The sequence below is a fragment of the Nocardioides sp. genome, assembly GCF_035576065.1.
GTDB lineage: Bacteria > Actinomycetota > Actinomycetes > Propionibacteriales > Nocardioidaceae > Nocardioides.
Genome location: NZ_DATLWX010000008.1, coordinates 57,672 through 149,216 on the forward strand (window position 1 = coordinate 57,672; position 91,545 = coordinate 149,216).

The 91,545-nt window shown below is 69.5% G+C and carries 99 protein-coding genes, 3 pseudogenes and 1 riboswitch (1 of these 103 cut by a window edge); of the genes and pseudogenes, 55 read left to right on the forward strand and 47 right to left on the reverse strand.

What is annotated here, in order from left to right:
* The 3 genes from VNJ48_RS03835 to VNJ48_RS03845 all read left to right on the forward strand — a co-directional run.
* On the forward strand, positions 1 to 785 hold the 3' portion of the coding sequence (locus tag VNJ48_RS03835) for a GAF domain-containing sensor histidine kinase (RefSeq protein ID WP_325599279.1). It extends 730 nt beyond the left edge of the window; only the last 785 of its 1,515 coding nucleotides appear in the window; its start codon lies beyond the left edge, outside the window; it ends in the stop codon at positions 783 to 785.
* 71 nt (positions 786 to 856) lie between these two features.
* The gene (locus tag VNJ48_RS03840) at positions 857 to 2,068 is read left to right on the forward strand and encodes a DNA recombination protein RmuC (RefSeq protein ID WP_325599281.1); all 1,212 of its coding nucleotides are present in this window, start codon (positions 857 to 859) and stop codon (positions 2,066 to 2,068) included.
* A gap of 76 nt (positions 2,069 to 2,144) precedes the next feature.
* Entirely contained in the window at positions 2,145 to 2,558 is a 414-nt protein-coding gene (locus VNJ48_RS03845) for a DUF6542 domain-containing protein (RefSeq protein WP_325599283.1), read from the forward strand.
* A 40-nt stretch (positions 2,559 to 2,598) separates the two neighbouring features.
* Here the strand turns inward: VNJ48_RS03845 and VNJ48_RS03850 are convergent, their stop codons facing one another.
* On the reverse strand, positions 2,599 to 3,222 hold the full coding sequence (locus VNJ48_RS03850) for an L-threonylcarbamoyladenylate synthase (RefSeq protein ID WP_325599285.1): 624 nt from the start codon (positions 3,220 to 3,222) through the stop codon (positions 2,599 to 2,601).
* A gap of 8 nt (positions 3,223 to 3,230) precedes the next feature.
* On the reverse strand, positions 3,231 to 4,229 hold the full coding sequence (locus tag VNJ48_RS03855; RefSeq protein ID WP_325599287.1) for a 4-hydroxy-3-methylbut-2-enyl diphosphate reductase: 999 nt from the start codon (positions 4,227 to 4,229) through the stop codon (positions 3,231 to 3,233).
* A gap of 65 nt (positions 4,230 to 4,294) precedes the next feature.
* Between VNJ48_RS03855 and xseA the strand changes: the two genes are divergently transcribed.
* From xseA to VNJ48_RS03875, 4 genes are all read left to right on the forward strand, one after another.
* Positions 4,295 to 5,593, forward strand: coding sequence for an exodeoxyribonuclease VII large subunit (xseA, locus tag VNJ48_RS03860; protein ID WP_325599289.1), 1,299 nt, complete (start codon positions 4,295 to 4,297; stop codon positions 5,591 to 5,593).
* Positions 5,586 to 5,789 (forward strand): exodeoxyribonuclease VII small subunit, encoded by a 204-nt coding sequence (locus tag VNJ48_RS03865; protein WP_325599291.1) that lies wholly within the window; start codon positions 5,586 to 5,588, stop codon positions 5,787 to 5,789. Before xseA ends, VNJ48_RS03865 begins: the two co-directional genes overlap by 8 nt.
* Before the next feature lie 185 nt (positions 5,790 to 5,974).
* Positions 5,975 to 7,798, forward strand: a complete 1,824-nt coding sequence (locus VNJ48_RS03870) for a DUF222 domain-containing protein (RefSeq protein WP_325599293.1) — start codon at positions 5,975 to 5,977, stop codon at positions 7,796 to 7,798.
* A 143-nt stretch (positions 7,799 to 7,941) separates the two neighbouring features.
* The gene (locus VNJ48_RS03875; RefSeq protein ID WP_325599295.1) at positions 7,942 to 8,142 is read left to right on the forward strand and encodes a DUF4177 domain-containing protein; all 201 of its coding nucleotides are present in this window, start codon (positions 7,942 to 7,944) and stop codon (positions 8,140 to 8,142) included.
* A 31-nt stretch (positions 8,143 to 8,173) separates the two neighbouring features.
* Here VNJ48_RS03875 and VNJ48_RS03880 read toward each other — a convergent pair whose 3' ends face one another.
* Positions 8,174 to 8,743 (reverse strand): AAA family ATPase, encoded by a 570-nt coding sequence (locus VNJ48_RS03880; RefSeq protein ID WP_325599297.1) that lies wholly within the window; start codon positions 8,741 to 8,743, stop codon positions 8,174 to 8,176.
* Positions 8,744 to 8,773: 30 nt separating this feature from the next.
* Entirely contained in the window at positions 8,774 to 9,310 is a 537-nt protein-coding gene (locus VNJ48_RS03885) for a DUF4245 family protein (RefSeq protein ID WP_325599299.1), read from the reverse strand.
* Positions 9,311 to 9,368: 58 nt separating this feature from the next.
* On the opposite strand from VNJ48_RS03885, the gene VNJ48_RS03890 reads away from it, so the two are divergent.
* From VNJ48_RS03890 to glpX, 5 genes are all read left to right on the forward strand, one after another.
* The gene (locus VNJ48_RS03890; RefSeq protein ID WP_325599301.1) at positions 9,369 to 9,758 is read left to right on the forward strand and encodes a TOBE domain-containing protein; all 390 of its coding nucleotides are present in this window, start codon (positions 9,369 to 9,371) and stop codon (positions 9,756 to 9,758) included.
* 68 nt (positions 9,759 to 9,826) lie between these two features.
* The gene (gene modA, locus VNJ48_RS03895) at positions 9,827 to 10,606 is read left to right on the forward strand and encodes a molybdate ABC transporter substrate-binding protein (protein ID WP_325599303.1); all 780 of its coding nucleotides are present in this window, start codon (positions 9,827 to 9,829) and stop codon (positions 10,604 to 10,606) included.
* 19 nt (positions 10,607 to 10,625) lie between these two features.
* The gene (locus VNJ48_RS03900; protein ID WP_325599305.1) at positions 10,626 to 11,435 is read left to right on the forward strand and encodes an ABC transporter permease; all 810 of its coding nucleotides are present in this window, start codon (positions 10,626 to 10,628) and stop codon (positions 11,433 to 11,435) included.
* Positions 11,432 to 12,448 (forward strand): ABC transporter ATP-binding protein, encoded by a 1,017-nt coding sequence (locus tag VNJ48_RS03905; protein WP_325599307.1) that lies wholly within the window; start codon positions 11,432 to 11,434, stop codon positions 12,446 to 12,448. Before VNJ48_RS03900 ends, VNJ48_RS03905 begins: the two co-directional genes overlap by 4 nt.
* Positions 12,449 to 12,458: 10 nt before the next feature.
* Entirely contained in the window at positions 12,459 to 13,463 is a 1,005-nt protein-coding gene (gene glpX, locus VNJ48_RS03910) for a class II fructose-bisphosphatase (protein WP_325599309.1), read from the forward strand.
* On the opposite strand, the gene VNJ48_RS03915 is transcribed toward glpX, so the two are convergent.
* The gene (locus tag VNJ48_RS03915) at positions 13,428 to 14,258 is read right to left on the reverse strand and encodes an alpha/beta fold hydrolase (protein WP_325599311.1); all 831 of its coding nucleotides are present in this window, start codon (positions 14,256 to 14,258) and stop codon (positions 13,428 to 13,430) included. The genes glpX and VNJ48_RS03915 overlap by 36 nt on opposite strands.
* 109 nt (positions 14,259 to 14,367) lie before the next feature.
* On the opposite strand from VNJ48_RS03915, the gene VNJ48_RS03920 reads away from it, so the two are divergent.
* The gene (locus VNJ48_RS03920; protein ID WP_325599313.1) at positions 14,368 to 15,303 is read left to right on the forward strand and encodes an alpha/beta hydrolase; all 936 of its coding nucleotides are present in this window, start codon (positions 14,368 to 14,370) and stop codon (positions 15,301 to 15,303) included.
* Between the two features lie 4 nt (positions 15,304 to 15,307).
* Here the strand turns inward: VNJ48_RS03920 and galK are convergent, their stop codons facing one another.
* Positions 15,308 to 16,432, reverse strand: a complete 1,125-nt coding sequence (galK, locus tag VNJ48_RS03925) for a galactokinase (RefSeq protein WP_325599315.1) — start codon at positions 16,430 to 16,432, stop codon at positions 15,308 to 15,310.
* Between the two features lie 127 nt (positions 16,433 to 16,559).
* Here galK and VNJ48_RS03930 point away from each other — a divergent pair, with 127 nt between their 5' ends.
* The 4 genes and pseudogenes from VNJ48_RS03930 to VNJ48_RS03945 all read left to right on the forward strand — a co-directional run.
* Positions 16,560 to 17,852, forward strand: a complete 1,293-nt coding sequence (locus VNJ48_RS03930) for an extracellular solute-binding protein (protein ID WP_325599317.1) — start codon at positions 16,560 to 16,562, stop codon at positions 17,850 to 17,852.
* Positions 17,849 to 18,796, forward strand: coding sequence for a sugar ABC transporter permease (locus tag VNJ48_RS03935; protein WP_325599319.1), 948 nt, complete (start codon positions 17,849 to 17,851; stop codon positions 18,794 to 18,796). Before VNJ48_RS03930 ends, VNJ48_RS03935 begins: the two co-directional genes overlap by 4 nt.
* Complete coding sequence (locus VNJ48_RS03940; protein ID WP_325599321.1) at positions 18,796 to 19,626, forward strand: carbohydrate ABC transporter permease; 831 nt, start codon at positions 18,796 to 18,798, stop codon at positions 19,624 to 19,626. Before VNJ48_RS03935 ends, VNJ48_RS03940 begins: the two co-directional genes overlap by 1 nt.
* A 4-nt stretch (positions 19,627 to 19,630) precedes the next feature.
* A pseudogene (locus tag VNJ48_RS03945) lies at positions 19,631 to 20,785 on the forward strand (ABC transporter ATP-binding protein); the annotation flags it as partial.
* A gap of 270 nt (positions 20,786 to 21,055) precedes the next feature.
* Here VNJ48_RS03945 and VNJ48_RS03950 read toward each other — a convergent pair.
* The 9 genes from VNJ48_RS03950 to thiE all read right to left on the reverse strand — a co-directional run bounded on the left by VNJ48_RS03950 (position 21,056) and on the right by thiE (position 29,148).
* Positions 21,056 to 21,706 (reverse strand): DUF1707 SHOCT-like domain-containing protein, encoded by a 651-nt coding sequence (locus VNJ48_RS03950; RefSeq protein ID WP_325599325.1) that lies wholly within the window; start codon positions 21,704 to 21,706, stop codon positions 21,056 to 21,058.
* Between the two features lie 9 nt (positions 21,707 to 21,715).
* Positions 21,716 to 23,434, reverse strand: a complete 1,719-nt coding sequence (locus tag VNJ48_RS03955) for a CapA family protein (protein ID WP_325599327.1) — start codon at positions 23,432 to 23,434, stop codon at positions 21,716 to 21,718.
* A 74-nt stretch (positions 23,435 to 23,508) separates the two neighbouring features.
* Entirely contained in the window at positions 23,509 to 25,167 is a 1,659-nt protein-coding gene (gene thiC, locus VNJ48_RS03960; protein WP_325599329.1) for a phosphomethylpyrimidine synthase ThiC, read from the reverse strand.
* On the reverse strand, positions 25,164 to 26,030 hold the full coding sequence (gene thiD, locus VNJ48_RS03965) for a bifunctional hydroxymethylpyrimidine kinase/phosphomethylpyrimidine kinase (RefSeq protein WP_325599331.1): 867 nt from the start codon (positions 26,028 to 26,030) through the stop codon (positions 25,164 to 25,166). Before thiD ends, thiC begins: the two co-directional genes overlap by 4 nt.
* Positions 26,027 to 26,566: a thiamine phosphate synthase gene (locus tag VNJ48_RS03970; RefSeq protein ID WP_325599333.1), complete on the reverse strand. Its 540-nt coding sequence runs from the start codon at positions 26,564 to 26,566 to the stop codon at positions 26,027 to 26,029. The genes thiD and VNJ48_RS03970 overlap by 4 nt, the downstream gene beginning before the upstream one ends.
* Positions 26,567 to 26,583: 17 nt before the next feature.
* Positions 26,584 to 27,348 carry a thiazole synthase gene (locus tag VNJ48_RS03975; protein ID WP_325599335.1) on the reverse strand — a complete coding sequence of 255 codons (765 nt, stop codon included), beginning with the start codon at positions 27,346 to 27,348 and terminating at the stop codon, positions 26,584 to 26,586.
* Entirely contained in the window at positions 27,345 to 27,533 is a 189-nt protein-coding gene (thiS, locus tag VNJ48_RS03980; protein WP_325599336.1) for a sulfur carrier protein ThiS, read from the reverse strand. The genes VNJ48_RS03975 and thiS overlap by 4 nt, the downstream gene beginning before the upstream one ends.
* Positions 27,530 to 28,549 (reverse strand): FAD-dependent oxidoreductase, encoded by a 1,020-nt coding sequence (locus tag VNJ48_RS03985; RefSeq protein WP_325599338.1) that lies wholly within the window; start codon positions 28,547 to 28,549, stop codon positions 27,530 to 27,532. Before VNJ48_RS03985 ends, thiS begins: the two co-directional genes overlap by 4 nt.
* Complete coding sequence (thiE, locus tag VNJ48_RS03990) at positions 28,549 to 29,148, reverse strand: thiamine phosphate synthase (RefSeq protein ID WP_325599340.1); 600 nt, start codon at positions 29,146 to 29,148, stop codon at positions 28,549 to 28,551. Before thiE ends, VNJ48_RS03985 begins: the two co-directional genes overlap by 1 nt.
* Positions 29,140 to 29,250: riboswitch (TPP riboswitch) on the reverse strand. It overlaps the preceding gene by 9 nt.
* A 49-nt stretch (positions 29,251 to 29,299) precedes the next feature.
* Here thiE and VNJ48_RS03995 point away from each other — a divergent pair.
* Complete coding sequence (locus VNJ48_RS03995; RefSeq protein WP_414689907.1) at positions 29,300 to 31,012, forward strand: fumarate hydratase; 1,713 nt, start codon at positions 29,300 to 29,302, stop codon at positions 31,010 to 31,012.
* A gap of 261 nt (positions 31,013 to 31,273) precedes the next feature.
* Here the strand turns inward: VNJ48_RS03995 and VNJ48_RS04000 are convergent, their stop codons facing one another.
* Positions 31,274 to 32,257, reverse strand: a complete 984-nt coding sequence (locus VNJ48_RS04000; protein ID WP_325599342.1) for a DUF559 domain-containing protein — start codon at positions 32,255 to 32,257, stop codon at positions 31,274 to 31,276.
* A gap of 284 nt (positions 32,258 to 32,541) precedes the next feature.
* Here VNJ48_RS04000 and VNJ48_RS04005 point away from each other — a divergent pair, with 284 nt between their 5' ends.
* From VNJ48_RS04005 to VNJ48_RS04020, 4 genes and pseudogenes are all read left to right on the forward strand, one after another.
* Entirely contained in the window at positions 32,542 to 32,862 is a 321-nt protein-coding gene (locus tag VNJ48_RS04005) for a zf-TFIIB domain-containing protein (RefSeq protein ID WP_325599344.1), read from the forward strand.
* A gap of 198 nt (positions 32,863 to 33,060) precedes the next feature.
* Positions 33,061 to 33,468 (forward strand): annotated as a pseudogene (locus VNJ48_RS04010) (spermidine synthase); the annotation flags it as partial.
* Positions 33,469 to 33,657: 189 nt separating this feature from the next.
* Positions 33,658 to 35,049, forward strand: coding sequence for a class II fumarate hydratase (locus tag VNJ48_RS04015; RefSeq protein WP_325599470.1), 1,392 nt, complete (start codon positions 33,658 to 33,660; stop codon positions 35,047 to 35,049).
* The gene (locus VNJ48_RS04020) at positions 35,046 to 35,750 is read left to right on the forward strand and encodes a class I SAM-dependent methyltransferase (protein ID WP_325599346.1); all 705 of its coding nucleotides are present in this window, start codon (positions 35,046 to 35,048) and stop codon (positions 35,748 to 35,750) included. Before VNJ48_RS04015 ends, VNJ48_RS04020 begins: the two co-directional genes overlap by 4 nt.
* Positions 35,751 to 35,780: 30 nt before the next feature.
* Here the strand turns inward: VNJ48_RS04020 and VNJ48_RS04025 are convergent, their stop codons facing one another.
* The 3 genes from VNJ48_RS04025 to VNJ48_RS04035 form a co-directional block, all read right to left on the reverse strand.
* Positions 35,781 to 36,437: a lytic transglycosylase domain-containing protein gene (locus tag VNJ48_RS04025; RefSeq protein ID WP_325599348.1), complete on the reverse strand. Its 657-nt coding sequence runs from the start codon at positions 36,435 to 36,437 to the stop codon at positions 35,781 to 35,783.
* Positions 36,438 to 36,765: 328 nt separating this feature from the next.
* Positions 36,766 to 38,079 (reverse strand): PhoH family protein, encoded by a 1,314-nt coding sequence (locus VNJ48_RS04030; RefSeq protein WP_325599350.1) that lies wholly within the window; start codon positions 38,077 to 38,079, stop codon positions 36,766 to 36,768.
* A 298-nt stretch (positions 38,080 to 38,377) separates the two neighbouring features.
* Positions 38,378 to 39,157 carry an isoprenyl transferase gene (locus VNJ48_RS04035; RefSeq protein ID WP_325599352.1) on the reverse strand — a complete coding sequence of 260 codons (780 nt, stop codon included), beginning with the start codon at positions 39,155 to 39,157 and terminating at the stop codon, positions 38,378 to 38,380.
* A 51-nt stretch (positions 39,158 to 39,208) separates the two neighbouring features.
* Between VNJ48_RS04035 and VNJ48_RS04040 the strand changes: the two genes are divergently transcribed.
* The 3 genes from VNJ48_RS04040 (at position 39,209) to trhA (ending at position 41,077) form a co-directional block, all read left to right on the forward strand.
* A complete protein-coding gene (locus tag VNJ48_RS04040) occupies positions 39,209 to 39,748 on the forward strand; it encodes a hypothetical protein (RefSeq protein WP_325599354.1) in 540 nt (179 codons plus the stop codon).
* Positions 39,748 to 40,224, forward strand: a complete 477-nt coding sequence (locus VNJ48_RS04045) for a DUF421 domain-containing protein (protein WP_325599356.1) — start codon at positions 39,748 to 39,750, stop codon at positions 40,222 to 40,224. Before VNJ48_RS04040 ends, VNJ48_RS04045 begins: the two co-directional genes overlap by 1 nt.
* 130 nt (positions 40,225 to 40,354) lie before the next feature.
* Positions 40,355 to 41,077, forward strand: a complete 723-nt coding sequence (gene trhA, locus VNJ48_RS04050) for a PAQR family membrane homeostasis protein TrhA (RefSeq protein WP_325599358.1) — start codon at positions 40,355 to 40,357, stop codon at positions 41,075 to 41,077.
* A 39-nt stretch (positions 41,078 to 41,116) separates the two neighbouring features.
* Here trhA and VNJ48_RS04055 read toward each other — a convergent pair whose 3' ends face one another.
* Complete coding sequence (locus VNJ48_RS04055) at positions 41,117 to 42,046, reverse strand: DUF1353 domain-containing protein (RefSeq protein ID WP_325599360.1); 930 nt, start codon at positions 42,044 to 42,046, stop codon at positions 41,117 to 41,119.
* Between the two features lie 84 nt (positions 42,047 to 42,130).
* Here VNJ48_RS04055 and VNJ48_RS04060 point away from each other — a divergent pair, with 84 nt between their 5' ends.
* Genes VNJ48_RS04060 through pcaD form a run of 3 tightly spaced genes read left to right on the forward strand, consistent with a single transcriptional unit; the run spans position 42,131 to position 45,179 of the window.
* Positions 42,131 to 43,135, forward strand: a complete 1,005-nt coding sequence (locus VNJ48_RS04060) for a YihY/virulence factor BrkB family protein (RefSeq protein WP_325599362.1) — start codon at positions 42,131 to 42,133, stop codon at positions 43,133 to 43,135.
* Between the two features lie 26 nt (positions 43,136 to 43,161).
* Complete coding sequence (locus VNJ48_RS04065; RefSeq protein ID WP_325599364.1) at positions 43,162 to 44,376, forward strand: acetyl-CoA C-acetyltransferase; 1,215 nt, start codon at positions 43,162 to 43,164, stop codon at positions 44,374 to 44,376.
* Positions 44,376 to 45,179 (forward strand): 3-oxoadipate enol-lactonase, encoded by an 804-nt coding sequence (pcaD, locus tag VNJ48_RS04070; RefSeq protein ID WP_325599366.1) that lies wholly within the window; start codon positions 44,376 to 44,378, stop codon positions 45,177 to 45,179. The genes VNJ48_RS04065 and pcaD overlap by 1 nt, the downstream gene beginning before the upstream one ends.
* Positions 45,180 to 45,181: 2 nt before the next feature.
* On the opposite strand, the gene VNJ48_RS04075 is transcribed toward pcaD, so the two are convergent.
* Together VNJ48_RS04075 and mca are read right to left on the reverse strand one after the other, a co-directional pair.
* Positions 45,182 to 45,445, reverse strand: coding sequence for a hypothetical protein (locus tag VNJ48_RS04075; protein ID WP_325599368.1), 264 nt, complete (start codon positions 45,443 to 45,445; stop codon positions 45,182 to 45,184).
* 12 nt (positions 45,446 to 45,457) lie between these two features.
* Positions 45,458 to 46,375: a mycothiol conjugate amidase Mca gene (mca, locus tag VNJ48_RS04080; RefSeq protein WP_325599370.1), complete on the reverse strand. Its 918-nt coding sequence runs from the start codon at positions 46,373 to 46,375 to the stop codon at positions 45,458 to 45,460.
* Between the two features lie 33 nt (positions 46,376 to 46,408).
* Between mca and VNJ48_RS04085 the strand changes: the two genes are divergently transcribed.
* Together VNJ48_RS04085 and greA are read left to right on the forward strand one after the other, a co-directional pair.
* A complete protein-coding gene (locus VNJ48_RS04085; protein ID WP_325599372.1) occupies positions 46,409 to 46,834 on the forward strand; it encodes a DUF4307 domain-containing protein in 426 nt (141 codons plus the stop codon).
* A 204-nt stretch (positions 46,835 to 47,038) separates the two neighbouring features.
* Positions 47,039 to 47,536: a transcription elongation factor GreA gene (greA, locus tag VNJ48_RS04090; RefSeq protein ID WP_325599374.1), complete on the forward strand. Its 498-nt coding sequence runs from the start codon at positions 47,039 to 47,041 to the stop codon at positions 47,534 to 47,536.
* A gap of 1 nt (position 47,537) precedes the next feature.
* On the opposite strand, the gene ilvA is transcribed toward greA, so the two are convergent.
* Genes ilvA through VNJ48_RS04105 form a run of 3 tightly spaced genes read right to left on the reverse strand, consistent with a single transcriptional unit; the run spans position 47,538 to position 51,315 of the window.
* Positions 47,538 to 48,758 (reverse strand): threonine ammonia-lyase, encoded by a 1,221-nt coding sequence (gene ilvA, locus VNJ48_RS04095; protein WP_325599376.1) that lies wholly within the window; start codon positions 48,756 to 48,758, stop codon positions 47,538 to 47,540.
* Positions 48,759 to 48,767: 9 nt separating this feature from the next.
* Positions 48,768 to 50,126 (reverse strand): glutamate mutase L, encoded by a 1,359-nt coding sequence (locus VNJ48_RS04100; RefSeq protein WP_325599378.1) that lies wholly within the window; start codon positions 50,124 to 50,126, stop codon positions 48,768 to 48,770.
* A 28-nt stretch (positions 50,127 to 50,154) separates the two neighbouring features.
* The gene (locus tag VNJ48_RS04105) at positions 50,155 to 51,315 is read right to left on the reverse strand and encodes a cystathionine gamma-synthase (protein ID WP_325599380.1); all 1,161 of its coding nucleotides are present in this window, start codon (positions 51,313 to 51,315) and stop codon (positions 50,155 to 50,157) included.
* Positions 51,316 to 51,408: 93 nt separating this feature from the next.
* On the opposite strand from VNJ48_RS04105, the gene msrA reads away from it, so the two are divergent.
* The 8 genes from msrA (at position 51,409) to VNJ48_RS04145 (ending at position 57,465) form a co-directional block, all read left to right on the forward strand.
* The gene (gene msrA, locus VNJ48_RS04110) at positions 51,409 to 52,056 is read left to right on the forward strand and encodes a peptide-methionine (S)-S-oxide reductase MsrA (RefSeq protein WP_325599382.1); all 648 of its coding nucleotides are present in this window, start codon (positions 51,409 to 51,411) and stop codon (positions 52,054 to 52,056) included.
* Between the two features lie 154 nt (positions 52,057 to 52,210).
* Positions 52,211 to 53,113: a hypothetical protein gene (locus VNJ48_RS04115; RefSeq protein ID WP_325599384.1), complete on the forward strand. Its 903-nt coding sequence runs from the start codon at positions 52,211 to 52,213 to the stop codon at positions 53,111 to 53,113.
* 39 nt (positions 53,114 to 53,152) lie between these two features.
* The gene (locus VNJ48_RS04120; protein ID WP_325599386.1) at positions 53,153 to 53,602 is read left to right on the forward strand and encodes a DUF6174 domain-containing protein; all 450 of its coding nucleotides are present in this window, start codon (positions 53,153 to 53,155) and stop codon (positions 53,600 to 53,602) included.
* Positions 53,603 to 53,801: 199 nt separating this feature from the next.
* The gene (locus VNJ48_RS04125) at positions 53,802 to 54,446 is read left to right on the forward strand and encodes a hypothetical protein (RefSeq protein ID WP_325599388.1); all 645 of its coding nucleotides are present in this window, start codon (positions 53,802 to 53,804) and stop codon (positions 54,444 to 54,446) included.
* Positions 54,447 to 54,549: 103 nt separating this feature from the next.
* A complete protein-coding gene (locus tag VNJ48_RS04130; protein ID WP_325599390.1) occupies positions 54,550 to 55,815 on the forward strand; it encodes a hemolysin family protein in 1,266 nt (421 codons plus the stop codon).
* Positions 55,816 to 55,845: 30 nt separating this feature from the next.
* Positions 55,846 to 56,184 carry a hypothetical protein gene (locus tag VNJ48_RS04135; protein ID WP_325599392.1) on the forward strand — a complete coding sequence of 113 codons (339 nt, stop codon included), beginning with the start codon at positions 55,846 to 55,848 and terminating at the stop codon, positions 56,182 to 56,184.
* A 38-nt stretch (positions 56,185 to 56,222) separates the two neighbouring features.
* On the forward strand, positions 56,223 to 56,984 hold the full coding sequence (locus VNJ48_RS04140; RefSeq protein ID WP_325599394.1) for a methyltransferase domain-containing protein: 762 nt from the start codon (positions 56,223 to 56,225) through the stop codon (positions 56,982 to 56,984).
* A 121-nt stretch (positions 56,985 to 57,105) separates the two neighbouring features.
* On the forward strand, positions 57,106 to 57,465 hold the full coding sequence (locus tag VNJ48_RS04145; RefSeq protein ID WP_325599396.1) for a YciI family protein: 360 nt from the start codon (positions 57,106 to 57,108) through the stop codon (positions 57,463 to 57,465).
* Between the two features lie 34 nt (positions 57,466 to 57,499).
* On the opposite strand, the gene VNJ48_RS04150 is transcribed toward VNJ48_RS04145, so the two are convergent.
* Complete coding sequence (locus tag VNJ48_RS04150) at positions 57,500 to 58,171, reverse strand: hypothetical protein (RefSeq protein ID WP_325599398.1); 672 nt, start codon at positions 58,169 to 58,171, stop codon at positions 57,500 to 57,502.
* A gap of 49 nt (positions 58,172 to 58,220) precedes the next feature.
* Entirely contained in the window at positions 58,221 to 59,300 is a 1,080-nt protein-coding gene (locus VNJ48_RS04155; protein ID WP_325599400.1) for a saccharopine dehydrogenase, read from the reverse strand.
* A 70-nt stretch (positions 59,301 to 59,370) separates the two neighbouring features.
* Here VNJ48_RS04155 and VNJ48_RS04160 point away from each other — a divergent pair, with 70 nt between their 5' ends.
* Together VNJ48_RS04160 and VNJ48_RS04165 are read left to right on the forward strand one after the other, a co-directional pair.
* Positions 59,371 to 59,985: a hypothetical protein gene (locus tag VNJ48_RS04160; protein WP_325599402.1), complete on the forward strand. Its 615-nt coding sequence runs from the start codon at positions 59,371 to 59,373 to the stop codon at positions 59,983 to 59,985.
* Positions 59,982 to 60,512 (forward strand): metallophosphoesterase, encoded by a 531-nt coding sequence (locus VNJ48_RS04165; RefSeq protein ID WP_325599405.1) that lies wholly within the window; start codon positions 59,982 to 59,984, stop codon positions 60,510 to 60,512. The genes VNJ48_RS04160 and VNJ48_RS04165 overlap by 4 nt, the downstream gene beginning before the upstream one ends.
* Here the strand turns inward: VNJ48_RS04165 and VNJ48_RS04170 are convergent.
* The gene (locus VNJ48_RS04170) at positions 60,507 to 60,980 is read right to left on the reverse strand and encodes a hypothetical protein (protein WP_325599407.1); all 474 of its coding nucleotides are present in this window, start codon (positions 60,978 to 60,980) and stop codon (positions 60,507 to 60,509) included. The genes VNJ48_RS04165 and VNJ48_RS04170 overlap by 6 nt on opposite strands.
* Positions 60,935 to 61,705 carry a DUF4386 domain-containing protein gene (locus VNJ48_RS04175; protein WP_325599408.1) on the reverse strand — a complete coding sequence of 257 codons (771 nt, stop codon included), beginning with the start codon at positions 61,703 to 61,705 and terminating at the stop codon, positions 60,935 to 60,937. The genes VNJ48_RS04170 and VNJ48_RS04175 overlap by 46 nt, the downstream gene beginning before the upstream one ends.
* 120 nt (positions 61,706 to 61,825) lie before the next feature.
* Between VNJ48_RS04175 and VNJ48_RS04180 the strand changes: the two genes are divergently transcribed.
* The 3 genes from VNJ48_RS04180 (at position 61,826) to VNJ48_RS04190 (ending at position 64,302) form a co-directional block, all read left to right on the forward strand.
* On the forward strand, positions 61,826 to 62,488 hold the full coding sequence (locus VNJ48_RS04180) for a TetR/AcrR family transcriptional regulator (protein ID WP_325599409.1): 663 nt from the start codon (positions 61,826 to 61,828) through the stop codon (positions 62,486 to 62,488).
* 99 nt (positions 62,489 to 62,587) lie between these two features.
* Positions 62,588 to 63,505, forward strand: coding sequence for an ABC transporter ATP-binding protein (locus VNJ48_RS04185; RefSeq protein ID WP_325599410.1), 918 nt, complete (start codon positions 62,588 to 62,590; stop codon positions 63,503 to 63,505).
* Positions 63,505 to 64,302, forward strand: coding sequence for a hypothetical protein (locus VNJ48_RS04190; RefSeq protein WP_325599412.1), 798 nt, complete (start codon positions 63,505 to 63,507; stop codon positions 64,300 to 64,302). The genes VNJ48_RS04185 and VNJ48_RS04190 overlap by 1 nt, the downstream gene beginning before the upstream one ends.
* A gap of 9 nt (positions 64,303 to 64,311) precedes the next feature.
* Here VNJ48_RS04190 and VNJ48_RS04195 read toward each other — a convergent pair whose 3' ends face one another.
* Positions 64,312 to 64,653 carry a DUF2200 domain-containing protein gene (locus VNJ48_RS04195; RefSeq protein WP_325599414.1) on the reverse strand — a complete coding sequence of 114 codons (342 nt, stop codon included), beginning with the start codon at positions 64,651 to 64,653 and terminating at the stop codon, positions 64,312 to 64,314.
* Between the two features lie 73 nt (positions 64,654 to 64,726).
* Here VNJ48_RS04195 and VNJ48_RS04200 point away from each other — a divergent pair, with 73 nt between their 5' ends.
* Positions 64,727 to 65,728 (forward strand): hypothetical protein, encoded by a 1,002-nt coding sequence (locus VNJ48_RS04200; RefSeq protein ID WP_325599416.1) that lies wholly within the window; start codon positions 64,727 to 64,729, stop codon positions 65,726 to 65,728.
* A gap of 127 nt (positions 65,729 to 65,855) precedes the next feature.
* The gene (locus tag VNJ48_RS04205; RefSeq protein ID WP_325599418.1) at positions 65,856 to 66,617 is read left to right on the forward strand and encodes a CDP-diacylglycerol O-phosphatidyltransferase; all 762 of its coding nucleotides are present in this window, start codon (positions 65,856 to 65,858) and stop codon (positions 66,615 to 66,617) included.
* 9 nt (positions 66,618 to 66,626) lie between these two features.
* Here the strand turns inward: VNJ48_RS04205 and VNJ48_RS04210 are convergent, their stop codons facing one another.
* Both VNJ48_RS04210 and VNJ48_RS04215 read right to left on the reverse strand, forming a co-directional pair.
* Positions 66,627 to 68,174 (reverse strand): flotillin family protein, encoded by a 1,548-nt coding sequence (locus tag VNJ48_RS04210; protein ID WP_325599420.1) that lies wholly within the window; start codon positions 68,172 to 68,174, stop codon positions 66,627 to 66,629.
* 42 nt (positions 68,175 to 68,216) lie between these two features.
* A complete protein-coding gene (locus tag VNJ48_RS04215; protein ID WP_325599422.1) occupies positions 68,217 to 68,720 on the reverse strand; it encodes a hypothetical protein in 504 nt (167 codons plus the stop codon).
* A 124-nt stretch (positions 68,721 to 68,844) separates the two neighbouring features.
* Between VNJ48_RS04215 and VNJ48_RS04220 the strand changes: the two genes are divergently transcribed.
* A complete protein-coding gene (locus VNJ48_RS04220; RefSeq protein WP_325599424.1) occupies positions 68,845 to 69,177 on the forward strand; it encodes a MazG nucleotide pyrophosphohydrolase domain-containing protein in 333 nt (110 codons plus the stop codon).
* A gap of 1 nt (position 69,178) precedes the next feature.
* Here VNJ48_RS04220 and VNJ48_RS04225 read toward each other — a convergent pair whose 3' ends face one another.
* A complete protein-coding gene (locus tag VNJ48_RS04225) occupies positions 69,179 to 69,472 on the reverse strand; it encodes a DUF1905 domain-containing protein (RefSeq protein WP_325599426.1) in 294 nt (97 codons plus the stop codon).
* Between the two features lies 1 nt (position 69,473).
* Entirely contained in the window at positions 69,474 to 70,223 is a 750-nt protein-coding gene (locus VNJ48_RS04230; RefSeq protein WP_325599428.1) for a DinB family protein, read from the reverse strand.
* Between the two features lie 81 nt (positions 70,224 to 70,304).
* Between VNJ48_RS04230 and VNJ48_RS04235 the strand changes: the two genes are divergently transcribed.
* On the forward strand, positions 70,305 to 71,639 hold the full coding sequence (locus VNJ48_RS04235; RefSeq protein ID WP_325599430.1) for an AarF/ABC1/UbiB kinase family protein: 1,335 nt from the start codon (positions 70,305 to 70,307) through the stop codon (positions 71,637 to 71,639).
* A 5-nt stretch (positions 71,640 to 71,644) separates the two neighbouring features.
* Here the strand turns inward: VNJ48_RS04235 and VNJ48_RS04240 are convergent, their stop codons facing one another.
* Positions 71,645 to 73,642 carry a VWA domain-containing protein gene (locus VNJ48_RS04240; RefSeq protein ID WP_325599432.1) on the reverse strand — a complete coding sequence of 666 codons (1,998 nt, stop codon included), beginning with the start codon at positions 73,640 to 73,642 and terminating at the stop codon, positions 71,645 to 71,647.
* A 12-nt stretch (positions 73,643 to 73,654) separates the two neighbouring features.
* Positions 73,655 to 75,040 (reverse strand): magnesium chelatase, encoded by a 1,386-nt coding sequence (locus VNJ48_RS04245; RefSeq protein ID WP_325599434.1) that lies wholly within the window; start codon positions 75,038 to 75,040, stop codon positions 73,655 to 73,657.
* Positions 75,041 to 75,121: 81 nt separating this feature from the next.
* On the opposite strand from VNJ48_RS04245, the gene VNJ48_RS04250 reads away from it, so the two are divergent.
* The 3 genes from VNJ48_RS04250 (at position 75,122) to VNJ48_RS04260 (ending at position 78,993) form a co-directional block, all read left to right on the forward strand.
* Positions 75,122 to 75,385 (forward strand): hypothetical protein, encoded by a 264-nt coding sequence (locus tag VNJ48_RS04250; RefSeq protein ID WP_325599436.1) that lies wholly within the window; start codon positions 75,122 to 75,124, stop codon positions 75,383 to 75,385.
* Positions 75,386 to 75,434: 49 nt separating this feature from the next.
* A complete protein-coding gene (locus VNJ48_RS04255) occupies positions 75,435 to 76,361 on the forward strand; it encodes an SPFH domain-containing protein (RefSeq protein WP_325599438.1) in 927 nt (308 codons plus the stop codon).
* Between the two features lie 130 nt (positions 76,362 to 76,491).
* A complete protein-coding gene (locus tag VNJ48_RS04260; protein WP_325599440.1) occupies positions 76,492 to 78,993 on the forward strand; it encodes a fibronectin type III domain-containing protein in 2,502 nt (833 codons plus the stop codon).
* A gap of 11 nt (positions 78,994 to 79,004) precedes the next feature.
* Here VNJ48_RS04260 and VNJ48_RS04265 read toward each other — a convergent pair whose 3' ends face one another.
* From VNJ48_RS04265 to VNJ48_RS04275, 3 genes are all read right to left on the reverse strand, one after another.
* Positions 79,005 to 79,508, reverse strand: coding sequence for a GNAT family N-acetyltransferase (locus VNJ48_RS04265; RefSeq protein ID WP_325599442.1), 504 nt, complete (start codon positions 79,506 to 79,508; stop codon positions 79,005 to 79,007).
* Complete coding sequence (locus tag VNJ48_RS04270) at positions 79,505 to 80,032, reverse strand: DinB family protein (RefSeq protein WP_325599444.1); 528 nt, start codon at positions 80,030 to 80,032, stop codon at positions 79,505 to 79,507. The genes VNJ48_RS04265 and VNJ48_RS04270 overlap by 4 nt, the downstream gene beginning before the upstream one ends.
* Positions 80,033 to 80,110: 78 nt before the next feature.
* The gene (locus VNJ48_RS04275; RefSeq protein WP_325599445.1) at positions 80,111 to 80,821 is read right to left on the reverse strand and encodes an Ig-like domain-containing protein; all 711 of its coding nucleotides are present in this window, start codon (positions 80,819 to 80,821) and stop codon (positions 80,111 to 80,113) included.
* A 130-nt stretch (positions 80,822 to 80,951) separates the two neighbouring features.
* Here VNJ48_RS04275 and VNJ48_RS04280 point away from each other — a divergent pair, with 130 nt between their 5' ends.
* Positions 80,952 to 81,311, forward strand: coding sequence for a YchJ family protein (locus VNJ48_RS04280; RefSeq protein ID WP_325599447.1), 360 nt, complete (start codon positions 80,952 to 80,954; stop codon positions 81,309 to 81,311).
* Here the strand turns inward: VNJ48_RS04280 and VNJ48_RS04285 are convergent, their stop codons facing one another.
* From VNJ48_RS04285 to VNJ48_RS04305, 5 genes are all read right to left on the reverse strand, one after another.
* Positions 81,312 to 82,271, reverse strand: a complete 960-nt coding sequence (locus VNJ48_RS04285) for a hypothetical protein (RefSeq protein WP_325599449.1) — start codon at positions 82,269 to 82,271, stop codon at positions 81,312 to 81,314.
* Positions 82,272 to 82,281: 10 nt separating this feature from the next.
* Positions 82,282 to 82,998 carry a VOC family protein gene (locus VNJ48_RS04290; protein ID WP_325599451.1) on the reverse strand — a complete coding sequence of 239 codons (717 nt, stop codon included), beginning with the start codon at positions 82,996 to 82,998 and terminating at the stop codon, positions 82,282 to 82,284.
* Between the two features lie 32 nt (positions 82,999 to 83,030).
* Complete coding sequence (locus VNJ48_RS04295; protein ID WP_325599453.1) at positions 83,031 to 83,603, reverse strand: hypothetical protein; 573 nt, start codon at positions 83,601 to 83,603, stop codon at positions 83,031 to 83,033.
* A gap of 83 nt (positions 83,604 to 83,686) precedes the next feature.
* Positions 83,687 to 84,652, reverse strand: coding sequence for a YihY/virulence factor BrkB family protein (locus VNJ48_RS04300; protein WP_325599455.1), 966 nt, complete (start codon positions 84,650 to 84,652; stop codon positions 83,687 to 83,689).
* A gap of 49 nt (positions 84,653 to 84,701) precedes the next feature.
* Positions 84,702 to 85,478 (reverse strand): sulfite exporter TauE/SafE family protein, encoded by a 777-nt coding sequence (locus VNJ48_RS04305; protein ID WP_325599456.1) that lies wholly within the window; start codon positions 85,476 to 85,478, stop codon positions 84,702 to 84,704.
* Between the two features lie 33 nt (positions 85,479 to 85,511).
* Between VNJ48_RS04305 and VNJ48_RS04310 the strand changes: the two genes are divergently transcribed.
* Positions 85,512 to 86,360 carry a cobalamin-binding protein gene (locus VNJ48_RS04310; RefSeq protein ID WP_325599458.1) on the forward strand — a complete coding sequence of 283 codons (849 nt, stop codon included), beginning with the start codon at positions 85,512 to 85,514 and terminating at the stop codon, positions 86,358 to 86,360.
* Here the strand turns inward: VNJ48_RS04310 and VNJ48_RS04315 are convergent.
* Together VNJ48_RS04315 and VNJ48_RS04320 are read right to left on the reverse strand one after the other, a co-directional pair.
* On the reverse strand, positions 86,350 to 86,781 hold the full coding sequence (locus VNJ48_RS04315; protein WP_325599460.1) for a hypothetical protein: 432 nt from the start codon (positions 86,779 to 86,781) through the stop codon (positions 86,350 to 86,352). The genes VNJ48_RS04310 and VNJ48_RS04315 overlap by 11 nt on opposite strands.
* An 11-nt stretch (positions 86,782 to 86,792) precedes the next feature.
* Positions 86,793 to 88,181, reverse strand: a complete 1,389-nt coding sequence (locus VNJ48_RS04320; protein ID WP_325599462.1) for a cystathionine beta-synthase — start codon at positions 88,179 to 88,181, stop codon at positions 86,793 to 86,795.
* Between the two features lie 40 nt (positions 88,182 to 88,221).
* On the opposite strand from VNJ48_RS04320, the gene VNJ48_RS04325 reads away from it, so the two are divergent.
* A complete protein-coding gene (locus VNJ48_RS04325) occupies positions 88,222 to 89,253 on the forward strand; it encodes an SGNH/GDSL hydrolase family protein (RefSeq protein WP_325599464.1) in 1,032 nt (343 codons plus the stop codon).
* Between the two features lie 85 nt (positions 89,254 to 89,338).
* On the opposite strand, the gene VNJ48_RS04330 is transcribed toward VNJ48_RS04325, so the two are convergent.
* Positions 89,339 to 90,202: a Bax inhibitor-1/YccA family protein gene (locus tag VNJ48_RS04330; RefSeq protein WP_325599466.1), complete on the reverse strand. Its 864-nt coding sequence runs from the start codon at positions 90,200 to 90,202 to the stop codon at positions 89,339 to 89,341.
* Between the two features lie 312 nt (positions 90,203 to 90,514).
* On the opposite strand from VNJ48_RS04330, the gene VNJ48_RS22635 reads away from it, so the two are divergent.
* Positions 90,515 to 90,808, forward strand: coding sequence for a transposase (locus tag VNJ48_RS22635; RefSeq protein ID WP_414689908.1), 294 nt, complete (start codon positions 90,515 to 90,517; stop codon positions 90,806 to 90,808).
* A gap of 179 nt (positions 90,809 to 90,987) precedes the next feature.
* A pseudogene (locus VNJ48_RS22640) lies at positions 90,988 to 91,479 on the forward strand (transposase); the annotation flags it as partial.
* Between the last annotated feature and the right edge of the window lie 66 nt (positions 91,480 to 91,545).

Sequence of the window (91,545 nt, forward strand, 5' to 3'; positions counted from 1 at the left end):
CGGGCAACCAGCGAGCCATGGTGGCATCCGCCCAGCAGGTCCACCGTTCGGACGGCTCGAGGTGGGGCACGGTGATCGCAGCCCACGACGTGACCGACCTCGCTCGATCACTGCAGGTGAAGGACGACTTCATCGCGACTCTCTCGCACGAGCTGCGAACACCCCTGACCACACTGCTGGGAAACATCGAGCTGCTCTCCGACGAGCTCGAGGAGGCCGACCAACAGGTTCCGCGCCTGCTGGCGAGGATCGAGCAGTCGGCGCTCGACCTGCGAGACAGGGTCATCGAACTGCTGGACACCGCAGATCGACGACGCCACCTCAGGCTGCAATCGACCGATCTGTCGGCCCTCGTCACTGAGGTCGCGTCGACGTTTGGCCGACGGGTGGAGCAAGGGCGCATCGTGCTCTCGGTGGACAGCGGACAGTCTGCCTGGGCCTTGGTCGACCTTGACAAGGCCAGTCGGGCCATCGAGCACGTCATGTCCAACGCAGTGAAGTACACCGCCGCCGGTGGCGCGGTTGACGTCACTGTCCGAGGTCTCGAGGACTACGTGCAGGTCGTCGTGTCCGACAACGGTGTCGGGATGGCCAACGACGAGGTTGATCAGGCCTTCGACAGTTTCTGGCGGTCCGACGAGTCCCGTCGCCAGGCGGTCCAAGGGATCGGCATCGGACTGACAGTGGTCCGCGAGATTGTGGAAGCACATCACGGCTCGGTGCATCTCGAGAGCCAACCCGGCGCGGGAACGGTCGTCACCCTCACCTTTCCCCGCAACTCGTAACCCGGACCGCGGCGCCTCGAGCCCAGCGCGTCCCCGGCGTCGTTGTCGGTGGCTCCTGTCACAGTGCGGACATGGAGATCCTGACGACCCTGGTCCTGCTGGCGGTGGGGGTGGCGCTCGGCTTCGGGCTGGGCTGGTTCGGCGCTCGCGCGCGGCCCCGCGCCGACGGCGTCCTGGCAGCTCTGGAGGAGCGGGGGCAGGAGCAGGCCGTGGTGCGGGAGGGCCTCGACCGGCTTCAGGACCAGCTCCGCGACCTCGACCACCAGCGCGCGACGTGGCAGGGACAGTTCAGCCAACAGGTGGCCGACATGCGCCTCACCACGGAGTCGCTGCGTCGCGAGACGTCCTCCCTCGCCTCCGCCCTGCGCAAGCCCCAGGTCCGCGGGCGGTGGGGAGAGCTGCACCTGCGGCGCTCGGTGGAGCTGGCTGGGCTGGTCGCACGATGTGACTTCACCGAGCAGGCGCAGCTCGCCGACGGGGTGCTCCGCCCCGACCTGGTCGTCCATCTCGCCGGCGGGAAGTCCGTGGTCGTTGACGCCAAGGTCTCCCTCGACGCCTTCCTCGACGCCGCCAGCAGCGAGGACGACGACGAGCGCGAGGCTCATCTGCAACGGCACGTCCGCCAGCTCCGCACCCACGTCGACCAGCTCGGCAGCAAGGCCTACTGGCGGGCTCTCGACGAGACCCCCGAGTTCGTGGTGATGTTCATCCCGGCCGAGGCGTTCCTCTCCGCGGCGCTGGACACCCAGTCCGACCTCCTCGACTACGCCGCCACCAAGCACGTCATCCTCGCCACGCCGACGACCCTGATCGCGCTGCTGCGGACGGTCGCCCACGGGTGGTCCCACGAGACGCTTGCTGCCCAGGCAGGCGAAGTACGCCGACTCGGCGCCGAGCTCCACCAGCGGCTCGGCTCCCTGGGCGGCCACCTGGACAGGGTCGGCCGGGCGCTGGGGGCGGCCGTTGCGGCATACAACGCAGGCGTCGGCTCGCTGGAGGGTCGGGTCCTCGTGACCGCGCGACGATTCTCCGACCTCGGGGTCACCGCCGACGACCTGCCGGCTCCGCGACAGGTCGAGGAGGCTCCACGTCGGTTGAGTGCCCCGGAGTTCGAGGCAGACGACGCGCGGGCAGGCATCCTTGACGCTGATGACCTCGCGCCTGATGACTTCGAGGTGGACGACTTCGAGGCGCTGGGTGAGGTGGCGAGACCGGGTGCCGCCGACGCCATGCTGTTCAACAGCGCACCGGAGCCCGACGGACCGAGGATCCGCCATGCATGAAGCGGGGGCACGACCCCCTGCCTCCCAGCGGCGCGGCGCCGATGAGCCACCAGTCACCGGTCCTACGTTGGTGCCCGTGAGTCAGACCGGATCCGTGTGGACCGAGGGTCTCGAGCCAGGCCGGCAGGCCGTCGCGCTGGGGATCGCCGTCGCCCTGACGATCGTGGCCGTCAACGTGACGCTCGTCGGTGAGCTGAGCTTCTTCTTCGACCTGTGCTTCATCGTGCTCTGCCTCGGACTCGCGCTGGTCGTCAAGCCGCACGACTTCTTCACCGTCGGGGTGCTGCCTCCGTTGATGATGCTGGCCGTCTTGACCCTGCTGGGGGCGGTCGCGCCGGAGACGATCGCCGACAAGGGCGACGGGATCGTGCAGGCCGTCGTCTCCGGACTGGCGCACCACAGCGGTGCCCTGGTGGCCGGCTATGCGCTGTGCCTGGGCACGCTGGCCCTGCGGCAACGCAGCCGCCGCCAAGACGCTGCCCGCGTCTGACACGGGTCCGCCTGAGTCCGATCCCATCGCGGACGCGGGATCAGACTTCGAAGCGCTCGACGTCGCCCGCGCCGCGGCGTACGACCTCGGGATCGGCGCCGGACCAGTCGATGACCGACGTCGGAAGCGAGGGCGTCTCCCCCGCCTCGATCACGATCTCGACGACATGGTCGAGCTCCTCCTTGATCTCCCAGCCCATCGTGCGCGCCTCCTCCTCACCGGGGAGGATCAACGTGCTGGTGAGGATCGGCTCGCCGAGCTCTTCGAGGATCGCTGAGACGAGCGTGTGGTCGGGGATCCGGACGCCCACCGTGCGCTTCTTCGGGTGCATGAGCCGCTTCGGCACCTCCCCTGTCGCCGGCAGGATGAACGTGTAGGGACCCGGGGTGACCGCCTTGATCGCCCGGAACGCGGCATTGTCGACGTGGACGAACTGTCCGAGCTGGGCAAAGTCCTTGCACATCAACGTGAAGTGATGACGCTCGTCGAGCCCGCGGATCGCCAGGATCCGGTCGCGCCCGTCGCGGTTGCCGAGCTGGGCCCCCAGGGCGTACCCCGAGTCGGTCGGGTAGGCGATCAGGGCATCGCTCCGCAGCGCGTCCACGACTTGGGCGATCAGTCGGGGCTGCGGGTTCTCAGGGTGGATGTCGAGATAGCGCGCCATCGGGACGTTCAGCCGTTCTGGGCAGCGCGCATGTCGCGGCGCAGCTCAGGGGGCAGCGCAAAGATGAGGGACTCTTCCGCGGAGTGCACGGCGCGCGCCGCTGGGTAGCCGCGCTCGGTGAGGAAGGCCAGGACGCCGTCGACGAGGTTCTCGGGCACGGAGGCGCCGGACGTCACTGACACGTTGGAGACGCCGTCGAGCCAGGCCTCGTCGATCTCGGTGTGATCGTCGACGAGATAGGAGGCCTTGGCGCCGGCCTCGAGGGCAACCTCGACGAGCCGGACCGAGTTGGAGGAGTTGCGCGAGCCGACGACGATGACGAGGTCGGCGCTGGGCGAGATCTCCTTCACCGCGAGCTGGCGGTTCTGGGTGGCGTAGCAGATGTCGTCGCTCGGCGGGTCCAGCAGCAGGGGGAACTTCTCCCGGATCGCCGCCACCGTCTCCAGGGTCTCGTCGACCGACAGGGTGGTCTGCGAGAGCCAGGCGACCTTGGCGGGGTCACGCACCACGATGCCGGGCACGTCGGCCGGGCTCTGGACGAGCTGGATGTGTTCCGGCGCCTCCCCGGCGGTGCCCTCGACCTCTTCGTGGCCCTCATGACCGATGAGGAGGATGTCGTAGTCGTCGCTGGCGAAGCGCCTGGCCTCGTGGTGCACCTTGGTGACCAACGGGCAGGTGGCGTCGATGGTCTTCAGACCTCGCTCGGCCGCTTCGGTATGGACCGCGGGCGAGACGCCGTGGGCGGAGAACACGACGGTCTGTCCGACCGGGACCTCGTCGAGCTCCTCCACGAAGATGGCGCCGCGAGCCTCGAGGTCGGCCACCACGTGCTTGTTGTGGACGATCTGCTTGCGGACGTAGACCGGCGAGCCGTAGAGGTCGAGCGCCTTCTCCACCGTGATGACGGCTCGGTCGACGCCGGCGCAGTAGCCGCGGGGCGCTGCGAGCAGCACTTCACGCGCGGCGGCCGGGTCGAGGACGGGCGGCAGGCCCAGGTCGGTCGTCATGGGCACGAGTCTAGAAGGCAGGCGGCTGATCGGCGATGTCGGCGCCGTCCCCTACTCTCGCCTGCGTGCCCTCCCTCCGCGACGCGACCCCGGAGTCCCCTGCGCCCGTCCGCGCCGTGGCCAACGCAGTCAGCCAGTGGATCGACCGGCTGGGCGGCGTCTGGGTGGAGGGTCAGCTCGCCCAGATCAGCCGGCGCCCGGGGATCAACACCGTCTTCATGACCATGCGCGACACGCATGCCGACATCTCCGTGCCGCTGACGTGCCCGCGCACGTTGTTCGACTCGCTCAACCCGCCGTTGGTCGAGGGCGCGAGCGTGATCGTTCACGCGCGACCTTCCTACTACGCCAATCGCGGCACCTTCTCCCTGCACGCCCGGGAGATCCGCATGGTCGGCCTCGGCGAGCTCCTCGCCCGGATCGAGCGTCGGCGCCAGCTCTTGGCCGCCGAGGGACTCTTCGCACCCGAGCTCAAGCGCGACCTGCCCTTCCTTCCCGGTCGCGTGGGCCTGGTCACCGCTCCCAACAGCGCCGCGGAGCGCGACGTGCTCGACAACGCGCGGCGGCGCTGGGCCGCTGTGGAGTTCGAGGTGGCATACGCAGCCATGCAGGGCACCCGCTGCGCCGCGGAGGTGATGGAGGCGCTGGACAGGCTGGATCGACACCCGGACGTCGACGTGATCGTGATCGCGCGTGGGGGCGGTTCGGTCGAAGACCTGTTGCCATTCTCCGACGAGGCGTTGATCAGGGCGGTCCACCGGGCGCGCACCCCGGTGGTGTCGGCCATCGGGCACGAGCCGGACTCGCCGCTGCTCGACCTGGTCGCCGACGTCCGCGCCTCGACGCCGACCGATGCGGCCAAGCTGGTCGTGCCCGACATGGCCGAGGAGCTGCGCGGGGTCATCTGGGCGCGCGACCGGTTGCGCCAGGTTGTCGGCCAGCTCGTCGAGCGGGAGCAGCGTGGGCTCGACGACCTCCGCGGCCGACCCGTGATGCGCGACCCCCGCACCATCCTGGACGTCCGCTCCGACGAGGTGACCGAGCTGCGTGAGCGGGCCCGCCGCCACCTCACCCACCGTCTCGACCGCGCGGCCGACGACATCGGGCACCAACGCGCGCGGGCACAGTCCCTCTCGCCGCTCGCGACACTGCAGCGCGGATATGCCGTGGTGCAGGACGCAGACGGCCACGTCGTGACCAGCGTCGACGAGGTTTTGGCCAAGCAGCGGCTCAGCATCCGCGTCGCTGACGGCCGCATCGCCGCCACGACGACCGGCACCGAAAAGGTCAGCACCGAGAAGGTCAGCACCGAAAAGGTCAGCACCGACACGAGCAGCGCTCAAGAAGGAGACAGCGATGAGTGACGACAACCCGTCCTACGAGGCGGCCCGCGAGGAGCTCATCGAGGTCGTGCGCACCCTCGAGGCAGGCGGCACAGGGCTCGAGGAGTCGTTGGCGCTGTGGGAGCGCGGGGAGAAGCTCGCCACGACGTGCCAGCAGTGGCTCGACGGCGCCCGCGCGCGACTCGACGCGGCGAGGTCCGACGACGCGTCCGAGTGAGGCGCCGGCTCACTCGACGATGCCCGCTGCGAGATGGCCGTGGCCCTCAGCCGCTGGAACAGCTTTCCTTCTGACGGCGTCGAGTTCCGGGCCACTTTCGGTCCACAGCCCTGCGGTGGAGTCGTCTCAGCTGGCCCCTGTGGATTGCTCGAACGCGTGTTCTGAAATGTCCGTAGCATTTCGGCATGACAATCACCCGCGACCAGCACCAGCACCCGCTGCTGGACGCCGTCGTGGCCGTCTCCGCTGACCTCGACAAGGCGATCGGGTTCAACCCCACCTTCGTCCCCGTAGGGGACAAGGCCACCGCCCTGCGTGAACTGTCCACGATCGTCACCCGCACCCAAGGTCTGCTGCTCTCGTTGCTGGCCGCCTCCGGTGACGTCGCCGACGAGACCGGCGCACGCAGCGCGGGTGCGTGGTACGCCGCAACGACCCGTCACGACCACCGCCCCGCCACTGCGCTGGAACACCTCGCGTCGTCACTGGACCGGGACTACCCCCACCTCGGTGCCGCAGTGTCGGCCGGCCGGGTCAACCTCGACCAGGCCCACGTCATCACTCACGCCCTCGACGACCTCACCGACGACACGATCACCGCTGAGGTCCGCGAACGCGCTGAGCTGCACCTCATCGACCTCGCCGACGACTGGGCCCCCACCCCACTACGTCGCCTGGCCCGCAAGGTCCTCGACGTCATAGCCCCCGAGATCGCCGAAGAGGCCGAACGCAAAACCCTCGAACGCGAAGAACACCTCGCTGCCGACCACACCCGCCTGACCCTCACCCCCCTCGGCGACGGCACCACCCGGATCACCGGCCGCCTCCCCGACGCCACCGCCACCCGGCTCCGGACCTACCTCGAAGCCTTCGCCTCACCCCGCCGGACAGCCACCGAGGCCGACGGCCACCGCATCCCGACCCCGCGTCTCCTCGGCCTGGCCCTGACCGACCTCCTCGAAGTACTGCCCGCTCACGTGCTCCCCGCCCACGGCGGCACCGCGACCACCATCACCGTCCACCTCGACCTCGACCAGCTCACCACCGACCTCGAGGCCGCCGGCGTCGCGACGCTGGAGACCGGCGACACCATCACCACAGGACAAGCACGCCGCCTCGCGTGCCAGGCGAAGATCCTGCCCGCCGTCCTCGGCGGGAAGTCTGAAGTCCTCGACCTCGGCCGCACCCGACGCCTCCACTCCGGCGCCCAACGCAAAGCGATCCGCCTCATCCACACCCACTGCCAAGCCGATGGGTGCACCGTCCCCGCCGCCTGGTGCGAAACCCACCACCCCACCCCTGGTCCCACGGCGGCACCACCGACCTCATCAACGCCGCACTCCTCTGCACCCACCACCACCACCGAGCCCACGACACCCGCTACCTCACCAACCGACTCCTCAACGGCGACTACCGCTTCCACCGCCGGACCTAGGCCGAGGGTCGCCCAGCGCCTGCCGGCAACTGCTCCGAGACTGGCGCAGACAACAGATGCGCGGCACGCTGCGTCGCATGGACCTGGCATCGAGCACGCGGCGCGTGCTGGCACCTGGCCTCGTCGCTCTCGCTCTGACGATGCTCTCGTGCAGTACCACCGACTCCCGCAACTCCGCCGACGCCGCGCAGGGCACACAGAGCACGACCATGCCGTCCCCGACGTCAACCGCCACGACGGTGCCGGCCGACGACGACTCGGCCTTGCCTCCCGCCAACGCAGAGGTGAGCGAGCGTGCCCGAGCGGCCCTGACGAAGGCGGATGCTCAGCGGTTGGTCCTGGTGCCGGGCTACGAGCACGAGATCAATACGGGCTTCGACGCAGTATGGCGCGGGGAGTCGCTGACGGCGTACGTCGTTCCGACTTCAGCACCGCCCCCCCGCCGGCGAACCCGGTGAGCTCCGCGTTCTGGGCCGACGACACGTCGGTGGGCAGGTGGTCCAAGTGGTCTTGGCCCAAGACAGCACCGTGCGGATGCTCCGCTTCCGACGGGGACCGGACACGTGGTTGGTGACCTCGTTGAAGAGCCGGAAGATGAGTGACGCGCTCGTGGGAGCCCTCCTCTCGTGACGCGTCCGGCCCAGGAGTGCGGCTTCGGCAATGCCGCACCGATGATGGGGGGTGGTCCTGCGAGTCGTGCAGGACTACCGTCGAGGCATGCCATACGAATACAAGGTCGTCGAGGTCCGCGAGAAGATGATCGGCGGCAAGATGTCGGGCGAGAAGCTGGAGGAGCTCCTCAACGAGCACGGACGCGAAGGGTGGAAGCTGAAGTCCATCACAGCTGCCGAGGTCAAGGGCCGAGTCGGCCCGGGTGGCGTCGAGGGACTGCTCGTCACCTTCGAGCGGTCCAGCTGAACCTTCCCGGCTGATACGACCGGGGGTTTCATCACGCCGGAGCTGAACCCTTGACGTGGTCGAGGCACGCGGCAAGGGCGACGTCCGTGTCCGCGGTGTCCACCACCAGTCGCAGCCCGTCGGCGGTCTCGCTCCACGCGTCGTACTCCATCGCGATGATCTGTTCCCAGCTCGGGCCGATGTACCCGTCGGTCTGACGCCTCTCGACCCGGAGCCGATGCTCGACCGCGTCCGAGAGGATCATCTCGAGCTGGACGAGGCGGGCACCGGTGCTCTCGGAGACATCGCGCCAGATCGCTCGCCGCTCACGGGTCGCATGCACACCGTCCACCAGCACGGGCACCCCCAGACGCAGGTTCTCGATCGCGACGTCGCGCGCGATGTCGTACGCCACGCGTCCTGCCCTGGCGTTGTCATCGGTGACGCCACTGCTCAGCATCGGACCAGCAATCACGTCCGTGCGCAGGTAGGCGGCCCGGAGCCGACCGGCCAGCAACCTGCCGACGGTGGTCTTGCCGGTGCCCGGGCGGCCCGCCAGGACGACCAGCACGCCGTGGACCGGGGACTCCCAAGGAGGTCTTGCGTCGATGTTCGATGGCACCGCGACAGTGTGACCGACGACCGTCGAGCCTCAGCGCTCGAGCAGCGTGATGAACTGCTGAAGGTCCTCGGGCGGGGCGGAGCCGTAGACGAGCACCGTCTGGTCGGCGTACTCGATCGAATATCCGGTGTCGCCACCCTCGTCGATCCAGGTCTGCCAGGTGTCCCCCACGGCGCTGTCGAGGGAGAGCGGCTCGCCCTCGACGGCGTCCTCGTCGACATTGGCCTCGACGAGGTCGTCGACGGGCCGGTCCTCCTGGCGGAGGCCGACGAACTTCCCCTCCGCCGTCAGCACGCCCATGCCCCACTCCGGTGGGTCGGTCTGGGTGAGGTCGATCGCCGTGGCCATCCACCCCTCCGGCAGCGTCGCGGGCGCCACGACGTCGAAGCCTGCACCGCGCGCGGCCTCGGCTGAGGCGGCGAAGTCGACCGGTTCGCGTTCGACCTCGACCTCGGTACGGCTCAGGGAACGCACGGTCCAGAAGAGGCCGACCGCCAGCAGCGTCACCACCATCGCTCCGATCAGACCACTGGTCGAGCGCTGGTAGCGGCCGGGCTTCTCACTCACCCGACCATTCTCACAGGCCCTCACAGGTCCCTCCGCCGATGGGGGCCACAATGGCGGTGTGACGACCTACCGCGTGGCCGAGGCGGCCGAGATCCTCGGCGTGAGCGACGACACCGTACGCCGATGGGTGGACGCCGGCCGGTTGCCGGCAGCCGGCAACCCGGCCGTCATCGTCGGCGCAGACCTGGCGGTGCTGGCCGAGTCGCTGGTCGACGAACCCGACCGCCAGCGCAGCAGGGCCAGCTCGGTCAGCGCCCGCAACCGACTGCCCGGGATCGTCACCCGGGTCCGGAAGGACACCGTGATGGCCCAGGTCGAGATGGTCTGCGGCCGGAGTCGGATGGTGTCGCTGATGAGCGCCGACGCGGCCGACGAGCTCGGCCTGGCGCCGGGCGTGCGGGCCGTCGCGTCGGTGAAGTCGACCAACGTCGTGATCGAGACGACCTGAAGGACGCGATATACCGCATCTGCGTGTGGTTTCACGCAAATCAACCGCACATGCGGCACACTTCTCACATGACGACTCATCGACCGTCGGTCCGTCGCGCCCCCCTGGCCCTCACTGCCCTCCTCCTCGCCTGCCCGCTCGCCGCGTGTGGCAACGACAGTGCCGGCGGCGCGGGCAGCGAGACGAGCGAGCTCACCGTGCTGGCAGCCTCATCGCTGACCGACGCCTTCGAGGAGCTGGCGACGGAGTTCGAGGCCTCGCACGACGGCACCACCGTGACCTTCTCGTTCGGATCGAGCACGGATCTGGCCGAGCAGGTGGCCGACGGCGCGCCAGGTGACGTGCTGACCACCGCTGACGAGACCTCGATGCAGCTCGCCGAGGACGCAGGCGTCACAGGCGACATCTCTTCTTTCGCCACCAACGTCCTGACGATCGTCACCCCTGCCGACAACCCTGCGGGCATCGAGTCGCTCGACGACCTCGAGGGCAGCACCTGGGTGCGGTGCACCAACGAAGCGCCGTGCGGCAAGGTCGCTGCGGCGGTGCTCGCCGACAATGACATCACCGCCGAGCCGGCCAGTCTCGAGGAGGACGTCCGCGCGACCCTCGACAAGGTCGTCTCGGGCGAGGCCGACGCCGGTCTCGTCTATGCCACCGACGCCGTAGCAGCCGAGGACGCCGTGGTCGCCGTGGAGATTCCGGGGGCCGAGTCCGCGCTGACCTCCTACTACACGACCGTGCTCGAGCAGTCTGCCGACGCCGAGCTCGCCGGGGAATGGGTCGAGTTCGTCGCCTCGGACGAGGGCCTGGCGATCCTCGAACGGGCCGGTTTCGGGAAGCCGTGAGTCGCTCGATGAGCCGCGCGTGAGGGGGCAGGGCAGACGAGCCGATCCGCTGGGTCGGCCACCGCTCCTGCTCCTCGCGCCGGCCGCCCTGGCCGTCTTCGTGCTGGTCGTGCCGCTCGTCGCGCTGCTCGCGGCCATCGACTGGCGCGCGCTGCCCGGTCAGCTCAACTCTGCGCCGCTGCGCAGTGCCCTGTGGTTGAGCCTGACCACCTCGACCGCCGCCATGCTGGTCTGCCTGGTGCTGGGGCTGCCGACCGCCTGGCTGCTGGCGCGGGTGGAGTTCCGCGGCCGCACCTTCGTGCGAGTGCTCGTGACCGTGCCGATGGTGCTTCCACCCGTCGTGGCCGGGGTCGCCCTGCGGACGGCCTTCGGTCGCACCGGCCTGCTGGGTGAGCCGTTGTTGGCCGCCACCGGTTTCGCCTTCCCGTTCACAGCCTGGGGCGTGGTGCTTGCCCATGTCTTCGTCTCGATGCCGTTCGTGGTGCTGGCGATCGAGGGCTCGCTCCGCTCGGCCGATCCGGAGTACGACGCCGCCGCGGCCACGCTCGGCGCCACTCGATGGACCACGTTCCGACGGATCACGATCCCGCTCGCGCTGCCCGGGATCATGGCCGGCATGGTGCTCGGCTGGGCCAGGTCACTCGGAGAGTTCGGCGCCACCATCACCTTCAACGGCAACTATCCCGGGACCACGCAGACCATGCCCACACTGATCTACGTCACGCGCCAGAGCGACCAGGACGCGGCGCTCGCGCTGAGCTTCGTGATGCTCGTCGTCTCCGTCGCGGTGCTGCTGCTCCTGCGCGACCGCTGGCTGGGCACGCCGTGAGACGCACGTCGCCCTCGGGGCCGCAGGCAGACGGCCTGCAGGTGGCCCTCACGGTGCCAGGGCGGGTCACGGTCGAGCTCGACGCCACCGCCGGATCCGTCGTCGCAGTCATCGGCCCCAACGGGGCCGGGAAGTCCTCGCTCGTGCGCGCCCTGGCAGGGCTCGTGCAAGCCGAGGGGACTGCGGTCCTCGACGGCACGGACCTCCTCCAGCTCTCGGCGAGGGACCGCGACGTCGGCATGGTTTTCCAGGGTCAGCTTCTCTTCCCACACCTGAGTGCCCTCGACAACGTCGCCTTCGGTCCTCGTTCCCGAGGCTGCCCGCGGCGGGAGGCCGACGCCCGGGCGCAGGGGCTGCTGGACACCTTCGGCGTGGGGGACCTCGGACATCGCCGCCCACGCGAGCTGTCGGGCGGACAGGCGCAGCGCGTGGCCATCGCCCGGGCGCTGGCCACGCAGCCGCGACTGCTGCTGCTCGACGAGCCGTTCGCAGGTCTGGACATCACCGTGGCCATGGCCTTGAGGATCGAGCTGGCCAACCATCTGGCGACGTACGACGGGATCGCCATCCTGATCACCCACGAAGCGATCGACGCGCTCACCCTGGCCGACCAGGTGCTGGTGCTCGACCAGGGCCGCGTCGCCCAGCGCGGCTCGCCTCACGAGGTGGCCGCCCGGCCGGCCACCGACCACGTTGCGCGCCTGGTGGGAGTGAACCTGCTCCGTGACCGGACGGAGGACGGGGAGGAGTTCACGACGTTCTCGCCCCGCGATGTCACCGTCAGCCTGGCCAGACCGGCGGGTTCGGCTCGACTCCAGTGGCACGGTCCGGTCGCAAGCGCCCAGCAGCACGGCGACGCCGTACGCCTCTTGATCGACACCGATCCGCCGCTGCTGGCCGATGTGACGCCGCAGGCCACCGCCGAGCTCGGCCTCGCGCCGGGCCGCGAGGTCTGGCTCTCGGTCAAGGCCACCGCCGTGAGCCGCTACAGCACGGCAACCCCCGACCGCTAGCATGCGCCCCATGAGCCCGTCCCAGCTGCCGCCCGACCGCAACCTCGCCCTCGAGCTCGTGCGAGTGACGGAGGCCGCCGCCATGGCCGCCGGACGCTGGGTCGGACGAGGCGACAAGAACGACGCCGACGGCGTGGCCGTCAACGCCATGCGCGTGATGATCTCCAGCATCGGCATGAGGGGGACGGTCGTGATCGGCGAGGGCGAGAAGGACAACGCCCCGATGCTCTACAACGGCGAGCAGGTCGGCGACGGCACCGGACCGGAATGCGACGTGGCCGTCGATCCGATCGACGGCACGACGCTGACGGCCAAGGGCATGAACAACGCAGTCTCGGTGCTGGCCGTCTCGCCTCGAGGCTCCATGTATGACCCCTCGGCCGTCTTCTACATGGAGAAGCTTGTCACCGGACCCGAGGCCGCCGATGTCGTCGACATCCGCTACCCGGTCGCCGAGAACATCCACCAGGTCGCCAAGGCCAAGGGCAGCTCGCCCTCCGACGTGACGGTCGTCCTGCTCGACCGCCCGCGTCACGCGCAGCTGGTCGAGGACATCCGGGCCACCGGTGCGAGGATCAAGTTCATCGAGGACGGCGACGTGGCCGGCGCGATCATGGCCGCCCGCCCCGACACCGGCATCGACCTGCTGCTCGGCATCGGCGGCACGCCCGAGGGCATCATCACCGCCTGCGCCATGAAGTGCACCGGTGGCGTCATCCAGGGCCGGCTCTGGCCGCAGGACGACGACGAACGCCAGCGCGCCCTCGACGCCGGTCACAACCTCGACGACGACTTCGTGCTCGGCACCGACGACCTCGTCACCGGTGACGACTGTTTCTTCGTGGCGACCGGCATCACCGACGGCGAGCTCATGCGTGGGGTGCGCTACCGCCGCAACGGCGCGACGACGGACTCGCTGGTCATGCGTTCGCGCAGCGGCACGATCCGCCGGATCACCAGCGAGCACCAGCTCTCGAAGCTACGCGATTTCTCCGCGATCGACTTCGACAAGTGACCGGGTGGGTCGCAGCGCCTCGGTGACGACGGCGATGACCCGCGGGTCGACGGCCATCCCCAGGTGCGATGCCCGCACCTCGACCGCCGTAGCGTCGGGGTCGATGCAGGCGCGCCAGTCGACGATGCCGTCGCGCTTGGAGTAGAGCGCGGTGAAGTCGACGGACGGGGCCAGCGACAGTCGTCCCTCGTCGAAGCTCCGCCGCGCACACGCACCGGCGACGCAGTCCTCGGACATGAGCCCGCCGAAGCCTGCTCGGCTCAGCCGCACCAGCATGGCCACGCTCGCACCGAGGCTGACGTGGTGCGCGCCCGGGGCGAGCATCGGGCTGCCCAGGGTCACCAGGCCAGAGACGAGATCGGGCCGCCGGGCAGCCACCCCGCGGGCGAGCATCCCACCCAGGCTGTGCCCCACGATCCGGACCTTGCTCCCGCGTCGCTGCGCGATGGACTCCAGACGCCGCTCCATCTGGGCGGCGACGTCGATCGTGCACCCGACGTTGGACCGGATGTGGGACCGATAGGTACGCACGCCCTGCTGCTGCAGCGCCCGCCGCATCAGGGCGAGCGTGGCGTCGCCTGCCATGAACCCGGGCACCAGCAGCACCGGCTCGTCCCACCGCATCGGGGCACGACGGGCGTACGGCGTGTGCCTGCGCTCGCCCCGCTGGCTCAACGCGTCCCAGGCGTAGCGGCCTGCCTCGGCGATGACGCGACCCTCACCGATGACCGCATGCACGCGCGGGCGACCGAAGCCGTCCGGCAGCAGGAAGTCCGCGAGTGTGGTCGGGGTCACAACATGCGAATGTAGCCGTCACGATGAGATTCCCGTCTCATTTGCCCCCGTGGGGGCAGCGTGGTGTCGCCCGATCGATTGTTTCGTGTTGACTGTCGAGATGTCCCGTATGCCTCCCCCCGCGTCGAAGAAGTCGCCCGCCGTGGCGGTCTCGGAGGAGATGTTCGCCCCGGTCAGCCCTTCGGTGGAGATCTGCTACCAGACCTTCGGCTCTCCCGACGAAGACCCGCTGCTGCTCGTGATGGGCCTGGGCGGACCGATGATCTGGTGGGACGACGACTTCTGCACCAGTCTCGCTCGGGCCGGGTTCTTCGTCATCCGCTACGACAATCGCGACACCGGACGCTCGTCGCGCATCCGCCAGCGGGTGACGCGGGCACAGCTGGTGAAGGCCTTCTCGACCGGACGCGCCAACACCCCCTACTCGCTGAGCGACATGGCCGGGGACGGCCTCGCCCTGCTTGACCATCTCGGACTCGAGGCAGCCCACGTCGTGGGCATCTCCATGGGCGGGATGATCGCGCAGACGATGGCGATCGAGGCGCCGACCCGCGTGCTGTCCCTCGTGAGCATCATGTCGACCACCGGCCGGCGCACGGTCGGGTGGCAGAGCCCGGAGCTCCTGCCCACCCTGCTCACGGCGCGTCGAGGAGGCATGGAGGCGTACGTCGCGGCCAACGCGGTGGTCTGGAACCTCATCGGGTCCCCCGACTTCCCCGTCGACCCCGACGCCCTGCGCAAGCGGGGCGAGGACACCTTTGCGCGCGGTGTGTCACAGAGCGGGGTGCTGCGACAGATGCTCGCCATCGTCACGCAGCCCAACCGCACCCTGTCGCTGCGCAACCTCCGCGTCCCGACGCTGATCATCCACGGGCTGGCGGACAAGATGGTGCACGTGAGCGGCGGTCGCGCCACTGCCTCCGCGGTGCCGGGCGCCGAGCTGCTGCTGGTCGAAGGCATGGGACACGACCTCCCGGTCGACCTCTACGACACCTTCGTGGAGAGCATCCGGCGCACGGCCGACCGCGCGTCGACAGGCGACTGACGCCTCAATCAGGAACGACGTGGGCTCCTGGGCCCGGGGTCACCAGGAAGCCCGTCGGCTCCTGCCAGCCACCGTCGCCGAAGCGCTGGGTCACGACCTCGATGGCGTGCTCCACCCCCGCGCGCGGGAGCAACCCGATGACGCAACCGCCGAATCCCCCTCCGGTCATTCGGGCGCCCAGAGCGCCGGCTTCGAGCAGGGCGTCGACCGCTGCATCGACCTCCGGCACCGAGATCGCGAAGTCGTCTCGCATCGAGGCGTGCGACGCGGTGAGCAGCGGACCGATCGCGGCGACGTCTCCGCCGCGCAGCAGATCTACCGTCGCCAGGACCCGGTCGTTCTCGGTCACGACGTGGCGGACGTATCGCTGCAGCCGGTCCTCCCCCAGCCGCTCCATCGCGGTGTCCAGGTCGTCGGCGCCCACGTCGCGCAGGGCAGGCACTCCGAGGACGCGCGCCGCCTCCTCGCAGCCGGCCCGGCGTTCGGCGTACTCCCCGTCGACGTGCCGGTGCGGCGCTCGGGTGTCGATCACGACCATGGCCAGGCCCGCCGCCTCGAGGTCGAACGGCACCGGACTCGTCTCCAGCGAGCGCATGTCGCAGAACAGTGCGTGTCCCTCGACGGCCCGCAGCGACACGAGCTGGTCCATGCCGCCCGTGGGGGCGCCGACCACGTCGTTCTCCACCGCGCGGGACAGCGCCAGGGACTCCTCGGCGCCCAACCCCAGCGACAGTGCCTCGTCGAGGGCGGTGACCACGCTGCAGACCAGCGCAGCCGACGACGACAGCCCAGCACCGAGCGGCACGTTGCTGTCCACGTGGATCCGCATCGGCGGGACGTCGACCCCTCGATCGGCGAGCAACCAGATCGGCCCGAGCACGTAGGTGGCCCAGCCGGGGACGGCGGACGGCGCGCACGTGGTCGTTGCCACCTCGCCGTCCTGCTGGGCGGAGGTCGCCACCCAGCCCTCGCCGCCGAGCACCACGGTCGCCGTACACCCGAGACCGAGGGCGAAGGGAAGGACGAATCCGTCGTTGTAGTCGGTGTGTTCGCCGATCAGGTTGACCCGACCGGGGGCGAGAGCACGCGTCGATGCGGGGGCCGGCTGAGGGGAACTCTGAGCAGTCACCCGAGAAGACTAGGGACACCGACCACGTGTGCGCCTGCAGGTCACCCCTTGGGGACAAGACCTGTTGCCAAGGCCCCCCCAAGGGGACTAGACCTGTGACCTGAACCACAACTGGATGGAGGCGCGGATGACGGCACGATCTTCGCAACGGCCACGCAGGAGACGGGTGCGGCGGTGGGCAGCTCCGGCCGGAGCCTTGTGCCTCGCCAGCGGAATCCTTGCGGGCTGTTCGGGCAGTGACTCCGGGAAGCCGGAGCTCGTCTGGTACACCAACCCCGACGCGGGCGGGCAGGAAGCCGTGGCAGAGGCGTGCTCGACCGATGACTACAGCATCTCCGTCCAGGTCCTGCCCCAGGACGCCAGCCAGCAACGGATCCAGCTGGCACGCAGGCTCGCCGCAGGCGACCCGGCGATCGACCTGATGAGCCTCGACCCGCCGTTCACGGCCGAGTTCGCCAACGCCGGCTACCTCGCTGAGATCCCGCAGGAGATGCAGGACAAGTTCCGCGAGCAGGCCTTCGAGAGCGCGGCGGAGGCTGCGACCTGGGAGGACGAGCTGGTCGTCGCACCGTTCTGGTCCAACGTCCAGGTCCTGTGGTACCGCAAGTCCTTCGTCGAGAAGGCCGGCCTGGACATGGAGCAGGACGTCACCTGGGAGCAGATCATCACCGCTGCCAGCGAGAACGACGGGAAGATCGGCGTCCAGGCCAACAAGTACGAGGGCTACTCCGTGTGGATCAATGCGCTGATCTCCGGCGCCGGCGGTGACATCGCCTCCGAGACCGACGCGGGCGCCGAGGCAAAGATCGACATCGCCTCGGACGCCGGCAAGGAAGCGGCCCGGGTGATCAAGATGCTGGCGGACTCGGAGGCCGCGCCCTCCGACCTGTCGGTCTCCAACGAAGGCACCGCAGGCACCACGTTCGGCGGCGACCAGGGCTCGTTCCTCGTCAACTGGACCTACATCTGGGGCAACTACGGCGAGGAGCGGCTCGAGGACGACATCGGCTTCGCCCGCTATCCCCAGACCGTGGAGGGTGAGGAGTCGCGACCGCCGTACGGCGGCATCGGCATCGGCGTCAGCTCCGCCTCGGACAACGAGGAGGAGGCCATCGCGGCGCTGGAGTGCCTGACGAGTCCGGAGAGCCAAGGTCTCAACGCCGAGCTGACGGGCAACATGCCCTCCAGCGAGGCCGGCTACGAGGAGCAGGCCGTCAAGGACCTCTTCCCGCCGGAGCTGATCGCGTTGTTCAAGGAGTCCCTCGACGCGGCGGCGCCCCGCACGGTGTCGCCGTACTGGAGTGACATCTCCAGCGCCATCCAGAGCACCTGGCACCCACCGTCGGGAGTCGACGAAGAAACTCCCGAGAAGTCCAGGGACTTCATCGAGGACGTCTTGAAGGGAGGGTCCCTGCTGTGACTTCCACGATCGCACCGCAGGCTGCGGAGGAGACCAGGAAGAGCGCCAAGACCAACGGGAGCGACCGCTCGGTCGCCGAGAACAGGCTGGGCCAGCGGCTCGTGGCCCCTGCCGTCGTCATGATGGTCCTGGTCACGGCATATCCGATGCTCCAGGCGCTCTACCTCTCGCTGTTCAGATATCGCCTCACGACTCCAGACGACCGCGAGTTCGTCGGCGTGAGCAACTACGTGACGATCCTCAGCGACTCGTTGTTCTGGCGCGACACCTGGAACACCGTGCTGATCATGGTGATCACCGTCGCCGTCGAGCTCGTCATCGGCTTCGCCTTCGCGATGGTGATGCACAAGATCATGGTGGCTCGAGGTCTGATGCGGACCTCGATCCTGATCCCCTACGGCATCATCACGGTGGTCTCGGCCTTCGCCTGGCAGTTCGCCTTCTCGCTCAACAACGGCTTCGTCAACGCCTGGCTGCCGTTCTTCGACGAGAACTTCAACTGGTTCGGCGACCACTGGCCGGCGATGTTCGCGATCATGGTCTCCGAGATCTGGAAGACCACGCCGTTCATGGCCCTCCTGCTGCTCGCGGGCCTGTCGCAGGTCTCCGAGGACATGCTCGAAGCCGCCCAGGTCGACGGAGCCACGTGGTGGCAGCGGTTGTGGAAGGTGATCCTGCCCAACATGAGAGCGGCGATCATGGTCGCTGTGCTCTTCCGGGCGCTCGACGCCTACCGCATCTTCGACAACATCTTCGTGATGACGCGAGGTGCGCAGGACACGGAGTCGATCTCGTTCCTGACCTACCGGCAGGTGATCGAGCAGATGCAGCTCGGGATGGGCTCGGCGCTGTCCGTGCTGCTCTTCCTCTCGGTGCTGCTGTTGGCCTTCGGGATCGTGAAGCTGTTCCGCGTCGACCTGGCGCAGGCAAGGGGTGAGGGCTGATGAAGAAGAAGACCGGAATCGGCACCTGGATCGGCTTCCTGCTGATCATGATCTGGTGTCTGCTGCCTGTGGCGTGGATCATCTCGCTGTCGTTCAAGTCCGTCGAAGAGACGTCCGCGGGCAGCGCGCAGTTCCTGCCCAAGGACCCCACGCTCGAGAACTACTCGGCGATCCTGGAGAACGGTGACTTCACGAGGGCGCTGATCAACAGCTTCGGCATCGCGCTGATCGCCACCGTGCTGTCCGTCATCTTCGCCACGCTCGCGGCGTACGCCATCGCGCGGCTGGAGTTCAAGGGCAAGAAGATCGTGCTCTCCATGGCCCTGGCCATCGCGATGTTCCCGGTGGTCTCGCTGGTGGGTCCGTTGTTCGACATGTGGCGCACATTCGGGCTCTTCGACACGTGGCCCGGGCTGATCATCCCCTACATGACGTTCACGCTGCCGCTGGCGATCTGGACCCTCACCGCGTTCTTCCGCGAGATCCCGTGGGAGATGGAGCAGGCCGCCCAGGTGGACGGTGCCACGTCGTGGCAGGCGTTCCGCAAGGTGATCGTCCCGCTTGCGGCGCCGGGTGTCTTCACGGCCGCGATCTTGACGTTCTTCTTCGCCTGGAACGAGTTCGTGCTCGCGATCTCACTGACGTCGACGACGTCGTCACGAACGGTGCCGGCGCAGATGTCGTTCTTCGTCGGGCCAGACCCGTTCAACCCGCCGTACTCCCAGCTCGCCACGGCATCCGTGATCGTCACGGTCCCGGTGATCATCATCGTCCTGCTTTTCCAGCGCAAGATCGTCGCCGGCCTGACCTCCGGCGCAGTGAAGGGTTGAGTCCATGGCTGCCATCGACATGAGAAACATCGTCAAGAAGTACGGCGACGGCTTCCCGGCCGTCAACGACGTCAGCATCGACGTCGCGGACGGGGAGTTCATGATCCTCGTCGGCCCGTCGGGCTGCGGGAAGTCCACCTTGCTGCGGATGATCGTGGGCCTGGAGGACATCACCTCGGGCGACATGGTCATCGGGGACAAGTTGGTCAACGACCTCGCCCCGCGCGACCGCAACCTCGCCATGGTGTTCCAGAACTACGCGCTCTACCCCCACCTGACGGTCTACGAGAACATCGCGTTCCCGCTCCGGCTGGCCGGAGCACCGCACAACGAGATCGACGAGAAGGTGCGCACAGCCTCGAAGACCCTCGACCTGGACGAGCACCTCGACCGCAAGCCGGGCAACCTGTCAGGTGGTCAGCGACAGCGCGTTGCCATGGGTCGCGCGATCGTCCGGGACGCGGACGCGTTCCTCTTCGACGAGCCGCTGTCCAACCTCGACGCGAAGCTCCGCGGCCAGATGCGCACCGAGATCGCGCGGTTGCAGAAGCGGCTCGGCATCACCACGGTCTACGTCACCCACGACCAGACGGAGGCGATGACGCTCGGCGACCGCGTGGCGGTGATGAAGCGTGGCGTCCTCCAGCAGCTGGCCACCCCGCGCGAGCTCTACACCAACCCCGGCAACCTCTTCGTGGCGGGTTTCATCGGTTCACCGCCGATGAACTTCGTGCCGGCGGAGGTCGACGGCACCTCGGTCAAGATGCCGTTCGGAACCGTCACGATCCCCGAGGAGCGGGCGAAGAACGCCCAGGGCAAGGGGCTGCTCATCGCCGGGATCAGGCCCGAGCACTTCGAGGACGCTTCGGTCATGGACGACAGCAAGAAGGCTGCCGGCTCCACGTTCAGGACCAAGGTCGACGTGGTCGAGTGGCTCGGCAACGAGGCCTACGCCTACATCCCCTTCGAGGCGCCGCCGGAGGTGCAGGAGCAGCTCAACCAGCTCGAGAAGGATCTCGACGGCGACCAGATGCGGACCCAGCTCGTCGTCAGCCTCGACGGTGCCAGTCGGATCAGCGAGGGTGACGAGGCGGAGATCTGGGTCGACGCGACCCAGATCCACCTCTTCGACCCCTCGACCGGCGAGAACCTCACGGTCGATCTCTCCCGGGCCGGGCGCGTCCCCGAGCGGGAGGACCCCTCCGCCCAGGCCAAGGCGGAGCACATGGCCGACCGGGGCGAGGAGGTCCACTCTGCCGACGGGTCCGCGGACGGGTCCGCTGGCGGGTCCACGGGCGGGTCGCCGGCTGCAGGCGGCTCCCCGGTCGCGGGCGAGCACCGCAGCTGAACCAGCCGGGAGACCAGCTCGAACAGATCGCAGCGGCGCCGATCCCATGGGGACCGGCGCCGTTGCTGCGGCGTACGGGCTCTAGTACGTCCCGATGATCTTCCGGGGCGTCCCGGGCGGCGGCAGCCGGGTCACGGTGACGCTGCCCATCAACGCCATCCCTCGGACGCGGATCGTCGGAGAGTCCGGCCCGATGTCGGCGGCCACCTTGTCCTTGCCGTGGCCGTAGTCGCCCATGATCGGGGTCCCGTCCACAACGACGTTGAAGTGGGCCGGCACCACCACCTTGACGTCGCCCATGATCGCGCTCGCATTGATCGTCGTGACGTGGCTGGAGAGGCTCGCCTGACGCAGGTCGATGAGCACGCTGCCCATCAGCGCGAAGGCGGCATGGTTCTCCGGCACGTGCCAGGCCCCTCTGCGCTTGCAGTCGCCCATGATCGCCATCGAGCTGGCGTGACCCGACGTGGCCGCGGGCAGTCCGGTGACGTTCCTCGGCTGGAGGGAGCTGCTGACCGGCGCCACGGGGTGGAGGTCGGCGGTGATGGGGACCAGGTCGGCGTAGGTCTTGGCGTCGAAGGCCAGCTCGAGCCGTTCGTCGAGCTCGTCCAAGTCGAGGCGCCCCTCCCCTGCCGCCGTCCGCAGGAGCTCGGCGACCTTGTGCCGGTCTGCGTCCGAGATGCGCATGCGGCTCGGGTCCCCCCCGCTGCTGTTCTCCAGCTCACCACCCATGGGCTCACCCTACCGAGCGACGAGCCGCCTGAAGTCCCGCGCCGCGATGTGCTGGTAGTCCTGGGAGGTGACCCACTCCCCGCCCCACCTCCAGCCCAGCCGGGCCAGCGCCACGACTGGCAGCTCACCCGATCTGATCACCCCGGGCGGGACCGGCGAGGTGGGGTCCCGGCCTAGGCGCGCGTTCGGGCGGCCGTTGGCGGGCTCGACCGAACCCGCCCGGACATAGGGGTTCTGGACCGGGTTGATGTCGATCGCGGCGCCATAGGCGTGGGCCGACCATCGCCGCTGGCCGGCAACGCGCCGACAGTTGAAGCCTGAGGTGTTGTTGGCTGCCATCGACCGGTCGTCGTCACCGCTGTAGTCGTCGACCAACCGCATCCGCGCGATCGGCCACCCGGCGGCGTACAGACGCGCGAAGGCCCGCGTGACGCCTCGCGCGTAGCGCCGGTGGACGACCATCTCGCCGGCGCGGGCCTGTCCGTCGAAGTCGCGGTAGGTCATCTGCAGGTAGCGCAGGTCGCGTAGCGGCACGGGGCAACCCGGGCGATGGCTGGTCGCCATCCGCGCGGCGAGGGCAGTCCCGATGGGCCCGATCGAGGAGGTGTACGCCGGGTCCACAGTCTGTCCCTGGCCACGGTCCGCGCCCAGTCCCGTACAGCGCTGCAGGTCCTGCCACGCAGCGAGCGCGACGTCGCGCTCGGCGCCGACGACCGGGCGGGGCCGACCGTCCGGCGCGATCACCGCAGGTGTCCAGGCATCGTCGACGACGCCGTCGACGTCCATGCGAAGGGTCAGCACTCCGGTGTCGGGCGAGCGGTCGTGATACCAGACGAAGTTGCCCAGGCCGTAGCTCACGTAGGTCTCGCCTGACCAGCCGGAGCCGCTGACCACGTGCGCATGACTGCCGAGCACGACGTCGGCACCGGCCTCGGCCAGCAGCCGGGACAGCGTGCGCTGCTGCTGGGTGGGACACGACTGGTACTCGCGCCCCCAGTGCAGGTAGACGACCACGAGGTCATCCGCCTCGGCCGCTGCTCGCACCGCGTCCAGCAGCGCTGTCGGCCGGGACTCGCGTGCGGCCGCTGACCCGGCGTTGTCGGGGCCGGCTGCCCACACGTCACTCCTGCCCTCGCGGAAGGCGGTGTCGGCAGCCAGGACGGCGACGTCGAGGCCACCCACGCGGACGCGGTATGGCGCAAACGCCTGCTCGATGTCGCGGCCGATGCCGACAACCTCCACCGGGGCATCGCGGGCCGCCGTCAGAGTGTCGCTGAGTCCCACGCGGCCGTAGTCCGCGACGTGGTTGTTGGCCATGCTCACGACGTCCACACCCGCGTCGGCCAGCACGTCCAGAGCGCGCTCAGAGGTGCGGAAGTGATAGCGGTTGCCCGCGCCCTCGCGCTCCTTCGGGGTGCGCCTGCCGCGCTCGGTGATGGCCGACTCGAGGTTCAGCATCGCCAGATCGGCATCACGCAGCGTCGCCGCCATCGGCCCCAGCGCCCCCTTCGGACGGCGCAACAGGCGCGCCAGGTGTGCCTCGAAGTGCACGTCCCCGGCGAAGGCGATGGTGATCTCGCCGGGGCTCTGGGGGGACGTGGCGGGCTCTCCGGGGGACGACGACTTCGACTCGTCGCCGCCGCCGGTCGACGTGCACGCGCCCAGCGCCAGCACGGCAGCGCTCAGGGCTGCGATCCGCCGCACCCGTGCTGGCCCGCGCGCTCTCATCGTGTCGGCCTCCTGCCCCGATTGTCCCCGACCCGAAGACCGCGGCACGGGCGCGGCCCAGGCACGGCAGCGAGCTAGACCGGGCGGGTGTCCACGTAGACCGTGCCACCGAGCTCGACGAACTCGGCCGATTTCTCCTTGAACCTCTCCCGGACGTCCTGACTGATCCGCATGGAGCAGAACTTCGGCCCGCACATCGAGCAGAAGTGCGCCGTCTTCGCGCCCTCCGCCGGCAGCGTCTCGTCGTGGAACGACTCCGCCGTGGGCGGGTCGAGGGACAGCGCGAACTGGTCGCGCCACCGGAACTCGAACCGGGCGGTCGACAAGGCGTCGTCCCAGGCGCGTGCGCCCGGGTGACCCTTGGCGACGTCGGCGGCGTGGGCCGCCAGCTTGTAGGTGATCACCCCGGTCTTGACGTCGTCGCGGTCGGGCAGACCGAGGTGCTCCTTGGGCGTGACGTAGCAGAGCATCGCGGTGCCGTGCATGGCGATCGTGGCCGCGCCGATCGCGCTGGTGATGTGGTCGTAGCCGGGGGCGACGTCGGTTGCCAACGGCCCCAGCGTGTAGAACGGCGCGCCGTGGCACCAGTCCTGCTGGAGCCGCACGTTCTCCTCGACCAGGTTCAGGGGGACGTGCCCGGGCCCTTCGACCATGACCTGCACGTCGTGCGTCCAGGCGCGCTCGGTCAGCTCGGCGAGAGTGCGCAGCTCCGCGAACTGCGCCTCGTCGTTGGCGTCGGCCACCGAGCCCGGCCGAAGACCGTCCCCGAGGCTGAAGGAGACGTCGTAGGCGGCGAAGATCTCGCACAGCTCGTCGAAGTGCGTGTAGAGGAAGTTCTCCTCGTGGTGCGCCAGGCACCAACCGGCCATGATCGAGCCGCCGCGCGAGACGATGCCCGTGATCCGGTCAACGGTGAGCGGGATGTGCCGCAGCAGCACCCCGGCGTGGATCGTCATGTAGTCGACCCCCTGCTCGCACTGCTCGATGACGGTGTCGCGGAAGATCTCCCAGGTGAGCCGGTCGGCTTCCCCGTCGACCTTCTCCAGCGCCTGGTAGAGCGGCACCGTGCCGATGGGCACCGGGCTGTTGCGCACGATCCACTCGCGCGTGGTGTGGATGTCGTCGCCGGTCGAGAGGTCCATGACGGTGTCGGCGCCCCAGGTCACTGCCCAGACGAGCTTGTCGACCTCCTCGTGGATCGAACTGGTGACGGCGCTGTTGCCGATGTTGGCGTTGACCTTCACCAGGAAGCGACGCCCGATCACCATCGGCTCGCACTCGGGGTGGTTGATGTTGGCGGGGATGATCGCCCTCCCCGCGGCCACTTCGGAGCGCACCAGCTCGACGTCACAGCCCTCGCGTGCTGCGGCGTACTCCATCTCGGGCGTGGTGATGCCCTGACGGGCGTAGTGCATCTGGGTGACGTTGCTGCCGGTCCTGGCCCGGCGGGGGGCGAGCCGCTCTCCGCGCCACTCCTCCTGCGCCTGACCCCGCCGGACTGCCGAGCGCCCGTTGTCCAGCAGCTGGGTCTCCCGCCCGGTGTAGGTCTCGGTGTCGCCTCGCGCCTCGATCCAGGTCGTACGGCGCCCGGGCAGCCCGATCTCGGGATCCGAACCGGGGCCGGTCGTGCAGTAGCGGTCGAACGTCTCGCCGTTGGTGAGGGCGACCCGGGTGACGGGCACCTCCCACTCCCCGGTCGCGACGCGCTCATGTGCGGGGTGGACCTTGGTCATGCGGTTTCCTCCTGATGGTGGCGGCTGATGTGTGCGATGGGCCCTCGACCGCGACCGAGGTCCCAGGTGCTGCTGGTGATGAGCTGGTCGGCGACGTACGCCGCCGCTGCGCGAGACGCAGACCGGAGTACGTCGACGGTGAGATCGCCGGGCGTGCCGCCGGACCCCTGGTGGGAACTGGGTCCGCGTCCCGCTGCGAGCAGGGCGGCCAGGGCGCTGGCGAACGTGCACCCCGACCCGTGGTCCGCGGTCGTCGGGACGGCACGATGACGCAAGGGCTCCGCCCGTCCACCTGGCAGACAGACCCAGTCGGTGCAGGTCGCCTCTTCCCTCCGCCCCGGCTGCCACTCGGGGCCACCGGTGAGCACGATCGCGCAGCCGACGTCGGCCAGCCGCGCCGCGAGGGCGGCGGGTGGGCCGTCACGGCCCGCGAGGACGCGCGCCTCTTCGTGGTTGGGAGTCGCCACCCACGCGCGCGGCAGCAGTCGCTCGACGTAGGCGTCCACCACGGACCGACCTGCGAGCACGGCGCCGCTGGTCGCGCTCAGGACCGGGTCGACCACCAGGGGCAGATGGCAGAGCCGGTCCGCGACGAGGGCGACGACAGTCGGGGTGCCGAGCATCCCCGTCTTCACCACCGCGACGGGAAGGTCGTCGAGGACTGCCCCGATCTGGTCATCAACCACCGCGATCGGCACCGGGTGCACAGCGCGAACACCGACGGTGTCCTGGGCGGTGACGGCGGTGACGACGCACGCGCCGTGACAGCCCAGGTGTCCGAACGCAGCAAGGTCGGCCGCGACCCCGGCGGCGCCCCCGGAGTCGGTTCCGGCGACCGTGAGGACCACGGGCGGCGCGCTCACTGCAGGGCCTCCAGCAGGTCAGCGACCACCGCGGCCGGTTCCGCGGCCCGCATCACCGCACCCATCACCGCGACCCCGTGCGCCCCAGCCGCGACGGCATCGGCGGCGTTGTGCGGGTCGATGCCGCTGAGCGCCAGCACCGGGATCGGGTGGTCAGTGAAGTGGCTCGCCGTCAGGACGGACCGGTGCCCACGTTTGCTCGCGCTCTCGGCGTACGGCGACAGGGTGGCCCACGACGCCCCCTCCGCGGCCGCTCGCGACACCTTCGCGCGCGAGTGGCACGACCTGCCCCAGGGACCCGTCGTCGGCGCGTGCTGCTGGGCGGCCACGTGCAGACCGTGTGCCGCGTCGTCGTGGATGCGCGACGAAATGACCGTCAGGCCAGGCAGGGCGACCAGCTCGCGGACCAGGGCCGCGCGGGCCGTCGGCGCGAGGTCGTGCTCGCGAACGACCACGGCGGTGAGGCCGACGTCGACACACTCGCTGACCGTCCGGAGCAATGCGCGGCCCAGAGTGAGCTGAGATCGATCGGTCATGAGCACCAGGCGCGCGATCACGAGACCCTGCCAGTCAGCGGACTCGCTGAGCGGGCTTCGGCGCGACGTGGGATCCGGCCGGATCTGCGGGCGATCCACCCCGCCTCCACCGCCAGCCGGAGAGCCCGCGCCATCCCCACGGGGTCCTCGGCACGGGTGACGGCACTGGCGGCGAGGACCGCGGCACAGCCCAGCTCCATCGCCAAGGCAGCATCGGACGCGGTGCCGATCCCGGCGTCGAGCACGACGGGGACGTCGACTGCAGCCACCACGGCTTCGATCGCATGCGGGTCGAGCACACCCAGGCCCGAGCCGATGGGCGAGCCCAGCGGCATCACCGCCGCACAGCCGACGTCGACCAGACGACACGCCAGCACCGGGTCCGCGGGAGCGTAGGGCAGCACCGTGAAGCCTTCAGTGACCAGCGTCGCGGCGGCATCCAGCAGCTCGACCGCGTCCGGGAGCAGGGTGCGCTCATCGCGCACCACCTCGAGCTTGACCCAACTGGTGCCCAGGGCTTCGCGGGCCAGCCGGGCGGTGTGCAACGCCTCGCCCGCCGAGAGGCAGCCGGCGGTGTTGGGCAGGACCCGAGCCCCGATGTCACGCAGGATCCCCAGCAGTCCGGCCGGCGCGCTGCCGGACGCCCGCCGCATGCTGACCGTCACCAGGGCAGGACGAGCGGCCTCGAGCACCGGCCGCACGAGGTCGGGGCGGGGCAGGCCGCCGGTCCCGAGGAACAGGCGCGACTCGAGGACCTCGCCGGCGATCACGAGACGGCTCATCCGCCAGCCACCGCCGCGACGACCTCGACCGTGTCGCCGTCGTTGACCGGGTGGGTGTGATGCACCGAACGCGGCACCACCTCGTGGTTCACGGCGACAGCGCAGCCGATCGGGACGTCGCCCAGCAACAACGTAATGGTCGGGGCGTCGCACTCCACGTCCGCACCATTGAGCGTGATCCTCATGCGTCCTCCTGGTTGGTCTGCACGTCGAAACGGCGCGGGTCGAGCGTGGGATCGGGATCGGCGCCCTCCACGGCGTCGGCCACGAGACTCGCGGTGAGCGGAGCCAGCAGCACCCCGTGGCGGAAGTGGCCTGCGGCCAGGAAGACGCCCGCCTCACACGTCGGGCCGACGAGCGGCCGGTTGTCGGCAGTGCCGGGGCGATCGCGGGCCAGCGCCTCGCGCAGCTCGGCCCGGTCGAGGCCAGGCACCAGCTCCGTAGCGGCAGCCAGGAGTCGGCGCACACCACCGGCGGTGACCACCGGTGGGCCGTCGTGCTCCTCCGACGTCGCCCCGACGACCACCTCGCCACCCGGCCGCGGCACGACGTAGACCGGCTCGCCCCGCACCCATCCCCGCAGCACGCGACTCAGGCCGATCTCGCCGCGGAGCCGCAGGATCTCCCCGCGCACCCCTCGCACAAGACGGTCGTACGGCGCGGGCAGGCGCGCACCGGTGGCGAGCACCGTCGCGTCGGGCAGCGTGCTCGGACCGCTCGCCACGACCCGGGGGCCCAGCTCGGTCACCAGCGCAGCCACGACAGCCCTGGGGTCCACGGCGCCGTCCTGGCTCAGCACAGCCGCGGCGCCGACTCGAGCCAGGGCAGGTTCGAGCAGCCGGGCTCCGCGGCCGTCGAGAACCTCGACCTCGACGCCGTGGCCAGCGAGAAGCGCGACCTGGCGCTCGACCATCTGACGATCTCCTGCATCCACGCCGACCAGCAGGGTGCCCGTGTGCTGCAGCGGCACGCCCAGCGTTGCGGCGTACGACGGCCACAACCGGGCCGAGGCGACGCCCAGCGCGTGCAGGGCGGATTCGCCGTGCCAGGCCTCACCGGCCGGTGACAGCATGCCGGCCGCGGCGTGGCTCGCACCCGAGCCCGGGGCCGGGTCCACGACGGTCACGTCGTGACCGCGTCGGATCAGCTCGCGAGCGCAGGCAAGTCCGATGATGCCGGCACCGAGCACGTGCACCCGCATCACCCGACCGCCCGCACCAGTTCCTTCGCGGCCGAGAGTGGGTCGGGTGGTCGCCAGAGCGCGCCGATGACCGCGACCCCGTGGGCACCCGCTTCTCGGCACGCACGCGCGCCGACGGGGCCGACGCCCCCGATGGCGATCAGGGGCAGCTCCCCCGCGGCTGCCCCGATCGCCTCGAGGCCCAGCGGATCCGGCAGCCCGGCCTTGCTCGTCGTGCGGAAGACGGGCCCGAAGCCCGCATAGCTGGCGCCGTCCGCGGCGGCGCGGCGCACGGCGTCGACGTCGCGGCAGGTGGCCCCGATGACCAAGTGTGGGGCGAGGCGGCGGGCGTCGGCGACGGAGAGGTCGTCGGCCCCCAGGTGCACCCCATCGGCTCCGGTGGCCAGGGCGACGTCGACCCGGTCGTCGACGATCACCGTCGCGCCGGCGGGGCGTACGGCCGCGAGCACCAGTCGGGTCAGCGCCGCCAGCTCGCGGGTGGTGGCGTCCTTGTCGCGGACCTGGAAGCCGCCAACACCGGCGTTCGCGAGGTCCTCGAGCAGGTCGAGGTCATCGGTCGCGGAGACCAGACAGAACAGACGGGGCAACAGTGGGGGCATCGGATCGCTTCCTTCGCCGGCATTACCCGGATCAGGTGTAACGGTCGGAGCGGAATGCAGCTCCCTCTCAGCCCGCTACCGCGAGCTCCCGTGAGGTCGTAGAGGACGCTAGCAGAGGTGCGGCCGACCACGCGGCGTACCCTCACCTCTCGTGAACGACGCCGACGCCCCGTATTGCGACATCCTCCCCGGCCACGGATCGAACGGCACCCACTCGACGCCGTACCGACTGGTGACCACCGAGGGGGTCAGCACCTTCGAGGCGGACGGTCAGAGGTTCCTGCGGGTCGACCCGGCAGCGATCCGGCGTCTGACGGCCGAGGCGATGCACGACATCAGCCACTACCTGCGGCCCGGTCACCTCGCGCAGCTGCGGCGGATCATCGACGACCCCGAGTCGTCGGGCAACGACCGCTTCGTCGCCCTCGACCTGCTCAAGAACGTCAACATCTCCGCCGGCGGCGTGCTGCCGATGTGCCAGGACACCGGCACCGCGATCGTGATGGGCAAGAAGTCCGAGGGGGTCCTGACCGGCATCAACGACGCCGAGGCCATCAACGCCGGGGTCAAGGACGCCTACACCAAGCTCAATCTGCGCTACTCCCAGCTCGCGCCGCTGACGATGTTCGAGGAGAAGAACACCGGCACCAACCTGCCGGCCCAGGTGGAGCTGTACTCCATGCCGACCCCGGTCACTGCGGACGGCGTCGGGTCGCCCGAGTACAAGTTCCTCTTCATGGCCAAGGGCGGCGGGTCGGCCAACAAGTCGTTCCTGTTCCAGGAGACGAAGGCGATCCTCAACCCCACCCGTCTGCTGAGCTATCTGGACGAGAAGATCCGCTCGCTCGGCACCGCCGCGTGCCCGCCCTACCACCTGGCCGTCGTCATCGGCGGGACGAGCGCGGAATATGCAATGAAGACCGCGAAGTATGCCTCCGCGCACTATCTCGACGACCTCCCGACGTCGGGGTCGATGAGCGCCAACGGCTTCCGCGACCTCGAGCTGGAGGAGGAGGTCTTCAAGCTGACCCAGTCCTTCGGCATCGGCGCCCAGTTCGGTGGCAAGTACTTCTGCCACGACGTCCGGGTCGTCCGCCTCCCCCGCCACGGCGCGTCCTGTCCCGTCGCCATCGCCGTGTCCTGCTCGGCGGACCGACAGGCGCTGGGCAAGATCACCGCCGACGGTGTCTTCCTCGAACAGCTGGAGACCGACCCCGCCCACTACATGCCGACGGCTGGGGTCTCGGACGAGATCGCCTCGGGCGAGGTCGTGCGGATCGACCTCAACCAGCCGATGGACGCGATCCTGGCCGAGCTGACCAAGCACCCGGTGAAGACCCGGCTCTCCCTGACCGGCCCGCTCGTCGTGGCGCGCGACATCGCGCACGCCAAGATCAAGGAGCGGCTCGACGCGGGCGAGGAGATGCCGGCCTACCTGCGCGACCACCCCGTCTACTACGCCGGCCCGGCCAAGACGCCGGTCGGCATGGCGTCGGGGTCGTTCGGTCCGACGACAGCCGGTCGCATGGACTCCTACGTCGAGCAGTTCCAGGCCGCTGGCGGATCCAAGGTGATGCTGGCCAAGGGCAACCGCTCGCGCGTGGTCACCGAGTCCTGCGACGAGCACGGCGGGTTCTACCTCGGGTCCATCGGCGGACCGGCCGCTCGGCTCGCGCAGGACTGCATCACCTCGGTGTCGGTGCTCGAATACGAGGAGCTCGGCATGGAGGCCGTGTGGAAGATCGAGGTGGAGGACTTCCCCGCGTTCATCGTGGTGGACGACAAGGGCAACGACTTCTTCACCGACCCCTCCGGCGCCGTCGACGTGCCCCTGTCGGGCATCCGGGTCCGCTCAGCGCAGTAGTCAGCCATGCACGCGGCAGCGCTTGTCGCGCGTATGCCGGAGCGCGAGCCTGCGTCCGACAAGGCGGCGGCCGGGGTGTCGGACGCACGCCGCTCGCTCGACCCTGCGTCCCACGAGGCGGCCGGGGTGTCGGACGTTCAGCGGGACGTCCGACGATACGACTCATGTGGCTGCCATCACGTCGGACGTCCCGGGTGACGTCCGACGTGATGGCAGCTGGGGGGTCAGACGTACGCCGCAGCGCCGGCCGGGCGTCGCGAGTCACGCGGTCTCGTCCAGATGGGGGCACCCGCGTGACCGGAGCGCCTCGGTGATCTGAGCAAAGAAGTCATCGGGCGCCGCCCGGAGCCCCAGCAACGGGAGTCTGAGCACAATGTCGCCTGCCATCGCCACCTCGTTGTGCCGCAAGGCGTCCGCCACGGCGTTCTGCACCCAGGCGTGCTGGATTCCGTCGATCTCGACGACGACACCCCACTGCTCCCAACAGACGTCCAAGAAGAAGCGGCCGTCCTTCGTCTGACGGAGGACCTGTCGCGACGGCTCGGGAAGCCCGCGGCGCCGACATTCGTGCGCGAACTCGTGCTCGCTCACCGCGCGAACCCCTTCGAGCAGGTCCAAGATCGTGGCATGGATGAGGAGTCGGCGCCTGTCGCGTCTGATCCTGAGGGCTGCGACGCCGAGCCTCTGCGGCGTGGTCAAGCCCTGCTGGACGGCCATCGTCAGTAGAAGGACGGCTTGCTTGTCCGACGTGGCCCACAGAGCGCCGTGCACCGCCGCCACCTCCGGCTTGGTCCTGGGAACCCCCGACGGCGCGTGGTCGCTCAGCCGATAGCGCCGCGTCTGGTGGACGTCCAGGCCCTTGGCTCGCCGACGTCGCGCGTTCCTCGGGACCGAAACCCGGAACGAATCCTGTTCGAAGCCCCGCAGACCGGACGCGATCAACGCGGACCCACCGTCGAGCACTGCACCCGGTCCAGCCTCGAGGACCGCCGCCCATTGGGCACCGAGGGTGGAGAGCTCGCCAGTGTGGACGGCGAGGCACTGCCGCCGCACGGTCCGCCACCGTCGAGCGGTGACGTTGGCACGGATCTGGCCGCGGGTGACTCCGATCCTCAACAGTTGCTGGCGACTCACGACACCTCCCTGTTCCTCGGCCAGTGCCGTGGCCTTCGCGATCCTCTGCTTGGCCAGCTCCGAGCGCATGGCGCGGCCGGGCGGGCGGCTCTCCTCCGGTTCGGTGTTCATCCCAGGAGCGTGCGTTGCGGCACTGCTCCGTACCAGTGCTGAACACCGATCTGTGGACGACCGCCCGGTTGCGTCCGACGTGATGGCCGCCGGGATGCCGGACGCAACCCGGGACGTCCGACGAAGCGGCTACCAGGGCCACCGATTCGTCGGACGTCTGCTCTATGTCCGACGAAGAGGGCAGCCGGGGTGTCGGACGCACGCTACGCAGTAGCTGCCGCTCCGCGGCGGGAACCAGACTCCGTCGCGCGTCGTTGGAGCCCATGACCCCAGGAGGACATCTGATGAAGTGCCCCAATGACGACATCACGTTGATCATGAGTGAGCGCAGCGGCATCGAGATCGACTACTGCCCCGAGTGTCGCGGCGTGTGGCTCGACCGCGGCGAGCTCGACAAGATCATCGACAGAGCAGCCGCCGAGCAAGCGCCCGCGCCGGCGCCAGCCGCGCCGCCGGCGCAGTCCTACGAACGCTCCTACGAGCAGGAGCGCGACGACCGCCGGACGGAACACGACCAGCGCTACGCCCGCGCCAGTCAGCAGGGCGCTCAGCAGCCCTACCGCAAGAAGAAGAAGGAGAGCTGGCTCAGCGAGATCTTCGACTGAGGCGGGCCTCCGCTCCGGCGTCGACGGACCAGCGCCGTACGCCGAAGGCAGCAGTGCTTTCATGTCGTCATGGACATGGACATGGACATGGTGGAGATCGCCCGTTCGCAGTCCGAGCGTGGCGAAGTGGTGCTCCGGCGCCGGACCAACGAGCTCGGAGCCCACGTGTTCGAGCTGCGGGTCAACGGCGTCTTCGTCATGGACACCCACGAGACCAGCAGCGAGATCGCGCTCGCCGCAGCCGCACTCGAGCTCGTCGCCGATCCCCGCGACGTCGTGGTCGGTGGACTCGGGCTCGGCTTCACCACGCAGCGGGTGCTGGCCGACCCGCGGGTGGAGCAGGTGACGGTGGTCGAGATCGAGGACGCGCTCATCGGGTGGATGCGCGACGGCACGGTCCCGCAGGGGCCCGCCATGCTGGCCGACCAGCGGGTCAAGATCGTCAACGCCGACATCTCGATGGCGATCGCCGAGGCACGCTCGACGTACGACCTGATCCTGCTCGACGTCGACAACGGTCCGGGATACCTCGTCAACGAGGCCAACGAGCGCCTCTACGAAGCGGACTTCCTCGCGCGCTGCCGCGATCTCCTCAACCCCGACGGCGTCCTGGTCGTCTGGTCGGCCGCGGCGGCGCCGGAGCTCCTCGACGCGATGCGCACGGTCTTCGGGGACGCTGAGGAGCAGGTGCACGACGTCCTGCTGCAGGAGCGGCCGGAGACCTATCACCTCTTCCTCGCCCGCTGCTCGGCACACCTCTCGGGGGTGGCGCGCGGGAGTAACGTCGAGCGGGTGATCCAGACGACCGCAGGCACCCGGACCGAGCACGATTCCATGGGCGATGTCGAAGTCCCGATCGACGCTCTGTGGCGGGCGCAGACCCAGCGCGCCATCGAGAACTTCCCGATCAGCGGCGCCACCCTCGAGCGGCGACACATCCAGGCGCTCGCGCTGGTCAAGGCCGCGGCGGCCCGCGTGAACGGCGATCTCGGCGTGGTGACGCCGGAGCAGTCGTCCGCGATCGCCGACGCCGCCGCGGCAGTGGCCGGCGGCGAGCACGACAGCCACTTCCCGCTCGACGTCTTCCAGACGGGGTCGGGCACCAGCTCCAACATGAACACCAACGAGGTGCTCGCCTCGCTCGCGGCCAAGGCCGGCGTGGACGTCCACCCCAACGACCACGTCAACGCCTCCCAGAGCAGCAACGACACCTTCCCGACCTCCATCCACGTCGCCGCCACCCTGGCCGTGGTGGAGGACCTGCTGCCTGCACTCGCGACGCTCCAGAGCTCGCTGGAGGTCAAGGCTGAGGAGTTCAAGGGGCTGGTGAAGGCAGGTCGGACGCACCTGATGGACGCCACCCCGGTGATGCTCGGCCAGGAGCTCGGGGGGTACGCCGCAACGCTCGCCTACGCCGCTGAGCGGCTCGACAGCGTGCTCCCCCGGGTCCGCGAGCTGCCGCTCGGAGGCACGGCGGTCGGCACCGGGATCAACACCCCGCCCGGCTTCGCGGCGGCTGTGATCGAGGCGCTCACGGAAGCGACCGGCCAGGACTTCACCGAGGCGCGTGACCACTTCGAGGCGCAGGGCACGCGCGACTCGCTGGTCGAGCTCTCCGGTGTGCTGCGGACCATCGCCGTGGGCCTCACCAAGATCTGCAACGACCTGAGATGGATGTCGTCGGGCCCGACGACCGGACTGGCGGAGATTCACCTCCCCGACCTCCAGCCGGGGTCGAGCATCATGCCGGGCAAGGTCAACCCGGTGCTGCCCGAGGCCACGCTCATGGTCTGCGCCCAGGTGATCGGCAACGACGCCGCGGTCGCGTGGGCGGGAGCGAGCGGCAACTTCGAGCTCAACGTGCAGATGCCGGTCATGGCGCGCAACCTGCTCGAGTCGATCCGGATCCTGTCCACGTCGACGACGTTGCTGGCCCACCGCTGTGTCGACGGGATCACGGCCGACGCAGACCGCATGCGCACCTACGCCGAGTCCTCCCCCAGCGTCGTGACGCCCCTCAACAAGCACCTCGGCTACGAAGTGGCCGCCAAGGTCGCCAAACAGGCGCTGAAGAACGGCGCGACCATCCGTGAGACGGTGCTGGCACTGGGGTACGTCGATCGCGGCGTCCTCACCGAGCAGGAGCTCGACGACGCCCTCGACGTGGAACGGATGACCTATCCATGAGCCAGCTGAACGACCCGGACTACGTCCGCGAGCAGTACGCGACCGAGACCAACCTGGAGACGCGCCGAGCGGTGTGGCAGCCGACCGCCGACGGCCTCGACCCGGCCACGGAGGCTCTCCGCGCGATCGACCGGGCCCTGGTCGGGGACGCGCACGTCCTCGAGGTGGGTTGCGGAACCGGGGTGATGGCCGAGCAGATCAACGCGCTGCCCGGCGTCACGCTCGTCGCTGTCGACTTCTCGGCGCGCTTCGTTGAGATGACCGCTGCCCGCGGCGTCGACGCCCGCGAGGCCGACATCTGCTACCTGCCCTTCGAGGACGCGTCCTTCGACGTCGTCTTCGCGGGCTGGATGCTCTACCACGTCCGTGACCTCGAGCGGGCGCTCAACGAGGTCCGCCGCGTGCTGCGGCCGGGCGGCACGTTCGTGGCCGTCACCAACGGCAACGACCACCTCGCCGAGCTCCGCATCGAGGCCGGGAAGACGCGTGAGATCACGCAGTTCAGCAGCGAGACCGGCGAGTCCGTCCTGCGCCGGCGCTTCGCCGACGTCCGACGCCACGACCTCGAGACGCGCGCCGTCTTCGGTGACCATGCAGCCGCCCAGGCCTACCTCGACTCCGCGCCCAACGGAGGAGAGCTGCCGTTCTTCGAGGGCGAGCGGGAGTACGCCGGGCACGTCACGGTCTTCGAGGCCCGCTGAGCCGATCCTGCTGCAGACCGAGAGTCGGTCTCAGTACCAGTTGTTGCCCTGCTTGAACGACCACGCGCTGCACGGGGTGCCGTAGGTGTCCTGGATGTAGCCCAGGCCCCAGCGGATCTGCGACTCGGCCGACGTCATGTAGTCGGCCGGCAGGTCGTGGAGCTGCGTGAGCGCCTGGGGGATGCCGTACGCCGACGACGTGGGGTTGTCGGCGTCCACGCGCCAGTCGGACTCCGAGACGTAGAGGGAGTCGAGGCAGGAGAACTGGGACTCGTCGAAGCCGAACTCAGGCAGCAGGGCCCGGGCGATGTCACGCGGGTCAGCGCTCGAGAGGTCTTCGGTGCGGGTGATCGCCGGACCGTTGCCGGCCGAGAGAGCGGCGACCTTGCGGGCGTCGGTGGCGCCGCGGCGATCCGAGCGGGAGACGACTCCGGCCTGGGCCCGGCGCTCGAGCAGTCCGTTGCTCTCGACCGTGTCCGAGCCCTGTGCAGCGGCAGCCGAGAGGTCAGCGGCGGTCGTGCCGGACGGGGCGCCGAGGATGCCGTTGGAGACCGCCAGGCCGGTGGCCGCAGCCGCCACCCCGGTGAGGAGGAGGGAGGTGCGCAGTGCTTGACGGGGGGCGGTCCTGACGGCCTTGTGCTTGCCGGGAGCGCGGTGCTTCGGGACGTACTTGTCAGACTTCGTCACAAGGAGATCTCAGTGGGGGTCGACGACGGGGGAACGTGGCGCAGCGCGCGATGGACCGGTGCGTTTCCGGTGTTGCCCGGGGTTGGTCACGAAACGGTCACGGGCACACCATGCAGGACGTGGGAAGGGCACGCAAACCGAACGACAGATCTGTGGAGAAGTTGTGAACCTCATCCATCGCAACAGCCCCATGAGATCACATGGGACCCACCGATCACACGCTTGCGTCCCGTGCGGAACCCCAGTCCCACGAGACTCACGGCAGACGGCCCGTGCCTCAGGGCACGGGCCGTCGACCGGCATTGCTGTGATCAGCGGGTCAGCGGGATCAGAGGACGACGTTCTCCAGCATCTCGGTCACCAGCGCCGCGATGGGCGACCGCTCGGAGCGGGTGAGGGTGACGTGGGCGAACAACGGGTGCCCCTTGAGCTTGTCGACCACCGCGACGATGCCGTCGTGCCGACCGACCCTGAGGTTGTCCCGCTGGGCGACGTCGTGGGTCAGCACCACCTTGGAGCCGGCGCCGATGCGCGAGAGCACCGTCAGCAGCACGTTGCGCTCCAGGGACTGCGCCTCGTCGACGATCACGAAGGCGTCGTGCAACGAGCGACCGCGGATGTGCGTCAAGGGCAGGACCTCGAGCATGCCGCGGTCCATCACCTCGTCGATCACGTCGGGCGTGGTGAGGGCACCGAGCGTGTCGAAGACCGCCTGACCCCAAGGACTCATCTTCTCCGACTCCGAGCCGGGGAGGTAGCCGAGCTCCTGTCCACCGACCGCGAACAGCGGACGGAAGACCACGACCTTCTTGTGCTGGCCACGCTCGAGGGTCGCCTCGAGGCCGGCGCACAGCGCGAGCGCCGACTTGCCGGTGCCTGCTCGTCCGCCGAGGGAGACGATGCCGACGTCGGGGTCGAGCAGCATCTCCAGCGCGAGCCGCTGCTCGGCGGACCGGCCTCGGAGGCCGAACGCCTCGCGGTCACCGCGCACGAGGTGCACCTGCTTGTCCGGACCGACCCGGCCCAGCGCCGTGCCCCGCTCCGAGAGCAGCACCAGACCGTTGTGGCACGGCAGGTCGCGGCCGGCCTCGAGGTCGAGCACGCCCTCGTCGTAGAGGACGTCGAGGTCGGCCGAGCTCACCTCGAGCTCAGTCATGCCGGTGTAGCCCGTGTCGGAATCGCTGATCGTCTCGGCGCGGTACTCCTCAGCCTTGAGGCCGACCGCCGAAGCCTTGATCCGCAACGGCAGGTCCTTGGAGACCAGCGTGACGTCGTAGCCCTCGTTGGCCAGGTTGCGCGCCACGGCGAGGATGCGGGTGTCGTTGTCCCCGAGCCGGAACCCCGACGGCAGTGATGCGGCGTCCGTGTGGTTGAGCTCGACCCGCACTGTGCCACCCTCGTCGCCCACGGGGACGGGCTCGTCCAGACGGCCGTGCTCGATGCGCAGGCCGTCGAGCATGCGCAGCGCCGAGCGGGCGAAGAACCCCAGCTCGGGGTGGTGCCGTTTGCCCTCGAGCTCCGTGATCACCACGACCGGGAGGACGACCTCGTGCTCGGCGAACTTCTTCAGAGCGCCGGGGTCAGCCAGCAGGACGCTGGTGTCGAGGACATAGGTGCGGTTCTTCGTAGCGTTGTCGGCCACTGTGGACTACCCCTCACCGAACGGCGCGCACACTCTCGCCCGCCCGAGCTCACCACACGGATCGGGGGGTCGGCAGGCCGGAGTGCCGGCCCCTCCACGCGCACGTCCCACCGTGTTCGGCGGTGAGCCGATGTGTTGCGTCGAGTCGTGAGTTGTCACGAGCTGGCCTCCGATTCAGCAGGCTTCCCCACCTGCCGATATCTCCGAAAGTACGCCCGGCAGGCAAGCGATCCGCCACGACACGCCAGAACGCGGGGTGAACGGTTCACGACGCCTGCCCGGACGGGCGAAGCGGGCTTCAGGATCCGAAGCGACGCTCACGCTCGGCATAGGCACGGATGGCGCGGAGGAAGTCGACTCGCCGGAAGTCGGGCCACAGCGCTTCGCAGAAGTAGAACTCTGAGTGCGCGCTCTGCCACAGCAGGAAGCCACCAAGCCGCTGCTCGCCCGAGGTGCGGATCACCAGGTCGGGATCGGGCTGACCCTTGGTGTAGAGGTGGTCGGCGATGTGCTCGACGTCGATGACGTCGGCCAGCTCCTCCAGGGTGGTGCCGCGCGCCGCATGCTCCTGCATGAGCGAGCGGACGGCGTCGGCGATCTCGCGGCGACCGCCGTACCCCACAGCGATGTTCACCAGGATGCCGCGGATGTCGCGGGTCTCGTCCTCGGCGGCCTTGAGCTTCTCAGCAGTCGGCGCCGGCAGCAGATCGAGGGCACCGACAGGGTGGATGCGCCACTTCTTCTGCGCGGCCAGTGACTCGACTGCCCCCTCGATGATCGCGAGCAGGCCGGTCATCTGCTCCGGCGGACGGTTGGTGAGGTTGTCACTCGAGAGCAGCCAGAGGGTGACGACCTTGACGCCGACCTCCTCACACCAGCCGAGCAGCGGGAAGATGTTGTCCGCGCCGGCTTGGTATCCCCCGGCGGTGTCGAGGCCGACGGCCTTGGCCCAGCGACGGTTGCCGTCGAGCATCACCCCGATGTGCTGGGGAATGCGGTCGGCGGGCAGGAACTTCGCCAAGCGGTGCTCGTAGGCCGGGTAGAGCACCCGCCGCACCGCGTCCCTCACTTTTGCCACGGCCCGATCGTAGCCGTGCCAACCGATCGAGCCGTGTCTAGAGTGTCGCCCGTGCCCGATGACACGAAACGCTGGGCGGACGAGACCATATCGAACCTCCGAGACACCCCACCCCGGCGACGCGGGCAGTTGCTGCGCCGTGCTGGCATCGGGCTCCTCGTCACGATCGTCGTGCTGGCGGCGGTCGACCTGCTCGGCCCACGAACGGGTGAGACGACCGTTCAGACCGGCACCCATTCGCTGGGCGTCGAGTTCCCTCAGATCGCTCGGGCCGGGGAGCCCGCTCCCTTGCACATCACCGTGGACGCGGCTGGCGGCTTCGGAGACGTCGTCCAGCTCAGGGTGTGCGCCGAGTTGTTCGACGACCTTGACTTTCAGAACTGGTATCCCAACCCGTCCTCAGAGACCGCCCAGCCGCCGTGGGTCTTCTATGAGTTCGACCCACCGCCCGCGGGAGACACACTCGAGATCAGCCTCGACGCTCGAGTCGCCCCTGGACAGCTCGGCGGGATCAACGACTGCCAGATCAGCGTTTTGGTCGAGGACGAGCCGGTCGTCTCGGCGACGTTCACCACGTGGCGGATGCCCTGATGGACATCTTGATCCGGTCCCTCGTGATCTTCGGGTTCCTCTGGTTCGTCGTCCGCATCGGCGGCAAGCGCGAGGTGGCTCAGCTCTCGGCCTTCGACATGATCCTGCTCGTCACCGTCGGAGACCTCGTCGCCCAAGGAGTCGTACAGGAGGACTACTCCCTGACCGCCGCCGTGATCGCGGTGGCGACCTTCACGCTGGCGGGGATCGTCCTCAACTCCGTCGCCTTCAGGTATCCACGCTTCCGGCCGTGGCTGGCCGGTCGGGCCCGTGTCGTCGTGCGCAATGGCGAGCCGCTGCTCGACACGTTGGCAGGCGAGCGGATGACGATTCAGGACGTGCACGAGGCCGCCCGTCAGCAGGGCATTCGGCGTCTGAGCGACATCGAGCTGTGCGTCCTGGAAACAGACGGCGCCTTCTCGTTCTTCACCAGCAACGACTCGGACGGGAGCGCTCCAGACCGCGGGCGCGGCTGAGCGCGTCGCGTCGATGCGAGCGCAACGCCTCCCCCGACGTCAGCGACGTTTCACCCCAAGGGATGTCGCAGAACGTGAAGTGGCTCCCGTTGGGGGCGCAAAGGCCTCATCGTCGCGTACGTTCTGTCCCATGAACGACATCCTGCGAGACCGTTTCGACGAGTTCTCCGGGCGCGTCGAGGACGCGATCGCAGAGGCGAAGCCGCGCCTGCGCGGTTGGCTGCACCTGGCCGTCGCCCCGCTCGCGCTCCTCGCAGGGATCGTGCTCGTCGCGTTGTCCCCCGATGGCGTCACCCGCGCCGGGTCGGCCATTTTTGCCGGCACCGCGCTGCTGCTCTTCGCCGTCTCTGCGGTCTATCACCGCGGCAACTGGTCACCCACGACGCACGCGCGACTGAGGAGCTTCGACCACTCCAACATCTTCCTGTTGATCGCGGGGTCATGCACGCCGTTCGCGCTGCTGCTGCTCGAGGGCCGCGAGCGGTGGACGATGCTCGCCATCGTCTGGGGCGGTGCGATCGCCGGAGTCCTGATGAAGCTGTTGTGGACCGGCGCCCCGCGGTGGCTGTCCGCGCCGATCTACATCGCCCTCGGCTGGGCCCCGGTCTTCTTCTTCGGTGACTTCGTCACCGGTGCCATGGACCGCTACGGCGCCACCACCGGCACCGTCGTCATCACCCTCGTCGCCGTCGGCGGCGCGTTCTACACCATCGGCGGCGTCATCTACGGCATGAAGCGCCCCAACCCGTGGCCGCAGTGGTTCGGCTTCCACGAGGTCTTCCACACCTTCACGATCCTGGCCTTCGTCAGCCACTACGTCGGCGTCTCGGTGGCGACCTACTCGCTGCGCTGAGTCAGCGCTGGGCCCGTCGACGTGCCTGACTGACGTCAGTCAGGCGCGGCTGCCCAGGGTGAACCAGGCGAAGCCCGCCAGGGCGGCGAACGCCACGGTGATCGCCAGGGCTCGCGCGACCAGGGGCGCGCGGGCCGAGAGCCTCTCCAGGAGCAGATAGCCGAAGGAGACCACGCCCAGGGCGACACTCACGTGCAGCAGCACGGCCAGCACCGTCCCGGCGATCGCACCGGCCACGCGGAAGCGGCCCCAGAGCAGGCTGAGCACCAAGGGAATCACGATCGCCCCGGTCAGCCCGCCGAGGATCTCCACCCACCAGACGCGCTCCCCCATCCAGGGCACCTGCCAGGCGAGCGGCCAGGCGCGGTCGAACAGGTCACCGGTGGCGCTGTAGCCGAGGTAGACGGTCAGCGCCAGCGAGACCGCCACCCCCGCACGGTGGGCCCATCTCATCGCTGTCGACCACGGCAGGCCACCCGGCACGAAGATCGTCGCCGCCGTCACGGCCGACCACACGATCCAGCGACGGATGATGCCGGTGCCGGTGTCTGCCATCGCGTCGCGAAAGACCCGGTCGGCCTCCACCCGATCGACGGTGTGGCCCTCCGTGGACGTGTAGGAGGCCGCGCCACCACCGTCGACCAGCGCATCGTGCACCAGCGCGGCAGGCAGGTGCGCCCCGGTCTTGGGGACCAGCCAGGTGAAGAGCGCCGGGGTCGAGGTCAGGTCGGTGCGGAAGTCCGGTGACGCCGGCACGAGGAGCTCGCCGAGCACCCGGTCGCGGTAGGCGATCCGGCGCTCGAGGCTGAAGATCTCGACGCCGTCCGGCAGGTGCCGCTCCAGCACGATCCGGGGGTCGGCCTCCGGGTCGGGAGGCAGGCCGATCCGGTCTCCGATCGCCAGCACCCCGCCGTCGTAGAACCGGCGCGGCTCGCTCTGCATCTGGCTGCCCAGCCCCCGAGATCGCATGCAGGACACTCTGGCACCCCTCACCGACAGCACGTGCTCACTGGCTCCGTCGGGGCCGATCCGGGGCCGATCTAGGGTCTCTCCATGACCACCGCCCGGCTCGTGCCCGTGACGACCGAGATGGATGGCGACGAGCTCGACGCCCTGGACGCCTGGCACCTCGCACGCAAGCACGGCCTGAAGAAGGTGGCGGTCGAGTCCTTCGTCCGCTTCAGGTATGGCGATGGGTTCACCAACTCCCGCGCGCTCGCCCTCCAGGCCTGCCTCGCGGTCGTGCCGTTCCTCCTGGCCCTGTCCGGACTGGCAGCCGACCTCGACGAGGAGCGGCCGGCGAAGGTGGTGGCGCAGGTCGTCGACTCCCTGTCGCCCGGTGCGGGTGACAGCGACGCCCTGACGTCGGCGGTGGAGAAGTCGGACGAGGCGGAGAAGGCGGGCGAGGTGGCCCTGGTGTTCGGCCTGGGCTTCGCCCTGCTCTCGATGACGACGGCGATGGCGCAGGTCGAACGCGGGGCCAACCGCATCTACGGCATCCGGCGCGACCGCAAGGCGTTGGCGAAGTACGGTCGCGCGGCCGTCCTGACGGGCCTCCTCGCCGGCCCCGTCGCCGTCGGCTTCCTGATGATCGTCGGGGGCAGCGCCCTGGGCCAGGCCATGGTCGACAACTACGGATGGTCGTCGGAGACGCTCCAGTGGTGGAACGTGCTGCGCTGGCCCATCGGCCTGTCGCTGCTCGTCGTCACGATCGCCGTGCTCCTCGACCACGCACCGCGTCGTCGCCAGCCGTCACTGACGTGGCTGGCCCTCGGTGCGGGGATCGCGGTCCTGGTGAGCGCGCTGGCCACGGTCGGGCTGGCGCTCTACGTCTCCCTGAGCGCATCGTTCGGGAGTGTGTACGGCCCGCTCGCTGGCATCTTCGCCCTGCTCCTGTGGGCCCTGCTGTCCTCGATTGCTTTGTTCCTCGGCACGGCCGTGTGCGCCCAGCTCGAGGCTCTGCGTGCGGGCTCGGCGGACCCGGCGCTCCCCGATCCGGGACGTCCGGAGCCCAGCCTGGTGGATGACACCGCCGACAACACCGCTGACGACGCCTGACCTCACGACGCACTACCGTCGACCGCATGCCTGACATCGTCATCTGTGAGCCCCTGCGGACGCCAGTGGGGCGCTACGGCGGCTCCTTGGCCCCCCTCTCCGCCGTCGACCTTGCTTCGCAGACCCTGGCCGAGCTCGTCCGCCGGACCGGTCTCGCCGAGGGCGACGTGGACGACGTGATCCTGGGCAACTGCTACCCCAGCGGTGAGAACCCGGCCATCGGCCGCATCGCGGCCCTCGACGCGGGGCTCGGAACGGGTGTCCCGGGCCTCCAGCTCGACCGCCGCTGCGGCTCGGGCCTGCAGGCCGTCCTGTACGCCGCAGCGCAGATCGCCAGCGGAGGAGGGTCGGTCATCGTGGCCGGTGGCGTCGAGTCGATGTCCAACGTCGAGCACTACGCGCTGGGTCTGCGTACAGGCGTGCGAAGTGGCGGCGTCGAGCTGATGGATCGCCTCGTCCGGGCCCGCGAGACCGCTGGCGGCAAGGACCACCCTGTCCCGGGCGGCATGCTCGAGACCGCGGAGAACCTGCGGCGCGCCTATTCGGTCTCCCGCGAGGAGCAGGACGAGCTCGCGGTCCGTTCCCAGCAACGGGCCGGTGCCGCGCACGACGCCGGCAGGTTCGCGGACGAGCTCGTGCCGATCACGGTGCCGGGCCGTCGCGGCAAGGCCGACGTGGTCGTCGACCGCGACGAGCACCCCCGTCCCGAGACCACGCTCGACCAGCTCGCGGCGCTCCGGGCCGTCCGGGAGTCGCTCGATCCCGAGTCGACCGTCACCGCCGGTAACGCCAGCGGCCAGAACGACGGGGCCGCCGTGTGCGTGGTCACCACCCGCGCCGACGCCGAGCGCCTCGGGCTGCGCCCCCTCCTCGCGCTCAGGTCGTGGGCCGTCGCGGGGGTCGGCCCCGAGGTGATGGGCATCGGACCCGTGCCAGCCACCGCGGCCGCACTGGATCGCGCCGGGCTCACCCTCGACGAGATCGACGTCATCGAGCTCAACGAGGCGTTCGCCGCCCAGGTGCTCGCCTGCCTGCGCGAGTGGGGCATCGACGCACGCGACGAGCGCCTCAACCCCAACGGCTCCGGCATCTCCCTCGGCCACCCGGTCGGGGCCACCGGCGCGCGCATCCTGGCCACGCTGGCCCACGAGATGCACCGCCGCGAGGCACGCTACGGCCTGGAGACCATGTGCATCGGCGGTGGACAGGGCCTCGCCGCCATCTTCGAGAGGGTCGACTGATGCCTGGTGAGCAGATGAGTGGCCAACGGACGTCTGGCGTCCCCGTCAGCCACGTCGTCACCGGCCGCGAGGACGCACCGGTCGTGGTGCTCTCGAACTCCCTCGGCGCCACCCACACCATGTGGGACGCGCAGACCGAGGCGCTCGCTGACCACTTCCGAGTCGTCCGCTACGACATGCGCGGCCACGGCGGCTCCCCGGTGCCGGCGGGCCCCTACGACATCGACGACCTCGCGGACGACGTGGTCGCCCTCCTCGACACCTTGAGCGTCGAGCGTGCGCACCTCGTCGGCCTGTCGCTGGGCGCGATGACGTCGATGCGGGTGGCAGCGCGCAACCCCGAGCGCGTCGACCGGCTCGTGGTCCTGTCCACCAGCGCCAGGCTGGCACCCGCGAGCACCTGGCGCGAGCGGGCTGCCGCGGTGCGAGCCCACGGCACCATCGCGGTGGCGGAGACCGTCGTCGGGCGGTGGTTCACGGCCCCCTACCTGGCCGCGCATCCGGAGATCAGGGAGCAGTGGGTCGCGAGCATCGCCGCCACCCCGGCCGAGGGCTACGCGTCATGCTGCGAGGTGGTCGCAGCGATGGACCTGCGCGACGAGCTGGCGCGGATCACCGCGCCCACCCTGGCGATCGCGGGCGCCGACGACCCGGCGACTCCACCGGAGGACCTCAGGGTCATCGCCGAGAATGTCGCGGACGGTCGCCTCCTCGTCGTCCCCGGCGCCGCCCACCTGGCGAACGTCGAGCAGCCCGAGGTCGTCACCGCGGCCATCATCGAGCACCTCGCGGCAACCTCCTGACATCAGGACGACTGAGTCGGCCCGCCCGGCGTCGCTGAGTCGTCCTGGACCGGCGCAGACGGGCCGGTGCTGTCGCTGGCGTCCGTGCCGTCGCCGTACAGGCCGAGGTCCCTGGACTCGCGCGAGATGCGCAGGTGCTTGAACAGGCTGAAGCCCAGCAGGGCGACCGCGACGGCGAGCAGCAGGAAGATGATCAGCGCCACCCATCCGGCCTTGACGTCCTCGGGCGCGGGTCCTTCTTGCACAGCAGTGAGCACGGTGAGCATGGGACCAGTCTCTCAGGCGGGGTCGGTGATGCCGGCGAAGAGGTCGTCCTCCGGCAGCTCGGACGCGACGTGGGTCACGACCAGCTCGAAGTCCTCCGTCGGCCAGGTCGCTGCCTGGATCTCCCGGGGGATGGAGAAGAACCAGCCGTCCGGGTCTATTTGCGTGGCGTGGGCGAGCAGGGCCTGGTCGCGGACGCCGAAGTAGTCGGAGCACGGCACCTTGGTCGTCACCCGGGCATCCCAGTCGGGACGCTCCTTCCACTCCGCCAGCCGCTCGGCCCACGGGGACTCCAGGTCGTGGGCGAGCATCGCTTCATGGAGCGCCACGGCCTTGGGTCGGCTGTGGCCGTGCTGGTAGTAGAGCTTGAGCGGCTGCCACGGCTCCCCGGCCTCGGGGTAGCGCTCCGGGTCGCCTGCCGCGTGGAACGCCTCGACCGAGATCTTGTGGCACATGATGTGGTCGGGGTGCGGGTAGCCGCCGTTCTCGTCGTAGGTCGTCAGCACGTGCGGACGGAACTCACGGATCAGCCTCACCAGCGGTTCCGCGCCGACCTCGACGTCGACGAGGCCGAAGCACCCCTCGGGCAGAGGCGGCAACGGGTCGCCCTCGGGCCAGCCGGAGTCGATGAAGCCGAGCCAGTCCTGCCGGATGCCGAGGATGTCGCGAGCCCGCTCCATCTCCTGACGGCGGACCTCCGTGATGTTCGCCAGGATGTCGGGCCGGTCCATCTTCGGGTTCAGGATCGAGCCGCGCTCGCCGCCGGTGCAGGTGGCGACGTGGACGTCGACTCCCTCCGCGACATACTTCGCCGTCGAGGCCGCGCCCTTGCTCGACTCGTCGTCGGGGTGGGCGTGGACGTGCATCAGGCGATATCCGGCGCGAGGCTGCTCCGAGATGGCTGATGCGGCAGAGGAGGCGGGCTGCGACATGCGGGTGAGTCTAGGTTCTCTACGCTGGCACCTGTGACCGAGCCGGCAGCACCGCGTTCCTTGACTGCAGAGGACAGCGACCTCGCGCAGCGGTACGCCGCACCGCCGCCCTGGCGCCGGCAGGCGCTGGTCGGCGCCGTGGCTCTGCTGGCCGCGGTGTTCGTCGGCTGGGTGGCCTGGATCGCGTGGGTGAACGCCACGCCGTCGGCCGAGTCCAACCTGGTCGGCTTCGACGTGGAGAGCGACAGCTCCGTGGTCGCCCACGTCGCCGTACAGCTCGAGGACGACGTGGTCGCCAGCTGCCGGGTGACCGCCTTCGCGGAGGACCGCACGATCGTCGGCGAGGTTTCCTTCACACCCGTCCAGGGTCGCAACGACGTGGCGATCCGCACCGACCGGCGAGCCTTCAGGGTCGAGCTGGTCGGCTGCTCGGCCCCTGATCAGCCGCGCCCTCGGTGAGGGCGCGGCGCGGCCCCAGTGGTCAATCGGCCGCGCCGATCTGCACCGATGGGCCCGAGTTGCTAACCTGATCATCTGCCCGCCCGGCAGCGTCGGCCCATTGCGCGGCTGCGAGCGCCAGCCGAACGGCTTCGGAGCAGGACCACCACACCACCACCGCGTGGACGCGACATCTGCGTATCCACCAAGTAGGAGCACACCGACATGACTCAGGACGCCGGCACCATCTGGCTCACGCAGGACGCCTTCGACAAGCTCACCGCCGAGCTGGACGACCTCAAGGGCCCGCGCCGCACCGAGATCATCGAGAAGATCTCGGCCGCACGCGACGAGGGCGACCTGAAGGAGAACAGCGGCTACCACGCCGCCAAGGACGAGCAGGGCAAGCAGGAGGCCCGGATCCGTCAGCTCGAGGACATGCTGCGCCGCGCCGAGGTCGGCGAGACGCCGGCCAACGACGGTGTCGTGGAGCCCGGCATGGTTGTCACGGTGCAGCTCAAGGACTTCGACGAGACCGAGAAGTTCCTGCTGGGCGCCCGGGAGAACCTCGACGAGGGCGACAAGCTCGACGTCTACTCGCCCCAGTCGGCGCTGGGCGCGGCGATCAACGGCAAGTCCAAGGGCGAGACGGTCACCTACTCCGCGCCCAACGGCAAGGACGTCACCGTCGAGATCCTCGACGCGGAGCCCTACCGCAGCTGAGCTACTCGAAGACGGTGTAGCCGCCCTCACGCAGGGCGGCCAGCACCGTCTGGGCATGGACGTCGCCGCGGGTCTCCAGCTGGAGCCGCACCTCGACCTCATTGAGGTGCAGCGTCGGTGAGGTCCGCTCATGCGCAACCTCCAGCACGTTGGCGCCGGTGTCCCGGACACGCGCCAGGAGCCCCGCCAGACCGCCGGGGAGGTCCGAGATCACGACGCGGAGGTAGAGGAAGCGCCCCGCGGACGCGAGCCCGTGCTGGATCACCTTCCCCAGCAACAGCGGGTCGATGTTGCCCCCGGACAGCACCGCGACGGCCGGGCACTCGAAGTGCGACGGCGAGTCCAGGATTGCGGCAACTGCTGCCGCGCCGGCTGGCTCGACCACCATCTTGGCCCGCTCGATGAGGGCGAGCAGTGCCCGGGACAGCGACTCCTCGGAGACGGTCCGGATCTCGTCCACGTGGTCACGCACGGCAGCGAAGGTGATGTCGCCGGGACGACCGACCGCGATCCCGTCGGCCATGGTCGTCATCGACGTCAGCGGCACCGGCGCACCGTGCCGCAGCGAGCCGGGGAACGCTGCAGCCCCTTCGGCCTGCACCCCGATGATGCGCACGTCCGGACGGGCTGCCTTGATGGCGATGGCGATGCCCGCCAGCAGCCCGCCGCCACCGGTCGGCACGATCACCGTCTTGACGTGCGGTGCCTGCTCGAGGATCTCCAGGCCGGCGGTGCCCTGACCCGCGACGACGTCGACATGGTCGAAGGGGTGGATCAGCACGGCGCCGGTCTCGTCGGCGAAACGACGCGCCTCCACCAGCGCGTCCTCGAGGTAGCGCCCGTGGAAACGGACGTCGGCGCCGTACCCCCGCGTCGCCTTCTCCTTGGGGATCGGCGCCCCCTCGGGCATGAAGACCGTGGACTTGATGCCCAGGAGGGACGCCGCGAGAGCCACGCCCTGGGCGTGGTTGCCGGCGCTGGCTGCCACGACGCCCGCCGCTCGCTCGTCAGCTGAGAGGCGGGAGATGCGCAGGTAGGCGCCCCGGATCTTGAAGGAGCCCGTGCGCTGGAGGTTCTCGCACTTCAGCATCACCGGCCCGTCGGTCAACGCCGACAGCCATCGGGACTCCTCCATCGGGGTGCGCACCACGACGTCCGCCAGGGCCACCCGCGCGGCCTCCACGTCTGCCAGCGAGACGCTGCCCACACCCACCTCAGTCATGTCTGCAGGCTACTCACCTGTCGCGTCGGTCGTGTCAGCGAACCGCTCCAGCAGCCGGTGCGCCGCGTCCGGGTGTCGAGCTGCCAGCAGGCCAGCCGCCGCCAGGACCTGGTGATGGTCCACGAGCACCCTGCGAGGTGCGCGGGGAAGCTGCCACCCCCCGTCGTGCTCACCCGTGGCCGGCATCAGCACCCGGGCCACGACGCCGTCGGCACCGTTGCGCAGCGCGCCACCCGAGCCGACGAGCAGGTCGACCTCGCGCAGGTCCTTGCCCGTTCGCTCGACGACGCGGCCCTCCGGGCTCAGCACCACCTTGCTGCGTCCGGCATGGCGCTTGAGCGCGGTCTCCACAGCAGCCTTTGCGATGGCCTCGTCGACGAGGCGCTCCTCGTCGGAGTCGGGGAGGTAGCCGGGTTCGGCATGCCGCCGCTCCGCGGCCTCCACCAAGTGGTCGAAGCCCGCCGCGGCCACCGTGCTGACGGCCGACCAACGCATGCCGAGATCACCCTCGACGGTACGCGTCACGGGAGTCGTCGCGACCACCTCACGGGCCAGGCCGCTGTGCTCCGGATCGATCTCGACCACGCTGTGCACGTCAGTGGTCGCTCCGCCGACGTCGACCACCACGACGTCGCCGGCGCCCGGCCGGGCCTCGTCCAGCCCCCGGGCAAGCAGCTCGACCCCGGTCAGAACGACATCCGGCGTCGCTCCCTTGACCATCGTCGTGAAGTCGGTGCGCTGGCTCAGGTGCTTGCCGCCGATCACGTGGGCGAGGAACATCTCCCGGATCGCTGCGCGCGCCGACTCGGGGGCCAGCACGCCGATGCGGGGCACCACGTTGTCGGCCAGCACGCACGGCAGCCCTGCGAACACGGCTGCGACCTCGTCGCGCACGTCCGTGTTGCCGGCCACCACGACCGGGCCTCGCCAGCCACTGGCAACCAGCCGTTCGGCGGCCTCGACGAGCACCGCACCGTTGCCTCCGTCGGTGCCCCCGGTCAGCAGCACCACGTCGGGATCGGCCAAGTCGTCGAGGTCGTCGCCCTGGCTGAGGGCGCGTACGGCGACCACCTTGCCGCCGCTGCTGAGGGCCACCCGACGACCGGCCTCGGCAGTGACCAGCTCCTCGTTGCCGACCACCGCGATCCGCAGGCCGCCCCCGGCGCTGGAGCACGCCAGGACCTCGGCCTGCCCGGCGCGCGGGTCACGGGCAGTGAGCGCGGCGAGGCAGGCGTCGTACCCCTCCAGGACGTCTGTCTCGATCGTCGTGGGATGGCTCACGCTCGCGACGATGGCACCCTCGTCGAGGTCGACCAGGGCGGCCTTGGTGAAGGTGGAGCCGAAGTCGACGCAGATGACGGCTGTCATCTCAGGCGCCGATCACGCCAGCGCCCGATCACGACAGCGCGCGGTCGAGGTCGGCCAGGAGGTCCTCGACCGTCTCGATGCCCACGCTGAGCCGGATCAGGTCCGACGGGACCTCGAGGTCGGTGCCGGCGACGCTCGCGTGCGTCATCCGGCCGGGGTGCTCGATCAGCGACTCGATGCCACCCAGCGACTCGGCGAGGGTGAAGACCTCGGCCTTGGCGCACACGTCGAGCGCGTGCTGTTCACCCCCGGTCACCCGGAAGCTGATGATGCCGCCGAAGCGCTTCATCTGCTTGGCGGCCACGGCGTGGCCGGGGTGCTGCTCGAGTCCGGGGTAGACGACCTCCGCCACCTTGGCGTGACCGCCGAGGAAGTCGACGACCTTCTCCGCGTTGTCGCAGTGACGGTCCATCCGCACACCCAGCGTCTTGAGTCCACGGTGGGTCAGGAACGCGTCGAAGGGTCCGGCCACCGCGCCCATGGAGTTCTGGTGGAAGGCGATCTTGTCGGCGAGGTCGAGGTCGCGCACGACCAGCGCTCCCCCGACGACGTCGCTGTGCCCGCCGACGTACTTCGTCGTCGAGTGGACCACGACGTCTGCGCCCAGCGTCAACGGCTGCTGGAGGTACGGCGAGGCAAACGTGTTGTCGACGACGAGCAACGCCCCGGCGTCGTGGGCGACGCTCGCGAGGGCCTCGATGTCGCCGATGTTGAGCATCGGGTTGGTGGGCGTCTCCACCCAGACGATCTTGGTCCGGCCCGGGATGATCGCAGCCTGCATGGCCTCGACGTCGGAGACTGCCGCCGGGCTGTGGTCCAGGCCCCAGACCTTCGCGACCTTGTCGAAGAGGCGGTAGGTCCCGCCGTACGCGTCGTCCGGGATGACCGCATGGTCGCCGGGTCGCGTGAGCGAGCGCAGGAGCGTGTCCTCGGCCGCCAGGCCACTGGCGAACGCGAAGCCGCGCTCACCCTGCTCGACAGCCGCCAGCGCACCCTCGAGCGCGGTGCGGGTCGGGTTGCCGGAGCGGCTGTACTCGTAGCCGCCGCGCATCCCGCCGACACCGTCCTGCTTGTAGGTGCTGGTCGCGTAGATGGGCGGGATCACCGCCCCGGTCATCTCATCGGGCTCGTAGCCGGCGTGGATCGCACGCGTCTCGAACCCGGCCTTGTTGATGTGTTCTTGGGTCACGGATCGAGCCTAGGCCAATGCGCCGCGGGGGCCTCAACGGACAGGTTCGACCCGAATTCCGCCTGCGTTTGCTTGACCCCGGACAATGGAGACATGTTCGGATTCGGAAAGCCCGCAACCCTCCCCTCACCTGACGACGCGTTGCCGGGCCGCGAGGCCCAGCCCTGGACCCTCGGCGAGCACGTGGTCCTCAAGACTCCCGTCGTCAGCGACGACGTCCCGGACGGCCACGAGGTCGCGGTCTTCGGGCTCGGGTGCTTCTGGGGGGCGGAGGAGATCTTCTGGCAGGTCTCCGGCGTCTGGTCGACGTCGGTCGGCTATGCCGGCGGCCACACCCCTCACCCGACGTACGACGAGGTCTGTTCGGGACGCACGGGCCACACCGAGGCGGTCCGCATCGTCTTCGATCCAGCCGTCGCGTCCTTTGCCGACCTGGTGAAGAAGTTCTTTGAGATCCACGACCCCACCCAAGGCATGCAGCAGGGCAACGACGTCGGCACGCAGTACCGCTCGGCCATCTACTTCACCTCGCCCGAGCAGGAGACCACCGCCCGCGACCTGACCAAGGTGTACGGCGATGAGCTGACCCGCCGGCGCCTGGGCTCGATCACCACCGAGATCCGGCCGGCGACGGACGCGGGCTACTTCTACGCCGAGGACCAGCACCAGCAGTACTTGGCGAAGAACCCGTTCGGCTACCGGTGCCACGCGAACACCGGGGTCCGGTTCCCCGGGGTCTGAACGACCATCCCCGTTCGCCGGGCCAGTGGCCGGGGGCTGCGGGACCAGTTCGAAGCTACTTCGTTGGCTTCGGGCGTTTCGGTGTCCTCCGAGCGAGTGGTGCCGCAGACTCTCGTACCGACGGACCTTCGAGCACGTGTGAGGACGGACGGGGATGGCACGACACCTGCCTAGGAAGCACCATGCCTGTGCCGCTCACACGCACGACGTTGTCGAGCGCCTGGAACCCCTCCTGCCGTGCATCGACGAGGAGGACACGCCGATTCAACCCGCCGAGCTGGCGAACTGGATCGAGGTCGAGGCCGAGGACGAACCCGAGATTGCCGGGCATGGTTGGCGAGTTGAGCTGGGCGACGAGGTCGGCCTGCTTATACACCCTGACCGGGACGACACAGCGGACTCACTGAGCGAGCAGGTCGGGGTGCGGTCGGTCGTCCAACTCGATCGTGAGGTGCTGGTCGTGGATGCGCCCTCGCTGTGTGCCGACGGGCTGCGCGCCGCTGTCATGCAGGCCATCGCCGCCGCGAACGAGGAGGCCCACGACCCACGTTCACCTGATCAGTCGAGGCCAGGCGTCCCGCTCCGCCGTCAGCTCACCCAGATCGATCCAGCCCCCGCGGCGCACACATCGGAACCGGTGACTTCCGTCGATGACGACTACACACCACGACTCGTGACCGGGGATGCTCGCTGCGAAGGACGCCGAGTCCAAGTCTGGGTCAACCAGGACGGCATCCTCATCCTGCCCGCCCAGACGGTCCCGCACGGGCCACTGGACCTCAGTGACAACGCACGCTTTCAGCGCGGCACCTTCAACTCCGCCGAAGCGGTCAGACTGGCCGAGCATCACGCAGGACGATGGGTTCCATTCCCCTGTCTCGGCAGGCTGCGACTACGCCGGCCCGGACCGGTCCGACGTCGGTGGGAAGCCACCATCGTCGAACGCGGTGGCGCTTCAGTGTCGTTCCGCTGGCGGGGAACTCGTGCACACGCGATGATGCTCTGGGCGTACGTCGTCGCCAAGTGCGGCCTCGAGCAGGTGGACGGGCTGCCCTGAGACGCGGAACCGACTCTGCGGTCCACACGTCCAACGGCGGTGATTGCCCGTCGCCCGTCTGCCGGAGTCGTCGCCTTCACCGCCATCGCCGTGTTCGCCATCTTGGCTGTCGTGCTGGGCTTGGTGTGGTTCACCTCGGACTTCCGCGAGGCGCGGGCGGTCTGGGAGGACAAGGAACCCGACGCATACTCCTTTGACTACGAGTACTGCAGCGGGATGTGTGCCTCTTGTCGCGTGCACGTGACCGTGAGAAACGAGAAGGTCACCGAAGCTGTGGCCAAGGGCCAGTGCCCCCGGCGTGCTGCCGACGGAGCTCCCACCATCGACGACGTCTTCGACATGGAGGCGAGCGACCGTCTCAGTCAGGACTTCTACGTCCGCTACGACCCGGAGTGGGGCTTCCCGGCATCGGTCAGCAGCACATGCTGGGGCGACACGGACGACTGCGGGAGGGGTTACACCGTCACCAACTTCCAGGTCATTGGCTGAGCAACACACCGCCCAGCGGAATCTGTACCCTGGCTAGCGCGCCCGGGTGGACGAACTGCCCTGAGCCCATCCCGACACTCCCCCGCCCACACCCGGTCGCCGTGTGCGGCACATTCGAGCGAAATACCTGAGCGGTGCGACACTTGGCGGCCTACGGCGCGTTTGACCGACGAAAGGCGCCACGAGCGCTGGAGACTGCATGACCGAAGTTGTGGCAGTGACCCATCCGGCAACGCCGGGCCTGGCCAAGTCGGCGAACGTGACCGCGAAAGCCGCGTTGGTGCTGCTGCTGGTCTTGGCGCTGCTCTACCCGGAGCAGGGAAACCTGCGCGACAAGGCTGCTGGGCTTCGCGCCGTGGGCTACCCGCTCGTGGCCTTCACCGTGCCGCTGCTGTGGTGGACGCTGTGGCGAGACCGGATGTCCTTTCCTTGGGTGCCCGACCTGCTGATCACCCTCACCTGCTTCACCGACATCCTGGGCAACCGGATGGACCTCTACGACACGGTGGTCTGGTTCGACGACTGGATGCACTTCGTGAACACCGGTCTGCTCGCCGTAGCCCTCATCCTGCTGACGCTGCCGCACTGGAGTGGGCCGCTGCGCACCGTCGAACGGGCGCTGGCCTTTGGGGCGACGTCCGCCATCGCCTGGGAGCTCGCGGAGTACTTCGCCTTCATCAGCCGCTCCTCGGAGCGCCGTTTCGCCTACGGAGACACCTTGGGCGACCTTGCGCTCGGCACCGCTGGCGCTGTGGTCGGCGGTCTGGCCGTCTACCGCCTCCGCCAACAGGGCCGACTCCTCGACCCACCCGCCGTCATCCCACGCGATCGCGTCGTGGCCTGACGCTCCGCGGTCGGCATCGACCACCTCCTACGATGTGGCTCATGGACGACCCACGAAATATGAACCGTTCACCCACGCCGACGACCGGGGGTGAACGGTCCTGATGGACACCCAGACCTTGGTCAACTTCGGCCTGGTTCTTCTGTTCGTCACCGGCGGTGGTGTCTTCGCAGCCACCGAGATCGCCCTGGTCTCGCTGCGGGAGAGCCAGCTCACCGCAATCGAGCGCAACGGGGCACGCGGCGCGCGGGTCGCCGCCGTTGCCCGCAACCCCAACCGGTTCCTCGCCGCCGTGCAGATCGGCGTCACGGTTGCCGGGTTCTTCTCCGCTGCATACGGCGGCTCGACGCTCGCTCCCGACCTTGCGCCGTACCTGGAGAGCGTTGGACTGGGCGAGGACGCTGCCCTGACCACGGCCCTTGTCCTCATGACCCTGCTGATCGCCTACCTGTCGCTGGTCCTCGGCGAGCTGGTCCCCAAACGGCTCGCTCTGCAGAAGGCCGCCGGCGTCGCCATGGCGGTGGCACCGGTGCTGGATCGATTCGCCACGCTCATGCGCCCGGTGATCTGGCTGTTGTCGCTGTCGACGAACGCCCTCGTGCGGTTGCTCGGCGGAGATCCGCATGCCACGAGTGAGCAGCTGTCGGAGTCGGAGCTGCGAGAGCTCGTGTCCACCCACGAGGATCTCGGCGAGCAGGAGCGCCGCATGCTCAGCGACGTGTTCGCTGCCACCGAGACCAGCATTGAGGAAGTGATGCGCCCTCGCGGCGACGTGTCCTTCATCGACGGTTCCATCGCCGTCGCGGAAGCTGCGACGATCGTCCAGCGCCTTCCGTACTCGCGCTACCCCGTCACCGGAGACGGGTTCGACGACATCACCGGCTTTCTCCACGTACGTGACCTGCTCGCCATCCAAGCGGGCGACCCGCGCCGAGTAGCTGACCTGGTGCGCCCGATCCTGATGCTGCCCGGCACCAAGCTGATCCTCCCCACTGTCGCCAAGATGCGACAGGAGAGCATCCACCTCGCCGTGGTGGTCGATGAGTACGGCGGTACCGACGGCATCGTCACCCTCGAGGACCTGGTCGAAGAGATCGTCGGCGACATCCGCGATGAGTACGACGTCGAGCCCCTGCGATCGGGTGACCTCACCGACTTCGACGCTGGCAGCAGTCTCGAGGACTTCGCGGAGGAAACAGGCATCACGCTCCGTGACGGCGGCTACGAGACGGTCGCTGGCTACGTCATTGCCCTGCTCGGGCACATCCCCGAGGTTGGCGAACAGGTAGGGGTAGAAGGTGGCACCCTCGAGGTCACCGAGGTCGTGGGAAGCCGCGTCACCCGGTTGACGCTGCACCGCGACTCCTGACGACGGCCTGGTCGGCGTTAACCTCGTCCAGTGTCACTTGGCGAGCCGCGCACCGCATCCGATCAGTTCACCGTCATCACCCTCTGCGGCTCGATGCAGTTCCGTGACGAGTTCGAGCGTCTTGACGCTGAGCTGACGCTCGCCGGACACGTGGTGCTGACCCCGACCGCCCTGCCTCCGTCCAGGGAGCTCACCGCGGAGGAACGCGCGCGGCTCGGCTACATCCACCTTCAGAAGGTCGCGATGGCGGACGAGGTCCTCATCGTCAACGTCGGCGACCACGTCGGGGAGAGCACCCGCCGCGAGATCGAGCACGCACGATCGCGCGGGGTGACAGTGAGCTATCTGGAGCCACACGCACCGGACTGAGCCGTCCCGGCTCGCTCCTCATCGTGTTGGATGCAGCAGTGACTGATGTCTTCTCGGAACGACTGTCCGCCTGGCGTGACTACACCTCGAGCCCGTGGGCCCGCGTGCGATACGCCGTGATCGAGGAGACGTTGGGGCGGGAGGCGTCCCGACTCGGGACCAACCTCCGGATCCTTGACGTCGGTGGCGGCGACGGTATGGACGCGCTCCCGCTCGCGGCGGCGGAGCATGACGTGACCGTTCTCGACCAGTCGCGCGCCTGGCTCGACGAGGCGGAGCGACGCGCTGAGCAGGCCGGGGTGCATATCCGGACCATCGAGGGAGACCTCGCCTCGCCCCCGGACCTGGGTGAGTTCGACCTCGTGCTGTGTCACTTCGTGCTCCAGTACCTCCCTGCCGGCACCAGCGACCTCGCCACGTTGGCCGGCTTCGTCCGTCGAGGTGGCGTCCTGTCGGTGGTCGTTCCCAATCCGGTCGGCATGGTGCTCCGGCAGCTGGTCAGTGGTGGGCCCGCTGCCGCGATCACGGAACTGGGAGCGGAGTCGAAGCACGCGGTCCTGTTCGACCATGACGTCCGCAAGGTCGAGATGGGCGAGCTGGAGCACGGTCTGGGCGAGGTCGGACTCTCCGTGGTACGCCGCTATGGCAGCCGAATCGCCAACGACCTGCTGACGGACGACGCCGCGAAGAACGACGCGGACTATTTCGACGACCTGCTCCGGCTCGAGCTCGCGCTCTGCGACCAGGAGCCGTATGTGCGCATCGGCGGGATGTATCAGGTCATCGCAACCAAGCCGTGATCCTGGTGGGCGCGCGCCAGCGCCGTACGGCGATGTTCCACCCGACGGGTGTCGAATCCCGTCCCCCTGACACGTCACAGTTGTAGAGCGACCGGACGGGCCGCGCGGACCGAGGAGTGCCATGACCGAATACATCATCTTCTTCAACCAGCAGTGGGTCGGCGACCACGACATGGAGTGGTTCCAGTCGCGCGTCGAACCCTCCATGGCGGTGATCCACGACATGGAGGCCGCGGGCGTCCTTGTCTACGCCGGCGGGCTCGAGGAGGACATCGACCAGGCGTTCAGTGCGGACGCCACGAGCGGCACGGTGTCGGTGACCGACGGGCCGTACGCCGAGACCACGGAGTTCCTCGGCGGGTTGACCATCATCGACGTCCCGGACGAGGAGACCGCCCGGATGTGGGCGGGCCGGATCGCGGAGGGGTGTGGTTGGCCCCAGGAGGTCCGCCGCGTCAAGCAGCGCCCCGACAGGCCATGACGAGGGAGCATCCGACGTATGGCGGGGTCGGTCACTAGCCGCCTGGCGCGTTCGACCCATGCGGGTCGACGGGCGCGCCGTCCCCCGTTCCGGGCAGGTCGCCGCGAGTGGTGGGGGACTGCATCGGCGTCGCCGGGGTCGAGGACGAGGGCATTGAGCCGTCTTGGTGCCGAGCCCCAAGCGCTGCCTCGATGAGGACGTCGCGTTCGACCGCTGGGGGACCTCCCACGACGAGATGGTGCTCCGCATGGCGGGCGACGTACTCGTGCCAGTCATCGCCACTGCGATACCAGCCGCTGGCGTCGGGTTCACACGACTCGACGAGCGTCGAGTAGCCGCCGTCGGGGCCGCGCAGCGGGTCGCGCTTGCAGCGGGCCCCGCCGTAGGACCCGTCTCTCACCTCGAGGTAGACCTGCGAGGCCAACGGCGGGTCCGTCGGCACGTAGGTCACGGCGTAGTCGGAGCCGCCAACCACCCCTGCCGATTGCACCGCCACCTCGAAGCCGGGGATCTCGATGCTGTACACCAGTGCGGGGTCGGTCCCCTGCTCGATCACCTGTCGATAGGTGTCGTCGGGTAGAGGTTCCGGGCCGTCGCTCGCAGCGCCGGTACTAGCACCGCATGCGCTGCTCAACGGCACAAGTCCGGCGAGCGCGATCCAGCCCATGGCCTTGAAGACTCGCGGGAAGGCTATGTCTCTCGGCACGCCGCAGACAGTACGGCGCCAGCTCCGTCTGGCGTGTGAGCCTGCGTGCTCACCCTTCCCGCGCCCCGAGCTTCCCCGTCGCCTCGTCGAAGGCACGCCCAGCGGCCCGCCAGGGTCCTGACGGCCCGTCCGCCTCACCCAATCCGAGCAGGTGCGGGGTCAGGTCGGCACTGAAGCCCTCGCTGGCCTCGCGTGGGAGCAGCGAGGGCAGGTTGTCGATGGCGATGACGTCCAGGGGTGCGCTGCCGTGGTCCGGGTTGCCGACGTGCAGCTGCCGGACCGGCTGCTGCCATGTGGTGATCTCGCTGTTCACCGGGAGCATGTTCGTGGGGCCCGTGACGTCGCAGGTGACGTCGGCGAGCACCCGCAGCCGGCGCTCGTGCTCCAGGTCCGCCTGCTCCACGAACGGGGTCGTCGGCGTGTGCGTGACCACGCAGTTCACCAGCACGTCATGGCCGAGCAGCGCCTGCTTGTGCAGGTCCCGCGTCTCCTGCCGATCCCAGCGGGTGAGCGGCACGCCGGCGGTCATCAGCGCCCGCTGCGCGCCGCGTCCGGACCGCCCGCGTGCGCCTGTGACCAGCGCCAGCAGCTGGTCGGCACCCCCCTTCCCGGCCTGCTCCAGCTGCTCGTCGAGCTCGTGCTTGGTCATCGGCGCGAGAGGCGCGGCGAGCCTGCCGGCCAGGTGCAGCACGCCAAGGGCGGCGCCCATGTAACCGGCCCAGTAGCCGAACGCGACCACGCGCCTGCCGTCCTCGTCAGTGAGGTACTCGATGTCGAGCAACCGACCCCCACCGCGGCGGAACCGCTCCAAGGTGCGTCGGGCGTCATCCTGGCCCTTGAACGCGTGGGCGAAGTAGATGTGTCGGTGGTGCAGCGACGCCGGCTCGTCGGACAGCTCCTTGATGCCGAGGACGTAGGCGTCGTGGGGCGCGTCCGTCCAGGTGCCCTCGTCCACGACGAACGCCCCGGCAGCGGCGTACTCCTCGGTGGCGAAGACGCGTTGTGGCGAGTCCTCGACGGTCACCTCGAACCCGGCGTCCAGCAACAGCGGTACGTCGGCGGGTACGACGGGCGCCCGCCGCTCGGTGCTGCGCGATTCGGACCGGATCCACACATGGACAGGCTGCATGCGAAAAGGATGCCATCGGCGCCTTGACCGAGCGCGCGGTGTCGGACCTACGACTGCCACAATCGCGGCCATGGGATTCTTCGACCGATTCGTCAGCCCGGACCTGAAGGCCTTCATCGAGCTGGAAGCTCGGACGGCGGCTTCCCTGCCACCGGACTGGCGCTACCACGGCATGGAAATCGAGCGGCTGGGATCCATTCCGGCGTCACACTGGGTGCACGCAGCCTGCGCCGAGACTCCTGACGCATTCGTCGCGGCTCTCGCCCAGGACAACACCGCCGCGCTCCACGAGCTGATGCGGCTCGCCTCCGGCCACGCTCCGCCCACGACCGGGTGGGCACTGCCGCCGATGACGTTCAAGGGCGCGCCGAGAGCCAGCCAGCGCGATCGCAGTCCGGCGCCGGACCACGAGGCGCAGATGGTGGCGAGGGCGGCCGCCGAGGCGTGCCTGCCTGCCGGCTCGGTGCTGTCGGTCGTGGACACCGAGGCGGTCGGGCCCGGCCGCATGCGCCTCTTCAACGTCAGTGCGCACCTGCCGGACGGCACCGGACTGGCTGCCGTGGCAACCACAGGACCTGGCGCCTACGAGACGCTCGCCGCCCGCCTGAAGGGCGAGATCGCGTCTACTCCCACTTGGACGATCTGCCAGGCGGCGGCCGGGCCTGGGCCCGGAGTACGTCGATGACGACGTCTCTCCTGATCATCGCAGACACCCACGTGCCCAAACGCGCGCGCGACCTGCCGGCCGAGCTGTGGAGCGAGATCGAGGAAGCGGCAGTCGTGATCCACGCCGGCGACTGGGTCGACGTACGCCTCCTCGACGAGATCGAGGCGCGTTCACGCCGCTTGGTGGCGGTGTTCGGCAACAACGACCACGGAGCGCTGCGCGAGCGGCTGCCCGAGGTGGCGCCGGTCGAGATCGAAGGAGTCCGGTTCGGCGTCGTGCACGAGACCGGCGCGTCGAAGGGACGCGACGAACGCTGCAGCGCGCTCTACCCGGACCTCGACGTGCTCGTCTTCGGGCACAGCCACATCCCCTGGGACACCACCACCACGACCGGGCTGCGACTGCTGAACCCCGGCTCCCCCACGGACCGTCGGCGCCAGCCCTGGTGCACCTACCTCACTGCCACCGCGGACGCCGGCCGCCTCAGCGACGTGACGCTGCACCGACTCCCCCCGCTCGGGACAGCGCGACCCCAGGGGTCATGACGCCCTGGGGGGCCACTCGTCCACCAGCTCGGCGAGCACCGTCAGCTGGTCGAGGGACACCCACGAGGGATTGGAGCCCTGCGGGAGCCGCAGGACCTCGAGATCGGTGACGCCGGCGGCCTTGATCTCCTCGGCCCTCAGTCCCGACGACAGCAGCGGGAGGTGGAGCGGGACCTCCAGCTTGTCCGTCTCCACTCCCAGCTCGTCGACCATGGGGCGGACCGGACCCGTCACCCAGCCCAGGCCCCAGATCCCCCGAGCCAGCTCGCGGCCGTCGCCGGAGACCCACAGGACGGCTCGGTCGCCGGGTCCCATCATCCGGCTGCGGTAGTTGTCGGCGACACACCATCGGGTGATCGGCTGCGTGTCGCCCGCCCGGATCGACCGGGGCAGTTCCGGGTTGACCCTCGGCTGGCACTTGATCAGCCAGGCACCGAGGTTGTCGGCACTGATGCGCGCGTCCGCCACTCGGCCTTCCTATCAGGCAGGGGTACGCCGCCCAGTCCCCGCACCAGCAGGTAGCCGATGATCCACAGCTCACCGATGGTCGCGGGGATCGCGGCCAGGTCGACCAGAGCCCCCGCCCCCGGGACGAGGTAGCGGACGAACGCGCTGAGGACGTAGCCCACACCCCCGCCGACCAGCACCCACCCGAGCGCTCGCGGCATCGAGGGTGTCTGCAGGACGCACCAGCCCATGGGGATCAGCCACAGCCCGAAGAAGAGCGCCCCCACGCCCCACATGTTGTCGCTCGCCAGATAGAGGAGCTGTGCGGTCCCGGGGTCGCCGACGGGCTCGAGGGCGACGTCCAGCGCGGTCGCCAGGAAGCCGGCACTGACCAGGATGACGACCGCGTTGACGAGGCCGAAGACAGCGATCGCGCCGGCGGCGAAGGCGTCCACCGCGCGGAAGAGGCGGAAGAACCACATCGCAGCCAGCGCCTGGGTGACCACGACTGCCATCTCGGCCGCTATCCCGAGGCGCGCGGTCCCGGGACTGTCCACCAGGTTGGCCAGGGTCGCCGCGGGGTCCCCCGGCTCGAACAGGCTGGGACGGATCAGCATGAAGCTCACCACCCCCGCCACGGCCAGGCCGAGATAGAGCAGCGCGGTCGTCCGGGCTGTCCGGCGACTGCTCGCATCGCCGGTGGACGCGGGCGCGTGCGCCGCTGCGGCGTCGGTCAGCTGGGTCATGTCAGTCTCCTTGATTCTTGCCTTACAACGTAAGGTGGTGCCATGTAACCATACGTCGTAAGGTCCCCGCAACCGAAGAGGAGGACGACCGACGTGCCAGCTCGAAGCAGACGCGAGCCATTGAGCCGCGACCGTCTCCTGGCGGCCGCCGTCGAGCTTGCCGACGCCGAAGGACTGGGCGCCGTGACCATGCGCAGGCTCTCGGCCGCCGTCGGCGTGGAGGCGATGTCCCTCTACCACCACCTCTCCGGTAAGGAAGCCCTGCTCGGGGGACTGCTCGACACGGTCGTGGCCGAGATCGAGGAGGCCGTCCGCACCGTCGAGGAGGCAGAAGGCCCTCTGGACTGGCAGAGCACGTTGCGGCGACGGTTCCTCACCGCGCGGACCGTGATGCTGCGGCACCCGTGGGCGCCCGGTTTGATCAACACCCGCACCGCGGTCCCGCCCAGCATCTTCGGGATCTACGAGGCACTGCTGGCGACCATGATCGGCGGCGGCTTCTCCTACCACCTCGCTCACCGCGCGCTCCACACCTTCGGCAGCATGCCGCTGGGCTTCGTGCAGGAGCTGTTCAGCCCGGCCGCGACCGGCGACAGCGTGGACACGGAGCTCGCCGAGGCCGAGCTCGCCGCCATGGCCGAGATGCTGCCGCACATCACCGCCATGGTCGCCTCGGAGATCCACACCAACAACGGCGACATGCTCGGCTGGTGCGACAGCCAGCCCGAGTTCGAGTTCACCCTCGACCTGATCCTCGACGGGTTCGCGCGCCAGCTCGGCTGACCGGTCTCCTGCACACAATCTCCACGCCTCGACCACCCCTTCCGACCACCCGCGCTCCTACCTTCGGCGGACGTGTTCCGGCGAGGGAAGGGCCCAGCAGTGATCGAGGTACGAGGACTCACGAAGAGGTACGGCGACGTGGTGGCGGTGGACGACCTGAACTTCGACGTGGAGCCGGGGCTGGTCACCGGGTTCCTGGGGCCCAACGGCGCGGGGAAGTCGACGACGATGCGGATGGTGCTCGGGCTCGACCGGCCCACGTCCGGCCACGCGCTGGTCAACGGTCACCCGTTTGCGGCGTACGCCGAACCGTTGCGCGAGGTGGGTGCGCTGCTCGACCCCGGCTCGGTCCACCCCGGCCGGACCGGGCGCAACCACCTCAGGGTGGCGGCCCGCACCAACGGGATCAGCGACCGCCGGGTGGACGACGTGATCCAGCAGGTCGGTCTCGAGGGGGCTGCTCGTCGCCGGATCAAGGGCTACTCCCTCGGCATGCGACAGCGGCTGGGAATCGCTGCAGCGCTGCTCGGCGACCCGAGGGTCCTGCTCTTCGACGAACCGATCAACGGGCTCGATCTCGACGGCGTCCGGTGGATCCGGGAGCTCCTGCGAGGTCTCGCGGACGAGGGGCGCACCGTGCTCGTGTCGAGCCACCTGATGAGCGAGATGCAACAGACCGCTGACCGGTTGATCGTCATCGGGCGAGGTCGGCTGATCGTCGACGCGACCACCGCCGAGGTGCTGAGCGGGCTCGGCGGCAGCCAGGTGCGGGTGCGGTCGGCGCACCTGGAGGCGTTGAGCGAGCGGCTGCGACAGCGTGGCTTCGACGTACGCCGCATCGACCACCACGAGGTGCACGTCGCCGGCAGCAGCGCTGAGGACATCGGTGACCTCGCACATGCCTGGGGCCTCCCGCTGCACCACTTGTCCGATGTCGAGCAGTCCCTGGAGCAGGCCTTCATCGAGCTGACGAGCGACAGCGTGGAGTTCCACGGTGCCGCGGCGGAGGTGGCCTGATGGGAACTGGCACCGTGAGTGCAGGCACCGTGAGCCCCGCCCACGTCCTGGCCCGCACGTGCCGGGCGGAGTGGACGCGACTGTGGACGGTGAAGGCGACCTGGTGGTTCGTCCTGGCCGCCACTGTCGCGATGGTCGGCCTCGGCCTGATCGCCGGCCACGACGCGGCCGGCGACGTCGTGCCACCCGTCGGGGAACCCGCCTGGATCGCCCCGTCCATCGCGGCCCTGCCGACGCAGCTCGCGCTCCTGGCGCTCACGATCAGCGCGGTGACCGCGGACTACGCCTCCGCCGGGATCGTGCCGACGCTGCAGTGGACACCTCGGCGTACGACCCTCTTCATCGCGCGCATCCTCGTCGTGGTCGCGACCGCCACGACCGTGGGCATGGCGCTGGCAGTCGCGAGCGGGGTGGCGGCGTTCAGCCTCGCGCCGGACATCCTCGAGCTCCCGCTCGACGAAGGCCTCGACGTCATCGGCAACGTAGGCACCGTGTTCGCCGCGGGCTGTGCGCTCGCGGTGGGTCTCGGGTTCGTGCTCAGAAGCACTGCCGGGGCGCTCATCTCGATCTTCCTGCTCGTGCTGCTGCTGCCCGTCACGCTCCCCCAGTTCGGCTACGAGTGGATGGTCGAGCTCGCCGAGGTCCTGCCCGGCAGCGGAGCCATCTTCCTGCTGACCGGCGAGCGGATCTCGGAGGAGACGACCTACACCTCGGCCGTCGTCACGATGCTGGTCTGGGCTGGTGGCGCGCTGGCGCTGGGATGGCTGCGACTGGTGCGGGACGACGCCAACCGGTGACGCACGCTCCTAGCCCCGCAACACCTTGTCGACCGACTTGCCACGGGCGAGCTCGTCGACCAGCTTGTCGAGGTAGCGGATCTTCTGCATGAGAGGGTCCTCGATCTCCTCCACGCGGTGCCCGCAGATGACGCCCGTGATCAAGGACGCGTCCGGGTTGAGCCGGGCGGCTGCGAAGAAGTCCTCGAAGGTCGTGCCGGCAGCGAGGTGGTCGGCCAGCTCCGAGGCATCGAAACCGGTCAGCCACTCGATCACCCGGTCCAGCTCCGCCTGGGTACGGCCCTTCTTCTCCACCTTCGCGACGTAGAGGGGGTAGACCGAGGCGAAGCTGACGGCGAAGATCCGGCTCATGCTGCACGAGCGTAGTGCTCGGCCGGGGCACGGGCGGCGCTGCGCGGGGCGCCTCTGGCCGTACGCTCGCGGCGTGATCACCCGTGTCGGCGCCCTGACGTCCTTGGTAGGCGCCGTCCTCGCCCTGCCTGTCCTGCTCGCCGGTCCCGCCCCTGCGGCGGGACCAGCCTTGCCCGAGAAAGCTCCGAAGGAGGTCGTCCACCGCGTCGTGTGGGCCCATGACCCATTTGATGGCAATCCCGGGTTCCAGCTGCGCTCAGCCCTTCCCGACGGAACCGACGAGCGCACCATCTATGAGTCCCCCACCGGCTTCACGCTGGCGCTGGTCCACGATCGCCAAGGACGGCGCGTCGCGTTCAGCCCTTGCTGTCGAGGCAGCGCTCCCCTGCTCGTCGTCGCCCCGGTGATGGGCGGCCCGGCACAGGACCCACTTGCCCGGCACCGCGACCGCTTCTACTACGTGGGCGGCATTGGCTGGTCGCCCAACCGACGACGTCTCGCTTTCGAGGCCGGCACCGCCAACGGCGACCTCGCCACCGCAGCCATCTGGACGGTTCGTCCCAACGGTCGGGACCTCCGACGCGTCCTCGAGCTGTCAACGTGGGGGCCTGGCGATCAACCGAGCCCCGGCAACGACGCCCTGGCGTGGACCCCGGACGGGATCCTCTACTCCGACGGGAAGGACCTTCGGTCGGTGCGACCAGGGCGATCCGCGCGCTCGCGCCTCGTCATGCCGCGGGTCGGATCGGTCCGCGTCTCCGGCGACGGCCAGACCGTCGTCGTCGACCGCTACCGGCGCGGTCGCGCGGAGACGTGGATCGCCGCACCTGACGGCACCGACGCCCGCCGCATCCTCGTCCACGGGGACCGCGCCGGCCCGAGCACGACGACGTACGACGACATCGTCCCCAACTACGACGGCACGCAGCTCCTCGCCTGGCGCAGCGCTCCAGCACCCGCCAGCGGGGGCGAGGCGGAGGCACGCATCGTCACCTGGAGCGCCGGAGGTTCACCGGCGGACGCCACGCCCCTCGACTTCGTGCATCACGAGAGCTATGTGGCCACCTGGAACTGAGGGCCATGTGACGCATCGTCCTGCGTGATGACTCGTCGTCGCAGGGCCAGCACTGGCATGATCACTTCCTGCAGTCGGCGCCACGCCGGCGTCCGCATCCACCCCGCGAGCTCAGCAGAGGAGACCAGTGGGTTCCTACCACCCGGTCCCCGACCCGGACGAGTCACCAGCGCGAGCGTGGCTGTGGACGATCGCCGCCTGGCTGGTCCATGCCTACACCGCCTCCGGGGTCGTGCTCGCCTTCCTCACGGTGATCGCCGTGATGGACGGCGACATCGTCCGCGCGCTCTGGCTGGGTCTGGCCACCATGGTGGTGGACGGCACGGACGGCATGATGGCCCGCTACGTGCAGGTGAAGAGGCGGGTGCCGTGGTTCGACGGCGCACTGCTGGACAACATCGTCGACTACCTCACGTACGCCTTCACGCCGATGGTCCTGCTGTGGAGCGCCGGATATCTCGGTGAGGGCACATCGGCGACGGTGCTGGCCGTCATTCCGCTGGTGGCGTCGGTCTACCAGTTCTGCCGGGTGGACGCGAAGACCGAGGACCACCTGTTCCTCGGCTTCCCCAGCTACTGGAACATCGCCGCCTTCTACGTGGTCGTCCTCGACCTGCAGCCGACCAGCGTCGCGGTGCTCCTGATGGTGTGCGCCGTGCTCGTCTTCGTCCCGATCGGCTACGTCTACCCCTCGCGGACCACCACCCTGCGCTCGCTCACCCTCGTCCTCACCACCCTGTGGCTCGCCAGCTATGCGGTGCTGCTCAACCAGGTCCCGGATCCGTCGCCGATCTGGCTGGCGATCTCGGTGGCCTACATCGCCTACTACGTCGTCCTGAGCCTCTACCTGACCGCTCGGCGCAGCCGGGCCGCCGCACCCGCGGCCTGACCGCGACGCCTAGGCCTGTGGGGCCGGCCGGCTGTTGTCGATGGGGGCCGGCTCCGTGCCGTTGACGTCGAGGCCGGAGCCTTCGGCGGCGCTCGCGATCGACTTCTTGATCAGCGCCTCGAGGTCGAGGCCGGTCGACGTCTTGAGCATGTTGAGGGTCTGGACGACGTTGTCGTTGACCTGACGCGGGAGGGCGCCGGCGCCGTCGGTGGACACGATGGTCAGCTGGTCGATGTTGGCCATCGGCGCAGCCACCTCGCGGGCGATCTGCGGCAGCACCTCGATCAGCATCTGCAGGACGGCGGCGTCGTTGTAGTGCGCGAAGGCCTCGGCCCGCTTGTCCATCGCCTCTGCTTCCGCCTGCCCGACAGCCAGCGTCGCGGCAGCGGTGGCCTCACCCTCGGCACGGGTGGCGTCGGCTTCTGCCACCCGCCGGGCCTTCTCCGCCTCACCACGCTTGGCACCCTCGATGGCCTCCGCCTCGGCCAGCGCCGAACGGCGGCTCTTCTCCGACTCACCGTTGAGGCGCGTCTCCTCGGCCTTGGCCTCGGCGGCGGCGATGGTCGCGGCCTTGCGGCCTTCCGCGGCAGCGATCTCGGCGGTCCGGTTGGCCTCGGCCTCCTGCTCCACCTTGTAGCGAGCGGCGTCGGCGGGCTTGCGGACCTCCGTCTCCAGCTGGCGCTCGGTCAGCGCAGCCTGCCGCACCGCGACCTTCTCCTGCTCGAGGAGCACGGCCTGGTCACGATCGGCCTGGGCCAATGGACCGGCAGCCGCCGCGTTGGCGGACGCGGCGTCGGTCTCGGCCTTGATCTCGGCCTGCTTCAGGGCGAGTGCACGCTGGGAGACAGCGATCTCCTGCTCAGCGGCGATCGAGGCCTGCTCCGCCGCTTGGCGGGCGTTGGCCTCGGCGATGCGCGCGGTCTGGCTGATCCGCGCGGACTCGGGGCGACCGAGGTCGGCGAGGTAGGTGCCGTCGTCGGTGACGTCCTGGATCTGGAAGGTGTCCAGGATCAGGCCTTGACCGGTCAGGGAGTTCTCCGACTCGTCCGCGACGCGCTGGGCGAAGGCCGCACGGTCACGGATGATCTGCTCGACGGTCAACCCGCCGACGATGGAGCGCAGGGCGCCCGCCAGCACCTCCTGGGTGAAGGCTTCGACCTCCTCCTGCTGGCTGAGGAACCGCTGCGCCGCGAGCCGGATCTGGTCGGCGTTGCCACCGACCTTCACGATGGCCACACCTTCCACGTTCAGCTTGATGCCCTGTCCGGAGACCGCGCCGCGGATCTGCACCGAGATGCGCCGGCTCGACAGGTCGAGCGTGGCGAGCTTCTGCACGAAGGGGATGACGAACGTGCCTCCGCCGAGGATCACCTTCTGGCCGGAGAGGTCGGTGGTCAGGGCCCCGGTCTCCGGGTTGAGCACCGCCTTGCCCTTGCGTCCGGTGACGATGAAGGCCTGGTTGGGTCCGGCCACCTTGTAGCGACTCGTGACGAGCAGCACCAGCAGCGCGACGAGTGCGAGCAGGCCGGCGATCGCGATGATCGGGCTCAGGTCCATCAGGTTCTCCTTGAATGGTGTTTCGGGGATGGTGGTTCGGGTCTAGGCGAGCTCGTCCCAGACCGGGGCCACGGTGACCGCGCTGGGGGAAAGGACGCTGGTCACATGGACCTGCGTGCCTGGATCGAGGGGATGGTCGGCCTTGGCGTTGAGACGCATGGTGTGACCGCCGACAAGGATGTTGACGACGCCGAACCCGTCGGCCGGGACGGCCGTGACGACCCGACCCTCCCTGCCGATCGTGTCGTCGATGGTGAGGGTGGCGTCGCTGCCGCCGTCGCGGATGAGCCGGGTGAACCACCAGGCGAAGCTGCCGAAGACCAGCCCGGCTGCGAGACCGACCGGAAGCGCGATCGCTGTGTGGACGCCGAAGCCCTGGGCGGCCGCGCCGCCGAAGCCGGTGGCCGCGATGAAGGCGCCGAGGACAGCGCTCGAGAACGCGTCCCCGGCCAGCGCGTCGAGGGCACCGTCGAGGACGTCGCCGAGCACCAGCGACAGAGCGAGCAGCGCGAGGCCGATCAGCCCCACCACGAGAAACACCGTCACGCCGCCAACTTCCCCCGAAACTCATGCCCGCACGTCGCGGGCGGGCGCAAGCATGCCATGTCGTCGCCGCTGGGGCGAGGGACATGGCGTTCGACGGACGCCTCGCGACCGCTAGCCTCGCGTCATGTCGATGACCCTCTCCGAGATGCAGGCCCGCGGCCTCGAGATCGCTGCCAAGTACGACGAGCTCAACCTCGCGCAGCGCGGACGCACGTGGACACGCGCGGAGACGCTCATGGGTTTCGTCGGCGACGTGGGAGACCTCGCGCAGCTCGCCATGGCGGCGGACGGCGTGCGCTCGGACTTCGGCACACCCGAGGAGACCCACGACGCGCTCGCCCACGAGCTGGCCGACTGCCTGTGGGCCGTGCTGGTGCTGGCCGAGCGCTACGAGGTGGACATCGAGGCGGCGTACGGCGATGCGATGGCCGAGATCGAGCAGCGGCTCGCGCCCTGAGTCAGGCCGGGTCGCGTCCCACCGTGAGCCGGACCTCGACGACGTCGCCGAGCCCCACCCCCTCCGCGCGGCGCACGGCGTCCTTGAGCGGCAGGAAGTAGGTCTCCTCGCGCGGGAACATCGACGTCGTGGACGTCGTCTCCCCGAGCCGCGCCGTGACCGGGATGACTCCCCAATAGGCGACCTCGGCCTTCACCTCGTCGATCAGCTCGGCCTCGTCTGGCGGGAGCGGGACGAAGTAGTACGGGGCCGGCCCACGCCACTCCACGACCTCGCCGGTGAACTCGAGCTCCACCTCACGCCTCTTCGTCGAGGGACCTGAGGTCTCGCTCGATGAAGCGTCGGTGCTCGCTGTGCTCACGCAGCAGCGTGTCAATGCAGTCGGCGACGGTGTGTGTCTCCTCGCCGCACGCCGGGGCCGGGGTCCCGGTCCGCTCAGTCGCGAGGTCGCCGTCGCTCAGCCCGGCCAGCAGCGCACCGAAGCGCGAGCGGCGCTCACGGTGAAGCACTACCAGCTCGTCGAACGGCACGTCCACGGACACATCGATCCCCAGGTCGGCGCGGACCCGATCGGAGGGGTAGTCGGTGTTGGGCAGACCCCACGGATGGAAGGGTCCCCCGCCGAGCAGCATCTGCCCGGTCCAGCAATCATCGGCGAAGACGAGGTGTCGCACCGTGTCGCGCAGCGACCACTCCCCGCCCACGCTGACGTCGCGCACCGCGGAGTCACGCTCGAGCGTCTCGTCCCACAGCCCCTCCAGTCGCGCCCACACCGTCCTTCGGTCGGCGGCGGTCGACACCGACCGCACCGCGACGCGCTCCGGGAACAGCCGATCGAGCTCGCTCGTGACGTAGGGCGAGACGTCAATGCCGTTGACGAAGACCTGCTGGACCTCGCCGTGGGGGCCGTCGACGTGCATGCCCTCGACCCAGGACGCCCTGATCGTGACTCCCCGCAGGTCGCTGTCGCGGAAGCTCGCACCGTTGAACGTCGAGTCCCGGACCTGCGCACCGGCAAAGTCCCTGCCCCGGATCTCCTCAGCCATGACCTCACGATAGGGCCTGACACCGACACCCGGCAGCGCGCCGAGGCCCGTCGTGACCGGGCATCAGGGACACTGGAGGACATGACCGACCTGCCGCGCAAAGCCATCTCCCGCAGCGCCCGGTTGGCGGCTCTTCCACTGGGTTACGCAGGTCGTACGGCGATGGGATTCGGCAAGCGGCTGGGGGGCGCGCCCGCGGAGGCCGTGCTGAGCGACGTGCAGCAGCGGACGGCCGAGCAACTCTTCAAGACGCTGGGCGAGCTCAAGGGCGGGGCGATGAAGTTCGGCCAGGCACTGAGCGTGCTCGAGGCGGCCCTGCCGGAGGACGTGGCGGCGCCATACCGCGAAAACCTGACCCGCCTCCAGGACGATGCACCGCCGATGCCGACCCAGACCGTCCGCGACCAGCTCACGACGCACCTCGGCCCCGACTGGTCCGACGACCTGGTGTGGCTCGACGGTGGCCCGACCGCGTCGGCCAGCATCGGGCAGGTCCACAAGGGCCGGTGGCACGACGGCCGGGACGTGGCCGTCAAGGTGCAATATCCCGGGGCGGGCGAGGCGCTGATGAGCGACCTCCGCCAGATCGCCCGGGTGGCCCGGGGCGTGGCGCCCGTCTTCCCGGGCATCGACATCAAGCCCCTGGTCGCCGAGCTGCAGGCGCGAGCCGCCGACGAGCTCGACTACCAGCTCGAAGCCGAGGCTCAACGCATCTTCGCCGAAGCCTTCCGCGACGACCCCGACTACGTCATCCCCGACGTCGTGGCCGTGGGCGGCGAGGCGATCGTCACCGAGTGGCTGGAGTCGCCGCACTCGCTGGCTGAGGTCATCCGCACCGGCACCCAGGAGGAGCGCGACCGATACGGCGAGCTCCTCGCCCGCTTCCTGTTCGTGGGGCCGGCCCGCACCGGCATGCTGCACGCCGACCCGCACCCGGGCAACTTCCGACCCATCCCGGGGGCCGACGGCGAGCCCGGGCAGCTCGGCATCCTCGACTTCGGCGCGGTCGCCCGTCTGCCGGACCGCAACTTCCCCGAGGCGATGGGCCGACTGATCCGCGTGGCCGTCGAGGCAGACCCCGACACGCTCGTCGCCGGACTGCGCGAGGAGGGCTTCATCAAGGACAACGTCAAGGTCGACCCACAGCTCGTCCTCGACTACCTCTCCCCGTTCGTCGAGCCGGCGCGCGATGACGACTTCCGCTTCACTCGCGCGTGGATGCGGGAGCAGTTCGAGCGCATCAACAACCCGCGCGACCCCGCGTTCACCATGGCCACCAAGCTCAACCTGCCGACGTCCTACCTGCTGATCCACCGCACCTGGCTCGGCGGCCTCGGCCTGTTGAGCCAGCTCGAGGCCAAGGCCGGCTTCCGCTCGATCCTGACCGAGCACCTCCCGGGGTTCGCGGACGTCTGAGGGCCTCAGCCGACCCAGAAGCCGCGGTCGCCGCCCCAGCCGCCGAACTGCTCGCGGTACGACGACGCCGACCGCGCGCCGAGATAGGAGCCGACCACCGCAGCGCCCAGGTCGTCGAGCTCGGGCGAGACCATCCGACCCTCCACGCGCCGAGCCATGGACTCGATGAAGCGCGCCAGGCCCGGGTCGTCGCCGAGCCGGAAGAACGTGGTCTGCGCCCCGATGCGACGCGAGTTGTCCAGCTCCCGCACAGTGTTGGCGATGGTCAGTGGGTGGGGCGGATAGGAGAACCACACGTCGCCGTCGGGCTCCAGGTGGCTGGTGGGCTCGCCGTCGGTGACGATCAGCAGCACCGGCTGGGCGTTGGGGTGCTTGCGGAAGTGGCGGTTGGCCAACAGCAGCCCGTGGTGCAGGTTGGTGCCCTTCTCCCAGCGGGCGTCGAGACCCGTCAGCTCCTCGATCTCCATCACCTGGGCGTGCCGGCCGAAGCCGATCAGCTGGAGATGGTCCCCGCGGAAGCGCGACCTGATGAGCTGGTGGAGCGCCAACGCCGTGCGCTTCATCGGCACCCAGCGGCCGTCCATCGCCATCGAGAACGACGTGTCGACGAGCAGGGCGACAACGGCCTGCGTGCGCTCCTCGGTCTCCTGGACCTCGACGTCCTCGACGCTCAGGCGCAGGGGGCCACCCTCGCCCGCCGTCCGGAGGACCGCGTTGGTGATCGTGCGCGTCACGTCCCACGGCTCGGTGTCGCCGTACTCCCAGGGCCGGGTCGCTCCGGAGAGCTCGCCCGCCGAGCCGGCGCTCCGGCTCTCCCGCTGGCCCTGACGGCCCCCGATCCGGGTCGCGACATCGCGCAGCAGGGCCTTGCCCAGCTCACGCATCGCCCTCGGCGAGAGGCGCAGCTCGCCGTCGGAGCCGCGCTGGAGATAACCCGAGTCACGCAGCGCCTTCTCGAGCTCGGAGAGCGTCCGCGCGTCGACCGCCGCCTGGTTGCCGAGCTGTCGCGACAAGGCGTCGAGGTCCACGTCATCGAGGCGCGCCCCGCCGTACGACTGGGAGAGCTGGTCGCCGAGCGCATCGAGCTCGGCGAGGTCCTGGAAGACGCCGGTGCCGTCGCCGAGGCCCAGACCCTGCTCGCCGCCGAAGTCCTCGGAGCCGCCCCAGCCGAGATCGGGCCGCAGGAACTGCAGGTTCGCGTCCATGCGCGCGAGCTGCTGCATGAGCTCCGGTGAGCCGAACGCCTGCTGGGACAGCTGCATCAGCTCCGCGCGCTGCTCGGGCGTCATCGAGTTCAGCATCCGCTGGGCCGCCGCCGAACGCTCGGCCAGGGCATCCATGAGCTCGTCGATGTTCTGCGGCTGTTCGGGGAAGAAGTCGCCGTGCTTGGACATGAACTCCGCGAAGTCCTCGTCAGTGTCCTCACCGCGGCTGTGCTTCTCCAGCAGCTCGTTGAGGTCGCCGAGCATCTCGTTGACTCTCGTGCGGTCCTCGTCGGTCGCGCCCTCCATCGCCTCCTTCATCCCAGCGAAGCGCTGGTCGAGCAGCTCGCGACCGAGGAGGTCCTTGATCTCGTCATAGGCCTGTCGCGCCTCGCTGCTCGTCCAGTCGTATGCCGCCAGGTCGGCCACCGCAGCGGCGGTGGACTCCGGCAGGTTGTCCAGCTCCAGCTCGCGCAGCGCGCGGTCCGCGTCGTCCATCACCACGTCGCGCGCGAGCTGCCCGCGCTCGGCGAGCACGGCCTTCTCCAGGAGCTCACGCACCTGCTGCATCGTGCCGTCGAGATTGTGCCGCTGCAGCAGGTCGCGGCGCTTCTCCGCGATGCGCCGCGCGAGGTCGTCCAGCCCCTGCTGGTCCTGGCCGCCACGTCGCAGGAACTCGCGCATCGCGCGGTCGGGCGAATAGCCGGCCATCACGTCCTGGCCGATCGCGTCCAGCGCCTCGGCCAGGTCCACGGGTGGGGCGAGCGGGTCGCCGCCGGCATACTTGCGATAGCGGCTCATCGTGATCGCAGCTCAGCCATAGACGGTCTCCCGACCGTCGGACTCCTTGCCGACCCGGCGCGCGAGGTAGAGCCCCTCGAGCGCGAGCTCGACCGCACAGGCGCGCTCACCGTCGTTCGTGGCGCCGATCCGATCGCCGATGTCGTCGTAGATCTCCGACTCGCCGAGCACCGGCAGACCGGACAGGAACTCCCGAGCCGTCGTCCGGGCGCCTGTCGCGATGGTCGCGCCGTCCTCGACGGCCTCGACGAGCAGGCCGAGATCGAGACCGCGGAAGTGTCCGCGGACCGTCTCGGCGATCGCCGTACGCAGCAGGTGGGTCAGCACCTCGCCCTCCCGGCCCTCCTCCCCGGTCTCGAACTCGATCTTGCCGCCCAGCACCTCGACCGCGGTCTCCAGGTCGACGACGCGGGCAACGGCGTCGTCCTCACCCTTGACGGTCGCCCGGTGCAGCGCGGACGCGGCGATCGTCTCCGCACCGGCGATCGCGAACCGCGCACTGACGCCGGAGCGCTGGTCGACCGCGCTGGACTCACGCAGGTTGCGGGTGAAGCGCGCCAGGATCTCCACGAGCACGTCGGGGACCTGGGCGACCAGGTCGGCCTCCTGCCGGATCACGGCGATCTCATCGAGGATCTCGAGCGGGTAGTGGGTGCGGATCTCGGCGCCGAAGCGGTCCTTGAGCGGGGTGATGATGCGACCACGGTTGGTGTAGTCCTCCGGGTTGGCCGAGGCGACGACCAGGACGTCGAGCGGCAGCCGGAGCACGTAGCCACGGATCTGGATGTCGCGCTCCTCCATCACGTTGAGCATCGCCACCTGGATGCGCTCGGCGAGGTCGGGCAGCTCGTTGATCGCCACGATCCCGCGGTGTGAGCGCGGGATCAGGCCGAAGTGGATCGTCTCCGGGTCACCCAGGGACCGACCCTCGGCGACCTTCATCGGGTCCACGTCACCGATCAGGTCGGCCACGCTCGTGTCGGGGGTCGCCAGCTTCTCGGCATACCTCTCGTCCCGGTGCCGCCACGAGATCCGGAGGTCGTCGCCGTGGGCCTCCACCGCCTGCTTGGCGCCCACCGTGATCGGGTCGTAGGGGTGCTCCCCGAGCTCCGAGCCCGAGATCACCGGGGACCACTCGTCGAGCAGACCGACCAGCGAGCGCAGCAGCCTCGTCTTGCCCTGGCCTCGCTCCCCGAGGAGCACGACGTCGTGCCCGGCGATCAACGCGCGTTCGAGCTGAGGGACCACGGTGTCGTCGAAGCCGTGGAGCCCTGGCCAGGGATCGACCCCATCGCGCAGGAGGGCGAGCAGGTTGTCGCGCAGCTCGGCCCGGAGCGGCTTGAGCTCGTGACCCGAGGCGCGGAGCTGACCGAGGGTGGCAATGTCTGGGTGCGTCACGCATTCACGCTATCCCCGGACGTCAAGCGACTACTGGCGCGTTGTCGAGGCCTTGAGGTCCGGACCGGGCAGGATGCTGCCATGCCGCTGGCCCTGCTCCTCCCCGTGCTGATCGTGCTGGCGCTGGTGTGTGGCGCCATCGGCTACTCGTTCGGGCGCTCCGCCGCCCTGCAGGCGCCTCCGGACGCCGGCGCGATCAACGAGCGCGACGTGTTCATCGAGCACCTGCGCGAGCTGGCCTGGCAGCACCGCGACATCTCGCCGGAGCTCTCGACGATCCTCATCGACGAGATCTCCCAACGGCACCGGCGCGGCCCCGGGCAGCTGCCCGGCAGCCCTGCCTGACGCTGCCTCTGATCCCATCCACTCACGAGCCCTACCGAAGGACGCACGCATGCCCAGAACCACCGACATCGCCCGCAAGACGAGCGGCCTGAGCAAGGTGGTGCGCATCGGCGGCCTGCTGGTGGTCCTGATGATCGGGCTGCTCATCTTCGTGCGCCCGACGACCGTCTCCACCGGCCCCGACCAGGTGGCCCTGCACTACAGCGACGGCGCGTTCACCCCGCGCCGCTTCAAGGACTGTGTGTCGAGCTCGACGCGAGCCTGGGACGGCCCGGGCGACAAGCACTACTCCTACCCCAAGAGCCAGCGCAACTACGTCTTCGGCGAGGGCGGTGACCGCCCCATGGTGACGTTCGTCAGCAAGGACGGCATCGAGATGAGCGTGGACGGTGTCGCTGCCTTCCTGCTCAACACCGACTGCGCGACGCTGACGAAGTTCCACGACCTGATCGGCAACCGGTACGCCGCCTACATGGACTCCACCGACGGCAACGGCTCCGCCGGGTGGCTGCAGATGCTCAGCGTCTACATCAGCCGGCCGCTGGAGACCGCGATCGACCGTGCCAGCCAGAACTACACCTACACCGAGCTCTACACCGACCCGGCCGTGAAGGCGCAGTGGGAGCAGGAGGTGCTCGAGCAGATGCCCGAGCTCGTGGGCCGGCAGATCGACGGCGACGAGGAGTTCTTCACCGACTTCGCCATCACGCTGCAGAAGCCGGTCCCGCCGGAGGAGGTGAAGGCGGCGCTCGTCGCCCAGCAGGAGGCCGTCGCCCGCGCCAGGGCCAAGGAGGCGGAGGCCGCCGCCCAGGTGAAGGCCGCGCAGGCGCAGATCGAGGTCGAGAAGGCCGAGGCCGCCAAGATCGCCGAGCGCATCAAGGTGCTCGGCCGCGAGGGCTACCTCAAGCAGTACGCCATCGACAAGGGCCTCAACCCCTACCAGCCCACGACGGGAAGCCTCATCACCGGGCCCTAGACGTCGGTGGCGGGCAATCCAGCGAAAAGCGTCCCCGAAGGAGAGTCCCCGCCCTAGCATCGAGGCCACTGGCTCGGAGCGCACGGAGCGCTCGGCGGCGTTCCCGCCCAGAGGCCGACGAGGAGCCCTCATGCGCCACCGACCTGCCGCCCTCGCCCGGCGAGGAGTCGCGGGACTCCTCGCCGTCCCCGCGCTCATCGCGGGGATGGTGCTCCCAGTCTCCGTGGGCGCACCGGCCGCAGCCGCGGATGCTGTCTCACTCGTGGACGCGGTCACGGACAACTACAAGACGTGGAAGGACGGGCCCAACCGACCCAACGTCGGCACCGAGAACCGCACCTCGATGCTCTTCACGGGCCTCAGCGTCGGGGCGACCACGTACGTGGTCCCGACGGCGCAGATCCAGGCCATCGGTTCCGTCAACGGCGCCCCCCAGACGCTGGCCAACGGCATCCCGCTCGCCACCTCCGCCGGTGGAGCCGTCTCGGCGTACCTGCGCTTCACGCAGCCCGCGAATGCAGGCACCGACACCGCCTACTACCGGGTGTTCTCCGGAGGCACGTTCGGCATCTACAGCGTCATCAACCGAGGCACCTTCCAGCAGACACCGCTCAACCTGACGCTCACCCTGCGCGACACCGCCGGGGCCACCCTGACAACACTCCCGGCGTCCTACCGCCACGACGCGCAGATTGCTGCCCTGCCCAGTGAATACCTCGAGTACGGCGGCCCCAACGGCCGCTGGCATGTCGGACCCACCGCCGACCCGACCGCGCTCAACTGGCCGAGCAGCGTCAAGGTGTCGAGCACCCCGACCGGCGACCACCAAGCCACGGTGTCAGTCCAGGCCTCCACCGCGACGACCTTGTACTTCACTCCGGTCGACATCGCCGGGATCGCCGTTCCTCGCTTCACCGACTGGAACGGCAATGTTGCGCCGCTGAGCGTCTACAAGGGCCAGACGCTCCAGGGCCCGGCCTCCGGCACCGGCACGACCCGGACCTTCACCGTCACCGCCCCAGTGGGTGACTATCTCTACCGGGTCGCAGGCTTCTGCGACGGCTACTGCACGGTGGACTACGCGGACATGCCCGTGGAGCGCTCCTTCACCGTCTCGTCCGCCACCGGCCGGGCGCCGTCGGCCCCCGGCACCCCCTACGCCCAGCCGGGGGACGGCCGAGCCACCGTGTCCTGGCCAGGCCCGGCAGACCTCGGAGTCGGCTCCGGCCTCGAGTACGTCGTCACCGCCCAGCGCACAGGCGACGCCACCGCTGCCAGCCGCACCTGCACCACCACCGCCTTGACCTGCGACGTGACCGGGCTCTACAACCTCGCCGACCACGCGGAGCCCTACCGCTTCACCGTGGTGGCGCGGAACTCCGTCGGGTCCTCGCCAGCGTCCGAAGCAAGCAACGCCGTCCGCCCGCAGCTGCCGAGGTACCAGCCCGACGTGTCCCTCTTCTCGGGCCCCGGCGGCTTCGGCTACGGCGTGTACACCACGACAGGCGAGGGCCAGGTGTACGACGTGTCCGTGCAAGCCGGCTCTCGGTACAGCGTCATGATGATGGTGACCAACTGGGGCAACACCACGGACACCTTCGACCTGACGGAGGCGCGTGGCGGACAGCACGACGCCTTCACCCGGACCTGGACGGACGGTGGAACCGACGTCACCGCCAGCTTCTCGCCCGAAGCCGGCGGGTACCGGATCAGGGACATCCGGCAAGGCCTCGAGCAGCCGGTGTTCCTCGGCATCGCCGTACCGGCTGACACGCCGACCGGCACGGTCGCGACGTTCGCGTTGCACGCGAACCACTCGCCGGCCTCTGCCGGGATCAGGGACGTCATGGTCCTCCGGGTGACGTCCACAGGGGGTCCGCCGCCACCGCCACCACCGCCAACACCGTCCTACCGCCCGGATGCGAGCATCGCGTCCCCCGTCGGTCCCGTCGGGGTCGGCGTGGTCAACGCCACCGGTGACGGTCAGGTCGTCGACGTCTCGGTCCCGGCGGGGTCGAGCACGAACCTGTCCATGGTGGTGGCCAATGCCGGCGACACGACCGACACCTTCGGCCTGGCCGAGGCGCGCGGCGGTCAGCACACCTCCTTCACCCGCACCTGGACCCACGGCGGATCGGACGTCACCGGACAGCTCGCCCCCGAGGTGGGTTGGTACCAGTTGGCCGATGTCGCTCCCGGCGACAGCCGCACGGTGCAGCTCGGTGTCGGGGTCCCCGCCGGCACCCCTGCGGGCACGGTCGCGACGTACGCCCTGCACGCCTACCACTCGCCCAGCTCCGCGGGGATCAAGGACGTGGTCCTGGTGCGAGTGACGTCCACGCCAGGCATCACGCATGGCGACAAGTACGTCACCATCACCAACCTGCGCTACGCCGGCAAGCTGGTGGTCGGCAAGCGACTCACGGCGAAGGTGGAGACCAGTCCTGCAGCCGGCGCTGCGTTGAGCTACCGGTGGCTGCGCGGCTCACGCGCGATCAAGCGGGCGGACAACAAGACCTACGTGTTGAAGCGCGCGGACCGCGGGAAGCGCATCAAGCTGGAGGTCACCGTGACCGCGCCCGGCCACGTGGGGGATGCTGCGACCTTCCGAGCGCGCGGTCGGGTCAGCTGACCACCTGACAGTCAGCCGGGCAAAGGCAGGAACATCACGTGCAGCCCGACCCTGCCGTGGGTCGGGCTGTCGAAGGCGCCAGGCACGGTGCCGATGATCTCGAAGCCGAGGTCCTGCCAGAGGCGTACGGCGGCGGTGTTGGTCTCGACGACGGCGTTGAACTGGATTCCCGTGAAGTCATGCTCGCGGTGCCAGGCCACCATGTGCTCTCCGAGGCGACGCCCGACGCCGCGCCCGCGCGCGGTGGGGCTGACCATGAAGGACGCCGTGCCGATGTGCGCCCCGCGGCCGGGCCTGTTCGGTCCCATCTTGGCCGTGCCGAGAAGGACGCCGCCCTCCTCGAGCACGACCGTCTCCGCTGGCGGTTCTGACATCCACCACGGCTTCGCCGACTCCATGGTCAGGTCGAGCGGGTAGGCATACGTCTGGCCCTCCCGGACGACCGCGTCGAAGATCGGCCAGATCCGGGGCCAGTCGTCGTCGACGGCGGCGCGGACAGCGGGCTGGATGCTCACGAGCCGGTGGTGCCATCGATCGACTCACGGATCAAATCGGCGTGGCCGTTGTGCCGGGCGTATTCCTCGATCATGTGGACCATGATCCAGCGCAGGTCGATGGGTCCGCCGGTGCGCCGGTTCGCCACCTTCGCGGCGTGGTCGAGGTTGTCCCCGATCTCGTCGACGGCGCGGTCACTGGCTCTGATCGCGTCATCAAGAAGGCCGAAAAGGACGTCCGGTGAGTCGTCGGCCGCGGTGCGGAACTCCCAGTCCGGGTCGGCCTCGCCGTCGATCCCCCGCCACGGAGCGGCCTCCTCGTCGCCCAGCAACACGACCGAGAACCAGTAGTCCTCCACCAGCGCCATGTGCTTGAGCAGCCCACCGAGGGAGAGCGTGCTGGGCCCGAGCGTCTGCGCGAGTTGCTCCTGGCCGAGGCCAGCGGCCTTGTGCTTCAGCGTCTGCCGGTGGAAGGCCAGCCAGGCGCGCAGTTGGACGGGCTCAGGCCCGTGCATGGGTGGGTAGACGCGCTCGATCTCAGGCATGCACGCGACGGTAGTGACCGGCACCGACACCGCCAACCCCTTTTGGGGTTGGCGGTGCTGCGGTGAGGCACGAGCCCGTCAGACGATCTTGAACGATCCCTTGGACGGCAAGAAGTTGGCGCTGCCGCGGTAGACCGCGATCACCTTGTAGGTGCCGGTCTTGCGAACGTTGAGGAACTTCGCCCTGGCGACGCCGGCGGTGTTGAGGCTCACGACGCTCTTGGCGATCTTGAGACCGTTGCGCCGCAGGACGAACCTCACCTTGCCGGTCGGGACCTGACCGTTCTTCGAGGTGACCACGTTCTTCGCGACGATCTTGCGCTGGGTGACCTTGTGACGCGCGGTGACGGTGGAGGTCGTGGCGTCCTTGGTGACCGTCACGCTGGCCGGCGCGGCGGTCGAGGGGCTGAAGGCCAGTGGGTCGGTCGGGGTGAACGTGGCGGTCACGGCGTACGGCGTCGTCGACGCGCCCACGAGCGGCAGGTCGAAGGTGACCTTGCCGCTGTTGTCCAGGTCGGCCACGAGGATCTTGTCGCCCACCCTCAGCTCGACCTTGCCGGCGGGCTTGGGTCCGCCATTGGTGGCGGTGTCGACCGACACGGTGGCCCTCGCGGTCTCGCCATAGGCGACGGTCGCGGACGCCACAGTCACGGTGGTCGTGGTGGCTGTGGGTGCGGCAGCTACGACGGCGGCCTGGGCAGGGACGATGAATACGGTGCCCATGCCCAGGGTGGCGGCCAGCACGAACGCACCAGCGCTCGCGTGCTTGCTCAGTCTGGTGGTACTCACAGGGGAGCTCCTTTGTTGGGGGATTCGAGGTGAGATGCTGCCCTCGAGGGGAAAGTTGCCTGCCCTCACCTGTCAGGGTGAGTGCCATCGCGGTCCCTCGCGGACACGGACGCCATCTAGGGTGGCACGGATGTTCGCGAACCCCTGTCCGTGCGGTTCCACTGCGGCGTACGACGCCTGCTGCGGACCCCTCCATCGTGGCACCGCTCAGGCGGCGACACCGGAGCAGCTGATGCGCTCGCGCTACGCGGCGTACGCCCTCGGCGAGTCCGACTACGTCTTCCGCACCTGGCACCCGCGGACGCGACCGGACGACGTGACACCCGCCACGGGTCTCACGTGGCTGCGGCTACGGGTGCTGGAAGCTGTCGGGGACGAGGTCGAGTTCATTGCCGACTACGACTCCCCCGGCGGCGCTGGCTCACTGCACGAGCGCAGCGTCTTCGAGCGCCGTGGCGGGCGCTGGGTCTATGTCGCTGCGCAGACCTGATCACGACCCTGCAGGCTGCGACCCGGTGAGCAGTCCCTCGCGCTCTGCCGACAGTCGATCTTGACTCTCGATCGCGATCTCGCGCCGCAGCCGGAGGTGGCTGGCCGTCGAGCCCACGGCGGACGACACCTGCGCGACGCGCTGCTTGGCCTGGTTGATCCGCTCTCGCACCGCGAGGTCGCTGAAGATGTTGTCGAACCACACGTCGAAGGTCCGGTTCATCTCCGTGATCTGGAGCCCGCCCACACCATCGATGTCGACATCTGCGAGCTCGGTTGCGAAGTGCGACAACGCGGCATCTGCTTGCCGCATGAGCTCGCCGGCCTTGTCGAGCTGGTTGTACTTGGCCATGTCGCCGAGCATCCCCCCACCGAGGAACGTGTCGTACGTCGACCAGGACGCGGCACTCTCGAGGTGCTTCGAGGCGGCCGAGAGCGCGCCGTACACCTGGTGGGCTGCCGCCTCTGCCTCGGCCAGCTGGACGAGCTCGGCTTCCAGCGCACCCATGGCGGACGCAACCTCGGTCAGCCGCGCGGCAGCCGAGGCGGCGGCGGGATCGGCGGCAACCTCGGCCTCCCGCAGCACGAGCAGCTCGCGGCGCCTGTCATCGAGGTCCGCGTATTCCGAGATCCGTGCTTCCAGCGAATCGACCTCCCGCTGGGCCATCACCCGACGGGCTTCCTCGGAGGCAGCTGCGTAGCGCGTCGCCTCTGCCTCGGCGCGCTCGCGATCGAGGTCCGTGTCGCGACGCCCGCGGAGACCGGCGAGGATCCGGGTCATCGACATCGACTCGAGCTTCTCGACGTCGGCCAGCTCGCCCGCGAGCGCAGCGTTCGCGTCGGCGCAACGGTGCGCGCTCTCGCTGGATTGCCGGCGCGCGACCTCGATCTGGGCCACCAGCCCGTCGCGGGTCGCTTGGTCGCGGGCGCAGTCGGCCAGCTGCTGGAGGGTGTCAGACATGGGCGGCAGGTTACTGCGGCGAACGATCGGTCAGGCAGTAGGGCAGGGCGGCGGGGTCCTCCAGAACTGTCCACCGGTCCCGCGTCACGACCACCCGCGCACCGAGTGCGAGATGCCGTTGCACTTCGCTCTCGCGCGACGAGCACGCGAGATCCAGGTGTGCGCGCACGGGCCCGTCGTCGCCGACGCGCTGGAGCAGGATCCCGAAGGCTTGGCCGTCCGGGCGGACGAGTCGCTCGAACTCGGCGTACGCCGAACCCTTGAGCGGCCACTGGAGCAGCTCCTGCCAGAAGGCGGCCTCCCCGTCGAAGATCGCCGCCGGGATGTCGAGGCAGACCTGGTCGACGATGCTCACCGACCCACCTGCCCAGGACGCCGGCGGCGCAGGCTGGGAGACCGGGTGCGAGACGAAGCAGAAGGTCAGTCCTCCCGGCGACCGCATCACGACGTAGCCCCGGTTGCTGATCTCCACGCCGCCGAGGGCGACCGCCCGGTCGGCCGCCGTCCTGGGCTGGTCCACGTGCAGGTCGAGATGGATCCTGGGTGGCCCGTCGCCCACGCGTTGCATCCTCAGGTGGTCGTCCCCCACCGGCGGGACGAGCGTGAGGAACTCCTCCTCCGCCCCGCGGCGCGCCGACGGTGCGTAGCCGGTCACGGCGGACCAGAACGTCACCGAGCGCTCGAAGTCGGGAGCAGGCACGTCGAGGAAGGCACTCATCCAGAACATGCCCGGAGCCTAGGCGTGATGTCCAGGCGGGTTCAGAGCGCGGGACCCTCGCCCCGGAGCTTGTCAACCTCCGACATGGCGTCCCGGAGCTGGGCGAGCCACTCGTCGGCGTGCTCGCCGACCAGCCGGACCGACCACGCGAGCGCGTCGGAGCGCGAGCGTGCCACTCCGGCATCCACCAGCGTGTCGAGGACCTGCCGCTCGGGCTGGCGCAGTCGCGTCATCACGGGAGCGGACACGTGGGTGAACAGCACGGTGGTCCCGCCGATGCGGGCGCCCCACGAGACCTTTCGCTGGTAGCGCGCCTCGGCCTCGAGGGCGATCTCGATCCGCTGTTCGCGGGTCTCGGAACGGAAGCGGCTGATCCGACCCTCGACCTCGGCGTCGGTGGCCGACTCGTCGGCCAGGGTGCCGATCACGAGGATCTCCTCGCGGTCGGTGGTCACGGCCACGTCGCTGAACCAGTCGGACGGCAGGCGACCGGCGAACCAGTCAGCGCTGTCATCGGCGCTGGGCAGGTCAGCGGCCTGCCAGCCCCCTCGCCCGCGCGATCCCCCTTCTCCTCGGGGACGGCGGCGTGCGGTGGCGGCATCTGGGGTGTTCATGGTGTCTCCTTGCGTCGGATGCATGATCTGATTACATGATTACACCGTTACAACGCTGACACTGCAAGAACACTCCCGAACGGCTATTCCTTCTCCTCCCAGGTCACCGAGACCTGCTCGAAGCCCTTGTGGCGTTGCATCCGTGCGTACGCCGCATAGGCACGCCGATCAGCCGGCGTCAGCTCGACGGCGTCGGTGAAGGGCGTCAGGAGCGCGCGCGGATAGAGGCGACGCGCGATGACCACGTTGATCTCCATCGCCAGCACGGCCATGACTGCGGCGATGAACAGGAAGCCGATCAGTCCGAGCACGAGTCCGAAGGTCTTGGTCATCGCAGTGGTGCCGACCAGCACCTCGGCGACGTACAACGCCCCGAGGAGCTGGAGCAGCTGCCACATGAGCGCCAACGCGAACCCACCCGGAGCAGAACGCCGGTAGCTCGGCTGACCGGTCGCGGCAAAGCGGAAGAGGATCGTCAGCATCCCCCCGGCGATGAGCACGGTCAGCGGGGTGAGCAGCCACTTCGTGCCCACCTCGAAGAACGCGGTGGTGGTGCTTGCGATCGTGGCGGCGACGGTGACGGAGAGCAGTGCGACGCCCGCGGTCAGCAGGAGCAGCAACCCCTTCAACCGTGCCTTGACCGGGTTGGGCCGGGCGTTGCGGGGCACCGACCAGGCGACATGCATGGTGTTCTGCAACGACTGCGCCAGCCCCAGCGAGCCGTAGAGCGCAGCGAGCGTCCCGAACGTCACGCCCGCCGCCGAACCTCGCAGGCCCTCCGGTCGCCCCAGCTGGTCACCGATGATCGGGAACTGTCGAAGCGCGGAGTTCAAGATGGCTTCCTGCCACTCGGGCTTGCCCTCGAGCACGAAGCCGAGGATCGAGGTGCCGAGGAGCATGAGCGGGAAGATCGCGATGAACGCGTAGTAGGTCAGCATCGCCGCCAGGTAGTTGCCCTGGTCGTCGAAGAACTTGTAGACGACCGCCAGCGGGAACCCGACCACCTTGTGCCGGCGTTGGAAGCCGTCGACCTTCTCCACCACGCCCACACGGAGCACGCTACTGCCCACCCCTGATCAGCCCCTCAGCGATCAGCGGTCAGCCGAGACCCAGGAGGCCGGCGGCCAGTCGCAGGGCGAGGGCGGTCACGACGACCAGGAAGAAGATCCGCACGAATCGCGGCCCACGGGCGACCGCGACCCGCGCCCCGAGGTATCCGCCGGCGATGTTGGCGGCCGCCATGGGCAGCGCGAGCTCCCACAGCACGGCGCCCTGGGGCACGAAGACGACGAGGGCGGCCAGGTTGGTCGCCCAGTTGGCGAGCTTGGCCTTCGCGGACGCCTCCAGGAAGTTGTAGCCGAGCAGACCGACGAGCGCGAACACGAAGAACGACCCGGTCCCCGGACCGATGGAGCCGTCGTAGAACCCCACCGCCAGCCCGGTGAGCGCGACCGTGGAGAGGTGCTGCCCCCCGGCGAAGCGCAACTTGGTCAGCTCCCCCACGCTCGGCTTGAACCACACGTAGGAGCCGACGAGCACGAGCGCGACCAGGATGATCGGGTCGAAGGCGCTCCGCGGCAGCATCGAGGCGACGAGAGCGCCGCCGAAGGAGCCCACGAACGCGGCCAGCATCAGCGGCAGGAAGGTCCGTGGGTCCGGCCGGATCCGGCGGAAGTAGGTGGCCGCGCTGATCGAGGTCCCGCAGAAGGACGCCAGCTTGTTGGTGGCCGCGATCTGCACCACCGAGGCACCCGGCAGGCCGATCAGCAGGGCCGGCAGCTGGATCAGTCCCCCGCCACCCACGACGGCGTCGACGAAGCCCGCGGCCAGCGCGGCGAGGATCAGGAGCGCGATCGTCGTGGTCGACAGCTCCATGACCTCACCCTAGTCAGCGCTAGCCTCGACCCCGTGCGCATAGTCTCCCTGCTTCCCTCGACCACCGAGATCCTCTTCGCGATCGGGGCCGGTCCCGAGGTCGTGGGCGTCACCTTCGAGTGCGACTCCCCTGCGGAGGCGCGCACGCGACGGATCGTCTCGACCACAGCGATACCGGAGGGCCTGACGCCCCGGGAGATCGACGAATTCGTCGTCGCTGCCATGGCTGCCGGTGACGACCTCTACCACCTGGACGAGGGCGCCCTCGCTGACCTCGAGGCGGATCTCGTCGTCACCCAGGACCTGTGCGCCGTGTGTGCCGTCGACGTCTCCGTGGTCGACGACGCGCTGGCCCACCTCGGTTGCACCGCCGAGGTCCTCACCATCGACCCGCACACGCTCGGGGAGGTCCTCGACTCCATCCGCACTCTCGGTCGAGCGACCGGCCGGGTCGCCGAGGCCGATGCGCTGGTGCAGTCCCTGCACCAGCGGTTGGAGCAGGTCGTACGCCGAGTGGCGCACCGTCCGCGGCCACGGGTCGTCGTCCTGGAGTGGACGGACCCTCTGTTCGCGCCGGGCCACTGGATCCCGGAGATGGTCGACCTCGCCGGCGGCGAGCCCGTGCTGGGGAGCGCCGGGGCCAAGAGCGTCCGCACGACGTGGGAGGACGTCCATGCCGCCGAGCCGGACGTGGTCATCGTGGCGCCGTGCGGCTTCGACCGCGCGGGCGCCCAGACGCTGGCCGACGAGATCGCCGACCGGCTGCCGGTCGGCATACCCGTGCACGCGGTCGACGCGAATGCGTCGTGGGCGCGGCCGGGGCCCCGGCTGCTCGACGGGATCGAGGAGCTCGCCGCGATCCTCGACGAGGTCAGCGGCTGATCGGCTGCACCTGGATCAGGTCGTAGCCCTCGGGCACGACCTGACCGAAGCCGGGGCAGTCGATCGGAGACGCGTCGCCCGGAGCCAGCTCGAGCTCCGAGGTGCAGTGGATGGTCGCCTGGAGCTCGCCGTCGCCGACGAAGACGAACTCGAACACGGCATAGGCGGTCTCGTCGCCGTCGTTGGTGACCTCGCCGGTGATGAACGGCTGGTCCTGCATCTCCATCTCGATGAACTGCTCGGTGGTCTCGAGCTGCCAGCCCTTCGAGACGGTGAAGTCCTTCCAGGTGAACTCCTCACCGAGCTCGACCTGCACCTTGTCGGCGTCCTTCTCGGTCGCCGCAGCGGACTTGTCGTCGGAGCAGCCGACGGCGAGCAGGAGCAGAAGTGCGGCAGCAGCGCCGCGAGCGATCGACATCATGGTCCCCAGTCTCACCCTCGGGCCAAAAACGCGAGGAGGTCCTGCCGGGTCAGCACACCCACCGGCTTGCCGTCCTCCTGCACCAGCACCGCGTCCGACGACTCGAGCTGTCCGACGGCCTCGCGTGCCGGGGAGCTGGAGCCGATCGTGGGCAGCGGCGGCGACATGTGGTCCTCGACCGCGTCCGTCAGCTTCGCCGCTCCGGCGAAGAGGGCGTCCAGCAGCGCCCGCTCGGACACGGAGCCGGCGACCTCGGCAGCCACGATGGGGGGTTCGGCACGCACTACGGGCATCTGGGAGACGCCGTACTCCTGGAGGATGTGGATCGCCTCGGCGATCGTCTCCGACGGGTGCGTGTGCACCAGGTCCGGCAGCTGCCCGGACTTGCCGCGCAGCACCTCACCGACGGTGCGCGCCTCGGAGTTGGTAGCGGTGGCGAAGCCGTACGACGCCAGCCACTCGTCGTTGAAGACCTTGGTGAGATAGCCACGACCCGAGTCGGGCAGCAGGACCACGATGACGGCGTCGTCGCGCCCCTCGGCGGCAAGCTCCTGAGCGAGCTGCTTCGCGGCGAACGCGGCCATGCCGGAGGACCCACCGACCAGCAGCGCCTCCTCGCGGGCGAGCCGACGGGTGAAGGCGAACGAGTCGGCGTCGGAGACCTCGATGATGCGGTCGGCGACCTGTTTGTCGTAGGTCGTCGGCCAGAAGTCCTCGCCGACACCTTCAACGAGGTAGGGGCGACCGGTGCCGCCGGAGTAGACCGAACCAGCCGGGTCCGCGCCGATCACCTGGATGTCGGGGTTCTGCTCCTTCAGGAAGCGGCCGATGCCGCTGATCGTGCCGCCCGTGCCGACGCCCGCCACGAGGTGCGTGATCCGGCCCTCGGTCTGCTCCCAGATCTCCGGACCGGTGGTCTCGTAGTGGGAGCGCGGGTTGTGCGGGTTGGAGTACTGGTCGGGCTTCCAGGCGCCGGGCTGCGAGGCGAGCCGGTCACTGACGTTGTAGTAGGAGTCGGGGTGCTCGGGGTCCACCGCGGTGGGGCAGACGACGACCTCCGCGCCCAGCGCCTTCATGACGTTGCGCTTGTCCTCGCTGACCTTGTCGGGGCACACGAAGATGCACTTGTAGCCCTTGGCCTGGGCCACCATCGCGAGACCGACGCCGGTGTTGCCCGAGGTGGGCTCGACGATGGTGCCGCCGGGCTGCAAGGCACCCGAGGCCTCGGCCGCCTCGATCATCCGGATCGCGATGCGGTCCTTCACCGAGCCGCCCGGATTGAGGTATTCCACCTTGGCCAGGACGAGGGGTCCGACCCCCGAGAGCTCGTCGAGGGACGTGGACAGCCTGAGCAGCGGAGTGTTGCCGATGAGGTCAAGGAGAGAGTTCACATACTTCACATGGTCAATGTACGCATCTACTGGCACGTAACATGAAGTCGTGGGGACAGTAGGCGCAGCGCGCAAGCTCGCATCAGCAGCCGCTTTCGGCGGCGGTGGTCTTTCCGTGCTCGGAGCCGGGTTGTACGGCGTCCTGGTCGCTGAGGCGAAGCTGGCCCGCCGGGCCATCGGCACTCACGACGGGACCCCACCCCCGGACGCGACCGGCTGGTACGGCCGAGGCCGTCCTGGCCCGGCCATCAAGATCGCTCTCCTGGGCGACTCGATGGCTGCCGGCTACGGCGTCGACCGGGTGGAGGACACGCCGGGAGCTCACATCGGCAGCGGCGTCGCGTCCCAGGCCAAGCGACGGGTCCACCTGCGTGCAGTCGCCGTCGTCGGGGCCAAGTCTCGCGACCTGGACAGCCAGATCGACAAGATCCTGGGGACTCGACCCGACGTGGCGATCATCATTGTCGGCGGCAACGACGTCACGCACACCGTGTCGCCCTCGGTCTCCGTGCGTCTCCTTGCCGAGGCGGTCCGCCGCCTGCACGACGGTGGCGTCCAAGTCGTCGTCGGGACGTGTCCCGACCTGGGCACCATCCGCCCGATCGCGCCCCCGCTGAAGCAGGTCGCCCGTCAGTGGTCGCGCCGCCTCGCGGCCGCCCAGACGATCACGGTCGTCGAGGAGGGTGGTCGCACCGTGTCGCTGGGCGACATCCTGGGCCCGGAGTTCGACGCGGCCCCGGCACTGCTCTTCGGACCCGACCGCTTCCATCCCTCGGCCGACGGCTACAAGCAGGTCGCCTCGGTGCTGATCCCGTCCTGCCTGGCCGCCCTCGGCCTGAACCCCGAGGACGAGGTCCTGCCCGAGGCCTACCGCGGCGAGGGCGTCCTGCCCGTCGCGACAGCGGCAGCGGAGGCCGTCAAGACCGCAGGGACGGAGCTCGGCGGCACGGAGGTCTCCGGGTCCCAGCGCGGGCTCCGCGGGCGCTGGGTGGAGCTGCGGCACCGTCGCCGTGCCCCCAGCGCGGACGCCGAGGCTCCGGAAGAGTCGGACACCGCCTCGACCGAGGCGCTCGAGGTCTGAGGGATCCCTCGCCCCTGTGAATCCCCCGCTGTGAAATGCCACGAGCCGGCACCCCGTGGGGTGCCGGCCCGCGTGAGTGAACGGGTCAGTCGGACTGGAAGATCGCCAGCAAGCGGAGCAGGTTGGTGTAGATCCACACCAGGCTGACGGTCAGACCGAAGGCGGCACGCCAGGACTCGCGCTCCGGGAGACCGGCCGCGATGCCCTGCTCGACGAAGTCGAAGTCGAGGATCAGCATGAACACACCGAGCACCAGCCCGCCGATGGCGAACAGCATGCCCATGGTGCCGAAGTCGAAGAAGCCGACCTGGTTGCCGAAGAAGCTCAGCACCATCTCCATCATGCCCAGCGCCAGCATGCCGAACATGGCCGCGACCACGAAGGTGCGGAACTTGTTGGTGACCTTGATGTCGAAGAACTTGTAGGCCGCGAGCGTGCCGGCAAACGCGGCGAAGGTGCCGATGACGGCCTGGAGCACGATGCCGTGCTCGACGTTCGCGACGATCGGGATGATCTTCGAGAAGGCACCGAGCGCCACACCCTCGAGGACCGCGAAGGCGATGACAAGGGCGGGACTGATGACCCGCTTGAACGAGTTGACCATCGACAGGGCGAAGGCACCGAAGGAACCGACCATCAGCGCGAGGTAGAGCTTGCCGACGGCGTCGGTGGTGGCACCCGACTCGGTGATCGCGTCACCGGTCCAGTACCACGTCACGGCAGCGGAGGCGATGACAACGGCCAACGTGATCGCCGTCTTCTGGACCACCGAGTCGATGGTCATCCGGTTGCCCTGGTCGGCCTGCCGCTCGTCGACGCCGGTGCCGTAGTCCGACGGGTCGCCGTACTGCGGAGCAGAGGATTCCTGCCCGTAGGCCGGGTAGGGGGACGCGTTGCCGCGGCCGTTGAAGGCCTCGGATCGGGCGAAAACTGGGTTGTTGCTCTTCATGGTCTCTCCTTGGAGGCCGGGCGGATCTAGTCGAGCGTGTACTGCCATCTTACTCAGCAGCTCATACATCCAAACGTCTGCACGACCCGCGGTGTTCCCGGTGGGTCCCCGCCCGGTCACTTCTTGGTCCCTGAGGGTGCCCCGGCTGGGACTCGAACCCAGACTGAGTCGCTTTTAAGCGGGCGAACTAACCATTTAGGGGTCCACGGCGGTCCGACGGCGGGCCACGGGTCTGCATCGAGTGGGTCTGCTGCATGGATGGGTGACATCTGATCTGTGGTGCTGAGAGGTGCCACTGGAAGGATGTGCCCCGTGCCGAAGCCCTACCCCAGAGAGTTCCGCGAGGACGTTGTCCGGGTTGCCCGGAACCGTGAACCCGGGACCATGTTGAAACAGATCGCCGCCGACTTCGGGATCAGCGAGTCGTGCCTGAATGGGTGGCTCAAGGCCGCCGACGTGGAGGACGGTCACAAACCAGGCGTCACCACCGGCGAGCATGCTGAACTCCGCGAAGCGAGGAAACGAATCAGGCTGCTGGAGCAGGAGAACGAGGTTCTACGCAGGGCGGCGGCGTATCTGTCGCAGGCGAACCTGCCGGGAAAATGATGTACCCGCTCGTCCGCGAGTTGACCGCCAAGGACGCCCCGATCAGGGTGCCCGTGACGGTGACGTGCCGGGTCTTGAAGATCGCCCGCCAGCCCTACTACCGCTGGCTCGCATCCGCTGTGACCGATGCCGAACTCGAGGAGGCCTACCGGGCCAACGCCCTGTTCGACGCCCACAAGGACGACCCGGAGTTCGGCTACCGGTTCCTCCTCGACGAAGCCCGCGACGCCGGCATCACAATGGCAGAGCGGACGGCGTGGCGGATCTGCTCCGAGATGGGCTGGTGGAGCGCGTTCGGGAAGAAGAGGGCCCGCGGGAAGTCCAAGAAGCCCGGGCCGCCGGTCCACGACGACCTGGTCCAGCGGAACTTCACCGCCGACGCACCGAACCAGCTGTGGCTCGGCGACATCACCGAGCACTGGACCGGTGAAGGCAAGCTGTACCTCTGCGCGTTCAAGGACGTGCACTCCAACCGGATCGTGGGCTACTCAATCGACTCCCGGATGAAGTCGCGGCTCGCTGTGGCTGCGTTGAACAACGCCGTCGCCCGCCGCGGCGACGTGGCCGGCTGCGTGGTCCACACAGACCGAGGATCGCAAGGCGAAATCAATCGGTCGTCGCAACACCTCGACTTCGGAGGTGTTCGAGGATGGCGACGAGCGACTGGAGCAAGAAGACCAGCGATGCGCCGGAGGGGCTTCGTCGGCAGTGGCGTGCTGATCGGGCGCTGAGGCCGG

Bases quoted from the DNA above. Each gene is read 5' to 3' on its own strand.
- VNJ48_RS03840 (WP_325599281.1), top strand. From the start codon at position 857: ATGGAGATCCTGACGACCCTGGTCCTGCTGGCGGTGGGGGTGGCGCTC.
- VNJ48_RS03850 (WP_325599285.1), bottom strand. From the start codon at position 3,222: ATGGCGCGCTATCTCGACATCCACCCTGAGAACCCGCAGCCCCGACTG.
- VNJ48_RS03855 (WP_325599287.1), bottom strand. From the start codon at position 4,229: ATGACGACCGACCTGGGCCTGCCGCCCGTCCTCGACCCGGCCGCCGCG.
- VNJ48_RS03865 (WP_325599291.1), top strand. From the start codon at position 5,586: ATGAGTGACGACAACCCGTCCTACGAGGCGGCCCGCGAGGAGCTCATC.
- VNJ48_RS03870 (WP_325599293.1), top strand. From the start codon at position 5,975: ATGACAATCACCCGCGACCAGCACCAGCACCCGCTGCTGGACGCCGTC.
- VNJ48_RS03875 (WP_325599295.1), top strand. From the start codon at position 7,942: ATGCCATACGAATACAAGGTCGTCGAGGTCCGCGAGAAGATGATCGGC.
- modA (WP_325599303.1), top strand. From the start codon at position 9,827: ATGACGACTCATCGACCGTCGGTCCGTCGCGCCCCCCTGGCCCTCACT.
- glpX (WP_325599309.1), top strand. From the start codon at position 12,459: ATGAGCCCGTCCCAGCTGCCGCCCGACCGCAACCTCGCCCTCGAGCTC.
- VNJ48_RS03920 (WP_325599313.1), top strand. From the start codon at position 14,368: ATGCCTCCCCCCGCGTCGAAGAAGTCGCCCGCCGTGGCGGTCTCGGAG.
- VNJ48_RS03930 (WP_325599317.1), top strand. From the start codon at position 16,560: ATGACGGCACGATCTTCGCAACGGCCACGCAGGAGACGGGTGCGGCGG.
- VNJ48_RS03940 (WP_325599321.1), top strand. From the start codon at position 18,796: ATGAAGAAGAAGACCGGAATCGGCACCTGGATCGGCTTCCTGCTGATC.
- VNJ48_RS03950 (WP_325599325.1), bottom strand. From the start codon at position 21,706: ATGGGTGGTGAGCTGGAGAACAGCAGCGGGGGGGACCCGAGCCGCATG.
- VNJ48_RS03955 (WP_325599327.1), bottom strand. From the start codon at position 23,434: ATGAGAGCGCGCGGGCCAGCACGGGTGCGGCGGATCGCAGCCCTGAGC.
- thiC (WP_325599329.1), bottom strand. From the start codon at position 25,167: ATGACCAAGGTCCACCCCGCACATGAGCGCGTCGCGACCGGGGAGTGG.
- VNJ48_RS03970 (WP_325599333.1), bottom strand. From the start codon at position 26,566: ATGACCGATCGATCTCAGCTCACTCTGGGCCGCGCATTGCTCCGGACG.
- VNJ48_RS03975 (WP_325599335.1), bottom strand. From the start codon at position 27,348: ATGAGCCGTCTCGTGATCGCCGGCGAGGTCCTCGAGTCGCGCCTGTTC.
- thiS (WP_325599336.1), bottom strand. From the start codon at position 27,533: ATGAGGATCACGCTCAATGGTGCGGACGTGGAGTGCGACGCCCCGACC.
- VNJ48_RS03985 (WP_325599338.1), bottom strand. From the start codon at position 28,549: ATGCGGGTGCACGTGCTCGGTGCCGGCATCATCGGACTTGCCTGCGCT.
- thiE (WP_325599340.1), bottom strand. From the start codon at position 29,148: ATGCCCCCACTGTTGCCCCGTCTGTTCTGTCTGGTCTCCGCGACCGAT.
- VNJ48_RS04000 (WP_325599342.1), bottom strand. From the start codon at position 32,257: ATGAACACCGAACCGGAGGAGAGCCGCCCGCCCGGCCGCGCCATGCGC.
- VNJ48_RS04005 (WP_325599344.1), top strand. From the start codon at position 32,542: ATGAAGTGCCCCAATGACGACATCACGTTGATCATGAGTGAGCGCAGC.
- VNJ48_RS04020 (WP_325599346.1), top strand. From the start codon at position 35,046: ATGAGCCAGCTGAACGACCCGGACTACGTCCGCGAGCAGTACGCGACC.
- VNJ48_RS04045 (WP_325599356.1), top strand. From the start codon at position 39,748: ATGGACATCTTGATCCGGTCCCTCGTGATCTTCGGGTTCCTCTGGTTC.
- trhA (WP_325599358.1), top strand. From the start codon at position 40,355: ATGAACGACATCCTGCGAGACCGTTTCGACGAGTTCTCCGGGCGCGTC.
- VNJ48_RS04055 (WP_325599360.1), bottom strand. From the start codon at position 42,046: ATGCGATCTCGGGGGCTGGGCAGCCAGATGCAGAGCGAGCCGCGCCGG.
- VNJ48_RS04060 (WP_325599362.1), top strand. From the start codon at position 42,131: ATGACCACCGCCCGGCTCGTGCCCGTGACGACCGAGATGGATGGCGAC.
- VNJ48_RS04065 (WP_325599364.1), top strand. From the start codon at position 43,162: ATGCCTGACATCGTCATCTGTGAGCCCCTGCGGACGCCAGTGGGGCGC.
- pcaD (WP_325599366.1), top strand. From the start codon at position 44,376: ATGCCTGGTGAGCAGATGAGTGGCCAACGGACGTCTGGCGTCCCCGTC.
- VNJ48_RS04075 (WP_325599368.1), bottom strand. From the start codon at position 45,445: ATGCTCACCGTGCTCACTGCTGTGCAAGAAGGACCCGCGCCCGAGGAC.
- mca (WP_325599370.1), bottom strand. From the start codon at position 46,375: ATGTCGCAGCCCGCCTCCTCTGCCGCATCAGCCATCTCGGAGCAGCCT.
- greA (WP_325599374.1), top strand. From the start codon at position 47,039: ATGACTCAGGACGCCGGCACCATCTGGCTCACGCAGGACGCCTTCGAC.
- ilvA (WP_325599376.1), bottom strand. From the start codon at position 48,758: ATGACTGAGGTGGGTGTGGGCAGCGTCTCGCTGGCAGACGTGGAGGCC.
- VNJ48_RS04100 (WP_325599378.1), bottom strand. From the start codon at position 50,126: ATGACAGCCGTCATCTGCGTCGACTTCGGCTCCACCTTCACCAAGGCC.
- msrA (WP_325599382.1), top strand. From the start codon at position 51,409: ATGTTCGGATTCGGAAAGCCCGCAACCCTCCCCTCACCTGACGACGCG.
- VNJ48_RS04115 (WP_325599384.1), top strand. From the start codon at position 52,211: ATGGCACGACACCTGCCTAGGAAGCACCATGCCTGTGCCGCTCACACG.
- VNJ48_RS04125 (WP_325599388.1), top strand. From the start codon at position 53,802: ATGACCGAAGTTGTGGCAGTGACCCATCCGGCAACGCCGGGCCTGGCC.
- VNJ48_RS04130 (WP_325599390.1), top strand. From the start codon at position 54,550: ATGGACACCCAGACCTTGGTCAACTTCGGCCTGGTTCTTCTGTTCGTC.
- VNJ48_RS04145 (WP_325599396.1), top strand. From the start codon at position 57,106: ATGACCGAATACATCATCTTCTTCAACCAGCAGTGGGTCGGCGACCAC.
- VNJ48_RS04155 (WP_325599400.1), bottom strand. From the start codon at position 59,300: ATGCAGCCTGTCCATGTGTGGATCCGGTCCGAATCGCGCAGCACCGAG.
- VNJ48_RS04160 (WP_325599402.1), top strand. From the start codon at position 59,371: ATGGGATTCTTCGACCGATTCGTCAGCCCGGACCTGAAGGCCTTCATC.
- VNJ48_RS04165 (WP_325599405.1), top strand. From the start codon at position 59,982: ATGACGACGTCTCTCCTGATCATCGCAGACACCCACGTGCCCAAACGC.
- VNJ48_RS04175 (WP_325599408.1), bottom strand. From the start codon at position 61,705: ATGACCCAGCTGACCGACGCCGCAGCGGCGCACGCGCCCGCGTCCACC.
- VNJ48_RS04190 (WP_325599412.1), top strand. From the start codon at position 63,505: ATGGGAACTGGCACCGTGAGTGCAGGCACCGTGAGCCCCGCCCACGTC.
- VNJ48_RS04195 (WP_325599414.1), bottom strand. From the start codon at position 64,653: ATGAGCCGGATCTTCGCCGTCAGCTTCGCCTCGGTCTACCCCCTCTAC.
- VNJ48_RS04210 (WP_325599420.1), bottom strand. From the start codon at position 68,174: ATGGACCTGAGCCCGATCATCGCGATCGCCGGCCTGCTCGCACTCGTC.
- VNJ48_RS04220 (WP_325599424.1), top strand. From the start codon at position 68,845: ATGTCGATGACCCTCTCCGAGATGCAGGCCCGCGGCCTCGAGATCGCT.
- VNJ48_RS04230 (WP_325599428.1), bottom strand. From the start codon at position 70,223: ATGGCTGAGGAGATCCGGGGCAGGGACTTTGCCGGTGCGCAGGTCCGG.
- VNJ48_RS04235 (WP_325599430.1), top strand. From the start codon at position 70,305: ATGACCGACCTGCCGCGCAAAGCCATCTCCCGCAGCGCCCGGTTGGCG.
- VNJ48_RS04240 (WP_325599432.1), bottom strand. From the start codon at position 73,642: ATGAGCCGCTATCGCAAGTATGCCGGCGGCGACCCGCTCGCCCCACCC.
- VNJ48_RS04250 (WP_325599436.1), top strand. From the start codon at position 75,122: ATGCCGCTGGCCCTGCTCCTCCCCGTGCTGATCGTGCTGGCGCTGGTG.
- VNJ48_RS04255 (WP_325599438.1), top strand. From the start codon at position 75,435: ATGCCCAGAACCACCGACATCGCCCGCAAGACGAGCGGCCTGAGCAAG.
- VNJ48_RS04260 (WP_325599440.1), top strand. From the start codon at position 76,492: ATGCGCCACCGACCTGCCGCCCTCGCCCGGCGAGGAGTCGCGGGACTC.
- VNJ48_RS04270 (WP_325599444.1), bottom strand. From the start codon at position 80,032: ATGCCTGAGATCGAGCGCGTCTACCCACCCATGCACGGGCCTGAGCCC.
- VNJ48_RS04280 (WP_325599447.1), top strand. From the start codon at position 80,952: ATGTTCGCGAACCCCTGTCCGTGCGGTTCCACTGCGGCGTACGACGCC.
- VNJ48_RS04285 (WP_325599449.1), bottom strand. From the start codon at position 82,271: ATGTCTGACACCCTCCAGCAGCTGGCCGACTGCGCCCGCGACCAAGCG.
- VNJ48_RS04290 (WP_325599451.1), bottom strand. From the start codon at position 82,998: ATGTTCTGGATGAGTGCCTTCCTCGACGTGCCTGCTCCCGACTTCGAG.
- VNJ48_RS04295 (WP_325599453.1), bottom strand. From the start codon at position 83,603: ATGAACACCCCAGATGCCGCCACCGCACGCCGCCGTCCCCGAGGAGAA.
- VNJ48_RS04305 (WP_325599456.1), bottom strand. From the start codon at position 85,478: ATGGAGCTGTCGACCACGACGATCGCGCTCCTGATCCTCGCCGCGCTG.
- VNJ48_RS04315 (WP_325599460.1), bottom strand. From the start codon at position 86,781: ATGATGTCGATCGCTCGCGGCGCTGCTGCCGCACTTCTGCTCCTGCTC.
- VNJ48_RS04330 (WP_325599466.1), bottom strand. From the start codon at position 90,202: ATGAAGAGCAACAACCCAGTTTTCGCCCGATCCGAGGCCTTCAACGGC.